Source organism: Hyalangium versicolor (assembly GCF_020103695.1).
In the GTDB taxonomy this organism is placed as follows: Bacteria; Myxococcota; Myxococcia; order Myxococcales; family Myxococcaceae; genus Hyalangium; species Hyalangium versicolor.
On record NZ_JAHXBF010000024.1, the window covers coordinates 57,672 to 173,014 of the forward strand.

76 protein-coding genes (2 of these 76 cut by a window edge) are annotated in these 115,343 nt (G+C 67.4%); 49 read left to right on the top strand and 27 right to left on the bottom strand.

Going from position 1 to position 115,343, the window contains the following annotated elements:
- Window positions 1-673 carry the 3' portion of a toxin-antitoxin system YwqK family antitoxin gene (locus KY501_RS39600; protein ID WP_224369088.1) on the top strand. It extends 47 nt beyond the left edge of the window, so the window shows 673 of its 720 coding nt (coding positions 48-720); its start codon lies off the left edge, out of view; it ends in the stop codon at window positions 671-673.
- Between the two features lie 23 nt (window positions 674-696).
- On the opposite strand, the gene dnaN is transcribed toward KY501_RS39600, so the two are convergent.
- Window positions 697-1,803, bottom strand: a complete 1,107-nt coding sequence (gene dnaN, locus KY501_RS39605) for a DNA polymerase III subunit beta (protein ID WP_224369089.1) — start codon at window positions 1,801-1,803, stop codon at window positions 697-699.
- 340 nt (window positions 1,804-2,143) lie between these two features.
- Between dnaN and msrB the strand changes: the two genes are divergently transcribed.
- Window positions 2,144-2,560 carry a peptide-methionine (R)-S-oxide reductase MsrB gene (gene msrB / locus KY501_RS39610; protein WP_224369090.1) on the top strand — a complete coding sequence of 139 codons (417 nt, stop codon included), beginning with the start codon at window positions 2,144-2,146 and terminating at the stop codon, window positions 2,558-2,560.
- A gap of 67 nt (window positions 2,561-2,627) precedes the next feature.
- Entirely contained in the window at window positions 2,628-3,056 is a 429-nt protein-coding gene (locus KY501_RS39615) for a DUF6748 domain-containing protein (RefSeq protein WP_224369091.1), read from the top strand.
- A gap of 84 nt (window positions 3,057-3,140) precedes the next feature.
- Here the strand turns inward: KY501_RS39615 and KY501_RS39620 are convergent, their stop codons facing one another.
- Entirely contained in the window at window positions 3,141-8,288 is a 5,148-nt protein-coding gene (locus KY501_RS39620) for a pentapeptide repeat-containing protein (RefSeq protein WP_224369092.1), read from the bottom strand.
- 278 nt (window positions 8,289-8,566) lie between these two features.
- Here KY501_RS39620 and KY501_RS39625 point away from each other — a divergent pair, with 278 nt between their 5' ends.
- Window positions 8,567-9,004 (top strand): papain fold toxin domain-containing protein, encoded by a 438-nt coding sequence (locus tag KY501_RS39625; protein ID WP_224369093.1) that lies wholly within the window; start codon window positions 8,567-8,569, stop codon window positions 9,002-9,004.
- Complete coding sequence (locus KY501_RS39630; protein WP_224369094.1) at window positions 9,001-9,363, top strand: hypothetical protein; 363 nt, start codon at window positions 9,001-9,003, stop codon at window positions 9,361-9,363. Before KY501_RS39625 ends, KY501_RS39630 begins: the two co-directional genes overlap by 4 nt.
- A gap of 6 nt (window positions 9,364-9,369) precedes the next feature.
- On the opposite strand, the gene KY501_RS53770 is transcribed toward KY501_RS39630, so the two are convergent.
- Genes KY501_RS53770 through KY501_RS39645 form a run of 3 tightly spaced genes read right to left on the bottom strand, consistent with a single transcriptional unit; the run spans window position 9,370 to window position 12,946 of the window.
- Complete coding sequence (locus KY501_RS53770) at window positions 9,370-11,661, bottom strand: caspase family protein (RefSeq protein ID WP_304608697.1); 2,292 nt, start codon at window positions 11,659-11,661, stop codon at window positions 9,370-9,372.
- On the bottom strand, window positions 11,658-12,470 hold the full coding sequence (locus KY501_RS39640) for an ActD-like protein (RefSeq protein WP_224369095.1): 813 nt from the start codon (window positions 12,468-12,470) through the stop codon (window positions 11,658-11,660). The genes KY501_RS53770 and KY501_RS39640 overlap by 4 nt, the downstream gene beginning before the upstream one ends.
- On the bottom strand, window positions 12,467-12,946 hold the full coding sequence (locus KY501_RS39645; protein WP_224369096.1) for an RNA polymerase sigma factor: 480 nt from the start codon (window positions 12,944-12,946) through the stop codon (window positions 12,467-12,469). The genes KY501_RS39640 and KY501_RS39645 overlap by 4 nt, the downstream gene beginning before the upstream one ends.
- Before the next feature lie 232 nt (window positions 12,947-13,178).
- Here KY501_RS39645 and KY501_RS39650 point away from each other — a divergent pair, with 232 nt between their 5' ends.
- The 3 genes from KY501_RS39650 (at window position 13,179) to KY501_RS39660 (ending at window position 18,232) form a co-directional block, all read left to right on the top strand.
- Window positions 13,179-15,110: a gliding motility protein gene (locus KY501_RS39650; protein WP_224369097.1), complete on the top strand. Its 1,932-nt coding sequence runs from the start codon at window positions 13,179-13,181 to the stop codon at window positions 15,108-15,110.
- Window positions 15,107-16,741, top strand: coding sequence for an SWIM zinc finger family protein (locus KY501_RS39655; RefSeq protein WP_224369098.1), 1,635 nt, complete (start codon window positions 15,107-15,109; stop codon window positions 16,739-16,741). The genes KY501_RS39650 and KY501_RS39655 overlap by 4 nt, the downstream gene beginning before the upstream one ends.
- A gap of 168 nt (window positions 16,742-16,909) precedes the next feature.
- Window positions 16,910-18,232 carry a reverse transcriptase family protein gene (locus KY501_RS39660; RefSeq protein WP_224369099.1) on the top strand — a complete coding sequence of 441 codons (1,323 nt, stop codon included), beginning with the start codon at window positions 16,910-16,912 and terminating at the stop codon, window positions 18,230-18,232.
- Window positions 18,233-18,255: 23 nt separating this feature from the next.
- Here the strand turns inward: KY501_RS39660 and KY501_RS39665 are convergent, their stop codons facing one another.
- Window positions 18,256-19,551 (bottom strand): universal stress protein, encoded by a 1,296-nt coding sequence (locus KY501_RS39665; RefSeq protein WP_224369100.1) that lies wholly within the window; start codon window positions 19,549-19,551, stop codon window positions 18,256-18,258.
- Between the two features lie 60 nt (window positions 19,552-19,611).
- Entirely contained in the window at window positions 19,612-20,634 is a 1,023-nt protein-coding gene (locus KY501_RS39670; RefSeq protein WP_224369101.1) for a 2-hydroxyacid dehydrogenase, read from the bottom strand.
- A 249-nt stretch (window positions 20,635-20,883) separates the two neighbouring features.
- On the opposite strand from KY501_RS39670, the gene KY501_RS39675 reads away from it, so the two are divergent.
- The 5 genes from KY501_RS39675 to KY501_RS39695 all read left to right on the top strand — a co-directional run bounded on the left by KY501_RS39675 (window position 20,884) and on the right by KY501_RS39695 (window position 26,224).
- Window positions 20,884-21,330 carry a thioredoxin family protein gene (locus tag KY501_RS39675; RefSeq protein WP_224369102.1) on the top strand — a complete coding sequence of 149 codons (447 nt, stop codon included), beginning with the start codon at window positions 20,884-20,886 and terminating at the stop codon, window positions 21,328-21,330.
- A 74-nt stretch (window positions 21,331-21,404) separates the two neighbouring features.
- A complete protein-coding gene (locus KY501_RS39680) occupies window positions 21,405-22,745 on the top strand; it encodes a nicotinate phosphoribosyltransferase (protein WP_224369103.1) in 1,341 nt (446 codons plus the stop codon).
- A 16-nt stretch (window positions 22,746-22,761) separates the two neighbouring features.
- A complete protein-coding gene (locus KY501_RS39685; protein ID WP_224369104.1) occupies window positions 22,762-23,430 on the top strand; it encodes a phosphoribosyltransferase in 669 nt (222 codons plus the stop codon).
- Between the two features lie 132 nt (window positions 23,431-23,562).
- On the top strand, window positions 23,563-25,443 hold the full coding sequence (locus KY501_RS39690) for a bifunctional acetyl-CoA hydrolase/transferase family protein/GNAT family N-acetyltransferase (protein ID WP_224369105.1): 1,881 nt from the start codon (window positions 23,563-23,565) through the stop codon (window positions 25,441-25,443).
- A gap of 301 nt (window positions 25,444-25,744) precedes the next feature.
- The gene (locus KY501_RS39695) at window positions 25,745-26,224 is read left to right on the top strand and encodes a universal stress protein (protein WP_224369106.1); all 480 of its coding nucleotides are present in this window, start codon (window positions 25,745-25,747) and stop codon (window positions 26,222-26,224) included.
- Between the two features lie 33 nt (window positions 26,225-26,257).
- Here KY501_RS39695 and KY501_RS39700 read toward each other — a convergent pair whose 3' ends face one another.
- From KY501_RS39700 to KY501_RS39730, 7 genes are all read right to left on the bottom strand, one after another.
- A complete protein-coding gene (locus KY501_RS39700) occupies window positions 26,258-27,052 on the bottom strand; it encodes a hypothetical protein (RefSeq protein ID WP_224369107.1) in 795 nt (264 codons plus the stop codon).
- 37 nt (window positions 27,053-27,089) lie between these two features.
- Complete coding sequence (locus KY501_RS39705; RefSeq protein ID WP_224369108.1) at window positions 27,090-28,154, bottom strand: cysteine hydrolase family protein; 1,065 nt, start codon at window positions 28,152-28,154, stop codon at window positions 27,090-27,092.
- A 131-nt stretch (window positions 28,155-28,285) separates the two neighbouring features.
- Window positions 28,286-30,157 (bottom strand): hypothetical protein, encoded by a 1,872-nt coding sequence (locus KY501_RS39710; protein ID WP_224369109.1) that lies wholly within the window; start codon window positions 30,155-30,157, stop codon window positions 28,286-28,288.
- A 4-nt stretch (window positions 30,158-30,161) separates the two neighbouring features.
- Window positions 30,162-30,971: a protein phosphatase 2C domain-containing protein gene (locus tag KY501_RS39715; RefSeq protein WP_224369110.1), complete on the bottom strand. Its 810-nt coding sequence runs from the start codon at window positions 30,969-30,971 to the stop codon at window positions 30,162-30,164.
- A gap of 54 nt (window positions 30,972-31,025) precedes the next feature.
- Entirely contained in the window at window positions 31,026-31,715 is a 690-nt protein-coding gene (locus KY501_RS39720) for an NUDIX hydrolase (protein ID WP_224369111.1), read from the bottom strand.
- Window positions 31,716-31,852: 137 nt separating this feature from the next.
- The gene (locus KY501_RS39725) at window positions 31,853-32,857 is read right to left on the bottom strand and encodes a diacylglycerol/lipid kinase family protein (protein WP_224369112.1); all 1,005 of its coding nucleotides are present in this window, start codon (window positions 32,855-32,857) and stop codon (window positions 31,853-31,855) included.
- A 134-nt stretch (window positions 32,858-32,991) separates the two neighbouring features.
- Window positions 32,992-33,909, bottom strand: coding sequence for an SDR family NAD(P)-dependent oxidoreductase (locus tag KY501_RS39730; protein WP_224369113.1), 918 nt, complete (start codon window positions 33,907-33,909; stop codon window positions 32,992-32,994).
- Between the two features lie 378 nt (window positions 33,910-34,287).
- Between KY501_RS39730 and KY501_RS39735 the strand changes: the two genes are divergently transcribed.
- The 5 genes from KY501_RS39735 (at window position 34,288) to KY501_RS39755 (ending at window position 46,365) form a co-directional block, all read left to right on the top strand.
- Window positions 34,288-36,096 carry an Ig-like domain-containing protein gene (locus KY501_RS39735; RefSeq protein WP_224369114.1) on the top strand — a complete coding sequence of 603 codons (1,809 nt, stop codon included), beginning with the start codon at window positions 34,288-34,290 and terminating at the stop codon, window positions 36,094-36,096.
- A 70-nt stretch (window positions 36,097-36,166) separates the two neighbouring features.
- Complete coding sequence (locus tag KY501_RS39740) at window positions 36,167-37,702, top strand: PEGA domain-containing protein (RefSeq protein ID WP_224369115.1); 1,536 nt, start codon at window positions 36,167-36,169, stop codon at window positions 37,700-37,702.
- 84 nt (window positions 37,703-37,786) lie between these two features.
- On the top strand, window positions 37,787-39,202 hold the full coding sequence (locus tag KY501_RS39745) for an IgA Peptidase M64 (RefSeq protein ID WP_224369116.1): 1,416 nt from the start codon (window positions 37,787-37,789) through the stop codon (window positions 39,200-39,202).
- Between the two features lie 122 nt (window positions 39,203-39,324).
- A complete protein-coding gene (locus tag KY501_RS39750) occupies window positions 39,325-42,639 on the top strand; it encodes an Ig-like domain-containing domain (RefSeq protein WP_224369117.1) in 3,315 nt (1,104 codons plus the stop codon).
- A gap of 186 nt (window positions 42,640-42,825) precedes the next feature.
- Complete coding sequence (locus tag KY501_RS39755) at window positions 42,826-46,365, top strand: putative Ig domain-containing protein (protein WP_224369118.1); 3,540 nt, start codon at window positions 42,826-42,828, stop codon at window positions 46,363-46,365.
- 33 nt (window positions 46,366-46,398) lie between these two features.
- Here KY501_RS39755 and KY501_RS39760 read toward each other — a convergent pair whose 3' ends face one another.
- Entirely contained in the window at window positions 46,399-46,947 is a 549-nt protein-coding gene (locus tag KY501_RS39760; RefSeq protein WP_224369119.1) for a hypothetical protein, read from the bottom strand.
- A gap of 373 nt (window positions 46,948-47,320) precedes the next feature.
- Between KY501_RS39760 and KY501_RS39765 the strand changes: the two genes are divergently transcribed.
- The 5 genes from KY501_RS39765 to KY501_RS39785 all read left to right on the top strand — a co-directional run bounded on the left by KY501_RS39765 (window position 47,321) and on the right by KY501_RS39785 (window position 54,763).
- Complete coding sequence (locus tag KY501_RS39765; RefSeq protein WP_224369120.1) at window positions 47,321-48,766, top strand: methyl-accepting chemotaxis protein; 1,446 nt, start codon at window positions 47,321-47,323, stop codon at window positions 48,764-48,766.
- A gap of 1,366 nt (window positions 48,767-50,132) precedes the next feature.
- Window positions 50,133-51,965, top strand: coding sequence for a sigma 54-interacting transcriptional regulator (locus KY501_RS39770; RefSeq protein ID WP_224369121.1), 1,833 nt, complete (start codon window positions 50,133-50,135; stop codon window positions 51,963-51,965).
- A 350-nt stretch (window positions 51,966-52,315) separates the two neighbouring features.
- Entirely contained in the window at window positions 52,316-53,053 is a 738-nt protein-coding gene (locus KY501_RS54435; RefSeq protein ID WP_224369198.1) for a trypsin-like serine protease, read from the top strand.
- Window positions 53,054-53,226: 173 nt separating this feature from the next.
- Window positions 53,227-54,069 (top strand): trypsin-like serine protease, encoded by an 843-nt coding sequence (locus KY501_RS39780; RefSeq protein WP_224369122.1) that lies wholly within the window; start codon window positions 53,227-53,229, stop codon window positions 54,067-54,069.
- 67 nt (window positions 54,070-54,136) lie between these two features.
- Window positions 54,137-54,763 carry a hypothetical protein gene (locus KY501_RS39785; RefSeq protein ID WP_224369123.1) on the top strand — a complete coding sequence of 209 codons (627 nt, stop codon included), beginning with the start codon at window positions 54,137-54,139 and terminating at the stop codon, window positions 54,761-54,763.
- Window positions 54,764-54,777: 14 nt separating this feature from the next.
- On the opposite strand, the gene KY501_RS39790 is transcribed toward KY501_RS39785, so the two are convergent.
- Window positions 54,778-58,410 (bottom strand): two-component regulator propeller domain-containing protein, encoded by a 3,633-nt coding sequence (locus tag KY501_RS39790; RefSeq protein ID WP_224369124.1) that lies wholly within the window; start codon window positions 58,408-58,410, stop codon window positions 54,778-54,780.
- Window positions 58,411-58,982: 572 nt separating this feature from the next.
- Here KY501_RS39790 and KY501_RS39795 point away from each other — a divergent pair.
- From KY501_RS39795 to KY501_RS39810, 4 genes are all read left to right on the top strand, one after another.
- A complete protein-coding gene (locus KY501_RS39795) occupies window positions 58,983-59,447 on the top strand; it encodes a response regulator (RefSeq protein ID WP_224369125.1) in 465 nt (154 codons plus the stop codon).
- A 22-nt stretch (window positions 59,448-59,469) separates the two neighbouring features.
- Complete coding sequence (gene mprF / locus KY501_RS39800; RefSeq protein ID WP_224369126.1) at window positions 59,470-62,139, top strand: bifunctional lysylphosphatidylglycerol flippase/synthetase MprF; 2,670 nt, start codon at window positions 59,470-59,472, stop codon at window positions 62,137-62,139.
- Window positions 62,136-63,587 carry an AcvB/VirJ family lysyl-phosphatidylglycerol hydrolase gene (locus KY501_RS39805; RefSeq protein ID WP_224369127.1) on the top strand — a complete coding sequence of 484 codons (1,452 nt, stop codon included), beginning with the start codon at window positions 62,136-62,138 and terminating at the stop codon, window positions 63,585-63,587. The genes mprF and KY501_RS39805 overlap by 4 nt, the downstream gene beginning before the upstream one ends.
- Before the next feature lie 89 nt (window positions 63,588-63,676).
- Window positions 63,677-64,357, top strand: coding sequence for an RDD family protein (locus tag KY501_RS39810; protein ID WP_224369128.1), 681 nt, complete (start codon window positions 63,677-63,679; stop codon window positions 64,355-64,357).
- A 9-nt stretch (window positions 64,358-64,366) separates the two neighbouring features.
- On the opposite strand, the gene KY501_RS39815 is transcribed toward KY501_RS39810, so the two are convergent.
- On the bottom strand, window positions 64,367-66,760 hold the full coding sequence (locus KY501_RS39815) for a serine/threonine protein kinase (protein WP_224369129.1): 2,394 nt from the start codon (window positions 66,758-66,760) through the stop codon (window positions 64,367-64,369).
- Window positions 66,761-66,891: 131 nt separating this feature from the next.
- A complete protein-coding gene (locus KY501_RS39820; RefSeq protein ID WP_224369130.1) occupies window positions 66,892-67,278 on the bottom strand; it encodes a DUF2750 domain-containing protein in 387 nt (128 codons plus the stop codon).
- Between the two features lie 207 nt (window positions 67,279-67,485).
- Here KY501_RS39820 and KY501_RS39825 point away from each other — a divergent pair, with 207 nt between their 5' ends.
- The 3 genes from KY501_RS39825 (at window position 67,486) to KY501_RS39835 (ending at window position 69,656) form a co-directional block, all read left to right on the top strand.
- The gene (locus tag KY501_RS39825; RefSeq protein WP_224369131.1) at window positions 67,486-67,914 is read left to right on the top strand and encodes a hypothetical protein; all 429 of its coding nucleotides are present in this window, start codon (window positions 67,486-67,488) and stop codon (window positions 67,912-67,914) included.
- A gap of 161 nt (window positions 67,915-68,075) precedes the next feature.
- The gene (locus KY501_RS39830; protein WP_224369132.1) at window positions 68,076-69,236 is read left to right on the top strand and encodes a cytochrome-c peroxidase; all 1,161 of its coding nucleotides are present in this window, start codon (window positions 68,076-68,078) and stop codon (window positions 69,234-69,236) included.
- Between the two features lie 12 nt (window positions 69,237-69,248).
- The gene (locus tag KY501_RS39835) at window positions 69,249-69,656 is read left to right on the top strand and encodes a hypothetical protein (RefSeq protein WP_224369133.1); all 408 of its coding nucleotides are present in this window, start codon (window positions 69,249-69,251) and stop codon (window positions 69,654-69,656) included.
- A gap of 6 nt (window positions 69,657-69,662) precedes the next feature.
- Here the strand turns inward: KY501_RS39835 and KY501_RS39840 are convergent, their stop codons facing one another.
- From KY501_RS39840 to KY501_RS39850, 3 genes are all read right to left on the bottom strand, one after another.
- Entirely contained in the window at window positions 69,663-71,045 is a 1,383-nt protein-coding gene (locus tag KY501_RS39840; RefSeq protein WP_224369134.1) for a hypothetical protein, read from the bottom strand.
- A gap of 138 nt (window positions 71,046-71,183) precedes the next feature.
- Window positions 71,184-72,566, bottom strand: a complete 1,383-nt coding sequence (locus KY501_RS39845) for a M24 family metallopeptidase (protein ID WP_224369135.1) — start codon at window positions 72,564-72,566, stop codon at window positions 71,184-71,186.
- A 123-nt stretch (window positions 72,567-72,689) separates the two neighbouring features.
- Window positions 72,690-73,970 carry a Kelch repeat-containing protein gene (locus tag KY501_RS39850; RefSeq protein ID WP_224369136.1) on the bottom strand — a complete coding sequence of 427 codons (1,281 nt, stop codon included), beginning with the start codon at window positions 73,968-73,970 and terminating at the stop codon, window positions 72,690-72,692.
- A gap of 184 nt (window positions 73,971-74,154) precedes the next feature.
- Here KY501_RS39850 and KY501_RS39855 point away from each other — a divergent pair, with 184 nt between their 5' ends.
- Together KY501_RS39855 and KY501_RS39860 are read left to right on the top strand one after the other, a co-directional pair.
- The gene (locus KY501_RS39855; protein WP_224369137.1) at window positions 74,155-75,804 is read left to right on the top strand and encodes a DUF2339 domain-containing protein; all 1,650 of its coding nucleotides are present in this window, start codon (window positions 74,155-74,157) and stop codon (window positions 75,802-75,804) included.
- Between the two features lie 139 nt (window positions 75,805-75,943).
- Window positions 75,944-78,442, top strand: coding sequence for a PAS domain-containing sensor histidine kinase (locus tag KY501_RS39860; RefSeq protein WP_224369138.1), 2,499 nt, complete (start codon window positions 75,944-75,946; stop codon window positions 78,440-78,442).
- A gap of 33 nt (window positions 78,443-78,475) precedes the next feature.
- Here the strand turns inward: KY501_RS39860 and KY501_RS39865 are convergent, their stop codons facing one another.
- Window positions 78,476-78,952: a hypothetical protein gene (locus KY501_RS39865; RefSeq protein ID WP_224369139.1), complete on the bottom strand. Its 477-nt coding sequence runs from the start codon at window positions 78,950-78,952 to the stop codon at window positions 78,476-78,478.
- A 299-nt stretch (window positions 78,953-79,251) separates the two neighbouring features.
- Between KY501_RS39865 and KY501_RS39870 the strand changes: the two genes are divergently transcribed.
- From KY501_RS39870 to KY501_RS39900, 7 genes are all read left to right on the top strand, one after another.
- Entirely contained in the window at window positions 79,252-81,990 is a 2,739-nt protein-coding gene (locus tag KY501_RS39870) for an AAA family ATPase (protein ID WP_224369140.1), read from the top strand.
- The gene (locus KY501_RS39875) at window positions 81,987-83,228 is read left to right on the top strand and encodes an McrC family protein (protein ID WP_224369141.1); all 1,242 of its coding nucleotides are present in this window, start codon (window positions 81,987-81,989) and stop codon (window positions 83,226-83,228) included. Before KY501_RS39870 ends, KY501_RS39875 begins: the two co-directional genes overlap by 4 nt.
- Window positions 83,229-83,412: 184 nt before the next feature.
- Entirely contained in the window at window positions 83,413-84,714 is a 1,302-nt protein-coding gene (gene yjjJ / locus KY501_RS39880; RefSeq protein ID WP_224369142.1) for a type II toxin-antitoxin system HipA family toxin YjjJ, read from the top strand.
- A 23-nt stretch (window positions 84,715-84,737) separates the two neighbouring features.
- Window positions 84,738-85,130 carry a hypothetical protein gene (locus KY501_RS39885; protein ID WP_224369143.1) on the top strand — a complete coding sequence of 131 codons (393 nt, stop codon included), beginning with the start codon at window positions 84,738-84,740 and terminating at the stop codon, window positions 85,128-85,130.
- Window positions 85,131-85,253: 123 nt separating this feature from the next.
- Window positions 85,254-86,414: an acyl-CoA dehydrogenase family protein gene (locus KY501_RS39890; RefSeq protein WP_224369144.1), complete on the top strand. Its 1,161-nt coding sequence runs from the start codon at window positions 85,254-85,256 to the stop codon at window positions 86,412-86,414.
- A gap of 149 nt (window positions 86,415-86,563) precedes the next feature.
- Window positions 86,564-88,423 carry an SIR2 family protein gene (locus KY501_RS39895; protein ID WP_224369145.1) on the top strand — a complete coding sequence of 620 codons (1,860 nt, stop codon included), beginning with the start codon at window positions 86,564-86,566 and terminating at the stop codon, window positions 88,421-88,423.
- Window positions 88,420-92,814, top strand: coding sequence for a WD40 domain-containing protein (locus KY501_RS39900; RefSeq protein ID WP_224369146.1), 4,395 nt, complete (start codon window positions 88,420-88,422; stop codon window positions 92,812-92,814). Before KY501_RS39895 ends, KY501_RS39900 begins: the two co-directional genes overlap by 4 nt.
- A gap of 35 nt (window positions 92,815-92,849) precedes the next feature.
- Here KY501_RS39900 and KY501_RS39905 read toward each other — a convergent pair whose 3' ends face one another.
- The 3 genes from KY501_RS39905 to KY501_RS39915 all read right to left on the bottom strand — a co-directional run bounded on the left by KY501_RS39905 (window position 92,850) and on the right by KY501_RS39915 (window position 95,066).
- Window positions 92,850-93,158, bottom strand: coding sequence for a hypothetical protein (locus KY501_RS39905; RefSeq protein ID WP_224369147.1), 309 nt, complete (start codon window positions 93,156-93,158; stop codon window positions 92,850-92,852).
- Window positions 93,155-93,391, bottom strand: a complete 237-nt coding sequence (locus KY501_RS39910; RefSeq protein WP_224369148.1) for an addiction module protein — start codon at window positions 93,389-93,391, stop codon at window positions 93,155-93,157. The genes KY501_RS39905 and KY501_RS39910 overlap by 4 nt, the downstream gene beginning before the upstream one ends.
- Before the next feature lie 109 nt (window positions 93,392-93,500).
- Complete coding sequence (locus KY501_RS39915) at window positions 93,501-95,066, bottom strand: P-loop NTPase family protein (RefSeq protein WP_224369149.1); 1,566 nt, start codon at window positions 95,064-95,066, stop codon at window positions 93,501-93,503.
- Window positions 95,067-95,233: 167 nt separating this feature from the next.
- Between KY501_RS39915 and KY501_RS39920 the strand changes: the two genes are divergently transcribed.
- The 10 genes from KY501_RS39920 to KY501_RS39965 all read left to right on the top strand — a co-directional run bounded on the left by KY501_RS39920 (window position 95,234) and on the right by KY501_RS39965 (window position 112,781).
- Window positions 95,234-95,596, top strand: a complete 363-nt coding sequence (locus KY501_RS39920; RefSeq protein ID WP_224369150.1) for a nuclear transport factor 2 family protein — start codon at window positions 95,234-95,236, stop codon at window positions 95,594-95,596.
- Window positions 95,597-95,892: 296 nt separating this feature from the next.
- Window positions 95,893-97,497, top strand: coding sequence for a golvesin C-terminal-like domain-containing protein (locus KY501_RS39925; RefSeq protein WP_224369151.1), 1,605 nt, complete (start codon window positions 95,893-95,895; stop codon window positions 97,495-97,497).
- Between the two features lie 129 nt (window positions 97,498-97,626).
- The gene (locus KY501_RS39930; RefSeq protein ID WP_224369152.1) at window positions 97,627-98,343 is read left to right on the top strand and encodes a FadR/GntR family transcriptional regulator; all 717 of its coding nucleotides are present in this window, start codon (window positions 97,627-97,629) and stop codon (window positions 98,341-98,343) included.
- 179 nt (window positions 98,344-98,522) lie between these two features.
- Complete coding sequence (locus KY501_RS39935) at window positions 98,523-100,034, top strand: ABC transporter ATP-binding protein (protein WP_224369153.1); 1,512 nt, start codon at window positions 98,523-98,525, stop codon at window positions 100,032-100,034.
- Window positions 100,031-101,086: an ABC transporter permease gene (locus KY501_RS39940; protein WP_224369154.1), complete on the top strand. Its 1,056-nt coding sequence runs from the start codon at window positions 100,031-100,033 to the stop codon at window positions 101,084-101,086. The genes KY501_RS39935 and KY501_RS39940 overlap by 4 nt, the downstream gene beginning before the upstream one ends.
- Window positions 101,083-101,946, top strand: coding sequence for an ABC transporter permease (locus KY501_RS39945; protein ID WP_224369155.1), 864 nt, complete (start codon window positions 101,083-101,085; stop codon window positions 101,944-101,946). Before KY501_RS39940 ends, KY501_RS39945 begins: the two co-directional genes overlap by 4 nt.
- 9 nt (window positions 101,947-101,955) lie before the next feature.
- A complete protein-coding gene (locus KY501_RS39950; RefSeq protein ID WP_224369156.1) occupies window positions 101,956-103,107 on the top strand; it encodes a BMP family ABC transporter substrate-binding protein in 1,152 nt (383 codons plus the stop codon).
- A 145-nt stretch (window positions 103,108-103,252) separates the two neighbouring features.
- Window positions 103,253-105,799 (top strand): ATP-binding protein, encoded by a 2,547-nt coding sequence (locus tag KY501_RS39955; protein ID WP_224369157.1) that lies wholly within the window; start codon window positions 103,253-103,255, stop codon window positions 105,797-105,799.
- Between the two features lie 634 nt (window positions 105,800-106,433).
- Entirely contained in the window at window positions 106,434-107,768 is a 1,335-nt protein-coding gene (locus KY501_RS39960) for an amidohydrolase (protein WP_224369158.1), read from the top strand.
- A gap of 282 nt (window positions 107,769-108,050) precedes the next feature.
- On the top strand, window positions 108,051-112,781 hold the full coding sequence (locus tag KY501_RS39965) for an immunoglobulin-like domain-containing protein (RefSeq protein ID WP_224369159.1): 4,731 nt from the start codon (window positions 108,051-108,053) through the stop codon (window positions 112,779-112,781).
- A 120-nt stretch (window positions 112,782-112,901) separates the two neighbouring features.
- Here KY501_RS39965 and KY501_RS39970 read toward each other — a convergent pair whose 3' ends face one another.
- Entirely contained in the window at window positions 112,902-113,885 is a 984-nt protein-coding gene (locus tag KY501_RS39970; protein WP_224369160.1) for a 2-dehydropantoate 2-reductase, read from the bottom strand.
- Window positions 113,882-115,343, bottom strand: the 3' portion of a protein-coding gene (locus tag KY501_RS39975; protein WP_224369161.1) for an acyl--CoA ligase. 68 nt of this gene lie beyond the right edge of the window; the window shows 1,462 of its 1,530 coding nt (coding positions 69-1,530); its start codon lies off the right edge, out of view; it ends in the stop codon at window positions 113,882-113,884. Before KY501_RS39975 ends, KY501_RS39970 begins: the two co-directional genes overlap by 4 nt.

Sequence of the window (115,343 nt, forward strand, 5' to 3'; positions counted from 1 at the left end):
CCTGGCGGGGCCGGCGGCCCTTGCCATGGACCAGCGCCAGGCGGACGCCGCGTGCGTCGACTGGAAGCTGGAGTGTCCGAAAGGCGCTACCATCGGAGACGGCCTGCCGAAGAAGACGGGCGCGCTGGAGTGCAAGCTGAAGGGGGGCGCGGCGAAGGAAGGCCCCGCGGTGAACTGCAAGGACCGGAAGGCGCTGTCCTGGGGAGACTGGAAAGCGGGCAAGAAGCACGGCCTGCAGGTGACACTGCGCCCCAATGGCTCGTGGACGGAGGAACTCTTCGCGCAGGGCAAGCCGGAGGGGCGCTCGGTGGAGTACAGCGCGGACGGTCAGCTGCTGAAGGAGACGTTCTTCCACGAGGGGAAGAAGCACGGCCCCGAGCGCACCTTCCAGACGGACGGGAAGCAGGCCTCGGAGGAGTTCTGGGACAAGGGCGCGAAGAGCAAGAAGCCGGTGGCCGCGTTCGCCACGGGTGAGTCGAAGGCGAAGGCCGCGGCCAAGGCGAAGGGCTCCAAGAGCACCGCAGCCCCCGAGGGCGAGGAAGAGTCGTCGACCGACGAAGCCCAGACCCCTGCGGCGGAGAGCAAACCCGAGGAACCTGAGGCGCCCGCCAGCGGCGAGGCAGAGCCCCCCGCCGCGAAGGAAGGCGCGCAGGCCGAGTCCACGCAGGAGTAGCGCACAGGCCCGCGTGGCCTGGCTCAGACGCGCATGGGCATGACGACGGCGGTAAAGCTGCGATCGCCGGGGGCGTGGATGACGCCGGGGCTGTGCTCATCGCCCAGCTCGAAGGACACCTCATCGGTCTCCAGGACGGAGAGCACATCGGTGAGGTAGCGGGCGTTGAAGCCGATGGTGATGTCCCCGCCCTGGTAGGCGACCGCGAGCACGTCCTTGGCCTCGCCGAGGTCCGGGTTGTTGGCGGTGATGAGGAGCTTGTTCTCCTCGAGGCCGATGCGCACGGCGTAGCTCTTGTCCGCCGAGAGCAGCGCGATGCGCTTGAGGCTCTCGAGGAAGCTCGTCTTGGGCACCATCACCACCTTCTCGCCTTCCTTGGGGATGACGCGCTGGTACTCGGGGAACTGGCCGTCGATGAGGCGCGCCAGCATGGCGAGGCCCGGTTTCTTGAAGAGGGCCATGTTCTCGGCGAAGCCCAGGTGGCACTCAGCGTCGGGGGCCTCGTCCAGCAGGCGCTTGAGCTCCATCAGGCCCTTGCGAGGGATGATGACGCCGCCCTTGAGCTTGAAGTCGCCGGTCAGCTCGCGCTCGATGAGCGAGAGGCGGTGACCATCGGTGGCGACCATGCGAACCTTGCCGCTGGCCTGGGGCTCGAAGAAGACGCCATTGAGGATGTAGCGCGTCTCGTCCGAGGAGATGGCGAACTGGGTCTTCTTGATCATCTCCAGCAGGACGTTGCCGGAGATCTGCACCAGGGGCGCGTTGTCCTCCTTGGGCAGCTTGGGGTACTCCTCGGCGGCCATGCCGACGATCTTGAAGTGCGCCGAGCCGCTGGAGATGTCCACGTAGTTGTTGGCCAGCTTCCGGAGCGACACCTGGGCGTCCGGGAGGTTCTGGACGATGTCGAAGAGGTACTTGGCGTTGATGGTGACGGAGCCGGGCTTGGAGACCTCGGCGGCGTGCTCGGAGACGATGCCGATGTCCAGGTCGAAGGCGGTGACGGTGACGCCGCTTTTGGAGGCGTTGACGAGGACGTTGGCGAGGATGGGCATCGTCGTCTTGCGCTCCACGATGCCCTGGGCGCGGTAGAGGGCCTTCTTCAGCTCGTCGGTGGCGATGCGGAATTCCATCGGGTGGCTTCCTCGGTCCTCGGGAGACGACTCGACCTTGAGGGGGTGTAGCCTGGGGGAAGGGGTGCGTCAACGAACCGGACGCAGGGGGTGTGTGCCAGTCTCCGAGGCTGGTTGGGCCTCGGCGCGGCACGGCACCCACCTGCTCGGACATTCAGGTGGGACAGGACGGCTCGTGAAGGGGGATCCACGTTGCCCTCTTACGGGTTCCAACCCCTCCAGTCATCTGAATTCTGCACCTCCTGGCGGGTAGGGCACGGTTTTGCTCCCTGCCCAGGCGGCCGGTCCGGCTGAAACCGGGGCAGGGGCTCCTGCATATAGAGGGCAAGGAGGTTCGCCCATGGACATGCCGGCAACGACGCCTACCCCCATCAGCAAGACGGACGACGAGTGGAAGAAGGAGCTCGACCCGGAGCAGTACCGCATCCTCCGCAAGAAGGGGACCGAGCGGGCGTTCACGGGGGCGTACTGGAACAACCACGAGCCGGGAACGTACCGATGCGCCGGGTGCGGCTCCTCGCTGTTCTCCTCGGAGACGAAGTTCGACTCGGGCACGGGCTGGCCGAGTTTCTGGGCCCCGGTGGCTCAGGGCCAGGTGGCCGAGCATGAGGATCGCTCGTTCTTCATGCGCCGCACGGAGGTGGTGTGCAGCCGCTGCGAGGGGCACCTGGGACACGTGTTCCCGGATGGCCCGAAGCCCACGGGACAGCGCTACTGCATCAACTCGGCGGCGTTGAAGTTCGACAAGAAGGGTTGATCGCCAACACTCGGACTGGCCTCCGTGCCGGAGAGGACCGAGACTGGCCCCCCTTTTGAGGGCCCTCATGACGATTCGTCCCTTCTTGCTGTCCGTCCTGTGCCTCGGCCTGGTGGTCGGGTGCTCCAAGCCAGTGACTCCCGATCCCATGCCTACCGACAAGACGACCCCGCAGCCCGAGACCCCCACCACTGGAGCAGGCCAGCAGCAGGGCACGCCGGTGGCCTATGTGGTGAAGAATAGCGGCATCCGCTGCATCGCGCCGCCGTGCCCCACGCACATCGCCACGCCGGTGAATGATGCGAACGCTGAGGGTATCAAGATCCACGAGATCGACTTCCAGGACATCGCTCCCTCGGAGGAGAAGCGCGAGGCACTCATGAACCAGGCGGACACGTCTCCGGACGGGCTGAAGGTGGAGGCCGTGCTGGAGAAGAAGCTGAAGGCGGGCCCGGCGGGAGACGCCACCGTGCTGCGCGTGAAGAAGGTCCTGTAGTCGTTCACGGAGCCCAAGTGGCTCACCGGCCCGGGGGCCTCACGGCCTCCGGGCTTTTTTCATGCGTGCAGGTACATCCCCGCCTCATACCTTGGGAAGAAAAGGCTCGTAGTCAGGGATACGCAGAAGCGTTGGAAGGTAGAAGTCCAGTTCACCAGGCTCAAAGCGGCATAGCCCTATGGTGTGCCAAAACGCTCCTGCCATATCTCCCCCACCTTTGAATCGCCCATCAGGACGGAATGCTACCCAACCGTCTGGAAACTTAACCAACGTTGCAAGACGAGTCCCTGTCGAGACGTGCCAAAGACACACGACACCATCATTGGACGCAGAAGCCAGCACTGTCCCTTCAGGATTGAACGCCACGCCCACGACGCTGTGAGAATGCCCCCTCAGCACATGTAAGGCCCGTCCATGCTTTACGCTCCAAAGGAGCACTGTCCGATCCATAGAACCAGACGCAAGCAGTTTACCATCAGGACTAAAAGCCGCACTGAGAACAGGAGCCGCATGCTCTCTAAGAGTCCGATGCGACCGATCTTCACTCATGCTCCACAGAACAACAGTGTGATCTTCTGAAGTAGAGGCCAACCACTCACCGTCGGGACTGAACACCACGGACAGCACTTGCTCTGAATGCCCCTCAAGTACCCCTAGGGCACTATCTCTGCCCAAGCTCCACAGGATGGCCGTCCGGCCCGCAGGGATAAGAGCAAGCGTCTTACTGTCTGGACTAAACGCCACCCCTTTGACGGTGGCAATGTGCTTGGCCACCACCTGCGGACTCTTCGATTTCAGGTCCCATACTCTTACGGCTTGCTCCCCATCAGCCAAGGCCAGCAGCGCACCATCAGAACTGAACGCCATGTTAGGAGCAGGGGAAGACATTCCTTGGAGCATACTCCGAGCCTCCCCCCGGGTTGCATCCCACACCGCCACGGTACCGTTATCGCAAGCCACAACAAGAGTATCATCGCGCACAGGGCTAAAAACAATACCATTCACATTCCCCTGCAACCCTTTAAGACTCTTATATGGCTTGCCTTGCATCATATTCCAGAGCGTAAGGGACTGATCGCCAGAGCTACAAGCCAGTGACATCCCACTCGGGCCGAAAGACATATACACCATGGCTGGAACATGCCCCCTAAGGGTACTCAAAGTGCTTCCTTGGGAGACGTTCCACAAGATAACTTTTCGATCCATAGAGGCCGAAGCCAGGACTTTTCCACCTCGATTGAAGGCCAAACTGGAAACCTGTCCAGAATGCCTCTTGAGCACACGGAGAGGATGCTCTTGACTAGTACTCCAGAGCATCAGGCTCTGGTCGGCCGACGCAGAGCCCAAAGTCTTCCCCTCAGGGGTAAACGCCACCGCAAGCACAGCGGCCGTATGCTCTCGGAAAACACGCAGCGGTTGCCCCCACCCCACAGTCCAGAGGGTAATAGTTCGATCATCAGAACCAGAGGCCAGCAACATGCCATCAGGGCTAAATGCCACGCTCCTTACAGGCCCCATGTGGCCCCGGAGCACATGAAGCACCTCCCCCTGTCCCACTCCCCACAGGATCGCTGTACTGTCGGCAGAGCCGGAGGCGAGCATTGCTCCGCCTGGGCTAAACGCGACGCTCCGCACCATGTCCTGATGACCGTGCAAAGTTCGCAACACTTCTCCACTCTTCACGCTCCAGAGACTGATCGTCTGGTCCGCAGAACCTGATGCCACCATTGAGCCATCTGGACTGAAAGCCACGCTAAGAACAGGCCCGTTATGGCCATGCAGATCGTGAAGCAATCTCCCCTCTCCAACGCTCCAGAGCGTCAACGTCCAGTCGTTGGATGCTGCCACAAGAAGGGTTCCATCCAAACTGAATGCCACACTTCGAACAGGCTCCGTATGGCCACCAAGTACGCGGCGGATCCTACCAGTAAGAGCATCCCAAAATCGGATGCTGCCATCCGAATGACCCGTAGCAATGAGAGCATCGTCTACAGGACTCCAGGCTACGGAGAAACACGCAGAAGCTAGCCCTACATTAGGCTCCGCGTCGGTCACTGATGGAAGCGCGGCGCCAAAGGTGTCGCTCCCCTCCAAGGAGTTCATTTTTGACGCAGTGAGCTTTGCAAAGCGAAACTTCGCTCCCCGAAGCACCGCACCTCGCAGATCCGCTCCGAGCAGGGAAGCCTCGGTAAGATCAGCACCCTCCAAATTTGCATTCCGAAGCTTCGCCCTTACCAGATTGGCACGACCAAGGCGCGCACCTTTGAGGTTCGCCTCCGTCATGTCGCCTTTCACGAGCGTAACACCCGAGAGATTTGCCTCTTGAAGATTTGCGCGAACCAAATCAACGCCTGTCAGATTCTGGCCACGCAGGTCACTGCCCTTCAGGCGCGTCAGCACAGATACAACATCATGAGGCTCTGTCTTCACATCCGGTTCGGGCAACCTTCCCAGCACACGGAGTGCATTTCGCATTGCAAAGCTATCCGCCTGGGATGATCGAGCTTGAGCCCAGATTCGCGCTTCATTGTGCCCTGCAAGCACAATGAAGAAATCTGCAAGTAAATCACTCATCTCGCTCCTGTCGAGGAGAGTCGCATTACCACTGGCCCCAAGTTCCTTTGCCGCAGCTCTGGCAACAAGCCACTCCAGAACCGACTGATGGACAAACGAGACCCGGCCGTCCTCATCTCGAACAAGCAGAGTTCCGGAGCCGAGTTGGTGCCGAACCACTTCCGCATCCAAAGAGTGCGCACCCCATGCGCTCACTGTTGAGAGCAATTCTTCAGGCAGTTCACCGATGCTCACTGCTCTCTCTGTTCGCCCCCAAAGCAGAACCGCCAACTCAGTTGCCGCCTCCCAGAGTTGCTTGATACTCAGCCCTCTGGGCGCTCCTGCTGGATTGACTCTTTGATGCTCCATCTCCAGCCAGCGCCCGATCAAAACCTCGTAGAGCTTAGCGGGGGTGAGTCCTTCGACACCAGTTCGCGCCGCACGTAGCGTCTTCTCATCCAGATCAGCAATAAAACTCAAGAGCCGCGGGTTCTCTGACAAGCCCAACAAATCCCTGACGCTGCGAAGAAGAGTCATGCGCGTCTCCGCCGCCTCTTCTCCACCGAACCGCTTCGCCAAGAAGTTGCGGATCTGTTGCTCTTGGAATCGTTCCAACTTGACCAGCCGATAACCAGGCAAGACCTCAGCGCGCTGCGCCAACTCACGCTTGATCTCGTGATCGGTCAGGAAATGCTGCGTTCGACTTGTAATGACGACCTTTGCTCTACCCTGCGCAGCCTCGACGAGAGTACTGAAGTGCTCCATCACACGATCGTATGTGACGCGAAGTGCGAGTTCGTCAAAGCCATCAAATAGCAGGGCTATCCTTCCTTCACGGAGCATGCAAAGAAAACGCTCCATCTCAAATCGAGGCACGTCCGCAGCCGCGAAGTGCTGGGCGATAAGTTGGCGCAACGTGCGCTGCTTCTGCAGAGCTCTCATCTCGATGAGAACAGGAATCAACCATCCATTCTCCTTGCTCAATCGCCGTGCCAATTCATGAAGCAAGAACGTCTTACCTGCTCCAGAATCACCGAGAACCAAGGCAACCCGCGGCTGAGGAGATTTGAGTACGTCCAAGAGCGTTGCGAGTACGTTCTGAGTCTCGCTTGCCTCTTGTCCACCGATGCTCACCTGAGCCCTTTGCTCGACGTATATCGATGGCGGATAAACAGGGTCGCGCTCCAGCTTGGCCTTTTGCTGCGCAAGATAGCCGGAAAAGTCGATAAGCCCCAGGTACTCAGCGAAGCTGATAACTTCAATCCGCTGGAGATCTCCTTTTTGAACAAGAGATTGAGGAGCGGGAGGGCCCGTGTAAATCAACCTTGAGACAGTCGAGGGATTATGCCTACGGTAGAGTTCGTGGATGTTCTTGATGAAAGCCTCGAGGAACTCCTCCGTGACAGGTCTATCAAGAACCGCCAGAGGAAAGACACGAGTGAATTGCCGTCCTTCAGGCACCGCCACTTCTAAGAATTCCTCAAACGGCGCTGACGCCACCCGACGAATCAGTTTCGTTCCTGCAGGCTCATGTAACAAACAAATCTGCTCTACACGGCCAAGAAACGTTCCACGATCGTCCTGACCACCATCGTCACCTTCGAACGAATCACGCACATCCTCGATCAGCGTAGGACCTTGCTCCTGTTCAATCGGCCGCAAGTGCTTGCGAAGAAACGCCAATAGAAATGACGCAGAAGCATGGCAGGCGAAAGACCTATGACGATCAGTCTTGTCATGGTCGGCATAGTCAGAAACAGCCTTGACGATGATAGAGCGCCGCCCAAGTTGCTCAGCTACGAAGCCGATCGCGGCAGCCTCCATCTCGGCGCCGAGCACCTTGCGCACATGGCGGCTCAATCGTTTGAATAGGTCAGGATCCTCCTGAACCAACTTGCCTGTAGCAATAGGGGCAACATGGACACGAAACGGCGGATCGCCTTGCTGACCCTCTGGATCGAGCAGGAGTTCCTCGCGTACCCGACCCCACCCCTTCTCTGTAAGCTGAAGTTCTCCTTTTACAGTCTTGATGAGCCTCTGCTTTCGAAGCGCTTGGATACACTCAGCCCAATCTGGACATTGAGTTCTTCGGTCTGGATGATCAACCGGCGATGGTCCGCCACGTTTCTCGTGAGCCTCAAGCACGCGAAGAAGCCATCTCCGCTGGGCGTCCATGGAAACCGGCCGAGTCTTTGCTAGCAGAGATTGAGTGAACTCCTCTGCAAAATAAGCAGCATCCATCTTCCATGCTGCTTCGAGATTATACGTCGCAATATCATGAAGAAATTCGACATCACGATCTCGCTTGCTGGCGATCAACTTGCCGTGGTCGTAACTGAAAACTCGATCAGCCACGATAACATCGCCAAGGAAAGTACCCTCGCGCCGACCTGCGCAGATACCGCACATCGCCAAGCAGACAGGATCTAACTCTTGAATCAATGCTACTGCGCGGAAGGCAGCAGCATTCTCTCCCATGGAGCCCGACCACGCAGCCGCAACATGCAGTGTCTCTCCATAGTTATTCGGAAGCTCTCGATGATGGTAGCGGAAACCACTGTAGTCGCGAGCATCAATCCAGGCATCGCGCCTCTTCCCTGCGAACTCCAGTTCCAGGACGGCGTCAAGTTCCTCCTTGAGCGCCGTCACGATCAGCACATCGACGCGGGCCCTGCTCATTCACGCTCCCACCCATTGACCGGGCGCGCCAGGGTAGAGTGCGAGCCACGGAGGCTCATGGATACCACGTCCGCCGTCGGCGCGGATCGACCCGATCGCCCCACACTGCTAGTCTCAAAGCGATGAAGGCGCCTTGCTGCCTCAGAGCCCTGTGCCTCCTCCTCGGCCTCTATGCCTCTTCTGGTGCAGCAGCACCACCATGGCCTGGAATGGTGCCCGTCATTGCTCATGTACCGAGGACGATGCCTGAAGCAGTAGCGCGCTCAGTGCCTTCCGTCATGGAAAGCACGCGCGCCAAGATGCTGGCTGCTCTCGCACAGGGCAACGTTGCTGGTGCCATCAGAGCCTACGAGGTGCACGTCGGCCAACGAGCACCGGAGTGGCTTCGCGCGCTCCAGAACGCATTCAGCGCCAAGAGCCAAGAGGTCGGGAGGTGCCAGGAAGTCGCGCGGATCATCCACACCGCCTACCTCAAGCTCGACAGGGCTCCCGAGTTCATCGCCATCCGAGCGAATAACATGCGTCAGTACATGTCCTTCGATGCGACGGATGGAAGAGGCATGCCCGTCACGAAGAATGGCTACCATGCAGCCGTGAAGGTGGGAGACCTCATCTACGATGCTTTTACGGGTCCGGCCGGCATGCAACTGCGGGACTACTTCAACCGGCTCAATGCACCGGATGGCGTCGCCTGGAAGGTGGTGAGTTCTCCATGAAATCGTCCTCCCACGGCACTAGCGGCAACCCCACCTCAGGCAGCCCGGTACTGCTGCTGGACTACCTCCTGCGCATCCGGAGAGACATGCTCGCCGGGCGCCTTGCGATGCATATCGGAGATCCCAACATCGTCCATTTGGACGGCTTCGTGAATGGCTATCACTCGTGCCTGGTCAGCAACGGCATCCAGGACGAGGAGTACGGCCGCTTCTTCGAGTGGCTGCGCGATGTGAAGAAGGAGTTCCCCGGCGAAGGCTGGGCGGCGAAGTACCTGCGTGACTGTCACGGCGACCACGAACAGGCCATCCGCAAGTACCTCGACTTCGTCGCCGAGTTCGTCTCCCTCTACCGCAAGTAGCCCAGCTCAGAGCCTCACGCCCAGCTGCACTCCGGGCCAGTACTGCATCGAGGTCTCGTTGTCGAAGAGGTACTCGCGCACCGGCATCGTCGTGAGCTTGTTCCGCGGATCCCCGTTGAAGGTGAAGTACGTGTTGTACGTGGGCCCGCCGAACACCGCGAAGCGCGGCGCCACCTGGAAGCCGAACATCGCCCGGCCCTGCGCCAGCAGATTGTTCCCACGCCACGGATCCTTCACCGCGTGCACCCCGCTGCCACCCAGGTCCATGTCCAGCCAGAAGCGCGTGCCCAGCGGAATGTGCACCCCCAGCGCCAAACCCAGCGTGAAGCGCTGCATCCGGTCGTCCGGCCCGATACCCGCCATCAGCGACGTGTACACGTACTTGCCGCCGAACTTCACCGCCAGGTTCGCCAGCTGAATGTCGCTCGCCCAGTACTCCAGGTGCAGCTGCCCCTTCTCCTCGAACGTCAGCAGCCCCACCGGTACGCCCTTCACCTCCTCGGCCACGTTGATCAACCCCACCTGCGCCCCGTTCACCACCTTGCCCACGTTGATCAACCCCACCTGCGCGCCCGTCACGTCCCCGCTCACGTTCAGCACCGCGAACTGCACGCCCCGGACGCTCTCCGCGCGGTTGAAGCCCGCCGCTGCCTGCACGCCCGTCACCGCCCCGCCCGCCCAGTTCATGCCCGCCGACGCCTGCACGCCCCGGAGCGCCGCGCCCGCCACGTTCACTCCCGCCGCCCCCTGAACGCCCTTCACGTCCTTCGCCGCAACGTTCACCCCCGCGGACAGCTGCGTCCCCGACACCCGGCCGCCCGCCACGTTCAACCCCACTCCCAACTGCCCCACCCGCACATCCCCACCCGCAATGTTCACGCCCGCGGTCATCTGGAGGCCGTCCACGTTCTCGCCGGCCACGTTGAGGGCCAGGGACGCCTGCGAACCCCTCACGCTGCCGCCCGCCGTGTTCACGGCAAACGCCATGGACACGCCCCGCACCTCCTCCTCATACATGTTGGACACCAGCCCCATCGCCAGTCCGCCCACCAGCGCCGTGCCGTCGTTCATCACCCCGAACGCCGCGCGGTTCTCCACCGGCGCCCCACCGGACTTCACCGCGTTCAAGCTCATCCCCGGCAGGAACCCCACGTTCACGGGCACCAGCACGCGGCCCGGGCCGGCCGCCGCCACCTCCCCCGCGGGGGCCGACACCAGGGGCACCGCACTGTGCAGCTCCGGGCCTCCGCGAGACACCGTCGCCTCGCGCAGCACCGAGGTGAAGTCCGCCACCACCAGCGGCGTGCGCTTGCCCTCGGCCAGCGAGAAGTCCGCCTCGCTCACCATCCCGTCCAGCTCGCGCCGCACCTTGTAATTGCCCGGCGCCAGCCCCAGCTCCGTGGCCCGCCCCGGCAGCTTCATCAGCTCCACCACCAGCACGCCCGCCTCGTCCCGCACGAAGAAGCGGCCCTCGAGCCCCTCGGAAAGCACCAGACCCGCGGACGTGGCCCGCAGGTCCGTCATCACCAGGTCTCCCGTGCCCGCCAGCTCGATGTCATACGCTGGATGCTGTGCGCCGCGCTGGGTGCGCTCGGTGCGCGCCAGCGTCTCGTGGAAGGCGAACTGGTAGGCCTCGTTCAGCGTCACACGCCCATCCCGCGTCACATCCGCCGCCCCACGCAGCCCCGAGACCAGGTGGTGCGTGAAGAACGAGCCGCCCAGCCGGTCGCTCTCCTGCGAGGACTCGTCCTCGCTCGAGGAAGTGAGGATGGCCTGCCCCTTCACCTGACTGCCCGCGTCGACCAGGAACGCCGGGCGCGAGGCGCCTCCCTTGCGGCGCGCGAACGCTCCCGAGGCACACGAATCCAGCACCGCAATGCGCACATCCGCCGGAAGCCCCATCAGCGACCGGCGCAACTCTCCGTAGTCCACGCGCTCGCCCTGGATCAGCAGACCCTCGTCGTCCGAGTGCCCCGAGTAATAGAGGAGCACCTCCACCCGGCTCGCCCCCGAGGCCCGAGCAGACTCGGCCATCGCCTTCACCTTCGCGAAGCCGTCCATCAACCCCGTGCGCCCCGTATCCAGCAGCAGCACGCGATCCGCGGGCGACACCCCACCCAACTCGCTCAGCACCTTGGCGAAGGCCTGCGCATCCGTGACGGCGTAGCGCAGGCGCTCGCGCCCCGGGCCCCCGTCATTGACGCCCACCAGCAACGCGAGCCGGCGCACCGAGGCCGGCGTCTCCGCGGTGGCCACTCCGGCCATCAACAGCATCGACAGCACGAACACTCGATTCATGGCGAGACCTTCTCCAGCGTGAAGGACGTCTGGGTGAAACCCTCGGGGAGCGCGAGCGGCGCCTTGCGCGCATCGGCCGAAGCCGCCAGCGCGTGCGCCGAAGAGAGCACCTCGTCGAGGGGGAAAGGCTTGTCCGCGGTCACCAGGATGAAGCGCTCGAAGGCGGGTGCGTCGTCCAGCTCGTAGGCGCGGGGCAGCGCGTGCGTGCCCGAGGCCGCCAGCGCGACGGACTGCCCACCCGTCTCCGGTGCGTGCAGCGTGACGGCGCCGCGCCCGTCTACGGAGAGGATGACGCCGTAGGTATATCCCGCGGCGACATAGGAAACCTGCACCACGTCACCAGCGGAGGCAGGAGCTCCATCGGTGAGACGCTCCGGCTCGCTGGCCCCCTGGCGGTGGACGACGAGCTGGGGCAGCAGGCCCTTGGTGCGCGTCACCTCAAGTCCGGTCCCGACGAGCTCTCCGCCCGGAGGGACCTTGGCCGGCTGTGCCACCACGAACAGAGCCGCGACGGCGAGCGCTGGCACCAGTGCGGCAACTGGAGCGAAGCGGCGCAAAGGGCGCGAATCCTCACGCGCCGCCTCCACCCGGCGAGCCAGGGCCGCGCGGGACTCCACCTCGCGGGCCACGGCGTCCGGCTTCAGCGTCTCCAAGATGGCCTTGTTCTCCGCCTCGAGCGAGGCCAGGCGGGCCTCACCATCGGGCTCCTGCGCGAGCCGGGCGCGAGCCGCGGCCAGCTCGGCCGGGGGCAGCTCGCCCAGGGCGATGCGCTCCAGCAACCAGTCCGGGGTACGATGGGGGGAACTCATGCGGCCTCCAGCTCTTGCAGCGCGGAAGAGAGCGCCCGGAGGCGCTTGCGCACCCCCGAGACGGAGAGGCCCACCTCGCGGGCCGTCTCCTCCAGCGTCATCCCATCCACCAGGTGGAGGACGGCGATGTCCCGGCTGGAGGGCGGAACACGGCCGAAGAGCCTGTCGAGCAACCCTCGCGCCGCGGTGCGCGCCTCGTTGTCCTCGCTGCTCGCGATGCGCAGCACCAGCTCGTCCTCCCGGTCCTCGGGGTGGCGGCGCGCGCCGCGCAGGCGGTTGAGACACACCCGCGTGGCGATCTGGTGCAGCAGGCTGGAGGGCGCCGTGTTCTTCAGCGCGCCCTGGTAGCGCAACAGCTGCACGAAAACATCGTGCATGGCATCCACGGCCTTCTCCTCGTCTCTCAGGAGGAAGCGACAGCGCCGGAGCACCTGGGGCCCGTAACGGCGATAGTAGGCCTCCACATCGATTGCCACCGGACTTGCTCCTCCCTCGTTCGCAGCCTGGAACACCAGCCCGGAAATGAACTGTCACCCAGGCCCGCACATTTTCGCGAGCGCTCCCTATCAGCTTCCAGCGAGGCGGGCGTGGTGGCGGAAGGCCCGTCTTCTCGCGGGGTTGGGAGGCATGCTACCCGCTCCTACTCCCAGTCCCCCGAGCATGGTGGATCACCCCACGGCCGGGCATCCGCGCTAAGAGGCCATCTCCATGGCGGAGACCTGGCAGCAACGCATCGAGCGACAGGCTCGAGAGATGGATGCCGCGGTGCGTGCGGTGCTTCAGCGAGGGCTGGGCGACACGGAACTGCGAGAAGCCCTCGAGGAGCTGTCCTTCCGGCCCATGTTCCGGGAGTTCTTCTGGCTCTGGGGCCCGGCCATCTCCCGGCGCAACCGCATCCTGTTCCGACCGCTGATCCTCAACCACTTCTACCCGCTGTCGGTGAACGTGCACGGCAAGGGCTTCGATGCCTGGAAGAAGGGCGAGACAACCGAGCAGCTCAAGGCCTGGAAGGAGGAGGCCGACCGCCAGGACGACGTGGAGGTGTTCCGAAGGCTCTACACGTGGAGTCGCCCGGAGGGCCCCGGCGCGAAACAGGAGGAGCAGTGGCGCCAGGATCTCCTGGCGCGCGTTCGGGCCACCCAGAACCGGGCCGCCTTCAACACCGCGCTCGCGAAGCTGGACATCGCCATCTACAGGCTCGACGAGCCCACCGCGCTGGCGCTGTACGAGCTGAACCCCACGAGCGCCCGCCCCTTCATCCTCTCGCACCTGCCAACTCCCTGGGGCACTCCCAAGGAGAGGAACTCGCCGGATTACTACTGGCGCAAGCTCCTGGCGCGCACCCGAGAGGCGGGGGATTCATCGTTCCATGCCGAGCTCCGCCGGCAGTTGACACCTCAGGACGTGTGGCGCACGGAGGTGCTCGAGTTGTGCAAGAGCGTGAAGGACGCCACGGCCCTGGACGCGGAGCTGGAGTCGCGGCACCTGCGCGGCCATATCCCCGAGCCCAACGTCACGGCTGACACCTTCCTCGAGCTGGCCGAGGCACGCGGCCGCGATGTGCTGCCCTACATCATGCGGCACGCGCACTCCGTCTTCCCGCGTTGGAGCTTCTGGGGACGCCGCTCGGACACGAAGGGGCTCATGCGGCTGCTGGAGCTGGCTCACCGCAACCAGTGGCTCGAGCTCTGGTCCACGCTGCTGCGCATCAGCGCCTCCGCCGAAATCTGGAACGAGCAGCTCCGCAAGCTGGTCGCGGATCGACTGAGCCCCGAGGAGGGCGTGCGCCACCGCCTGCTGCTGATGGCGGGCTCGGGCCGTGAGTGGCACATGCCGGGTGTCTCCTTCGCCCAGGTGCAGCCGCTCGATGACGCCACCGCCGTGGCCCTCTACGAGCGCTTCCCGGACCTGATGCGAGGCCCCTTCCGGATGCATGCCGCGTCCGCGTGGCAGCTGACCTATCCCCAGCTCACCAAGCAGGCGATTGCCCTCGGGGACGCACCGCTCATCGACTACCTGGCCAGCCGCATGGCGCTTCAAGCGGTGATGGCCCCCCATCAGCAGAAGCAGTGGGAGTCGAGCGTGAACGCACTCGCCCAGCACTACGAGGCGCTCTCGGAGGCGGATGGCACCTTCGCCCGGCGGGCGGCGAACGCCCTCTCGATGATGCCGGCCTACGCGGTCTGGAACTACGATCAACTGCTGAGGATCAACCGACTCGCGCGGCTACTCTTCGAGCGTTCCACGGACCTCTTCCTCGCGGACGAACACGTGGCGAGAGACCTGTTGGAGTCACCGCAAATCCATGTCCAGGTGCTCGCCCTGAAGGTGCTCGGCAGGAACGACGCCCGTGCCCGCACGCTGGCGGTGAGGAATGTGGACCACCTGCAGGCCATGCTGCTGCGGCCATTGCACCGGCGCACGCGGCTGCTGGCCTTCGCGGCGCTGCGGAACGCGGCCCTGGAGGAGGAAACGGTGGCGCGGCGGCTGCTGGAGCGGATGAGGGATGCCCTCGCGCTGCCGGACAAGCGCTACCCGAAGGAGCACCTGATCGGACTGATGGGGCAGGTGCTGCACCGCTGGCCCGCCCTGCGTGCCCCGGCGGAGCTTCCGCGCGTGTATGGGGAGGCCACGCCATGACCTTGTTCGCCATCACCTACGCGACGCCCAGCGTCTTCGAGTCCACGCGGGAGCGGGCGCTGCTGGGGCTCACCGTGGATCAGCACCGGCCCGTGCGCTTCCATGCACGGGTGAAGGAGCACCTGCTCTCACTGCGCCTGGCGCTCCAGGCACTGGGCTCGGTCGTCTGGAGCAATGACGAATGGTTCAGCGCGGATGAGCTCATGCCCTTCATCCTGGATCCGGTCATCACCGTGCACCCGGATCGGGTCTTCTTCGAGGCCTTCAGCCAGGACCAGAGCACGTATGGCCTGGTGATCGCGGACCGGGCGCTCTTCGAGCCCGTGGGCGAGGTGCGGTGCGGCACCACCAACGTGGACTTCACCGCGTGGCTGTGGGCGGCGCTGGCGGAGATGCGCTCCAGCCGGGAGACCTTCTTCCGCATGGGCCCCGAGGGCTTCGAGGTGACGACCGCCGGTGCGGGAGGCCGCTTCGAGCAGAAGGTGGACATCCCGGATGACTGGGTGCGCGGCTTCCTCCAGCTCCAAGGAGCCATGGCCATGCCGGGGACACGGCTGTCGGTGCGGCCGGTGGACCTGCTGGCGGCACTGCGCTTCCTGCGCTTCACCAAGGCGAAGGTGTCGCCGCGCGCGCTGCGCTACGAGCTGGAGCCCGGACAAGACGCCGCGTTGGTGCTGGAGCCGTGGGAGGAGCGGATCCCCCTGCGCGGCGCCGAGCACACCTACGCGGAGAAGCGTACCTTCCGCACCTGGGGCCGAAGGCGGCTGCAACTGTTGGATCCGCTGCTGCCCTACGCGGATGGCGTGGACGTGTACCTCAAGGGCCGGGCGCTGCCCTCCTTCTATGCGGTGAAGCTGCCGGGAGTGACGTTCCTGCTCGGGCTGTCGGGGTGGACCTCCAACCGTTGGACGGGGACGAGCGGGTTCGATCTGCTGGTGCCACCGGCGAAGGGAGAGGACGTCACCCCTCGAGTGCTCGCGCTGCTGAGCGAGCGGTACGCGCTGAGCGTGGACGAGGCGAGCCGGCAACTGGGCCTGGACAAGCCGACGGTGTCCCAGGCGTTGGCCTCGCTGTGCGCCGCGGGCCGGGCCCTCTTCGATGTGGAGCGCCGTGAATTCCGCCACCGCGAGCTGTTCTCGAAGCCGGTGGACCTGGGGCGCCTGTACCCGCCGGACGCCAGGCGCGAGGAGGCGGAGTCGCTGGTGGCGAGAGGCCAGGTGCAGGTGCAGTCCTCCGCGCCCCGAGAGACACGGAAGAAGAAGCGGCTCAAAGGACCAGACGGCGTCCAGTATCGAGAGGTAGTGCTGCGAGACTGGATGGTGACGGGGACGGTGGGAGTTCAGTCGGATGTGGAGTTGGTGCTCAACGACGAGGACCGGCTCATCTTCGGCCGATGTGGCTGTGACTTCTTCCAGGAGAACCTGCTGAACCAGGGCCCGTGCGCACACCTGCTCGCGCTGCTGACCGTCGCGAAGCCCCTGCGCAAGGATTTGTCCACGTCCCGGCCCGTGGACAAGGAGGAGCTGGCGGCCCCGGCGCCCCCTGGCTCCGGCAAGGACGCCCGGGAAGAAGATGAAGACGGCGAGGACGAAGCGCTTGACGGAGACGAAGGCGATGACGATAACCGCTGACGCTCCCGAGGGGGACCTGGCCTCGCAGACGAGCCGTTTGTGCCGCGGTGTTTCGCCGCGGCGGCATCTTGTCCCCATCACATCGCCGCGGGCCCAGCGTACGGAACGCAGGGCTCCACGAGTCCAGGGCCTCGCAAGTCGTCCAGTCCCGGTCCCCTTCGGAGCACCATGAGCTTCTTCTCCACGCTGCGCGCATGGATGGGTTCCCTGTTCGGCGAGAAGCCTGTCACCCGCGAGGTGACACGCCTGTCCTCCGAGCCTGAGACTCCCTCCGCCAAACAGGGCCCCACCAAGACGGTCCTCGGCCGGGCGAAGGACACCGTCGTCGAGAAGGTGGTGATGACAGGGCCGCTGAAGGAGAAGCACCGGAGGCTCCTGAAGCGGGATGCCCGGCTGCTGCCCAAGCCGTCACGGAAGCGTCGTTGGGAGAAGCGCGAGAAGGTGATGTCGCAGGCCGAGGCCCGGCGGCTGTTCGCGGGCACGCTGCGCACGCGCAACCGGAACCATCGGGATCTGCTCCCGGACGAAGAGCAGCTCGTACGCTACGGGTTGCCGGTGTGGCGGACGGAGGAGGACGTGGCCCAGGCGCTCGGGCTCACGGTGCGGCGGCTGCGGCACTTCTCCATCCACCGGGAGCGCGATCCGGTGAGTCACTACATCACCTTCGCGGTGCCGAAGCGCTCGGGGGGGCAGCGGCTCATCCATGCGCCGAAGTCGGGGCTGAAGGCGGTGCAGCGCAAGCTGCTGTCGCTCCTGGTGGAGAAGCTGCCGGTGAGCCCACACGCGCACGGCTTCGTGAAGGGGCGCTCGGTGCGTACGGGGGCGGAGGGGCATGTGGGGAAGGCGGTGGTGCTGCGCCTGGACCTGAAGGACTTCTTCCCGACGGTGACCTACGCGCGAGTGCGCGGGCTGTTCATCGCGCTGGGCTACGGCTTTCCGGTGGCGGCGACGCTGGCGGTGCTGATGACGGAGTCCGAGCGCCAACCGGTGGAAGCGGAGGGCAAGGTGTACTTCGTACCGGTGGGCCCGCGCGTCTGCGTGCAGGGCGCTCCGACGAGCCCGGCGCTGTGCAACGCCGTGGTGCTGAAGCTGGATCGCCGGCTGGCGGGACTGGCCCGCAAGCATGGCTTCACCTACTCGCGCTACGCGGATGACCTGAGCTTCTCCGGCCCAAGCGAGGAGACCGCGGAGAGGCTGCGCGCACTGGCGAAGAAGATCATCGAGGAGGAAGGCTTCCAGGTGAACGCCGCGAAGACACGGCTGCAGCGCCGGGGCGGCAGGCAGACGGTGACGGGCGTCACGGTCAACCAGGTGCTCGGCCTGTCCCGCAAAGAGCGGCGGAAGCTGCGAGCGATGATCCACCAGGAGACCTCACGCCCCGCGGATGCGGAGCGCTCGGCGCGCATCGACGGCAAGCTGGCCTACCTGTCCATGCTGAACCCGCAGCAGGCCGAAGCGCTCCGGACGCGCCGCAAGGGGCGCACCTCCTGAGCCACTCCCCGGCGTGAACCGGCTCAGATCCTCGGAGCGCGCACCATGAGCACGGGCCGGTCGCAGCGCGCCATGACTTCCTGCGCCACCGAGCCCATCACGGCCCGCATCATCCCCGTGCGCCCATGGGTGGCCATGCAGATAACGTCCGCGCTGTAGCGCTCGGCGGCCTGGGTGATGACGCCCGCCACGTCGTGGCCGACGCCCACCTCGATCTCCACCTTGCGCCCGCCCTGGGTCGCCGCGCGGGGCACCCGCTGCTCCAGCTGCAACCTCAGCGCGTTCATCTGCTCCGGCGACGTCTGCGGCGGAGTGACGTGCAACAGATGCACCGTTCCTCCCGGAGGCGTCATCGAGCAGGCATAGGCGACCGCGCGGTCCCCCAGCTCGGAGAAGTCCGTCGTCACCAGCACCGTGCGCACCTGCGGCAGGTCCGCCTCCACGCCCTGCACCGCCGCCCGAGCCGGCACGCACACCACCGACATCTTCGCCAGCCGCAGCGCGTGGTGCGACACACTCCAGAGCTTGCCCAGCGCACGCCGTTGGTTGGTACCCACCACCAGCAGATCCACCTTCTCCTCGGCCGCCAGGGAGACGAGATGGTCCGCGATGCGGCCCATGCCCACCTCCACCCGAACTCGCACGGGGTTGCCGCTCTCCGCCAGAGGCTCGACGATCGCCGCCGCCTCCTTCTCGAGCGCCTGACGCAGCTCCGGAGTCACCTCTCCAAAGCCCAACGGGCGCTCCAGCCCCAACCGCACGGCCTCCTCCTGAGCCCAGAAGACGCGGCCGCCCACCACATCCACGGGCCCCAGCCTGCGCAGCCCCTTCACCCAGTTGCGCGCCGCCTCGCACGGCAGCGAGCGATCCACGCCCAGCATCACCCGAAGCGGCCGCTCCCCTCTCACCCACGGTGCCAGCGCCTGCACATCCCGGGCGATGAGCAAGGGCACCTCGAGCGACTGCGCCAGCCGATCCACCGTGCCGCCCAGCCCCAGGAACGGGGTCTCGTGGCTCGGCGCGGCCGTCACCACCAACCGGGCGGCCTGCTTCGTGGCGAACTCCTGGATCGCCGATGCGGGCTCTCCGGTCAGCAGCGTGCGCTGGACCTGGGTGCCCTGCTTCTCCAGCCGCTTCGCCTCGTCATTGAGCGCCGCCTCGGCCGCCTCCATCAGAGGCTTGCCGAAGGCCCTCGCGGAGTCCGCAGGCAACACATGGACGAGCCATAGCGGCTCACCCGCCTTGCGGGCAATGAGGGCCGCCGCATCACAGGCGGCCTGGGCGGAATCGGAGAAGTTGGTGGCGCAGACAACGGACATGGGGCCTCCACGAGAGCGAGCGTGTCCTCTTCTACTCCGTTCACACCATGTGCCGGAACACTATCGGACAGGAGGGCGCAGGACCTGTTCGGCCTTCACCTCATGGACGAGCGGCGCGCCTCGCTCGAAGGCCTGAACGCTGGACAGCGTGGTGTCGGCGATATTCCCCAGGGCCTCGCGGGTGAGGAAGGCCTGGTGCGAGGTGACGAGCACATTGGGGAAGGTGAGCAGCCGCGCCAGCACGTCGTCCTGGAGCACCTTGCCGCTAAAGTCCTGGAAGAAGACGCCCTCCTCCTCTTCATAGACGTCCAGCCCGGCCGCGCCGATGTGGCCGCTCTTGAGCGCGCCGATGAGCGCACGGCTGTCGATGAGCGCACCTCGGCCGGTGTTGATGAGCATCACCCCGGGCTTCATCTTCTCCAGCGCCGTGGCATCGATCAGATGGTGCGTTCCAGGCGTCAGCGGCACATGCAGCGTGAGGATGTCCGCCTCGCGGTAGATCGTCTCCAGCGTGACGTAGCGCGCCCCCAGCTCACGCTCCAGCGTGGCATCCGGCGCCACGTCGAAGCACAGCAACCGGCACCCGAAGCCATGGAAGATGCGCGCCGCGGCCTGACCGATGCGTCCCGTGCCCACCACCCCCACCGTCTTCCCGTGCAGGTCGAAGCCCACCAACCCATCGAGGGAAAAGTTCCAGTCGCGCACCCGCGCATAGGCCTGGTGGATGCGGCGGTTGAGCGCCAGCACGAGCGCCACGGCATGCTCGGCCACCGCGTAGGGAGAGTACTCGGGGACGCGGACCACTTTGATCCCCAGCCGTCCGGCGGTCACGAGGTCCACGTGGTTGTACCCAGCCGAGCGAAGCGCCACGAGCCGGGTGCCCCCGGCATGCAGCGCCTCCAGCGCCGCCGCGTCTACCTTGTCATTGACGAACGAGCACACCCCCGTGAAGCCCTGCGCCAATTGAGCCGTCTGCGCCGTCAGCCGCGGCTCGAAGAAGACGAGCGTGTGGCCGTAGCGGGCATTCGCCGCCTCCATGGCCTCTCGATCGAATCGGTGTGTATCGAAGACTGCCAGCCGCATGTAACCTCCTCTCGTGTCCCCAAGCAGGAAACATTCCTGGAACCCACTTCCTCGGTTACCAGGCAGGCTCCCACGGTCGGCCGGTCCCCGAGCGCGCAAATGCTGCGTGGGCTCGGTTTCTGGCGCAATGACTGCGTCATCTTCTTTGAATCCGAAGGGTTGAGCCTGTCAGGCCGATCGCACTCGGCCGGGGAGACGAGCGTCTTGGACTCGCCGCTTTATCTTCAAGAGAGGCGCGGAGGTCTCCTCATGTTTCGGTGTCCATCCTGTGGTGCATTCAATCGTGTCCCCCAGCCCGCTCCCACCGGGAGCCCGGCTTGTGGCCGCTGCCACGGCGGACTCGATGTCTCGGGCCGGCCACAAGAAGTGAATGGGGAAGGGCTCGCGCGGGCCGTGGCGGCTTCTCCACTGCCTGTGCTGGTGGATCTCTGGGCACCCTGGTGTGGACCGTGCCGCACCGCCGCACCGGTGCTGGAGGCGGTGGGCCGGGCCCAGGCTGGTCGGCTCGTCGTGCTGAAGCTGAACACGGACGAGAACCCGGAGGCGGCCTCATCGCTGGGCGTGCGGGGCATTCCTACCTTTGTCCTCTATGCGCGAGGCCGCGAGGTGGCGCGCCGCAGTGGCGCCATGCCGCACGCGGAGTTCGAGCGCTGGGTCCTGGAGGCGCAGGGAGGATCGGCCAACGCCCGCGTGTAGAGGAGAGTGGTGGAGCGGCGCAGGCGCGGGGAGGCGCCTCGTCCAGGTGAGAACCGAGGCGGGAAGGAGAAGTCATGCAGGACGGCGTCGCGCTACTCACAGACTTGTACGAGTTGGCGATGGTGGACGCCTACCTCGACGAGGATTTGCACGACGAGGCGGTATTCAGCCTCTTCGTCCGCCGCATGCCCTCGCGCCGCAACTTCCTGCTCGCGTGCGGGCTGGACGACGTGCTGCGCTACCTGGAGACGCTGCGCTTCCACCGCGAGGAGATCGACTACCTCGCCTCGCTCAACCGCTTCTCGGACCGGCTGCTGCGCTACCTCGAGCGCTTCCGCTTCTCCGGCGAGGTGTGCGCCGTACCGGAGGGCACGCCCATGTTCGGCGAGGAGCCGATCCTGGAAGTGGTAGCCCCGCTGCCCGAAGCGCAACTGGTGGAGACGTACCTGTTGAATCAGATCCACCTGCAGACGGTGGCGGCCTCCAAGGCCGTGCGAGTGGTGCAGGCCGCGGCGGGCCGGCAGGTGATGGAGTTCGGCCTGCGACGCATGCACGGCATGGATGCGGGCTTGAAGGTGGCGCGCGCGGCCTTCATCGCGGGAGTGGATTCGACGTCGAACGTGCTGGCTGGGCAGCGCTACGGCATGCCCATCTCGGGCACGATGGCGCACAGCTTCGTGCAGGCGCACGACGACGAACTGGGAGCCTTCCGGGCCTTCACGCGCTGTTTCCCGGAGACCACACTGCTGGTGGACACGTACGACACGCTGCGCGGCGTGCAGCACGTGTTGCGCCTGGCCCGCGAGCTGGGTGACGGCTTCCGGGTGCACGCGGTGCGGTTGGACTCGGGAGATCTGCTGGGGCTGTCCCAAGCGGCGCGGCAGATGCTGGACGAGGCGGGCCTGCGGAGCGTGAAGATCATCGCCAGCGGCAACCTGGACGAGGACTCCATTGCCCGGCTGATCGCCGAGGAGGCGCCCATCGACGGGTTCGGCGTGGGGACCTCGCTGGGGGTGTCCCCGGACGTGCCCTGCCTGGACATCGTCTACAAGCTGGTGGCCTACGGGGGGAAGGACCGCATCAAGCTGTCCTCTTCCAAGATCCTCTATCCCGGACGCAAGCAGGTGTTCCGGATCGAGGATGGCGGAGTGGCGCGGAGGGACGTACTCGCCCGCCACGGGGAGCAGCAACCCGGCCGACCCTTGTTGCGCCCGGTGATGCGGGACGGGAAGCGGCTGGAGGGGACGATGCCCTCCCTGCCGGAGATCCGCGAGTACGCACGCTCCGAGCTCCAGCGGTTGCCCGCGGTGCTTCGCCGCCTGGAGCCCGTCAACCCTCTCTACCGTGTGGAAGCGAGCCCCGTGCTGGCATGGACGCGTGAGCAACTGATGGAGGCCTGGGAGGCGAGCCCTTGAAAGCGAGGAGGGAGACATGACGACGCGATTTCGGGATCGAGAACAAGCAGGGCGCCTGCTCGCGAAGCTGGTGCGGGAGTACGTGGACGAAACGCCCGTGGTGCTCGCGCTGCCGCGAGGCGGAGTGGCGGTGGGGTACGAGCTCGCCCGAGCGCTGGATGCGCCCCTGGACGTGATGGTGGTGCGCAAGCTGGGAGTGCCGTGGCATCCAGAGCTGGGCATGGGCGCGCTCGCGGAAGGAGGAGCGCTGTACCTCAATCAGGAGGTGCTGGCGTCGACCGACGTCAGCCCGGAAGAGGTGCGCGAGGTCATCTTCGATGAGACGCGGGAACTCGAGCGGCGCGTGCAGCGCTACCGGGGAGGCCGGCCGCTCCAGGACGTGAAGGGGCGTACGGTCGTCCTCGTGGACGACGGGCTGGCCACGGGAGGAACGGCCCGAGCGGCGGTGCGTGCGCTGCGAAGCTTCGGGGCGCGGAGCATCATCCTCGCGGTACCGGTGGCAGCGGCGGAGACGGCGGAGGCCCTGCGCGAGCAGGTGGACACGCTTGTCTGCGTCCAGGAGCCGGAGAACCTGTGGGCCATCGGCACCTGGTACGACGACTTTCACCAGATGAGTGACGAAGAGGTGCTCGTGCTGCTGGATCAGGCGCAACGGACGGTCAACGAGAGCCCGGCGAGCCCATAGCGGCCCCGCAAGGGCTGCGCGGACCACTCGCCTGGCGCAAAACCTGCGGACGGCGAGTGGTCCTCTCCTCACCGGAGGCGGTTGGAACGAAGCGTGCTTCACGGAGGCATGCTCAACGGAGGGTTCCGACACGTGCGGGATTGGAGAGAGCAGTACGCGGACAAGGTGGCGACGGCGGAGGAGGCCATTCGGAGCATTCCTCTGGGGCGGCGCATCCTCATCGGCTCGGGGGCGGCGGAGCCCGTGTCGCTGGTGAAGGCCATGGTGGAGAAGGGCGCCCACCTGGCGGACAACGAGGTGGTGCACCTGCTGACGCTGGGGCCAGCGCCCTACGTGGAACCGGAGCACGCCGAGCGCTTCCGGCACATCGCCTTCTTCATCGGCTCCAACGTGCGCAGCGCGGTGCAGGAGGGCCGCGCGGACTTCATGCCGGTGTTCCTCTCGGAGATACCGGAGCTGATCCGCAGCCGTCGGGTTCGCATCGACGTGGCGCTGATCCAGGTGAGCCCGCCGGACGCACACGGCTATGTGAGCCTGGGAGTGTCGGTGGACATCGTGCGCAGCGCGGTGGAGTCCGCCACGCTCATCATCGCCGAGGTCAACCCGCGCATGCCGCGCACGCACGGGGACTCCTTCTTCCACGTCAGCCGGTTCGACAGGCTGGTGCCGGTGGATGCGCCGCTGCTGGAGCACCAGGCGGAGCCCCTGGACGACGTGGCCCGGCAGATCGGCCTGCACATCGCCCGGCTCATCCCGGATGGGGCCACGCTGCAGACCGGTATCGGGAAGATTCCAGACGCAGTGATGGCGCAGCTCGGGGACCACAATGACCTCGGCGTGCACACGGAGATGTTCTCGGACGGGGTGATGAAGCTGGTGGATGCGGGCGTCATCACCGGGCGGAAGAAGACGCTGCTTCCGGGGAAGGTGGTGACGTCCTTCATCATGGGCAGCCGTCAGCTCTACGAGTGGGCTCACGAAAACCCGGCGCTCGAGATGCGGGCGAGTGACTTCACGAACGATCCGGGCGTCATCGCACGCAACGATCGGATGATCGCCATCAACGGCGCACTGGCGGTGGACCTCACGGGGCAGGTGGCGTCGGACACGTTGGGCGGCCACTTCTTCTCCGGCATCGGCGGGCAGGTGGACTTCATCCGAGGATCTCGCCGCAGCCGAGGCGGCAAACCGATCATCGCCCTGCCCTCGACAGCCAAGGGCGGCAAGGTGAGCCGCATCCAGGTATCGCTGGAGCCGGGCACGGGTGTGGTGACCAGCCGAGGGGACGTGCACTACGTGGTGACGGAGTACGGGGTGGCGGACCTGTGGGGCAAGAACATCCGTGAGCGGGCGCTGGCGTTGATCAACATCGCCCACCCGGACTTCCGCTCCGAGCTGCTGGCCTCCGCGAAGGGGCGGCGGTTCGTGCTGCAGGACCAGGTGGTGCCTCGGGCGCGCTACCCATGGACGGAGGAGCGCCATGAGCGGACGCTCTCCGGAACGGAGCTGATCATCCGCCCGGCCCGTATCACCGATGAGCGAGCGCTGCAGGAGCTCATGTATGGCCTGTCCGACGAGAGCTGCTACCGGCGCTTCATGATGCACAAGAGGAAGCATCCCCACGAGGAGATGCAGGATCTGGTGAACCTGGACTACGAGCAGAACATGGCGCTGGTGGCCTGCGTGCCTGGGACGGAGGAGCCCATCGGCGTGGTGCGCTACGACGTGGTGCCCGCCACGCGCCTGGGAGACGTAGCCTTCGTGGTGCGAGACGACTGGCAGGGCAAGGGCGTGGGCACGCTGCTGATGCGGCGGATCCGAGAGGCGGCGGTGGCGCGCGGCATTCCTGGCTTCCAGGCGGACGTGCTCGCGACGAACAAGCCCATGCTGGACGTGTTCCACGAGAGCGGGCTGAGCGTGCACGCCACGCTGGAGGGGGACACGTACCACCTGGTGATGCCGTTCCCGGAGACACACCCGGTGGAGCCCGCACGCCCCGCAGGTCCGGGGTAGTCGCAGGCCTCCCTACTACCCGTGTAGACCCCCATTACAGCGGCTCGGCTCCGCAGGACTTGCGTCTCTGGGCAGTGACACGCAAGGCCTGCGTGCTCCTGGAGCTGTGCCCATCTGGCCCACGGCTGGCACGAAACGTGGACTCCAGAGGGTCATGGCGCACCTCCCTCCCAGCGCTTTCGGTTTCCTGCCTTGTGGCCAAGCGGATGACGACCCTGTTCTTCCGCTGTGCCGAGGGAGGGGAGCGCGCTGTGGGCGTGAAGGAAAGAACGGGTGTGTGCTGGCCAGCAAGGAGAACTCGATGCGACGCATCCTCGTAGCAGTCGATGGCACTGCCGCCTCGCGAGAAGCGGCAAGGACAGCGTTGGAATTCGCCGAACGGCTCTGCCACCGGGTGACGTTCGTCCATGTGCTGCCGCACCGGGTGGCCGACGAGCCGGGCGAGGCTCCGGAGTTCGCCGCCTTCGAGAGTGCCTGTGAGCAATACGCGGAGGATCTCTTGAAGGAAGCCTGCTCCGATGCCGGACCCCGCTCGTGGAGCGTCACCACCCAGGTGGAGCATGGGGATCCGGCCACGGTGATCAGCACGCTGGCGGCAGCGGAGGACGTGGACCTGGTCATTGTCGGTGCGAGGACACGAGGCACTCTTGCCCGCGCACTGCTCGGCAGTGTCTCCGGAGAATTGATGAGCCGCTGCCCCAAGCCCGTGCTGGTGGTGCCAGAGCGCTCCATCTCCACGGAGACCGTGTCCGCATTGGCGCGCGCGGCCTCGGACCGCTGACCGCGCGCGTCTGCCGGACCCGGCCTGGGGAACTCAACGTCCGAAGCCGCCCAGAGCAGTGCGGCTGAAGCTGGCCGCGCCCTGGCTCACCCGGACCGCGGACTGGCTGAAGACCTGGAAGGCCTGGCGGATCTCCTGCGCGCTCTGTCCGGGAGTGAGGATCCACTTGTCGTCGATGCCCATGTCCCGGAACACCTTGCGGAAGTCCGTGCTGCCATCGTTGATGCCCATTGCAGCAACGATGTGATTCTCAGCGCGTTGCAGGTCCTTCACCAGCGCGGCCACATCCTTGGGGCGAGCATTCTGCGAGTGGCAGTCCCCACCGTCGGTGATGATCAGCGTGACGGTGCGCGCGGACACCCCGTTGCGAGTGAACTCCTGGGACTTGGCCAGGACTGTGCCCAATAGGACCACGGTCTGGTCATAGAGGGGCGTGCCGAGGCTGGGGTCGTAGTTCTTACCATGCATCCGCACGACGTCCTCGAGCGGCCGGTACGGATTGAGGACGAAGCCGTTGAGGTAGCGGGTGTGGAAGAGGACGGTGTCGCGCTGCTTGCTTCCCAGCAGCGAGTCGAGGACCTGGTTGTGTCCGTCGCAGACGAGCTGGGCGTTGTTGCCGTGCTGGATGCTGCCGGAGTCATCCGGCATGACGGTGACGAGGACCACTTCGCTGGCCTGCACATCGTCCACGCTGACGCCGAGTCCCGCTTGGATCTGCGCGCCGAGGTCCACCACCGTGAGGGCCTGGAGCCCCGCGGGGCTGAGGACGCCCTCGGCATGGGCATTCTGGAAGAGCTGCGACACCTGGGTGCCATTGCTGGTGCTCATGGAAGTTCTCTCTCTCTTTCGTTTCAGTGAGGGCCCATCAACCGATGCGGAGGTCCGGCCAGCTCGCCAGCGGGTCGGTGGACTTCACCAGGTGCATGCCGGCGGCGGCGAAGCGCTGGAGGGCGGCCTCGGCCTGCGGGGTGAAGTCGGCGGCGAAGCCACCCTTCCCGTCCGGCACGGTGACGGCGGACATGCAGTCGGTGAGCAGGTACACCTTGCGAGCAAGCGCGGCGTCCTGGGCGACGATCTCGGTGAGCAGGTCGTCGATGGAGCTCTTCACGCAGTGGCTGGCGGCCTGCCCGGCGATGACGACGGCATCCGCGGTGAGCAGCGTCTTGATGAACTGGGTGTTGCGCTGGGCCAGGGGCTGCCCGTCGTGGCGGGTGAGCACCTCGGGGCGCAGCACCGAGTAGTTCTCCGTGAGCGGGTTGCCGCCCTTCACCTCGCACCAGGACTGGGCGCCTCGAGCGAAGGCGTGGAAGAGGCGGGCCTCCTGCACCACTCCGGCCAGCGCGTGCCCGTCGCCACCGAGCAGGCAATGCGGCGGCCAGAGGTAGAGGGTGTACTTGCCGGCGCGCTCCAGCTCCTCGCAGTAGTACTTCACCTGCTTGAGCAGCCAGGGGTAGTTGCCGCCGCACAGCCACTTGGCCACCGCGGGATTGGGGCGCACCTGGCCGCGCTCGATCTGCTCACGCGTCACCTCGCGGTACGGGGTGAGCGGCTGGTCATTCTGGTCCACCCAGAAGGACGGGAAGAAGATCTGGTAGGCGAAGTGCGTGTCGAGCGTCGTGGTGACGTTCGTGAGGGCCCCGAGGTTGCGGTACATGAACTCGGAGATGCGGCGGCTGTCGTCGATGGCGCCCTTGCCGCTGCGGCCGGCCACGTAGAGCGAGCCCTCGGGGAAGCAGAAGTCCTTCTGCACGTCGATGAGCAACAGGTGCAGGTTGAACTTGTCGGTGGCGGAGGGCGTGAGGTTGTTGGCGGCGCGCCACGTCGCGGCCTCCATCTGAAGCTTCCCGGCATTCGGGCCGTATCCGTAGGAACCCGCGTTGTCGGGCCGGTAGAACGTCGGAAGCGGAAGCTCCTTCACCTGGGTCTTCATGGCCTTCTCCTCTCCTGGGTGCGCCTCCTTGGCGCCCCCTCCGTGTTTCTTCCACACCAACATAGTGTCCGAATAACACTATGTCAAGGCGACCTGATTGTTTCGGCGCGGGATGGATGTAGGCCCCTGGCTCACGTCATTCGCAGGCCGGAGATGTCCTGGCGGCGCACGACGGTGAGGCCACTGCGAGTCATGAGGAGGCGGCAGTCGGCATCGACGAAGGGTTCGGCGTCGGGGAAGTCGCGGATCGCCTCGAGCTTCCCCTGCTTCAACTCCACGCGAGTCAGCCCCGCGTCCGTGGCCGCGAAGAGCACGTCGCCCACGGCGCACTTGCCGCGCAGGGAGCCGAGCCATGAGCTGTCTCCCGCCTCGGCATGCGCGCTGGCGCGGACCGAGCCGTCCATGCCCACCACGACACAGTGGTGCACGGTGCGCCCGTTGGTCTCCTCCGCGAGGAACAGCCAGGCGTTCGAGCCTTCGAAGAGGCATTCCACGTCCACGAGCCGTCCCGAGGGCCATGGCAGCGCCAGGCCATCCTTGATGCCGGTGCGCGTGGCATCGAACACGAAGGCTCCGCGGAGATTGCCAGCGCGATGGAAGCCAAGACCGAAGCGTGGTCCGGCGAAGAGCCGCGTCTGCCCCTGCAGCACATCGCCGATACGCTCGGGCCCGAACGCGCCATCCCGCCACAGCCCACCCGCGTGGGCCCAGTATCGGTGGCGGGTATTGGCGGCGAGAGCGGGACGGCCCTCCGGTGCATCCAGACCGAACCGCTCGGGAGCATGTCCCGGGGCGAGCACGGCCAGCTCTCCTCCGCGCGACACGAGTGTCACGTCACCCTGGATTGCCCAGTGGAGCGACGGATCCAATGGACCGTGGAGCACGGCGCGGCCGTCCTCCCGCCTGTAGGCCCCCTCATCGTGGTAGAGCCAGCGCAGCACTCCGTCCTCGGCGCAGGCGTGGACAATGACTCCCCGCGTGGAGAACAACCGGGTCGCGGACACCTGTCCCCGGACGGAGGACACGGGAGTCGAGGCCGCCGCGGCGTGAGGGCTGCACGTCGGACACGCCAGGCGAGCGTGCTCGAGTCCGCACGACGGGCATGAGGTGAAGCGCAGCCCTTCCAGCAGCTGCGCTGGGAATGCCCCGCGCGTGTCCTCGACGAAGATGCGGTGGAACTGGTGCAGCATCTCGTCCGGGAGCGTGACGAGCGGGAGTGCGGGCTTGGGGTACTGCACGTCCGAGTGGAAGACCGTGAGGCGCTGATGGACCCGCGCCGCGGGAGTGGCACGTGGCGTGGGCGCTCGAGGCCTGTGGATGCCACCGTAGGGCCCCACGCAGAGCAGGCTCTGCATCAGCGCCACGGCGAAGGCATACCAGTCGCTGTCGGGCGAGGCCGGGCGGCCAGGACTCAACGATGTGGCCATCGTGCCCGTGAGGCGCAACGGGTCCAGGAACCGCTCCGTGAAGACGGCGGAGAGGAATGCGCCGAACTGGAAGCTGTCCGCGTCGATGAGGTACGCGTCGTTCCCCGTCACGAGGACGTTGAGATCATTGAAGTCCCCCACCACCACGCCCGAGCCATGCACGGCCTCCAGCGTGTGGTGCAGGCCACGCAGCACCTCGACGACACGCGCGGAGGTGGCACCGCCGCGACGAAAGGCCGGATCGCTGAAGCGGCGCAGAGGCTCGACGCTGTCCAGCTTGCGCATGGCGTAGCCCAGCACGGTGCGTCCGCGCCGATCCGTGGCCAGCGTCTGCGGAACGACGACGCGAGCCGGCATCACCTTCGGGAAGGCGGGGAGCTTGCTCTGGTGCTCATCCAGGCGGGCGCGTGCGGCGCTCTGCTCCTCGGGCAGGCCCTGGTAGTCCGGGTGCTCGGGAGGCTTGAAGACCTTGAGGGCACGCCCATCGCCCAGGTCGAACACGTCCGCCTCGCCGCCTTTGCCGAGCGAGCGCGTTGGATCCAGCCGGACCTTCTTTCCCTCGAGATAGACCTCCATGGCGTCAGGCCCTCCCCATGCGGCGGCGCAGGACGATGAGTGTGGTGTCGTCAGCGAGCAGGCTCGGAGTGCGCACCAGACGGTGAGCGGTGAAGTCAGCGCGCACGGACTCACGGCCCAGCAGCGCGAGCCTGCGCCGGAGCGCGTCCGGGTTCTGGAAGTAGCGCTCGTCCGTCCAGTACTGCGAGAGCGGTCCCACGGGCTCATCCCGCTCGGGCACGCGGGCCTCGGCGAGCTTCGCGAGGTCCGCCGCGCCGTCCGTGCCGAGCATCAGCGCCATCACGTCACTCGTGGGAATGAGCGCCTGGCGCTCCAGCGGCACGGCCCCCGGAGACAGCAATCCGTAAGCGAGGTACGGCGGTGCATTGTTGGGAAAAGGCCCGAGCGGATGGACCTCTCCGTTGAGAGCCCAGAGGCCGTCACCTGCGGAGAAGACGAGCGTCTGCGCGGGAGTCATCACTGCTCCGACGACCGTGAAGAGCAGGTGCTCGCCCACCAGCGAGCTGCCGAGCTGCTCTGTGAGACTGGTTAGGAACTTCAGCACCCGGGCGCGCGCGCTTTCGAGGAAGTCAGGAGCCTCCAAGGATGCGCCCTCATTGACGAGGGCCAACACGGCCTGCGCCACGGCGCGTGCGCCGAGCTGCGCGCCCACCTCACTGTGGGCTCCACTGCCGCACCCATCCGCCACCACCGCGGCGAGCACTTCGCCCTGCGAGAGCAGGCTGAGCGCATCCTGGTTGTTGCGGCCGGCACGGGCGTGCTCCCGGCCAATGACAGAGGCAGCAGCGACATCGAAGGAGGGAAGCATGGACACACCTCTCCCGAGCCCGGCGCCGGGCCACGGTGAAACGAGTGAGAACAGCGCACGCTAGAGCTCGAAGTTGAAGCCAGCCTTCTCCAGCTGCTTGTACTTCTTGTGATCGAACCGATAGAGGCGCGCGGCGCGGTGCGAGACGTCCTGCTCCACCTCGTCGAGTTCCTCGAGCAACTCCATCGAGAGGATCTTCTTGCGGAAGTTCCGCTTGTCGAGCTGCCGCTCCAGGATGATCTCGTAGAGGCGCTGGAGCTGGGTGAGGGTGAACTTGGGAGGCAACAGCTCGAAGCCGATGGGCTGATAGCGGACCTTGCCCTTGAGGCGCTGGAGCGCCGTGCCGAGGATGTCCGCGTGGTCGAACGCCAGCTTGGGCAAGTCCCACACGGAGAACCAGGCCGCCTCGCGCGCGTCCGTGGAGGCATGGACCCGGTGATCACTCAGCTTCACCAAGGCGAAGTACGCCACGGTGACCACCCGCCCTCGTGGGTCCCGGCCGGGCTCTCCGAAGGAGTACAGCTGCTCCATGTGGCTGGGGCGGATTCCGGCCTCCTCCTCCAGCTCTCGCCGGGCGGCGTTGTCCAGCGACTCGTCCATTCGAACGAAGCCGCCAGGCAACGCCCACTTCCCCAGGAAGGGCTCCAGCCCACGCTTGATGAGGAGCACCTTCAGGTCCTCCTCATCCATTCCGAACACCACGCAGTCCACCGTCAAGGCGGGCCGTGGGTACTCGTAGGTGTAGCTCACGCGCGCTCTCCTCCGTGTCCCTTCTACCCAAACATAGTGTCGACGCGACACTAAGTCAAGCAAGCCCGCAGGGTACGACGGGGGCAGCCTGTGGGGAAGGACTGTCGGAAGCGGCGGTCAGGCGGGCGCTGGGAGGCTCAGGCCCTCACGAGGTTCGACAGGACGTGCCAGTCGACGAGCTGGACGCTCTCCTCGGCCAGCTCGAACTCCACGGAGCGGCGCATGCCGATGACGTCTCCGGCGATCTGGAAGGGCACATCGCGGTCGAAGTCCATGCGCAGGCGCTCGACGAAGAAGTCGTGCATCTTGGGCAGGGGATGCTCGCCGCGCCAGAGCTTGAACATGTTGCGCGTGGCCTCGAGCACTCCGGCTCCGTAGACACGCACGGAGAGCCGATGGGGCATGGCCTGGGCGAAGGGGAAAGCCTTGAAGCCAAAGCCCCACTCGGGCGTGGTAGCGGCTCCAGCCACGCTGGCAGGGCCTTGGTAGAGCAGGGCGCCCGTGTCACCGTGGGGCAGAGGGCGAATGGCGCGGTTGGCATCCATGGTGAGAGCGGGAGCGCCCAGGTTGTAGACGGAGACGTGAGCGCTGCCCTGGCCGAAGAGGTGGCGGGGGATGGTGCGGGTGAACATGGCGCCGAGATAGCCCCGCAGCCCCGCCTGAGCGCCGAGCATCGGGCCGGTCGTAGCGAGCTGGCTCTTGAAGTCCTGGACCATCTCGGCATCCCAGCCGGTGCCCGCGAAGGGGGCTAGCTGGCCCTCGACGCGGACGAGGCCGAAGGGGCGCAGGGGGGGCAGGCGCTCGCCATAAGCCGCGAGCTGTCGAAGGGCCACGGCGGGCTTGGGAGCGCCGGTCACGCGAGCCCACGCATTGCCAGTACCGAGGGGGAGGACGCCGAGCGCCGGGAGCGCCAGGCCTTGGGCCCGGAGCTCGTTGACCAGGCCGGTGATGGTGCCATCGCCTCCGCCGGCAAGGAGCAGTGCGGGCGGGTTGGGCCGGAGCTGCTGATCAATCCAGGTCCGAGCCTCATCCACCGAACGGGTGAGCGCCACACGCGCGCGAGGAAGGAAGCGCTGCACGAGGCCTCCCACGCCTTCTGAGCCCCGGCGCGACTTGAGGTTGACGAGGACGGCGATGTTCATAGGTAACACGGACTCTCCCGAGGTCATGTCATGGCACTGTCACGACAGGCGGGATGGGGGGCGTCATTCCCCCGGATGTCAAAAGCACGTCACAGTGAGCCAAGCGCATCGGCGACGCGGAGGCCGAAGCGCCCTCATGCCGCAGCGCGTCTGAGGGAGGCCACGGTGGCGAAGAGGCCACCCGCGAGCAGGAGCCGCTTGAACCACAGCCGGGCAGGGGAGCGTCGGCTCTCGTCTCGACCAGCTCCTTGGGCCACGGGAAGGAAGCGGTGGTCCGAGGTGCGGGGCTGGCGTGGGCGCTCGAAGCTCCGCGTGTTCGAGAGGAGAGCGAAGGCTCGGAAGGAGGGGCCAATGAAGAGTTCGCGGCGAGGATGCTCGAGGACGCGGACGATGGCGTGAGCGACGCGCTCGGGGGCGTAGATGGGTTCGAGGGAGCGGATGCGCCAGCCGGTGTAGTTGGCGCTGTGTTCCCGGAGGGGCGCGTCGGTAGCGGAGGGGAGAATGGTGCAGACGTGGATGCCGGCGCCTTCGAATTCCTGGCGGATGGAGGCGGAGAAGCCTCTCACGGCGACCTTCGAGGCGGCATAGGCGCTGACATAGGGCACTGTGGTGGAGCCAAAGATAGAAGACACGTTGATGAGCACACCGCGGCCTTGGCGGCGAAATTGGGCGAGCGCTGAGCGAGAGCCATGGACGGTGCCAAAGAAGTTGGTCTCCATGACCTGGCGGAAGGCGTCGTCGGGCGTCTCCTCAAGGCGGCCAACGAGATAGACGCCCGCGCTGTTCACCCAGCCATCGATGCGTCCGAAGGTCTGGACGGCCTCGGCGGCGAGAGCGCGAACCTCGGCGGCATCGGTGACATCCGTGGGGACATAGAGGCAGTGAGCGCCGAGGGTCTCGCACGCCCGGGCGAGTTCATCGAGAGGTTCTTCACGACGGGCGGCGAGGACGAGGTGAGCGCCCTGTCTAGCGAGAGCGAGCGCGGTGGCGCGTCCGATGGCACTGGCCGCTCCGGCGATGACAACGACTTTGTCCTTCCACACACGCCACATGCAGGTGCCTCCCAGGCATGGGACTCCTCCCCGCCGAAGATGGGCGATGACGCGTCGTGGCGCACCTCGTCAAAAGCCGGTGCCCCGGGGGGCGAGCGTGGGACCGAGCGTCCGCAGCACTACGGGTACCGTCTCAGATCGTGGACTGGGGAGTCCGTCGCCAGAGACTCGACAGGAGCCGGGCCACCTACCCTGAAAGGTAGGAAACGAGCCGGAGAATACCGACTCATCAAGTTGGTTTTTGGCGTGTAAGCGCTGGAAAGAACGAGGTTTCCGCGTTCTGGGAGGCGACAAGTTGTGGCAGGCCAGGAACGGCTGCTATCTCGGGTGGGTCTGTCCGGTGGTCGACGGAACACTCCCTGCAATCAGGATCGCTCGATGATCCCCACCAAGCCCCTGTTCCTTACCGCGTCAGTCTTCCTCACCGCCTGCATCAGCCTGCCGGACGTCGAAGCCGCTCGTTCCGAGGTACGGGTTGTGACTCCCAGCGAGACGGCCTACACGAAGGGCACCATCCAACTCCAACTGGAGGTGAAGGGCAGCCAGCCCACTCAGGTGGAGTTGCTGATCAACGACGAGGTCCTGACCACCCTCGAATCGCCGTACACGTTCAGTTGGGACACGACGACCGTGGCTGAAGGCCGCTATCGCATCTCGGGTCGTGCACAAGTCGCAGGCCAGTCCTTCACCAGCGAGAGCCGAGAGATCGTGGTGGACCGTACACCACCCACCGTGCTGTCCCTCTCTCCCGAAGATGAGGACAGCAATGTTCCGGTCCACCAACCCATACAAGTCAGATTCTCCGAACAGTTGAATGTCAGCAGTCTCACGAGCGACTCCATAAAGGTGCGCGTCGGCGACAACAATTATGTTGCCCTGACACTCTCATTCTCTGCGCAAGACAACACCCTGACGATCACTCCCACTGTCGCACCGACCCATGGAGACTCCTTCCTGATCAGCATTGAATCCTCGATCACGGATCTTGCCGGGAACGCAGCCATCCACTTGCCCCACACATGGTCCTTTGACATGCCCCACTGGCTCGACTTCGGCGAGATACTCGCCCGAGGAGGTGCCGCTGTTGGCTATGGCTCACCTGATCTCCAGCTGGATCCGCAGGGGAACCCCATTGTCCTTTGGAGGGAGAAACTCAATTCCGACATGAGTTCAAACCTCTACGTGCAGCGCTATGTCGCTGGTCAAGGCTGGAAAGCCTTGGGTGGACCCGTGAACTCGATTCCCATACCTGCGAATTACAGCTCAAAGCCGGTATTTCAAACCCTCAGACTCGACTCCTCAGGCAATCCGTTCGTAGCCTGGATACAGCCTGATGGCCCCACACCTGGCGTTATCGTCAAAGAATGGAAGAACGACAAATGGGTAACCCTCGGGGAACCACTTACCATCACCTTTTCCGGCGCCCCCGCCACACCACCGCAGTCTCTAGCGTTCAAGCTGAGCTCTGACAACACCCCTTACGTAGCGTGGCTCCAAAGCGACACGTTCCAGACTCACTCGTACATCTACGTCAGCTATCTGATTTCCTCCTCTCAAACCTGGCTTTATCCAAGCACCAACTACTTCGCCATCGATTACTCAACCAACGCCCTACCTCTGAGCATGGATTTTCTGGGCGGCAATCGCGAGGAGCCCATGATCACCTGGGAAGCCTCCGATGGTGTCACAGTCGCTTATCGAGGTTCTGGGTCATGGAGGTACCTGCCCACCATCCAAGCGCATCTTGAGAACTCTACTCCCACCGCATCTCCCACCCTGCGGTTCGTTTATGGTCTCGGTGGTGCCGTCGTAGCATTCACCGAATTCGATGGGACCAGTCACAACATTCATGTCCAGCATTGGACGGGAACTGAATGGCAACCTCTCGGTGAAGCGTTGAGCGCATTTCCAGGCGACACCCCCACAATGAACGTCAAACTGTCAAATGACAGTTCCGGCAACCTCTTCATCATGTGGGAAGAGAAGGAGCCAACCAGCGGAGCCTTCAGAAAGCAGTTCAGGCGCTGGCTGCAAGAGACAAGCACCTGGGAAGCCGTTGGGGCTCCTCCTCGAAACGATGTGGATGCTCTAGCGCCGGCATTCACTGTCGATGCCTCGGGCAATCCCTTCCTGGCTTGGTTCTACGGCTATCCAACACAGATCTACGTCTACCGCCTCAATCAATGAATTTTCAATTCCGTGGACTGGAAAATCTCAAGCCATCGATGCCACCCTGGACCGCCGAGCCACAAACACCATGCACAAGCTATTGATCTGGACAGTCTTCATTCTCTCCTTTGTCGCTCAAGCGGCGCCGCGGCGGTTGGTGGTGGCCAGTGGCGAGTGCAAGGACGCGGAACTCAGCAGTCAGGCCCGCGCATTCCATGAGACCCTCAAGGCTCGCCAGGAGCAGGATGTCATGACTCCTGCCGCCTTCAGTGAGCGCCTCTTCCCTGCTCCCTCTGGCAGCTTCGAGGACCTCCAGCGCCAGCTCGATGCCGCTCAGGACCAGTTCTACGAAGCCCGCTACGCCAAGGCCGAACAGGCCATCAACGACGCACTCAAGGAGATCTCCCGCCTCCCCGTCGGCGATTCCCACTGGCAGCTCTTCTCCAATGCCCAGATGCTCCATGGTCTCAACTACCGCTCCATGGGCAAGGTCAAGGAGAGCGACAACGCCTTCCGCAACGTCCTGCGCCTCAAGCCCCAGCACAAGCTCGATCCCGCCCTCTATGCCCCCTCCATCCGACAGGCGTTCGAGAAGGTTCGCACCGAACTCGCCAAGGCCAAGAAGGTGAAGCTCACCGTCAAATCCACACTCCCCGTCTCCGATGTCTATCTCGATGGTCTCAAGGTCGGGCAGACGCCCCTCTCCCTCGATGTCGTCGCCGGCACCTACGACATCACCGTCGTGAAGGGCTCCGCCGTCAGCTTCCCTCGTCAGATCCAGGCACAGGGCACGGACACCCCCGTGCTCGTTGACCTCGCCTATGAGGGCTCCGTCGCCTTCACCCCGTTCCCCTGCCTCGCCTCCAGTGACAAGGCCGATGAGCGCACCCTCAGCCATGCCGTCCGCCTCGGTGGCACGCTCGGCGTCGAAGAGGTCATCGTCGTGCGGCTCGAGCCCGCCAGCAGCGGCCCCAAGTGGCTTGCCGCCACCGTGCTCAATGTCGAAGGCGGCCAGAAGGTCCGTGAGGGCGGCTTCAAGACCCAACCCGGTCTCGATGCCCCTCGTGATGCCCTCGCGGCCCTCGTCGACTTCGTCACCACTGGCAACGCCACTCCCAACATCGTCGTCCCCAATACCAATGGCAATGCTCCCTGGATTCAGCAGCCCTCCAGCGATGCGCCGTTGGCGTCCAACTCCAGCCCCGATGTCTCGGCTCCAGACCGGCTCCCCGAGGGCGTGCTCTCCTCTCCCGCGCGTCCGGATCCCTCCCCGTCCACCCCGACCATGCGCGTCGCCTCCTATGTGGCGCTCGGCGCAGGCGCCGCAGCCCTCGGTGGCGCGGGTGTCGTCCGGCTCATGGCCCAGAAGGATCTCGATTCCCTCGAGGAGCGGCTCAATGCCAGCGGCCGCATCAATGCCGGCGACACCGAGGCGATCGCACTCCGCGACTCACTCGCCTCCAAGGGCAACCTCATCACCGGACTCCTCATCGGCTCCGGTGCCGCGATTGCCACCGGTGGCGTGCTCTACTTCTTGTCACCTTCCAACGCGCCGCCTCCCGTGAACGTGGGCGTCTCGGCGAGCCCCGGGGGTGCTTCCGCATCCCTCTCCGGCTCGTTCTGAGTTCGACCTCGGCTTCGCGTCCTCTCTCCCTGCTCGCGGAGAGAGGACGCCCCGCGGCTCGCGCCTCGCGTAGAGTGCGCCGCCATGCGCATCCTGCTTGCCCTGCTGCTGGCCTCCAGCGCCTCCGCAGCCACGCCTCGCACCTTCCGCGTCGACTACTTCCACACCGGGAACGCCTCCGAGGAGCGCTTCAGCCTCGACAGGCTCGTCCTCGAGCCCCTCCCCTGGCCCGGCAACCCGTCCCGCCCCATCGACGAGTCCAACCTCGGCAAGTACCTCTTCGAAGTCCGAGACCGCTCCTCCAACCGCCTCCTCTACTCGCGCGGCTTCGCCTCCATCTACGGCGAGTGGGAGACCACTCCCGAAGCCAAGGAGGCCTACCGCACCTTCCACGAGTCCCTCCGCTTCCCCGCCCCCGACAAGGCCGTCCAGGTCCTCCTCAAGAAGCGCGACGCACAGAACTCCTTCCGCGAGATCTGGTCCCTCGTCGTCGACCCGAAGGACATGTTCGTCGATCCCTCCAAGCCGCCCTCTCCCGGACCGCTGCTCCCGCTCCTCAAGAGCGGTCCCCCCGAGGAGAAGGTCGACCTGCTCATCCTCGGCGACGGCTACACCGCACAGGAGCGCTCCAAGTTCGAGAAGGATGCCCGCCGCCTCATGGACATCCTCTTCACCTTCTCGCCCTTCAAGGAGCGCAAGGCCGACTTCAACGTCTGGGGGCTCATGCCTCCCGCAGCCGAGTCCGGCATCTCCCGGCCCTCCACCGGCCAGCACCGCCGCTCGCCCATCGGCGCCACCTACGATGCCTTCGGCAGCGAGCGCTACGTCCTCACCTTCGACAACCGCGCCTTCCGAGACACCGCCGCCTTCGCGCCCTACGACTTCATCGAAATCCTCGTCAACGGCAACACCTATGGCGGCGGCGGCATCTTCAACCTCTACAGCACCGTGGCCGCTGACAGCCTCTGGTCCCCGTACATCTTCGTCCACGAGTTCGGTCACCACTTCGCCGGCCTCGCCGACGAGTACTACACCTCCGACTCCGCCTATCTCCCCGCCGAGGATCGCCCCGAGCCCTGGGAGCGCAACGTCACCGCGCTCAAGGACCCTGCGGAGCTCAAGTGGAAGGCGCTCGTCCCGGCCGGCACGCCCCTGCCCACCCCCTGGGACAAGGAGGCCTACGAGACACACGCCCGCCAGGTTCAACAGCAGCGCCGGCAGATTCGCGCCGACCGCCGCCCCGAGTCCGAGATGGATGCGCTCTTCACCTCCCAGCGCGAGTGGGAAGAGAAGTTCCTCGGCTCGCAGAAGCTCGCCAGCAAGGTCGGCGCATTCGAGGGCGCCATGTACGAAGCCCGAGGCTACTTCCGACCTCAGGTTGACTGCGTCATGTTCACGCGCGATCGCGTCCCCTTTTGCTCGGTGTGTCAGCACACCCTTTCCGAAGTCATCGACCTGTACGCAGGAAAACCCGTCAGGTCTGGCGCGCCCACGCCCTGAAATCCGGCCTTGCCGGTTTCCTCACGTGACAAGCCGATGGCGCGGCGCGCCACCCATGGACGAATCTTCCGAGGCCCATGTAAAGGTGCCAGCACCCGATTCAACCCTTGGAGGGGTGCTTCATGGTGATGCGCAACTGGGTCCAGGCGCTCTGCGCCGCGGTGTGCGTTCTGGCGCTCGCGGGATGTGGCGATGAGTGCGTCGATAAATTCGACTGTCAAAGCGATAAGGGCAATCCACCCGAAGGCAAGCAGTGGATCTGCAACGCCGACAACAAGTGCGAGGCCCAGAGCGAACCGATCCCCGAGGAGCCGAAGTGCACTCCCACGTGCGCTGCTGGCGAGTTCTGTGACACCAGCTCCGGCACGGGAGTATGTCGCACCTGCTCCGGGACCCAGGGCTGTAACGCACCCCTGTTCTGTGACGTCGCGGCCAACAACGGCAAGGGCGTCTGCAAGGCGTGCACGGACTCGGCCACCAGTCCCGACACCGGGTGCTCGGCGGGCGCCCCCATCTGCGACACCTCCGCCAACAATGGCGTAGGCGTGTGCAAGGCCTGTGCGGACACCTCCACGACTGGCACGGACGAGGGGTGCTCGGCGACCGCTCCGGTCTGCGATACCACCGCGGGCAATGGCGCGGGTGCCTGCAAGGCCTGCTCGGACACCGCCACCGGCAATGGCACCGACCTGGGCTGCTCCGACGCCGCTCCCTTGTGTGATGCCTCGGCGAACAGTGGCGCGGGTACGTGCAAGGCCTGCACGGACTCAGCGACGGGCAATGGCACCGACCTGGGTTGCTCCGCCACCGCGCCCATCTGCAACGCCTCGGCGGCCAACGGCGCGGGCGCGTGCAAGGCTTGCACGGACTCGGCGACTGGCAATGCCACCGACCTGGGCTGCTCCGATACCGCCCCCATCTGCAACGCCACTGCGGCCAATGGCGTGGGCCTGTGCAAGGCCTGCGTGGACTCTGCCTCGGGCGGTGGTACGGATCTCGGCTGCTCCGCTGCCGCGCCTTTGTGCGACTCCGCGGCCAGCAACGGTGCGGGCGCGTGCAAGGTCTGCGCGGACTCCGCCTCGGGTGGTGACACCGACGTCGGGTGCTCGGCGAGCGCTCCCATCTGTGATGCCTCGGCCAGCAATGGCGCGGGCGTCTGCAAGACCTGCGCGGACACCGCCACCGGCAATGCCACCGATCAGGGCTGCTCTTCGGGTGCCCCCATCTGCGACACCACCGCTGCCAACGGCGCGGGTGTCTGCAAGGTGTGTCTGGATACTGCTTCGTCGGGCAACGGCGATCTGGGCTGCTCCGCACCGACCTCCCTGTGCGACCCGCTGGCCGCCAACGGCGTGGGTGCCTGCTACGTCTGTCTGACGAATACCAACGAGGGCTGCCCCGGCGTGCAGACGTGCAACGCGACGGGGACTGCGTGCGAGGGCTGCGTGGACAACAGCTCGTGCACCAATGCGTCGACGCCGTACTGCAAGCCGCCGCCTCCGGTGGCCGTCTGCGTCGAGTGCATCGACGACACGAACTGCAGCCCGGCCCACCCCGTCTGCTCGACGACGAGCAACTTCTGCGGCTGCGCGAACGATGCGGCCTGCGCGAACGCCGCGGGCAACACCACCCTGGACTTCTGCGACACCGCGGCGAACAACGGCCGTGGCGAGTGCAAGGTCTGCGTCACGGACGCCAACTGCGCCTCGGCGGATGCGGCTCGGCCCTACTGCGAGAACCAGACGGCGTGCATCGGATGCCGCAGCAACGCGGACTGCTCGCTGAGCCAGGTGTGTGACGCGAGCAAGACCTGCGTGGCCCCGCCGGGAGCGGATCCGGCCGGTACGAGCGCGCAGATCCAGTCCTTCATCGACGCGCCCGTGGGAGCACTCACCCCGCCGATCACCATCGAGAACGCGTTCGTCACGTACATCAAGCCCGCCCTGGGCACCGACGTGGCCGGCTTCTTCCTCCAGGCCGAGGCGAATGGACCCGCGATGTTCGTGGCGTCCGATTCTTCGTCCACGCCGCTGCAGGTGGGAGATCGCGTCACCCTCACCGTGGGCGAGGTCGTGAAGCTCAGCGGCGATCTGGAAGCGGCAGCCGACATCAGCGGCTTCACCGTCGTGGCCCGCGGCTACCCTGTCCAGAACCTCAACACCGCGACGCCTCCTGGCCTCACGGTGGAGCGGTCTGGAGCCAATGACCTCCAGAGCAACCTGGCCCAGTATGAGAGTGAGCTCCTCTCTCTGTCAGGTACGCTGGCGTCGAATGGCAGCTCGTCTGGCACGGGACATGTGTCCTTCACCTTCACCACCACGGGCGTCCCGGCGGCGCAGACCACCCTCGTGCTTCGTGTGGCCTCGACCGTCGCGGACTCGCTCGGCATGGCACAGACCTGCAAGTTCACGCTGAAGGCAGGACCGATGTGGCGCTTCACCTCCGGCACCACCAACACGGCTCAGCCGTCGGCCTACTACACCTCGGACCTGACCGTCTCCAACTGCCCGGCGCCGAAGCTGCTGACGGCCGTTCCCTCCTCGCTGACGCAGGTGGTCCTGAACTTCGACCGGTACATTGATCCGGCGAGCGTCTCGAGCTCCGGGGCCCAGTTCACTTTCACGAATGGGCTCACCGCGACTCAGGCGCAGGTCAATGGCAAGCAGATCACCCTGACGACGAGCGCCCAGACAGCGGGGGCGAGCTACACCGTCACTGTGGCCAACTCCGTCAAGGACCTGCTCGGCACCCCTGTGTCGGGGACCGCGAACACGGCCACCTTCAAGGGCTACCGCGTGACCGCCTCGCTGCTCATCACCGAGGTCCTGCCCAACGGCTCGAGCAGCACCGATCTCGTGGAACTGCTGGCCGTCAGCGGCGGAAACGTGGAGGGCTTCGTGCTCCAGCAGGACATCAACTCGGCGACCACCCTGGCCACGCTCCCCAACGTCACCGTGGCCACTGGAGACATCATCGTGGTCCACATGACTCCGCCCAACGGCTATGCCAGCGAAACCACTGCCAAGAACCAGTTCCCGGCCAGCGGCACCGCCATCAACTACGACACGGCCTGGGACTTCGCGGGTAATGCCGCCGGCATCACGTATTCCAACCGCGTGTTGCTGATCAAGGATGCGGTGGGCACCATCCAGGATGCCACCCCGTTCGTGAAGACGGACGTCACCACGCCTCCGAGCGGATTCCCGGCCAATCTGCAGGCGATCCAGGCTGCCGGTCTGTGGAGCCCCGCTGACTGTGGCGGGGCACTGTGCACGTACACCACGACGCCGACGGCCCAGGCCGTGTCGGCGGACTGGACGACCGCCACGGGCACCAGCCGCACGAGCAACACGGTTCGCCGGATCTCCGCCACCGACACCAACACTGGCGCGGATTGGGCCGTGGGTGCACAGAGCTGGGGTTTACCCAACCCGTAGTCCTTCGATGAGCCCCAGGGCTCGTTCCTAGAAGCTCGAAGGGCCGCGGCTCCCAGGGGTCGCGGCCCTTCTCTTTGCGGGCTCTCGTGCCGTGTCGCTCACCTGTTCCCCCGAACGGGCAGGAGTCTCTAGACTGCGCCCCTTTCCCATGTGGGCCGCCCGGTTCCCGGCTCGCGGAGTGGTGCCATGTCTCCCCGTCGCGTCCTTGCCTTCCTCCTCTTCTCGACCCTCCTTGCTTGCCCTGGCGGTAATCCCACTCCGCCGGAGCCCCAAGGCCCCTCGCTCCCTACCGCGTCACTCGGCGAGAGCACCGTGGGCGCCCCCTTCCAACACAGCATCGCGGCCTCCGGTGGCACCGCTCCGCTCTCCTACTCCGCTCAGGGGCTTCCAGCAGGCCTGACCCTCGACTCCAGCTCCGGCATGCTCGCGGGCTCCCCCGCCAGCGCTGGCAACTTCGAGTTCGATGCCTCCGTCAGTGACTCCGCGGGCCGCTCCGATCAGCACCGCTACTCCCTCGCCGTCCTCGAAGCGCCCCACTTCGTCACGGCCTCCCTTCCTCCCGCCACCATGGCCGTTTCCTATGCGGCCCGCGTCGAGGCCTCTGGCGGCAAGGCGCCTCTCGTCTACCGACTCCAGAGCGGCTCGCTTCCTCCGGGTCTCGGCATCGATGCCTCCGGGACCCTGAGTGGTATCCCCTCGGCCGCCGGCTCCTACGCCTTCGAACTCTCCGCCACCGATGCCCATGGCGCTATGGCTCGCGCTTCCTTCACCCTCGAGGTTCGCCGGGATGCGCCCGCCTTCGTCACCTCCACCCTGCGCGATGGCACCGTGGGGCTGGCCTATTCGGAGACCCTTCAGGTTTCAGGCGGCAGATCCCCCTTCACCTTCCAGGTGATCGATGGCGCGCTCCCCGCCGGTCTCCAGCTCAATGGCAACGCCATCGAGGGAACGCCCACCACCGTCGGCACCGCCTCCTTCACCCTCGAAGTCCGTGATGCCGCGAACCAGTCGGGCACCCAGGCCTTCACCCTCCACGTCTCCAGCTCGCTCGCCATCACCTCCAGCGCTCTGCCCGACGCCTATACCGGCACGCCCTACTCCTTCACCCTCTCGGCCGCCGGTGGTGCGCTTCCGTACCAGTGGGGCCTCGTGAGCGGGACTCTGCCCGCGGGACTCGTCTTGTCCACGTCCGGCCAACTCAGTGGCACTCCCTCCACCGCCGGCAGCAAGTCCTTCACCGTCAGCGTCACGGACTCCAACAATGCCACCGCGACCCAGACGCTCACCGTGCCCGTGTATGCGCAGCCCGCGCTCGCCGCCGTGCCTGCTCAGACCGCCTACGTCGCCGACGTCATCAACCTCGTCCTCTCCATCACCGGCGGCAAGGCCCCCTACTCCTTCTCGTACGCAGGGGCGCTCCCGCCAGGGCTCTCGCTCAGTGCCTCCAGTGGGCTCCTCCAAGGCACCCTCACCGGCGCCGGCGCCTTCTCCTTCGATGTCACCGCCTCCGATGCGAACGCCCGCACCAGCACGCGCACGGTCTCCTTCACCGTCCATGCTCTCCCCACCATCACCTCCTCCACACTCCCCGAAGGGGACACGAGCGTGTCCTACAGCACCCAGCTCACCGCCACGGGCGGCCGGGGCTCCCTCTCCTGGAGTTCTTCAGGAACACTCCCTCCCGGCCTCTCCCTCTCCAGCACCGGCACGCTCAGCGGCACTCCCACCACCGCCGGCTCCTTCTTCTTCACCGCTCGCGTCACCGATGCCGGCGGTAAGACAGATAGCCGCTCGCTCACCCTCGTCATCCAGGGGCCTCCCGTCATCGCCACGGCGTCTCTCGCGGATGGCTACGTCGCCTCGGCCTACTCCGCCACCCTCGTCGCCAGTGGCGGCCGCGCGCCCCTCTCGTGGAGCTTCACCGGCACGCTGCCTCCTGGCCTGAGTCTCTCCTCCAGCGGCGGCCTCTCCGGCACTCCCACCACCACGGGCTCCTTCGCCTTCACCGCGCGCGTCACCGACAGCCTCGGCCGCTCGGCCTCCCGCAGCGTGGACATCGCCGTCTACCGCCTCCCCTCCATCACCTCGGATGCGCTCGGCGATGCCTACGTCTCCGAGCCCTATTCCGGCCTCATCTCCGCCTCGAATGGAAAGCCGCCGCTCACCTTCTCCATCGGATCAGGCGCCCTGCCCGCAGGGCTCTCTCTCTCCGCCTCGGGAGAGCTCAGCGGCACGCCCACCTCCTCAGGCACCTCCCTGGTCGAAGTCCAGGTGAGCGATGGCAACGGACGCACCGCCACACGCGCCATCTCGCTGGCCGTCTACACCCTGCCCACCCTCACCACCTCCTCCCTGACCGAGGCCTTCCAAGGCGCGCCGTACTCCCAGGCACTCACCGCCTCCGGCGGCAGGCCCGACTACTCCTTCAGCCTCGACTCCGGCGTCCCGCCCGCAGGCATCACCCTCAGCTCGAGCGGCATCCTCACCGGCATTCCCACCGGCTCCGGCTCCACATTCACCGTCCGCGTCCTGGATGCCAACGGCCGCAGCAACGCGCGCACCTTCACCCTCTCCGTCTCCATCGCGCCGCACATCACCACCGCGTTCCTGCCCGAGGCCACCGTCGGCAGCCCCTACAGCGTGACGCTCGGGTACTCCGGCCAGCCGCCTCTCTCCTGGGGCTCCTCCGGCACGCTGCCTCCCGGACTCGCCTTCAACTCGAATGGCTCCATCTCCGGCACGCCCACCACCACCGGCACCTGGTCCTTCACCGTCACCCTGCAGGACACCCAGGGAGCCATGGACTCGCGCGTGTTCCCGCTCACCGTGAAGGCGCCTCCCAGCAGCGCCCTCTTCACCGTGGGCCAGTGGAACATCGAGTGGTTCGGCAGCGACATCAACGGCCCGCCCCGCTCCAGCTCCGGCGGCGGCACCTCCGATGACATCCAGATTGCCCACGCGCGAGACGTCATCCTCAATGCGGATGCCGACCTCTGGGGCCTCGTCGAGATGGTCGACTCCGCCGACTTCCAGACCCTCAAGTCCCAGCTGCCCGGCTACGACGGCTTCCTCGCCAATGATCCACGCGTCACCCTGGGCTCCAGCTACTACTCCACCTCCGAGCAAAAGCCCGGCGTGCTCTATGACAGCCGCCTCTCCGTGCAGAGCGCCACCGTCATCCTCACCTCCTTTGACTCGGACTTCGGCGGGCGGCCTCCCCTGCGCGTGGACTTCACCACCTCCATCCACGGCGCCACCGTGCCGCTCACCGTCATCGTCCTCCACATGAAGGCCTTCGATGACCAGGCCTCCTATGACAGGCGTCAGCGCGCCAGCGTCGCCCTCAAGAACTACATCGACTCGACCCTGCCCTCGAGCCGCGTGTTCGTCATCGGTGACTGGAACGATGACGTGGATGTCTCCATCGCCCACGACTCCAACGGCATCCCGCTGCCCACGCCCTACGAGAACTTCCTCGCCGCACCCGCCGACTACACCTTCGTCACCCGGCCCCTCTCCCTCGCCGGAGAGACGTCCACCCCCGAGTACTCGGACATGATCGACCACACGCTCGCCACCAACGAGCTGATGGTGGACGCCGTACCGGACTCGGCCGAGGTGCTGTATCTGGACTGGATCCCCGACTACCGGGGCACCACGAGCGACCACTACCCCGTGCGCCACCGCTACAACTTCGGCGCCCCACCCCTCGCGCCGGCTCCCTAGCGCCCACCCATGGCCCCCCTGCCGCCCCTGTGGCTAGCGCGGCAGGGGCTGGGACAGGGACTCGTCACTCCGGATCGCTTCCGACCTGGAGGACGCTGACTTGCGCAGCAGCTCCACGTCGCGGGCCACCCATTCGCCCTGCTCCACGTCGTAGGAGACCCGGACCTCCGAGCCCTTCTCCACCAGCCACCGGCTCAGCTCCCGGTCTCCCCGGCGGAAGCGCGTGGTGCCGTTGACACGCACGTCCCGCTCCACCCCACCGGTGTCGCGGATGAGCAGCTCGTCGTCCCCCACCCAGACAACCGTGCCCAGCGTGCTCGCCATGCCCTGCTCGCGGCCGGAGCCCCCCTGGGCTGGCAGCTGGCCCGGATCCACCTCCGCCTGCAGGTCCCTGCGCTGCGCCTGCAACTTGTCCGGATCCGGCATCTTCTCGCGCGAGGCCATCAAATCCCTCAGCACGAAGGAGCGCGCCTCCCGCTCACTGGCGCTCGGTGGGCTGTCCGCGCCGCGGCAGGCATACCCCAGTCCCCCCAGGACTCCGACAGCTCCGACAATGGCCGTCCATCGACGCAGGCGTTGCATCACACAGGTCCCCTTTCTCGTGGCCGCCAGCCCTCGCCCCCGCTCCTCTCTCCCACCACGGACCTGCTTCTAGAATGGGGCCTTGCGGGCTGTGCCGCAGCCTCCAGGGAACCTCTGTCCGCTCCCTCCCCCCGAGAACCGAGCGGCAGGGTCCCATTCGCCCCCCTGGCTGCCTGCCCTCCACGGCTTGCCCGCAAAGTCCATACGCCTCCGGGTCCCTTCCCGAAACCACCCAACCTATTGGATACTGTCTACACTGACGATGGACTCCGCTCCTCCTTCCGCTCACGCGTGGTCCGCCTACGCCTCCTTCCTCTGGGAGCAGTGGCCTCGGCGCACCCAGCGCCTGGGAATGACCGCCCTCCTGGGTAGTATGCTCCTGCTCGTCTCGGATGTGCTGAGCGTGAGCCTGGGAGCCGTCACCGCGCCCCGCTCGCTGCTGGCCATCCTGGGCATCCGCGTGCTGTGCCTGCTGCTTCCGGTGGCCATGCTCGCGGTGCTGAACACCTTCCCAGAGTGGAAGACCCATCCGATCCCGGGCGTGGGAATGACGGGCGCGTGGATCCTCGCCAGTCAGGCCGCGTTCTACTTCGCGGGGACGCAGCGCTCACTGCCCCACGCTGCGCTGTTGATCTGGAGCGTCTTCTTCGTGCCCCTGGTGCTGCCGCTGCGCTCGCAGGCGCGCGGCATCTTCTATGCCTTCGTGGTGACGAGCTACGCGGTGCTCGAGCTGGCGATGGATTCGGGATCGCCCCTGGGGCCGCGCCTGGTGGGGATCCTCCTGATGGGGGCGGCCACGGTGTGCATCGCGTGGTCGCTCGAGCGGGTGCTGAACTCGCTGCGGCAGCACTTCTTCCTCAAGCAGGAGCTGAGCGCGACGGTGCGGGAACTGGAGGCCTCTCACGGCCGGCTGGGCCAGGCGGGGGAGGCGCTCGGGGTGCTGGTGGAGAAGCTGCGCAACTCCACCGTGGAGCTGTCCAGCGAGTCGTCTCGCGCGCGCCGGGAGATGGCCCGCATCACGCAGATGAGCGAGAAGGTGGCCACCCTGGCCCAGGGCGCATCGTCCCGGGCCTCGGGCGCGGGGAACACCGCCATCCACGCCACGGAGCACACGCAGTCCATCGACGCGGAGATGAACCACGTGGAGAACGGGGTGAGCGACATCGCTCACGCGGTGAGCCTCACCGGGGCCAGTCTGCAGGAGCTCGAGGCGCACACCCGGCACATCGTCGAGTTCACGGACACCATCCAGGAGTTCGCCAACCAGACGGATGTACTGGCGCTCAACGCAGCCATGGAGGCCGCGCGCGCGGGAGAGGCGGGACGGGGCTTCGCGGTGGTGGCGCGCGAGGTGCGACGGCTGGCCGAGGCCTCCAAGGACAGCTCCGTGAAGGTGCAGGAGGTGGCGCAGGGCATCCGCCTGCAGTTGGACTCGGCGATGCAGGGCGTGGGCATCGTCCGCACGAGCACCCAGCAATTCGAGAGCAGCTTCACCGGGACGCGCGCGACGCTGGAGGACCTCCGGCAGCTCGTCACGGAGATGGAGCAGGCGATGGGCTCCATGGTGAAGGATGCCCAGGCGCAGGCGGGAGCAACGGGAGCCATCGCCGCGGGGGCCGTGCAGCTCCAGCGCGTCATCCAGACGCACGCGAAGATGAGCGAGGAGGTGGCCGTCACCGCCGAGCAGTTGGGCCAGCTCTCCGAGGAATTGCGTGCGCTAATGCCGAAGAAAGATGCGGCGACTCCGGCCCCCGGGCCCCAGGCCTCGGCTCCCGTGGCCGAGCCACCTCTGCCGAATCCTCGGGCCGCGGTGGCTTGAGGCGAAGAAGCCGTGTGCGATGCCTGGGCGGCCCTCTCAATGAGGTTCGCTCTCCGGCTTCGTCCGACGGCGATCGAACCGACACACCCAAGGCTCGTCGGCTCCGAAACGTCCACAGTAGTAGCCCGGCGCACAGGCATCCGCGGACTCAGGTGTGCAGGGCGTCTGGCAGTAGGACCGATGGCAGAGCATCCCGTCCGGGCACACGGGCCTTCCCTCTCCACAGCGGGTAGCGCACTCCATCCACACTTCGCCCGGAAGATTCTCTCGCTGCAGCACCAAGCACTCTTGACTGCCAGGACACCCGGACTGGCGGCAGTCGACTCCATGCACGGACATGCATGCGGACGTGCCTTGATGGAAGGAGACACATACCTTGCCGGTAGAGCAGCCCTGCTCCACACATGTGGGAAGGCACAAAGGGCCAGGTGTCACGTCCGAGCAGAAGAAGCCCGCCGGGCAGCTCCCGGGCTTCGCCTTCTCGCAGGGGCGTCCACACCAGGCGGCGCCACAGAGAAGCCCCGGTTCACAAGCCTGCTGCAGGTCGGCTGGAAGGCTGGCGCATCTCTCACCTTCCTTGCGAACTCCCTGGGGAATACACGCGCGGACCCTCGGGCCATCGTCCCGCGTTCGCAATTCCTGGCACGAGAAGCCTTCACGGCACTGCATGTCCGTCATGCACTCGCTATCGGCACAGTAGGACTTGAAGAACCTGGAATCCGACAGGCATCCCAAAGGAGGCTCACAGTCCTGAGCCTTCTTGCAGTCGCGCTGATACGTGACCCGCTTCAATCGCTCTTCCAGGGAGAGAATCGGACTGACCCTTCTCTCTTGCGGCCCTCGAAGCTGTAACCGCTCACGTATCGCGTAGACCGCGATGGCACCTAGCGGGATGACGAGCAGCAGGCCTACGAGGAGTCCTGGCAGTGCACCTGCCTTCATTTGCTGCACTCCAGAATGCACTCCTCCGGATTGGGCTGGTCTTCACAGAACTCCTCCAGGTCCTGCCCTGCTGGAGGACACTCTCCCTGATAGGAGTGCACCCCCTTCATCGCATCCTGGTGCGCGGCCCGCTCGACATTACCGCTCCGTCCGAAGGCGTGTGGACACCCCACCGTGCCCAGCAGCAACAATGCAGCGGCCCAGTGAGGCCTCCACAAAAGCGGCGGTCGCTGGAGACGAGGCGTCATCGTGATTTCCCTCCTTCTTGGAATCATAGCCTTCGGGCCGGTGGAGCCCATGACTGGAGCCCTGCCCTCCCGGCTTGTCCCCCTTGCCGTCCTGGCCGCCAGCCTGGCCTCTCTGGGTGATGACTCTCTCACAAGCTGTGCACCCAACCCCCCACATCACCCGAGTAGCCGTTAGAATGCCAGGCGTGGCGAGACTGGTGGCGATGTTCGGCCCCTGCCGGGGCATAGCGCGAGAGCTGGATTCCCCCCTCACCGTGGGCCGGGCCGCCGAGGGCGGGCTGCAACTCCTCGACGACAAGGTCAGCCGGGAGCACTGTGCCATCGAGCCCATTGGCCCCGCCGGCCATGTGCTGAGGGACCTGGGCTCTCGGAACGGGACGTGGCTCAACGGTCAGCTCCTCAAGGAGACGACGCGGCTGCGCCCTGGGGACCACATCTCGGTGGGTGAGAGCGTCTTGGTGTACGAGCCCTCCTTCGATGCCCTGCGGGCCCGGGATGGCGAGTCCACCCTCGTCCTCACCCGCACCCGGCCGGAGACGGCTCGGGGTGGCATCCCTCCCACCGAGGCGGCGCTTGCCCGTGCCGGTGAGCTGGCCCTCCGTGCGGCTGCGGCTGCCTCTCCCGAGGCCGCCGCGGGCCTGGTGCTCGAGGTGCTCGACTCGGCCCTCCAGCCCACGGCGCTCACCGTGCTGCGGCTGGCTCCCAATGGCATGCTGCACCCGCTGCTGGCCCGGCCTGTGGGCTCCCACGTCACCCTGAGCCGGGAGCTGGTGAATGCGGCGCTGAAGCTGGGCCGCGCGCTCGCCATGCCCGAGGCTCAGGCCCGTCCCGAGACGGACAACCTGCTGACGCGCGTGCGCCAGGGCGATGCCCATGTGCTGTATGCGCCCCTCTATACGGGAGGCTTCCCCGCTGGGGCGCTCTGCATCCTGCGGGACGCGGCCTTCACCGATGAGGAGCTGGCGCTGGCTGGAGCGCTGGCCGGAGCCGCAGGGCCCTCGCTCTGTCCGCCGCCCGAGCCTCACATTCCGAGCACACTCACCTACTCGACTCCCGTGGCTGAGAGCGCCGCGATGCGCGAGGTGATGCGCCAGGCCAACGCCGCAGCGCAGGTGCAGTCCACCGTCCTCATCACCGGCGAGAACGGCACGGGCAAGGAGGAGGTGGCGCGAGCCATCCACACCCTGGGCGCTCGCTCAAAAGGGCCCTTCATCTCCGTCAACTGCGGAGCCATCCCCACCGAACTGGCTGACAGCGAGCTCTTCGGCCACGAGAAGGGCGCCGTCGCCGGAGCGGTGAGCTCCCGTGCCGGAGTCTTCGAGCAGGCGGACGGTGGCACCCTGTTCCTGGATGAGGTGGGGGATCTGCCCGCGGACCTACAGGTGAAGCTGCTACGGGTACTGCAAGACAAGTTGGTGAACCGCGTGGGAGGACGCGCGGGTGTGCCGGTGGACGTGCGCGTGGTGGCGGCCACCCATCGCAACCTTATTGAAGCGGTGCGCGCGGGGACTTTCCGCGAGGATCTCTACTGGCGCCTCAATGGGGTGCGCATCCACCTGGCTCCCCTGCGCGACAGGCCCGAGGACATCGTGCCCCTGGCCGAGCGCCTGCTGGCGCGGATGGGACCACAACTGGGCCGCAGGGCCGCAGGGTTCACGGCGGAGGCCCGTGCCGCCCTGAAAGCCTGTCCCTGGCCGGGCAACGCGCGCCAACTGGGCAATGCCATTGAACGAGCGCTCGTGCTGAAGGGGCCGGGAGAGCTCATCGGCCTGTTGGATCTGCCTCCCGAGGTGGTGGCTCCAGAGCCCAAGCCCGTAACGGGTGGAAACGGAGCGCCGGCCTCGGGGGTCACCCTCGCGGATGTGGTGAGGACCGTGGAGCGTGAGCACATCGTTCTCGCGCTGGAGCGGGCCAAAGGTGTGAAGCCGACGGCAGCCGAGGCGCTGGGGATCTCTCCCTCGACTCTGGATCAGAAGATCGCGGAGTACGGAATCAACCTGTTCGAGTGAGCTTTCTCTGCCCTTCCCGCCGCACTCCGCTGCCCGGTGTGCCCGAGCTGCGGACGCGGAGTTCTTGAGCACCCGCGACAGGAGATCATACGTTCCGAGGCTCTATGCGCTCGAAGCAGTCGCGTGAACCAACCCCAGGAGCCTGGATGGCGTGGGTGCCCTACTTCCTGCTGGTGCTTTCGGGTTGCGGCAGTTGCTCGAGAGGGCAGGGGCAGCCCCCTCCACGCGAAGACAAGACTGAAGCGGGCACGGTGGACCACACAACATCCCTCGCTTCATCGTTCCCCGGCTCTCAGTGGTCCCTGATCTTGGGAGAAGAAGACTCCACCAATCGATACGCTGCCACGGTCATGGTCATCGTCCATGACGCAAAGGATGCGTCGAAGCACATGGAGTGCAGTGGTGTCCTCGTGGCTCCGCGTCTCGTCCTCACGGCCGGGCACTGCGTGTGCCAGCGCCGAGAAGCTCCTGCCCCAGATGATGAAAAGCTCCTGATCGATGCCTCCTTGTGTGCAGCGACAGCATCCGTGGTCCTGGTGACCTCCGAGCCCCCCACCCCCGAAAGAGTTGGGGAGTCATGGTCGGAGAGGCTCTCTGGAACCGTTCGGCCGCACCCACAACTCAGGCTCCTGCTGGACTCGGAGGGCCATGTCACCTCCAACACGGCAAACCTGGCGCTCGTTCTCCTTGAGCAACCCGTGAAGCAGCACATCGCTCCCGTGCTGCTGTCCGACGAGGAGGCCACGGTCGGAGAGCGGCTGACAGTCGTTGGTTTCGGATATGCCGAGGGCCCGGGAGCCCTGGATGGACGGCGACGCTTCAGCCTGGAATCCGTCACGGGAAGGCTCGAGCCCAGAGGAGAGCGGATGCTGTTTGGCCGCCCGGAGCTACACTCCTACCGTGGTGACACCGGCGGGCCCTGCCTCCGCGAAGGCAAGGGAGCACCCACCCTGGTGGGCATCTCCAACCGGGGTCTGGGCAGGGAGCCTGCTTTCACGAGCACATATGCCTACCGCGCGTGGCTAGAGAGGGAGATACAATTCGCGCCCCAATCTTCCTCCTCATCCGAAGAGGGTCCAACGCCATGACTCCGAAGGCATGGGTGGCACTCTGTCTGGTACTGCTCGCGGGCTGCTCCGCGAGTTCCTCTTCTCTTTCAGACTCGAGTAATCCCACTCCCTCGGAGGGGCTATTCCCAGAGGGAGCACTTCTGGTGGGCCCAGGCCCCATCGATGTTGCGAACAGGTTCCTACCTGTCGTGATGCTCTCCACCATTATCGTGGACGCGGCGGGAGACAGACATTTCCTGCCGTGCAGCGGTGTGCTGATCCATCGGCGGCTCGTCATCACGGCGGGGCATTGTGTCTGCCTGCCACGGATGCCTGAGCCCGGAGATGTGCCTGCCCCAGCCGTGTCTCTCTCCTACGTAGGCCCGCTGCGACCTCAGCTCACAAGAGCGGGGGAGCTCCGCGATGTCGCCCTCCGATCGATCCTGGACAAGAAATCCCCATGCGCCAGAACCACACTGGTGACCGCATCCCGGTACAAACGTACAAAGGGTGGAGTTCCAGGAGCCGAGACCACCGAGCACTATGACAGCGAAATCCTCATCCACCCTCAATTCGAAGTGGTCAATGGTGAGCGAGGTGGCCGTATCGAGACGGTCTGGGCCAGCGCGGATTTCGCGGCCATCCTTCTGAAGAAGCCCGTGGAATTCGAACTCACACCGCTCGAACTCCCCACCCAGGAGGTCACGACGGGCGCCGACATCACGCTCGTCGGCTATGGACCTGGTGATTCGCCCAAATACCTCGGCGAACGTCAGCTGGGTGAGAGCCACATCACGCAACTCCTCCGCCTGGAAACCGGCAGCGTCATCTTCAAGGCGGAGGAGCAGTCCCTACCTGATGGGGGAGTGACGGCGAGCGCAGCCTCCGGAGACAGCGGAGGCCCGGTCGTCATCAAGACCCGCCCAGGAGTCCTCGTCGGCATCACCAGCGTCGGCGCCAAGACACGGAATGGACGGAAGGTGTCCATCTTCATGAGCGCTTACTCGCATCGTGAATGGCTGAACGAAGTGCTCCAGCGGGCCGATAAGAGCTGAGGCGATCTCCACCTCAGCGTGGGCGCTTCGCGGTAGCCTCTCCCGCCACACAGGAGGCACAAGGTCGATGCGGTGGCTGCTCATCATGCTCGCGCTGGGCGCGGCGGGAACGGCGGGGTATCTCGGAACGGTGGCGAAGAACTCCTTCTCCGCCTACTCCAACGAGCAGCTCGACATGCTCGAACGCGAGATGTCCCAGCAACTCGAGCCCAACCGCCCCTCCACGCGCCCCCTCAAATCCTCAGGCAAGCAGGGACAGCAGAAGGAATCCCTCTCGGGCAGCCAGGAGCTCCTCCAACAAGAGCGGCAACGCCGGCTCTACTTCTTCGCCGCGCTCGCTGTAGCCGCCGTGGCTGCCGTGGCCGCCTTCTTCATCCGAAGCGGCGGCTCCTCCATCCCCACCCTCCGCGGCTCCAGCGATGAGGATGCCCGCCTCGTGGCCGCCGTCGGAGACCCCTCCGTGCTCCGCGAAGGCGCCCGGCAGAAGGCCGCCTCCCTCCTCGGCGTCGCCACCGATGCCCCTCCCGCCGTCATCGAGGCCGCCCTCCAGGCCCAGCTCCAGCAAAGGGACCCCGCTCGCTTGGACGGCCTCGCCCCGGACCTCAAGAACCTCGCCCTTCAACAACGTGAAGAGCTCGTCCGCGCCAGGGATCTGCTCCTGAACCAGAAACCCTCGGGCCCCCGCAAGACGTAGGCCCCACCCCGCACCTACGCCGGTGCATCCGGGGACGCGCCCCGCGCCTTCGCCACCCACTCGCGCACCCGCGCACGCAGGTTCTCCGGCTCGAAGGGCTTCTCCAGACGCGGATTGGGCACCCGCTCCAGGAACTCCTGCGCCGCGGGCGTGTAGGCCCCTCCCGTGACGAACACCATCCGCTCCGCCTGCTGCGGAGCCGCCTTCGCCAGCTGCGCGTGCAGCTCCATCCCCGTCATCTCCGGCATCATTAGGTCGCAGAGGATGACGTCGTAGCTGGCCTGCGAAGAGGACAGCATCTCCAGCGCCCGCCGCGAGCTCACCACCACCTCCACGTCATGCTCGCGCGACAGAGTCCGCCGCAGCGCGGAGCTCACCAATGGATCATCATCCACCACCAGCACCCGACCTCGCATCAACACTCCCTCCTTGGACTCCACAGCTCGCGGCACCGGGACCGCTTCTCCACGAGCCACGGGCAGTGTCACCCGAAACATCGTTCCCCGCCCCACCTGACTCTCTACCTCGATCCGGCCCCCCATCGAAGTGATGAAGGAATGGCATAGCGCCAGCCCCAGCCCCGTGCCTACCCCTACCGGCTTCGTTGTGAAAAAGGGGTCGAAGATGCGACCGACCACTTCTGGCGGAATTCCACTACCGGTGTCATGCACCTCCCCGGCCACGCGGTCATCTCCGACCCGCCGAGTCACCAGGCGCACCTCGTTCTGCTCGGGCTTCCCTTCCGGCAAGGCCTGGGCCGCGTTGATGATGAGGTTGAGGAACACCTGCGCCAGCCGCGCCTCGTTGCCCTCCACCCGAGGCACCTCCGCGTAGTCCCGCAGCAATTGGGCCCGGGGCCGCAGCTCTCCGGCCGCCATCTTCGCCGCCGAGTCCATCACCGCCCGAAGGTCCACCGGCTCCTTCGTCCCGTCATCCTGGCGTGAAAACGTCTTCAAGTCCCGGACGATGCGCCGCACCCGATCCGCCCCCATCAGCGCCTCGCGCAACACCTGCTCCATGTCCCGGAGCCGCTCGCGCACATCCACCGGTCCTTCCTCCAGGCGACGCATCAGCGAGCCTGCCTCCGCACAGGCATGTTCAAGGTTGGACACGATGTAGGAGAGCGGGTTGTTGATTTCATGCCCCACACCGGCGGCCAGGGTACCCACCGCCGCCATCTTCCCCGCCTGCACGAGCTGGGACTGGGTGGCTCGCAGCGTTCGCAAGTGAGCATCCAGCTCCTGGTTGGCGCGGGCCAGCTCCTTGGTCCGGTCCTCCACACGCGCCTGCAGCCACCGCTCGCGCTGCTTGAGCCGGCCCACCCGCCAGCCGTAGCTCACCGCCACCACCCCACCCACTCCCAGCACGCACAGCAGGTAGAACCACACCGTCTGGTGGAACCACGGCTGCAGCGTGGCCTCCAGCACGGCTCCAGGCTCGCGCCACACCCCGTCCCGGTCCGCCACCATCACCTGGAAGCGGTAGGTGCCCGGCGGCAGGCGCGTATAGGTGACGGTGCGGCGGCCCTCCGCGTCCAACCAGTCGGCGTCGAACCCATCCAGCCGGTAGCGCACCGGCACGCGCTGGGGCGCCTCGGGCGCGAAGACGGTGAAGCGGATGTCCACGTCCTGACGGCCCGGCGCCAGCACCAGCTTCGACATCAGCGGCACCAGCTCCCCCTGCACCCGCACCTCCTGGATGCGCACCTCGGGCGGGTGGCGCTCCAGCCGCGCATCCTTCGGATCCACCACCACCGCGCCACGCGAGGTAGCGAACCAGATGCGCCCGTCCCTCGCGCGCCAGCCCGCCGGCTGCGAACCTCCGCTCGTCTCCGCGCTGCGCAGCCCGTCCCGCTCGTCATAGTTGCGGGAGCGAACCCGCTCGCGCCGGCCGTCCGCCACTTCCTCCAGCTCGCGCCGACTCACCCGGAAGATGCCCTTGTTGCTGCTCATCCAGAAGAAGCCCTCCGCGTCCGGCAGCACGTTGAAGACGCTGTCGTCCGCGAGCCCCTGAGCCGTGGTGATGCGCGCCACCTTCCCGTCCTTCCACCGCACCAGCCCCGTGTGCGTCCCCACCCAGAGCGTGCCCGGGGAATCCGCGTGCAGGCTCATGATCGTCTCGTTGAGCAGCGCCGGATCCTTCACCCGCGTGAAGCTGCCATTGGCGTAGCGCACCAGTCCCGCGTGCGTGCCGAACCAGATGGCACCCGTGGTGTCCTCCCACATGGAGATGACGGCCTCGGCCACCGGGCCCTGCTCCGGCGTGAACACGGTGAACTGGCCCTCGTGCAGGCGCACCAGCCCCGACGAGGTGCCGAACCACACATCCCCTCGCGAGTCCGGGAGGATGGCCCACACCAGGTCCAACGGCAGCCCGTTCTCCCGCTTCAACTGATGGAAGTGCTTGCCGTCGTACCGGAAGGCGCCGTGGTGCGTGCCCACCCAGAGCGTGCCGTCCGGGCCCTCCGCCAGCGAGCGGATGTTCTCCTCCGCAAGCCCCTCGGCATCGCCCACGCGGGAGATTCGACCGTCCTTCATCCGATTGAGCCCGCCGCCCAACGTGCCCAGCCACAGCGTGCCGTCCCGCGTCTCCAGCACCGTGCGAACCAGGTCATGGCTCAGCCCCTCGGGCACTCCGTAGGGGATGAAGGGGTCCGCGCTCAGCCGGTTCAACCCTCCATCCGCCGTGCCCACCCAGAGGTTGCGATCGCGATCCTCGAAGATGGAGTACACCCGCGTGCCCGAGAGCCCCTCCTTCGGGCCGAAGGAGGTGAAGCCCTCGTCGGTGTGGCGGACCAGGCCCGTCTCGGTGCCCGCCCACAGCACGCCATCCCGGTCCTCCCACAGCGCCGACACCTCGTAGCGCGGCATGCCCTGCTCGGGGCTGTACCAGGTGAAGTTCCCGTCTCGCAGCGAGAGCAGTCCGGAGTACGTGCCCACCCAGAGCGTGCCGTCCCGCGCCGCCAGCAGGCTGCGCACCCGCGAGTCCGCGCCCGTGGGCAGCGCTACACGCTCCAGCCTGCCCGAGACCATTCGCGCCAGGCCCTCGCGCGTGCCGATCCACAGCGCGCCCGTCCCGTCCACGGCGAGCGCCTCCACCTGTGCGCTCGGAAGCCCCTCGCGCGTGGTGTAACGCTGCCGCGCCGCACCGCCGGAGACGGGGACCTGCTCCAGCCCCAGCGAGGTGCCGATCCACAGCGTGCTGCCCTCCAGAGCGAGCGCCTGCACGTTCACCTGCCGCAGTTCGCCCTCGTCCTGCATCCGCTGGAAATGGCCCTGCTCGTAATGGAGAAGGCCTCGCTTCGTCCCCACCCACAGCCCTCCGGAGCCATCGTCCAGGAGCGTGCGGATGCCGTGCTCGCTCAGCTCCGGCGTGTTGTGCCGATCGAAGACGGTGAAGTTGGCGCCATCGAAGCGGACCAGGCCCTCGAAGGTGCCCAGCCACAAGTAGCCATCCCGCGTCTGCCGCACCGCGAGCACGGTGTTCTGCGGCAACCCATCCTCGGTGCGCCAGGCCTGATGGCCGTACTGGGAGAGTGCCCGGTGCGGCTCCAATCCAAAGCTCGGCATCCCCACCAGGAGGAGCGAGAGAAAACACGAAGCGATGAGGGCACGCAGCCCCGGGCGGCACTGGCCCCAGGTGGACATGGGGCTCGCAGTGTCCAGCAAACTGCCCCCTGCCACCAAGCGACAATCACGCACCCGGCGGCAGCGGCGAGAACTCCCCTGCTCCCTGCCCCACCTCTCTCGCCGCTGCCGCCCTGTCGCGCACGGGAACAAGCCCTCAGGTCCAGGTCCATCCGGACCCGCGTGCCTTCCTCGCAAGGGCCGCCCGGGCCGAGACGGGCAGTCCCCATCAACGCTGCCGCTTCGATCTCCAGGCTGCTGCGCCCACGCGAGTGAGTTCCGCTCCCTGCTGCTGAGAAGATGGGGTGCGGAGCCAGAGGCGACCACTGCGGAAAGTCGACACAGGGATGCGACTCCGGCTGTGTCCAGGCGGCCCGGTGCGAAGGCCTGCTCGGATGCTCGGCGCCTCCTGGCGCTTGCCCGGAAGGTGCACGGGGCAGACTTCCTCGCTGGGGCAATCTGCCACGTCCCACGCTTCTCTTCCCGAGGGCCACCAGCCCTTCTGAGAGGCTGGCATGTCCCATGCTCCTCCACAGGGATGCCCCCCGCCTTCTCCCAGAGGCCCGGAGGCTTCACAGGCTGGGGAGGATGCGATGACACGGCAGCAGTGGACGGTGAGGCAGACGATCAAGGAGTACCTGATCGGGAAGGAGCCGGAGCCTCGGCTCGAGGAGCCCTTGCGCATCCTGCTCGCCGAGGACCAGCCGCAGATGCGCAGCCTGCTGCGAGGGGCGCTGCGGCGCGACGGCTATGAGGTGATCGAGGCAGAGGACGGACCGTCCCTCCTTCGCGCGCTCGTCTCCGGGCTCCTCGCGGAGCAGTCTCGCGCGCCCGATCTCATCATTACGGATGTGCGGATGCCGGGCTTCACGGGCCTGGAGGTGCTGGCCCGGCTGCGGAGCGAAGAGTGGAACACACCCGTCATCCTCATCACCGCATTCGGAGATGAGGCCCTGCACGCGGAGGCTGCCCGCCTGGGAGCCAATCGCGTGCTCGACAAGCCCTTCGAGCTCGAGGACCTCCGAGGGGCGGTGCGTGAACTCCTCAAGCCGCACTGAACTCCAGGCAGGAGGTGTCACCGTGCCTCACGCAACCACGCTCTCCTCCCCTCCCATGACTCAGGCTCCCGCCGCGCCCGCCGCTCCCGCCGCTTCGAGTTCCCCGCGGATGCGCTGGTGGGACAAGGCTCGCCATGGGCCCGTGGGGAAGCTCGCACGCGCCCTGGTGGCGCTGCTGCCCCTCCTGCTGCTGCTGGCGGCGAGCCGAGCGCTGTGGGCGGAGTTGTCCCGGTTGCAGTGGGCGGACGTGTCTCGGGAATTGGCGGCGCTGCCTGGCGTGAAGGTGGGGTTGGCCGTGCTCGCCACCGCCGCCAGCTACCTGGCGCTCACCTGCTATGACGTACTGGCGCTGCGGTACGCGGGCCGGCGGCTGCCGTACCGGAGCGTGAGCCGCATCTCCTTCACGGCCTGCGCTCTGGGGCACAGCATCGGCCTGTCGGTGCTGGGCAGTGGCTCGGTGCGCTACCGCCTCTATTCGAAGGAAGGCCTGAGTGCGCGAGACGTGGCGCGGATCGCCGCTTTCTGCGGGCTGACCTTCTGGACGGGTCTGCTGCTGGCCGGTGGCTTCTGTGTCACGTGGGCTCCGGAGAGCCTGGCCCTGCTGCACCTGCCCCCCATGGCCGCGCGTGCCGTGGGCGTGGGCCTGCTGCTGCTCGCGGTGGGCTATGTGGCCCTCTGCGCGAGGGCCGGACGGACACATCCAGCCCAGGGCCTGCTGGCACACCTGCCTGAGCCCCGGCTCGCGGTGAGACAGGTGCTGGTGTCCAGCGTGGACTGGATGATGGCGGCGCTCGTCCTCTACCTGCTGCTGCCCCCCGAGGCGGGGCTGTCGCTGCCGGGGCTGGTGGCCCTCTTCGTCGCCGCGCAGGCGGTGGGCGTGGCCAGCCAGGTGCCCGGCGGGCTCGGCGTCTTCGAGTTCACGATCCTCACCGCGCTCTCGCCGCGCGTGCCGGTCCCCTCGGTGCTGGGGATGCTCGTGGCGTACCGCGTGCTCTACTACCTGCTGCCGCTGGCGGTGGCGTCGGCGCTGCTGCTGGGGCACGAGGTGGTGCACAGGCGCGAGGCCCTGAGGCGGCTGGCGAGCGCGGTGCGCGTCACGCTGGGCCCCCTGGTTCCGCTCGTGGCCGCGGCCGCGTGCTTCGTGGCGGGCGCGGTGCTCCTCTTCTCGGGAGCAACTCCGGCGGTGCCCTCGCGGCTGGAGTGGCTGGATCGCTTCGTGCCCCTGCCGCTGCTGGAGCTGTCCCACCTGCTGGGCAGCCTCACCGGCGTGGCGCTGCTGCTGCTGGCGTTGGGGCTCAAGCGCCGGCTGGACGGAGCCTTCGTGCTGACGCTGGCGCTGCTGCTGGCCGGCGGCGTGTTCTCACTGGTGAAGGGCGCGGACTATGAGGAGGCCGCGCTGCTCTTCGCCATCGCGCTCGCGCTGGCGCCCTTCCGCTCCCGCTTCTACCGCCACACCTCGTTGCTGGCCGAGCGCCTCAGCCTCTCGTGGTTGCTGGCGGTGGCCGCCGTGGTGGGCGCCTCCGTGTGGCTGGGCTTCTTCTCGTACCGGCACGTGGACTACAGCCACGAGCTGTGGTGGCAGTTCACCCTGGAGGGCGATGCGCCGCGCTTCCTGCGCGCCATGGTGGGCACCTTGAGTCTGGCGCTCTTCTTCGGCGTGGGCCTGCTGCTGAAGCCCGCCATCCCGCGCACCCCGCCGACCACCGGGTTGGAGCTGGCCGTGGCGCGCCCGCTGGTGGCCCACGCTCCCGAGTCCTCCGCGCACCTGGCGCTGGTGGGCGACAAGGCGCTGCTCTTCAACGAGTCGCGCACGGCCTTCATCATGTACGGCGTGGCCGGGCGAAGCTGGGTGTCCATGGGGGACCCGGTGGGGCTGGCGGACGAGGCCACCGAGCTGGCGTGGCGCTTCCACGAGCTGGCGGATCGCCACCACGGGTGGACGTGCTTCTACCAGGTGGGCCCCAGCGCGCTGCCGCGCTACCTGGACCTGGGGCTGGCACTGCTGAAGCTGGGTGAGGAGGCCACCGTCCCGCTCCAAGGCTTCCGCCTGGACACGCCGGACTGCCGGGCCTTGCGCCACAACGTGCGCCGCATGGAGCGCGAGAAGCTCACCTTCGAGGTGGTACCTCGCGAGGATGTGTTCGCTCTGCTGCCGGAGCTGGAAGAGGTGTCCGCCGAGTGGATGCGGGCGAAGCACACCCGGGAGAAGGGCTTCTCGCTGGGCTTCTTCGCTCCACGCTACCTGCGCGAGGGCCCCATGGCGCTGGTGCGCCGCGAGGGACGCGTGCTCGGCTTCGCCAACCTGTGGGCCCCGCAGTCCCACGAGGAGCTGTCCGTGGACCTCATGCGCCACAGGCCCGAGGCGCCGAGCGGGGTGATGGACTACCTCTTCGCCTCGCTGATGATGTGGGGGAAGGAGCAGGGTTATGAGCGCTTCAACCTGGGCATGGCACCCTTCAGCGGGATGATGTCCCGCAGCCTCGCGCCGCTGTGGCACCGCCTGGGCACCTTCCTGTTCCGCCACGGCGAGCACTTCTACAACTTCCAGGGGTTGCGCCAGTACAAGGAGAAGTTCCACCCCGTGTGGACGCCGCGCTACCTCGCCGCCCCTGGAGGCCTCGCGCTTCCTCGGGTGCTCGCCAACGTCGCCGCGCTCGTCTCTCGCGGCCTCACCGGGACGGTGTCGCGATGAAGTTCTCCCTGTTCACGCTCTCGCTCACCTGGGCCGTGCTGGCGATCTCCGCTCCTGTCCAGGCCGAGGTACCTCGCGCCGCTCCTCCCCAGGCCGTCACGTTCGACCGCTTCGGCCGGGTTCCACTCGTCCACCCCAGCGGCCCTCCCCGCAGCGTGGCGGTGCTGCTCTCCGGGAAGGAGGAGTCCTCCACGCTCGCCAAGGCCCTGGCGGACTCGGGAGCGCTGGTGCTCACGGTGGACACCGCTCACTACCTGGAGGGGTTCGGGCACGCGGGCAAGTGCGCCTACCCCGCGGGAGATCTCGAAGCGCTCGCCCAGTACACGGAGAAGACGCTGGACCTGCCCGAGTACCTCCACCCCATCCTCGTGGGCACGGGCGCTGGATCCGCCGTCGTCTACGCCTCGCTGGCGCAGGCACCCGAGAACACCTTCCGCGGCGGCGTGAGCCTCGGCTTCCGCCCCGAGCTGTCGCTGCCCATTCCGATCTGCCGAGGCAACGGGCTGTCCCGCTCGCGCTCTGCTGACAACAAGTCCGACGTGCTGCTCCCCATGGAGGCCCTCAACGCGCCCTGGCGGCTGCTGCCCGGTATGAAGGAGGGGAACGCGGACCTGGAGCGGCAACAGCCCTTCCTCCAGAAGATGGCGGGTGCGCAGACCGTGTCCCTCCCTCCGGGCTCGCCCAGCCCCGAGTCGCGGCGCGCCACCCTGCAGCGGACCTATACCGAGCTCTCGGCCCCTCCCGCTCCTCCCACCGCAGCCTCCGCGCCCGCGGCCCCGGACACGGGCACGCCCGCAGTCATCGCCCCCACGCCACCGCCCGAGCCCGTGGGAGATCTCCCGCTCGTCGAGGTCCCCACGGCCACGCCCTCGACGGAGAGCTTCGCGCTGCTCATGTCGGGAGATGGTGGCTGGGCCGGCATCGACAAGCACCTCGCGGGGGCGCTCAACGCCCAGGGCCTGTCCGTGGTGGGCTGGGACTCGCTGCGCTACTTCTGGAAGAAGCGGACGCCCGAGGACACGGCCCGGGACGTGGCCCGAGCGCTCACCCACTACCTGGCGGCCTGGAAGACGCGCAGCGCGGTGCTCGTGGGCTACTCGCGCGGGGCGGACGTGCTCCCCGCCATCGTGGCGCGGCTGCCAGCCGAGCTGCGCCAGCGGGTGCGGCTGGTGGCCCTGGTGGCCCCAGGCCGCATCGCCGAGTTCGAGGTCCACGTCACGGACCTGCTGGGAGGTGGGGGAGGCACCATGCAGGTGCTCCCGGAAGTCCAGGCGCTCGGGGGGACGCCGGTGCTGTGCATCTTTGGAGACTCGGAGGTCCATGAGAGCGTCTGCCCGCTGCTGGGAGACGTGAAGGGCACCCGGTCGGTGATGCTCCACGGCGGGCACCACTTCGGCGGAGACTATGCCCGCGTGGCCCAGTCCATCACCGATGCGCTGGCACCCTGACTCCCCCTCAGGCTCCCTTCTACCCGTGCAGGGGCGGTGTCACCTCCGCGCGGACGGACTATGCTGTCTCTTCAAGGAGCCGCAGGCGGATGAGTGAAGGGGCGCTGTTCGGATCACAATTCTCACCGGTGCACACCGAGTACCGGCTCCGGCTCTGGGGCGCGGATCTGGTGGATCTGGCGACGGCCATCCTGCTGGGCTGGGGCGCGGCGCGCGCGCTGGACTGGGAGCAATCCCTCCTCCGAGTGCTGGTGAGCATGTTCTGTGCGTGGGCAATCATCTCGGTGGTGGGCGGGGTGCGAGGGTGGACGCTGGGGCGACGGCTGCTCGATGTGCGGCTGGTGAACGCCCAGAGCCAACCCCCGGGCTTTCCGAGCGCCTTCGCCCGCGCCTTCGTCGCGCTCCCGGACGTGCTGGTGACGCCGCTGCTGCCCTCGCGTCCCCTGGACCGGCTGTTGCGCCTGCATGGCGAGCGGCCCTCCACGGTGCGCAAGGCGTGGATGCGCGGGCTGGTGCCTCAACTGCCCTGGGTGGCCGCGCTCGTGCTCGCCGGGTGGTTCATCGCCACGCCTACGCGCCATGAGGCCTTCCAGTTCCTGGGCCGCAAGCTCACCGGTTGGAAGTGCTGCCACGGCTACAAGCAGCACGTGGGCAGTTGGACGTGCCAGCGCTCGCTCTCCCGGCTCGCCCGGGAGGTCCAGAACCAGGACGCGGAGGCGCTGACCTTCCAGCCCGAGTGCCCGGAGGTCGCCGAGCACCTGAAGCGGTGAGGCCGACACTCAGCCGTGGATGCCGACCTCGGCGACGCCCTCGGCGCACTCGATGTACATCCGGCCCCTGGGGACCTCGCGGGCATCGACCCGCCACCTGAATTTGCTCAGGTCCACCTTGTTCTGCCCCAGCTTGAGGACGGTCACGTCCGCCCGCTTCTTGCCCGCCACCGTCGCCGTGCAGCGCAAGAGGGCCTCGGACTCCCTGTTGTCGATGACGTATTCCCTGTCGAGCAGCCCAGACTCGCGCACCAGGAAGCGCAGCTCTCGGCGCGGGGACGGTGGCGGAGGCGTAGGAGCCGGGGGAGCGGGCTCAGCGGGGGACTCGGCCTGCTGGGCGGGCTCGGAGGAGCCCTCGGGCATGAGCAGGAAGAGCGGTTCGCGAGCCTGCTTCGCCGCATCGTCCAGCTCCAGGAGCACCCGCTTCCCACGAGGTCCCCGCGCTACCACCGTCGCGGTGCCGAGCGTCTTCAGCTTTCCGTTCGGTTTCTGCCCCGCCACATTCACGACCATGCCCTTGCGGAGATCGCCGACCCGAGCCCCCGAGGCGAAGTACACGCCCTTCTCCTGGCTCACGATGGGCAGGCCCTTGACCGAATACGGTGCCGCGGCGCCCTTGGTCTGCCGCAGCTTCTGTGGCTCCGAAGGGACCTCGTCGCTCGTCCCCGCCGCAGGCTCGACCACGGCCGAGTCCACCGACCCCGCCGCGTGAGCCGCGGCGACCGGGCCCTCCGAGCCCGCAGCCGGAACGGCGTCATTGGCGGGCTTGCCCGGCTTGCCCTCCGCGGCCAGCCCCTCGGGGCCCTGATCCGGAGGAGCCCCGTCCTCTGGGGGAGGCGGCGGTTCCCCAGGGGGTGGAGGCGGCGGATCTCCAGGACGGGGAGGCAGCGGATCTCCAGGGCGCCAGCCCCTCGGAGGTTCTCCGGGACGCGGGCCCCTCGGATCTCCAGGGTGGGGCCCTCTCGGATCGCCTGGATCCGGAGGCAGTCCTGCCCCAGGAGGAAGTGCGCCCACTGGGGACGGATGCCGGCGATCGCCCATGAAGTACGCGGTGGCCACCGCGGTGCCGATCATCAGCACGAGCAACAAGAGGATGCCCCCGACAATCACCCCACTGCGGAGCCCAGACGAAGGCGTGGAGACTCCCGACGGACTGGCCACGGGAGGTAGAACCGCCGGCGCAGCCATCACGGGCGCGGAGGGCGCGGGCGCGAGCACCTGCGCGGGCAGCGCCGCGGGAACAACCGCCCCGGGCAGGGGCGTAGCCATGGGACGAAGCGTGGCGCCGAGGTTCACATCCTGGGCTCCCGCCGCGGGGCGCACAGTGGTGGCCTCGAGCCCAACTCGCGGATCCGCCGGAAGCGGAGAGACGCCCACCTGCAGCACGCCTCCGCTGGCCGGCGGCGAGGAATCCGTCCGGCGAACACCGGAGATGCGAGAGATGAGCTGGCGCTGCGCGGAGAATGCCTCCGGACACACCGCCTTCACGTAGTTGCCCACCTCCTCCGCCCCCAGCGAGGAGCTCGCCCGCAGCAGCTGCTCATTAAGAGCGCGAGCGAACTCGTCCGAGCGGCTGTAGCGATCCTGGGGATTGGGAGCCAGCGCCTTCCTCACCACGGCGTCCAGCGCGGGATCCACCTCGGGCCGCAGCTCGTGGAGCGAGGGCGGCCGCGGGTTGGCCATGGCGGCCATCATCTCTCCCACCGTCCCGTGGGCGATGAGCGGCTGGCCCGCGAGCAGCTCCCACACCATCACTCCGCACGAGTAGATGTCGCTGCGGTGGTCCAGAGGATCGGCGCGGGCCTGCTCGGGGGACATGTACCCCAGCTTCCCCATCACCGTGGACGGCAGCGTGTACTTGCTGCGCGCCGCGGACTTGGCGAGGCCGAAGTCGATGACCTTCACCTCACCCTCGTACGACACCATGACGTTATGCGGGGACACATCCCGGTGGACGATGCCCAGCGGCGTGCCATCCGTCCCCGTCTTGCGGTGCGCGTACCCCAGCCCCTCGGCGACCTTCTGCCCCAGGTAGAGCGACACCGGCACCGGAATGGCCTGCCCCTGGGCGCGGGCCTGATCCGCCAGGTAGGCCACGTCGACTCCGGCCACATACTCCAGCGCCATGAAGTAGGCGCCGTTGACCTCACCCATGTCGTAGACCTGGGCAATGGACGAGTGCACCAGGTGCACCAACACCTTGGCCTCGTGGCGGAAGCGATCCAGGAACTGCCCATCCTTGAGCAGCGCCGGGAGGATCGTCTTCACGATGCACGGCTTCTCGAAGCCCGCCGCGCCGGAAATCTTGGCGAGGTACACCTCGCCCATGCCGCCCTGGCCCAACAGGTGGACGAGCTCATAGCGCCCGAGGCTGCGCGGCCATTCTCTGGTTTCGGTGGTCATCAGGTCGTCCAAAGCGCACCACGGAGGCGAAGGTAGGCGCAAGCCACCCGAGGCACCGCCCGGATTGGACACCGAACCGGCCCGAAAAGGAAAACCCTGGCCGCGGCGAGCAGGCGAGCGGGCTGGCGCCCTCAGGCACTCGCGGCGCCGAGCAGCTGCGCGCGCAGCTCGGCCGCCGTCACCGGCCAGCCCTCGCCCTGGGGCGTGAAGAAGGTCCCCAACGGAATGCCCTCCTCGGCCAGCTCCGGCAGCAGTTGCTCCACCAGCTCCGGCAGGGGGATGCAGCGCGGCTCGAAGCCTTCCCACAGGCGCGTGGCACACAGCCGGGCGGAGGCGGCCGTGGGCCACAGCGGCAACACATCCCGCCCCTCGTCGTCGAACGCCAGCGCCCAGCCCTCCGCGTACAGCCCCCACACCTCGCCGGACTCGCGCACGCGCTGCAGGAACCAGGCATGGCGCCGTTCCGGGGGCAACTCCAGGGCGGCCTGGAGCCGATCGTCGGGTATCTCCCGCGTCATCCTGCTGCCTCCTTCACCCAGCGCATGCTGGCGCTCCGGGCTGACCTGCTCCCAAAGGATTGTGCACCGGCATACCTCCGATACGTCCATGCGCTCCAGACCGTTGTCTGAGAAGGAGGAGTTCATCCCGCCGGACGCGATGCGGCACGGGCTGGGAGACAACTTCGCGGCGCAGGTGCGGCAACCGCGAGTGAGTTAGAAGAAGCCATGCTCAAGCCCGGCCTCACGCTCATCACCACCTTTGCTCTCGCCACGGGTGGCTGTGCCTTCGGAACAGGGGCGCAGCGGCTGGAGCGCGAGGGCAACGCCAGCATCACCGGCATCCTCGTGCCCCCTCCCAACGCGGTGGGCCCAAAGAGTACCTCCTGCGCCGGGGTGAGGATTCGGGTGGCCCACGTGCGCGAGCCCTCGCAGTTGCTGGGCAATGTCATGGTGAAGGCCAGCCGGCAGCGGTGCTTCTATGTGGTGTCCAGCCTGCCGAGCGAGGCGGAGCTGCACCTGGAGGTCCGCCCCGGCGCGGACTGGAAGTGCGAAAACGGGCAGCCGCCCACGCTGAGCCCCCGCTCCGGCTCGGGGACGTTGAAGCTGCGCGACTACGAGACGGCCACGCGTGACTTCCGCGCCACGTGCGGCTAGCCGTCCCAGGGCCTGCCTGCCTGCTCGTTCGACCTCTAAGTACAAACCCTGAGGCACGTGGGTGGATTGATTCCCTGCCCCCAAGCACGGCAATGTGCCGCTTACGACAAGGCCCTTCTTTCCGGACTTTCTTGACCCTTGTCGCAGGAGCTCCCGCCGCTATGAACGCGAAACGCCTGAGTGCCCGCCTGGCTTGCCTGCTCGTGGTGGGCCTGCTGGCCAATGCGTGTGAGAACGAGGATCCCTTCCCGTCGTTCGATGAGCTCGACAAGCTCCAGCAACTTCACACGATGCCGCAGCACCCGCCGCGGGACACCACCAACCGCTTCGCGGATGATCCGAGGGCAGCCTCGCTGGGCAACCGGCTCTTCCATGATCCGAAGCTGTCGAGCTGCGGCACTGTCTCCTGCGCGAGCTGCCATGACGGGGACGGGCGCACGGTGGACAAGCCGAAGGCGGACGGGTGCAACGGCGGGGTGACGGGCCGCAACCCGCCCACCATCCTCAACGTGGACTACCTGCGCTGGTTCATGTGGGACGGGCGCGCGGACCGGCTGTGGAACCAGGCCATCCTGCCGATGACGAGCCCCGTGGAGATGAACTCGAACCCCACCATCCTCCGCACGCAGCTCAATGGCTCGTACATGGGCGAGTACACGGAACTGTTCAACAAGACTCCGGACACCACGCAGGATGACGAGCTGCTGGCCAACGTGGGCAAGCTGATGCAGGCCTATGAGCGGCAGGTGAACCGGGTGAACTCGCCGTTCGACGAGGACGTCAAGCGCTTCATCGCCGCGGTGGACGCGGGCACCGAGAAGGACGATCCGGCCTACCTGGGGCTCAAGACGTACTTCCGCAAGGGCCAGTGCATCGTCTGCCACCAGGGCGTGACGATGAGCGACAACCTGTTCCACAACCTGGGCGTGAAGGACTCGAGCCCGGGTGCACCGGGGCAGACGGCGGCCATCGACGCGATGCTGGACTGGAAGTTCAACGCGGCGGGCCCCTACAGCGACGACCGCACGGGCCAGGACGCCACGCGGCTCAACACCGTGCGCTCCACGCTGGGCGAGAAGCGCGCGGAGATGGATGGGGCCTACAAGACGTCCACCCTGCGCAACATCGCGCTGACGGCGCCCTACATGCACACCGGCGAGCTGAAAACGCTGGAGGACGTCGTCGAGTTCTACAACAAGGGCGGCGACGAGGTGGGCACGTTCTCGGGCACCCGGACGGAGACCATCAAGAAGCTGGACCTCAGCGACGAGGAAAAGAAGGCGCTGGTGAAGCTGCTCGAGTCGATGACGGGCACTCCGTAGCGCGGAGAGCGTATGCCGGAGAGCAGGGAGTGGACGTTCGGGACGCACCGCGCGTGGTGGGAGCCTCCCGACATCCTCTGGGTCAAATACTCGGGGCCGAGCACGGTGGAGCACACCCGGAACCTGGTCGACATCGTCCGGGAGCTGGGGCAGCGGATCTTCATCGCCGTCGACGTAGCGGGCTCGTCGATGGCGGCGGAGAACCGGAACTACTTCACCGAGCAGGCCCGCCCTGAGTGGTTCCGGGCCGTCATCTACCTGGGTGCGGGGCCCACGCAGCGGGCCATGGCCAAGGGGCTGATGGTCCGGCTGCTCTTCACGGGCAAGTGGAACGTGCACTTCGAGTTCGCCGAGACGGAGGCCGAGGCACGCGACGTCATCGCCCGGCTGCGTGAGCAGCAGTCCACCGGAGCGGCTTGAGGCGCCTCAGCCGCCCCGGAGGGCCTTGTGCACCTCCTGCTCCAGCAGGGGATCGTCCGCGGAGGAGAACTGCTCCGGGAGCCGCGCGAGCGCCCGCGTGACGCAGACGCGCCACGCGGCGTGCTCGTACGAGTCGATGAGCCCAAGCCGGCGCAGGAAGTGTCCCCAGGGCAGCAGGGCCGAGGCGACAGCGGCCTCGGCGTGCGGGTGGCGGTAGCGGCTCTCGGAGCCGACACGCGCCCACTCGCGGAGCACCCACTCGGCCGGGAGCAGCAGGTTGACGGGATCCCTCGAGGGCTCCTGGGTGGCGCGCAGGCCCCGAGGCACCTCGGGCATCAACACGAGGAGCCAGGGGTGGAGCAGCTGGGTGCGCCCCAAGGGCCAGTCGTAGCGCGTGCGCAGTTCGAGCTCGAAGGCCATCACCAGCTCCTGCTGCTCGAACTGGAGCTGACTCACGGAGAGCTGGTGCCAGCTCTGGGGAGAGCCTCTCCACATCCACTCGCCGGAGCGGCACGCCTGGGCGCGCTCAAGCCACCCTGGCGCCAGGGGACCGAGCGGCTCGAGCCGTTCGCGCAACCAGCCCTCACCCAGGACGGGTGCTCGCAGGAGCACGGTGTCCAGGAGGGTGAAGACAGTGCGCTGGGCGAAGTCCTCGATGTCCCAGACGAAGAGCCGCGGGCTGTCGCGCACGCCCGGCCAGGCGGCGGTGAGCCCCGCGAGCGCGGCCTCGACCCGGCCGCGATAGAGACACCACTCGGCGAGCTTCAGCAGGGGAACGAGGTGCCCCCGCCACGCGGCCAGCCCGAGCAGGGCGCCGTGCACATCCGAGCCGGGGCGCATCAAGGCACATTCCACGCGCCAGCCGAGCAGCGCGGGTTCGGAGCGATAGGCGTGCGGGGCGTGCCTCTCCCAGGTCGCGAGCACGTCTTCGAGCTCGGCGCGGCGACCCTCCTCGCGGAGCAGACCTCGGAGCTTGCGGCCGAGCTCCAGCGCATCCTCCGCATCGAAGCGCGGATCCACGGCGACCTCACGGGCCAACACGATCCGGAGCTCCAACGGCACCTTCACGAAGCCGTCATGGAAGCTGCGTGGGAGCCCGGTGGCGCTCCAATCGTTGGCGGAGGGGTTCCGAGGCTGCGGGCCAATGTGCCGCCACAGCTCGAGCACGGCCCGAACCTGCTCCGCGACCGTGGCACCTCGAGTCCTGGCACGGCGCACCCAGGAGGCAGCCAGCAACAAGGCCTCGGCCACTCCAGGGGCCTGTGCGAGGCGCTCCTCCTCCACCTGCACGCCGCGCTGGCGCAGGCTCCGCAGGAGCGCCTCCACGGAGACGGTGTCCGCGGATTCACCTTCGCGCAGGGTCTCGTCGAATCGCTCTTCGATGCTCATGCACGCGCCGTTGAAACCTACCCACCCATAGGGTAGTGTGACAGCGAGTGCACGTAAAGCGTAGTGCCCGAAGGTCACTTCGGAGCAACACGGGAGCACCGCGGCAGGCCACCGCGGCGCTGAGTGGGGAGTGGTGCCTCAGCGAACCAGGTGGAACGTGCTCTGCCGCTGGTAGGCCCAGCGCACGCGGCCGTCGGCGCCGATGATGACGTCCTCCTCCTGAGCCGAGCGCACGGGCTGTCCACCCCACTCGGCTACCGGCGACGTCGCCTGCAGCTCCACCGAGTACCACATGCTCGGGATGATGGTGTGGTCGCCATTGCCGGGCACGCCCTCCTGACGATCCCACAGCCCGACGATGGAGCCCGCTCCGTGGCCGTTCAGGCCCACGGGGTGCGAGTAGACGGAGCCATTGATGCCCTCCTGCTGCATCCGCCCGAGCACGATGCGCAGCACCTCGTTGCCCGTGCGGCCGGGACGCAGTTCCTCCACCAGCAGATCCTGCAGCCGGTTGGAGGCCGCCAACGCCTGCTTCAGCCCGGCGGGCACGTCCGTCTCTCCCTCGCGCAGCACGTAGCCCATGTGCTGCGTGTCGGTGTTCAGCCGCAGCGCGGTGATGCCGAAGTCACAGTGCAGCACGTCTCCGCGCTGGATGATCGGATCCTCTCCGAGTTGCTCCTCCGTGGCGCCCTGCCGCTGAACCTCCACCGAGGGAGGGAACCACGTGTCGAGTCCCAGATCGGCCAGCCGCTGGCGCATCCACCACTCCACGTCACTGACGCGGGTGACGCCCGGGGTGATGACCGCGTTGGAGAAGGCCGTCTCGATGATGTTCCACGCGAGCTTGTTCTCGTCCGCGAAGAAGCGCCCCTCATCCTCGGTGCGCCACGCCATCAGGTCCACTGGCAGCCCTCCCGAGGGCTTGAGGCGCGCGGCCCACTGGGGCCCCAGGGCCTCCGTCATGCCCTCGTACTCGCCATGCGTGAGGCCGTCGGCGAAGGCGAAGGTGCGCGACACGTTGATGGCGATGGACTTCGGCTGACGCTCCTCGAGCACCTGCTTGAGCATCTGCCATTGATCCGGGCCCCACGGCTCGATGGGCCGCCCGGAGCCGCCCTTGGCAGCCGGACGACGCTGCTCGTACAGACCGCCCTGGGAACCTCCGCCCAACGTGAGGCGCACCACGCCCTTGTCCGGGCCCATGTCGTGGAAGACGAAGATGGTGCGCCGCCGCGCCGAGTACGCGGTGGCGGACACGAGCGCCTTGAAGACGGGATCCTCGTTGTACTCCCGCATGGGCACCACCCACATCTCGACGCCGTGCTGGCGCATCAGCCGCGGCAGCGCCACCTCCAGCCGCTCCTTCAGCCAGGCCTGCTGGCGCTCGGCCTGGGAGCGCATCGTGCCGAAGGGACGCACCGACTCGGAGCCCTCAGGGGAGGAAGGAGCCGTCCGCGCTCCCGAGGTGGCGCAGGCAGAGGACAGCAACAGGGAAGCAAGCAGGAACGAAGACGTACGCATGGCGGCGCAGCATGGCACGGCCCTGGACGCCTGGAGTGAGCAAGAAAGCGAAGGGCGCTCGGGAAGCAGCCCGCCGCTGCCTCCCGAGCGCCCCTCCCGCCGCCGGTGGGTACCACCCAGCGGTTACTGCACGGCGGGCACGGAGATGACCACGGAGACATCCACGTTCGGCCCCCCAGCGCACCCGTCCGGCGCACACTGGATCCCCGCGTCACACGCGCCGCAGTCGAGCAGCCCACCGCACCCGTCCGGCACCACACCGCACGCTCCACTCTGCTCCGCGCACGTCGCCGGCACGCAGCCGCCGCCGGGCATGTACCGCTCGGTGGCGGCGAGCGTCCCACCGGCATCGCTGAACCCACCCACCAGCAGCACCTCGCCATCCGGCAGGCGAACCACCCCGGCGCCCCGGCGCGGAGCCTGGAGCGACGTCACCAGGCTCCACGTGCCCGTGGCCGGCTCGAAGCGCTCCGCCGAAGAGAGCGTCCCCGTGGAGAAGTGCGCACCGCCCAGCACCAGCACGGCGCCGTCCGCGGTGACGACCGCGGCATGGCTCTCGCGCGGCATGTGCGGAGGAGCCACGAGCGTCCACGTGTTGGAGATCGGCTCGAACACCTCGGCCGTCTCCGCCGCGCGAGAGGTGCTGCCCCCCACCACCATCACGCGCCCATCCGGCAGGCGCGTCACCGTGTGCTCCGAGCGGTGCGTGCCCGCCGCGCCCCCCGCGGGACCCGCCTTCGTCCAGTGGCCCGTCGACGGCTCGTACAGCTCCGCCTGCATGCCACTCACGAAGAGCACGCGCCCGTCCGCCAGCACCGCAGCCGCCTGCGCGCCGCTGTGGCCCCAACCCGGAGCCTCCGCGGGCGTCCACGTGCGCGTGGCCGGATCGAACAGCTCGGCCGAGCGGAGCTGCCGCCGGTCGACGTCAGAGCCACCCACCACCAGCACCCGTCCATCCGCCAACAGCACGGCGGTCGGGTCGATGCGAGGCGTCGACATCGAAGCCACCACCGTCCACTCACCGGTGTCCGGATCGAAGAGCTCTGCGCTCGCGAGCATGCCAACGAGCTGCTGAGGCGAGCCGCCCGCCACCAGCACGCGCCCATCCTTCAGCGCCACTGCCGCGTGGTTGCGCCGCGCCACCTTGAGAGAGCCCGTGGTGCTCCACAGGCCCGTGGCCGGATCAAAGAGCTCGGACGAGAAGAGGGTGCGGGTGCCGTCATGGCCGCCCGCCGCGAGCACGCGCCCATCCTCCAGCTGCACGAAAGGCAACAGCCGCCGAGGCGAGGACAGCGTCTGTCCCACCTGCCCGGAGCCCGCCTCCTCCGGTGCGGGACCGGAGCTGCAAGAGAACACCGCTGTGAAGAGGATTGCTGCAAAGAAGGACGTCGAAAACCGATGCATGACCCCACCTGCGCGCTTCGTCGAGGGGGGTTCGTTTAACCTGACGGTCTGACATGCTCGGCCGTTGACTCTTGAGTGATTCCCGAGGGTTGAAACGACATCGCACCACCTTGGGAGCGCTCTATGGTGGACCGTGGAAGCAAGGCCGGAACGACCTTTCACGAGCACGAGGACGGACGCGCACATGAGCGCAGAGGATGGGGATCAGGAGCTCCGCGAACGGGTGCAGCGGCTCGAGACGCTCGTCGCGTCGTTGCAGGATCGGCTCCACCAGTTGGAGGCCCGAGGCGTTCCCACGGTGCCCGCGCCGACGCCCGTGTCCGCTGCGGCAGTGCCTGCCTCCGAGGCACCTCCTCCTCGGGATCTGGAGACGCACCTCGGCACGTACTGGCTGAGCCGCGTGGGCATCGTGGCCCTCATCACGGGCATCGCGTATCTGATCACCTACCACTTCGGAGAGCTGGGAGTGTTCGTCCGGGTGGTGCTGGGCTACCTGCTGAGCGCGGGGCTCGGCGCGTTCGGGCTCTGGCTGTCGAAGCGCTACTCACTCTTCGGACGCATCGTCTTCGGCGGCGGGCTGGCGCTCGCGTACTTCGTCACGTACGCGCTGCACTTCATCCCCTCGGTGCGCGTCATCGACAGCCAGGCGCTGGCGCTGGTGCTGCTTGCGGGGCTCGTGGTGGGCATCGTCGTCATCGCCCACCGGATGCACTCGGAGACGGTGGCGGGCATCGCCCTGTTCCTCGGGCTGCACACGGGGATGCTCAGTGACATCACCTCGTTCACGCTGATGTCCACCACGCTGCTGGCGGCCGGTGCCCTCTTCTTCCTGGTGAAGAACCGCTGGGTCATCGTGCCACTGTCGAGCCTCGTCGCCGTCTACAGCACGCACGTCAACTGGGCGCTGCGCAGTGACGGCGTGGCACCGGGCACGCCCGACTCCGAGCGGCTCCTGCTCAGCCTGGGCTTCCTCGCCGTCTACTTCCTGCTCTTCTCGGTGGCGCTGCTCGCCCGGCCGCGCGAGCTGTCCGTCCGGGCCTGCCTGGCGTTCGCCCTGCTCAACTGGGTGGGGCTGTTGGGGCTCGGCTCCTATGAGGTGGAGCGCCGCAGCCATCCGGACTTGTTCACCTTCATCCTCATCGTCGCCGTGGCGCATGGTGTCTCCGCCGGAGTGGCCCGGTGGCGGCAGGCGCCCGCGATGCTGCTCCATGCCTACCTGTCACTGAGCGCGATGACGCTCGCCCTGGCGATGCCCGCCCACTACAGCGCCACGGCGCTCGTCACGTCGTGGCTGGTGACGGGGCTGGTGACGGGGCTGTCCGCGCGAGGCACGGTCTCTCCCATCCTGCGCTGGGTGGGCGTGGGCATCCTGTTCGTGGGACTGGGGTCCACGTGGTTCATCACCGACAGCCCGCCCCTGCTCCATGCGGTGGCCTTCGTGTGCTTCCTGCTCGTCGAGCGCTCCGGGGAGCTTCAACAAGACTGGCTCCCACCCGCGGACACGCTCCAGTCCCAGAACCTGCTGCGAGCCCTCTGTGCCGGCGGCGCGGCGCTCGCGCTGGTATGGCTGGCGGGAGACTGGATGCCCCGGGGACTCGTGACGCTCGGCTGGGTGGTGGCGGCCTTCGGCATGTTCGCGGCCGGTTTCGCCCTGCGCGAGCGCAGGTACCGGCTCGCCGGCCTGGGCGTGCTGGCCCTGGCGCTCGGGCGGCTGCTCATTGTCGACCTGGCGAAGCTCCCCACGGATCAGCGCATCACCACCTTCATCCTCATCGGGGTGATTCTGCTGATCATCTCGTACACGTACACACGGCTGCGCGACAGAAAGGGCTGAGCCACGCCCCTGCCCTCCGCTGACGGCTGCTCGCTCTCCTCGCGTCCTATAAAACACACGTATTGCACTTTCGGGATGGTAGCTGGCAATGGCAGTCACCTGGGGAAGAGGTGAGACTGGATGTAATTGTTTCACGCTCATGCATCCTCCTCCCTCAACCCCCCCGCTGCAGGAACTCATCGAGAAGCTCCTGCTGCTCGAGCGTTCGTCCCAACATCCCAACACCGGGCGGGGCGAGCATGGGTTCATCGAGAGGCTGCTCATCACCGTGGACGCCGCCCCCGTGCTGCTCTCCTACGTGGATGCCTCAGAGCGCTACCGATTCTGCAACCAGACCTACGAGCGCTGGTTCGGCGTGTTGCGTGAACACATCATTGGCCGCTCTTTCCGGGAAGTGGTGGGGGAAGAGGCCTATGAAAGCCTGCGTGGCGAGGTCCAGCGGGCGCTCTCGGGGCAGCACGCCCACTTCGAGCGCGTGGTGCCCTACCGGCTGGGTGGCACCCGAACCGTGAGAGCGGACTATTTCCCCCACCAGATGAGCGATGGCCACGTCGCCGGCTTCGTGGTGATGGTCATGGACATCACCGAGCTGCGCCGGGGCGAGGAAGTCTCACGTCTGGCGGAGGTGGTCCGGGAGAGCGAGGACCGCCTGCGCCTGGCGCTGCGTGCCAGCGAGCTGGGCACGTGGGAGCTGGACCTTCGCTCGGGCCGGCTGAGCTGGGATGATCGGTGCCGCGAGCTGTTCGGCCTGCCCCCCGGCGCGCCCGTCGACTACGGCGTCTTCCTGCAAGGCCTCCACCCCGAGGACCGGGCCCGGGTGGATGCGGCGGTACAGGCCACCTTCGATCCGGCAGGAGATGGCGCCTACCAGGTCGAATACCGCACCGTGGGCCTCACCACGAACGTGGAGCGGTGGATCCTCGCGCACGGCAAGACGTTCTTCGACGCGGAGCGCAAACCCCTGCGCTTCATCGGCACGGTGCGGGACATCACCTCCTCGCGGTTGTCCCGCACTCGCACCGAGCGGCTGTATGCCGTCTCATCCGCCCTGTCCCGGGCGCTGCTGCCCGAGGAGGCCGCGCAGGTGGTGGTCCGCGAGGGAGTGGCGGCGCTCGAAGCCATCAGCGCCTCCCTGGTGGTGGTCAGCGAGGACGGCACCTCGTTCGAGCTGCGCGCCGCGCAGGGTTACTCCCAGGAGCAGCTCGCGGCCTGGTGGCGCTTCCCCATCGACACGCCGGTGATGTTCCGCGAGGCCTATCGCACCGGGCAGCCCGTCCTGCATGAGACCCGGGAGCAACTCTTCCAGAGCTACCCGACGCTCCGGGGCTCGCCCATGGTGACCGGACATTCGTTCGCCTCGCTCCCGCTGCGGGTGGACGAGCGCGTCTTCGGCGCCTTCGGCTTCAGCTTCGCGCAGGAGCGGGGCTTCACGCGCGAGGACCTCCAATTCATGGAGGCCCTGGGACAGCAGTGCGCCCTCGCGCTGGAGCGCGCGCGCCTGTACGCGGCCGAACGTCAGAGCCGCGCCGAGGCCGAGCGGCTCCGGGACACGCTCGCCACGGAGCGCAGCCTGCTCAATGCCGTGTTGAGCCAGCTCCCGGTGGGCGTCGTCATCGCCGAGCCCACGGGCCGGCTCCTGCTCGGCAATGCCGCGATGCAGGAGATCTGGGGCGGTTTCATCGCCTCGCAGAGCATCGCGGAGTATTCGGCGTACCAGGGCTTCCGCCCGGATGGCAGCCCCTACCGCGCCGAGGAGTGGCCGCTGTCGCGCACCCTGCACACGGGGGAGCCGGTCCTTCGCGAGCCGGTGACGATCGTCCACCAGGACGGAAGGCGAAAGGAAGCCGAGCTGAGCTCCACCGCGGTCCGGGATGTCGAGGGACGGGTGATTGCGGGCGTGGTGGTGTCCACCGATGTCACCGCGCACCACCAGCTCCGCGAGGCCCTGTGCCGCGAGGCGGACACGCGCGAGAAGCTGCTGGGCATCGTCAGCCATGATCTGCGCGGTCCCCTGCAAGCCATCTACACCTCCAGCACGCTCCTGCTGCGGGCAGAGCCGCTCACGCCCGCCCAACAGAAGAAGGTGGGTCGCATCCTGACGAGCGTGCAGCGAATGGATCACCTCATCCGCGACCTGCTGGACTTCGTGCGCGTGCGCCAGGAAGGGACGATGCCCCTGCAGCCCCGCCGCGGGAACCTGGAGACCGCATGCCTCCCCGTGCTGGAGGAGCTGATGGCCGCGCACCCCTCCCGGCAGATCCGCCTCGAGACCCGGGGGAACCTGGAGGGGGAGTGGGACCCCGACCGCATCTGCCAACTGGTGGGAAACCTGGTGACCAACGCCTTGAAGCACGGCGCACCCGAGACGCCCATCGAGGTGCGGCTGACGGGCGAGGAGGCTCAGGTGGTGCTCGAGGTCGTCAACCAGGGCCGCGCCATTCCGGCGGAGCTGCTACCGCGCCTCTTCGAGCCATTCACTCGCGCCAGCAGCGGCGGTGACGCGCTCAAGGGCGTGGGGCTCGGGCTGTTCATCGTGCACGAGATCGTCGCCGCGCACCGGGGCCTCATCTCGGTGAGCTCCTCGGCCGAGACGGGCACGGTGTTCCGGGTGGAGCTGCCTCGCTCGCGTGCGGCCTGAGGGCCCTGCTGGCCCCCCAAGCCCGAGAGGCGATTACTTCGCGTCCACCACGAGGACCATCCAGCGGTCCGTGGAGTGGTCGATGCGCACGTTGGAGGCGCCCGCCTCCTGGAGCTGCTGCACGATGCGCTCCAGGAAGACGAGCTGCTCCTTGGACGCGTCCACGAAGACGTTCTTCTGCCGCGCGCCCTTGGCGGCCTTGGCGGCCTTGGCGGGCTGGGAGGAGGCGCCATTGGTGGGCTCGGCGGAGCCAGTGGCCGGCTTGGAGGCGGAGGCCTCATCGCTGGAGGACTCGGGCTCGTCCTGAGCGGGCTCCTCGGCGGGGCGGGCCGGGCGCTCCTGCTGCACCTGCTCCTGCACCTGCTGGAAGAGCTTCGGGTTGAGCGTGGCGTCGAACTTCTCCTCGAAGCGCTCCTGCGCCTCCTCGCGGGAGATGTCCGGCTGGTCGCGGATGAGCTCGAGCAGGAACGTGGTGCGCTCCTGCGTCTGGGCCTGGGAGATCCTGGGCATCGTCGATTCCTCGTGAAGGGGAAGCTGAAGGGCGGCGCAACCTAGTCGAGCGCCCGTCTCCAGAAAAGGGCTCTCGCGGCGTACCACTCCCGGGCACGTCACGGGGGTGGATTCCATACCCCCAGCACGGCTCCTTCCCCACCTGCCGTGCAGCCCGCGCCCGATTCCTCGTGGCATCCGAGGGTCGTGGCGGGTAGTGTGGATTCCGCCCTACCCACCCGGTCCTGCCTGCCCCTCGGTCGGGCGTGCTCCGAGCCGTGCCCGGAGAGCCTGGCAGGGCGCTGGCGAGGTGCCACCCCATGAACGTCCTGCCTCCCCTGCCCGAGCTCGTCGCCCAGTTCCTCCAGCGCTTCGTCCATCAGCCGGCCGGCCAGGACCTCCTGGCCCGCCAGGCCGCGGAGGCCGCCTTTGCTCGCGCCGCCTTCGAGGACCTGTGCCGCCGCGCGGACGCGGGCGAGGACGTGACGGAGCGCGTGCTCATCAAGCTGCTGCCCCACCGGGATACGCCGTTCAACCGCCAGCGCGGCGCGTGGACGGCTCGTTGGGCCGTCATCAACCGTGAAATCAAACCGTGGTTCCAGAGCGCGGGCTGGGTCCCCGACGAGGCCGCGTGGCGGGACATCGCCAGCAACATCCTGCGCCTGCTCCGAGCGCTGGAGCGTGCACCCCAGCAGGCCGCCCTGGATGCCTTCGCGGCCTCGCCGCTGTCGAAGGGGTTCCGCTCGGGCTTCCTCAGCCCGGCGCTGCACTGCCTGCGGCCGGACCTGTACCTCGTGATCAATGCCAAGAGCCGCCGCGCGGGCCACTTCTGCCTCGCGCTGTGGGGCGAGCCTCGTGAGGTGAGCATCGCCATCGAGCACTACCTGGAGGCCAACGTCACGCTGCGCTTCGTGCTCGAGCGGCTCAAGCCCCTGGGCATCCAGGATGCGGACCACTTCGATGCCTTCTGCCACTGGCTGTGTGACCGGAAGCTGGGGGGCTACCTCGCCCGGAAGAAGGTGGAGGAGTTCGAGGAGGGGCCTCCGGAGGAGGACATCGGCGGCGAGCCCGAAGAGGAGGTGGGTGCCTGGGTCGTCCGCAACATGCTCTCGCGGCGCAACCTGCGCACCGAATTGCGGCGAGGTCGGCGCAGCTCTTGGACGGCCACCCAGCGCAGCTCGCGGGAGTGGCTCCAGGATGCCGAGCCGGGGGATCTGGTCTTCCTTTATCAGGCCAGCCCGGTGCGCGAGGTGTTGGGGCTCGGGAGGCTGGTGGCCGCGCCCGTTCCTGTCGGTGAGGAGACCCGCTTCGAGGTGGAGTTCCTCACCGATGTGCTGCCGCAGCCGATTCCGCTCGCGGCCATCCAGGCGCACTCGACGCTGTCGGGGATGATGATGGCCTCGCCGCGCAGTGGCATGGTGTTGCCCATCCGTGCTGACGAGCTGCCCCACCTGGCCCGACTCGTGTCGGATCGCAACCCCGAGGTGCGCGAGGTGCTCGCGCCCTACCTGGGGCCGGATGCCATGGGGGCCGAGACAGCCGTGGCCCAGGTTCCGCGCGTGCTGGATCTGGCGGCGTGGGTGGACGAGTGGCGCCGCACCTCGGGCTATCCGGACGAGACGGATTCGCGGGATGCGCAGCAGCGCGAGGCGTGGGCGCGGCTGCTGGCAAGGGATGCGCTCGATCGGCTCACGCCCGAGGACTTCCGTCCCGTGTTCCAGCTGGGAGTGCTCGGCTCGACGGGGGCCGTGGCCCGGCTCAATCGCTTCTTCCTGGAGGCCAGCGAGGAGGACCTGGTTCGCTTCCGCGCCACGCTGCGTGACGTGCTGTACGGCGAGGGACGGGTGGAGCAGCGCCTGGATCGCGCGCTCGACAAGAACAGTTCCGAGCATGTACCGGGGTTGAGCGAGGGCGTGCTGTTGAAGTGCCTGGCGCTCGTCCAACCGGAGCGCTTCCTGGGCGTCCACTCCTCCGAGGGAGACCACGGGAAGGCGCGGATGATGGAGATGCTTGGGTTGCCGGCGCTGCCCGCGTCCCTCTCGCCGGGTGCATTGGCGGTGCGGTCCAACGATGCGCTCCGGGAGGCGCTGACGCCCCACATGCCCGCGGCGGGGCTGCCCGCCACGCAGGCCATGAGGCGATTCCTCTACTGGCTCAAGACGCGGTTGGATCAGCAGCCGCCGAAGGAGCTGGATCCCGCCGAGCGCTTCCTGCATGTCACCTCGCTGCGGCGCGAGCGGATGGAGGAGCTGTGCGCGCTGCTGGAGCACCGGCGCCAGCTCATCCTCTATGGGCCTCCGGGTACGGGGAAGACGTTCATCGCCCGAGAGCTGGCGCGCTATCAGGCAGGCTCCGAGGCCCGCTGCGAGCGCGTGCAGTTCCATCCCGCGTACTCCTATGAGGACTTCGTCGAGGGGCTGCGGCCGCAGGTGGATCCCCAGGCTCCGGGCGGGCTGCGCTACGAGTACCGCGCCGGCATCCTCAAGGCGCTGGCGGAGAAGGCACAGGCCTCGCCCACCGAGCGCTTCGTGTTGCTCATCGATGAGATCAACCGCGCCGCTTTGCCGCGTGTCTTCGGAGAGCTGCTCTACTTGCTGGAGTACCGAGAGGAGCGGGTGCGGCTGGCGGGCTCGGGGGACCTGTTCGAGCTGCCGCCCAACCTGTACTTGCTCGGCACGATGAACAGCGCGGACCGCTCCATCGCGCAGATCGATGTGGCGCTGCGGCGGCGCTTCCACTTCGTGCGGATGGATCCGGACGTGGAGGTGCTGCGGCGCAACCTGCTCAAGTGGGATGTGGCGCCGGACGTGTGTGACTGGGTGGTGGAGGGATTGGAGGCGGTGAACGCTCGGATTGCACGCTCGCCGGGCCGTGAGTTCTGCGTCGGCCACTCGTTCTTCATGGACAAGGATCTGGATACCGCACGCGTCGAGCGCATCTGGCGCCACGACATCAGCCCGATGCTGGAGGACTGCTTCTACGACTCGCCGCAGGTGGTGACAGAGCTGCGCTCCCTCTTCGACGCAGCCCGGCCGGGCGCGGTGGACATGGCGGAATGACGACGTGGACGCTCACGGAGTGGGAGTGGGCCGAACTGCCGCTGTCGGCCTCGGACGTGCTCGCGGCGCAGGCTCAGCTGGGCTCTGCGCTCTCTGTCGAACCCTCCGTGGGTGGCTTCCGGCTGCGTGCGCAGGGTGTGGCGGGGCTCGTCGCACTTCCGGGTGGGACGCTGCATGTGCGACCCAAGGTGCCGGGGCTCAATGTGCTCGCGCTGGCGGACTATGCGTCGCGAGAGGTGACATGGGGGGAGGATGTTGTCGGGTCGGGCTCGGCGGAGGAGCTGCTCTCGCTGCTCGGCTCGCTCTACGTCCACCGGGTGGAGCGGCTGGCGCGGGGAGGCTGGGTGCGTGGCTACCAGGAGGAGGAAGCGGAGCGACCCGTGCTCCGGGGGCGCTGGCTGGTGAGCAGGGATATCAGCCGGCCGCCCTCGCACCGGCACCTGCTCTCCTGCCGGTTCGACGAGTTCACCCGGGATGTGCCACCGAACCGCGTGCTGCTCGCGGCACTGAAGGTGGTGGAGCACTCGGGCACCTTTGGATCGCGCGTCGCGGCCCATGCGAATGCGCTGGCCTCGACGCTGGCCGATGTGCAGCCGTTGGCGGACATGAGGGCCGCGGTGCGGATGCTGGCGTCGGATCGACGGTTCACGGCATATGGACCGGCGGTGGGGCTCGCGCGTCTCATCCTGGAGAGCGCGGGTGTGCAAGCGGCTCCGGGCGTTCATCCTCTCTCGTCCTTCATCGTCCGGCTTGCGCCCTTGTTCGAGGCGGCGATCACGCGGGCCGTGGCGCGAGTGGCTGCCGCACGGAGCGTGACGTGTCATGCGCAGCGCCCGCTCTCGCTGGACACCGGGGGCCAGCTCACCGCCATCCCGGACATCGTCATCGAACGAGGCCGTGCACGAGTTGTCATCGACGCCAAGTACAAGCTGCCTGCCGAAGGGATGCCGCCCGCGGACGACTTTCAGCAGCTCGTCACCTATCTAGGGTGCCTCGACACGCGTCGAGGTGCGCTCGTGCTCCCCGCGCCGGGGGCAGTGCCGGAAGAGCGCACGATGTGGCTGAAGACGTTCGGGCACCTGAGCGAGGTGCGCATCCTTCAAGTGCCACTGGGTGGGAGCGCGATCCGGATAGGTTCAGCGCTCGAGTCCGCCGCCGAGCGGCTCGTAGCGTGGCTTCCTTCCGTACCTCTGGGGAGCAACAACTCTCCACGAACCAGAGAGCCCGCATCCTTATAAGCGCCTGCCAGCTCTCCCTCTCTCTCAGTGGCATGGCAGGGGGCGATTATATGGCCTCTATCTATTCACGCCTAGCTCCATTATTGGAAATAGCTGAGTATCTACAGCATTATAGAATCTCGTATCGATTCTCGTATCTATTCAGACAACGATTCACCATTAGTGCAGCCTGCTGGAAGCACACATGGCGACGGTAGACCAGCTGCTGAGCGAACTGCGCCGTCTGGGCCGAGCCCGGGCAAGTGAGCTCGGCCAACGGCTCGGCGTCTCACAGCCCACCATCTCACGGCTCATCACAGCCTCCGGAGATCGGATCTGCAGGATGGGCTCGGGCCGCGCAGTGGAGTACGCGCCCACTCGATCGATCCCCCCGCTCGGCACGCGCACTTCCATCTATCGCGTGGATGAATCGGGGACCGTTCATCGCGACGGCACGCTCCACTTCCTCGCGAGCGATCACCAATGGCTCGAACAAGAGAAGGGCCCCGGCACGTTCTTCGAGGGGCTTCCCCCCTTCGCGGTCGACATGAGCCCCCAGGGCTTCATCGGACGGAGCTTCTCCACTCGCTACCCCGAGCTGAAGCTCCCGCGCCGACTCGCTGACTGGAGCGATGATGATCGGCTGGTGGCCCTCGCCCTGCGAGGCGAGGACTGCTCTGGCAACTTGATCCTCGGCGACGAGTCCCTGAATCGCTTCCTCGCACAGCTCCCACAGCCCGCCCAACCCGATGACTATCCCCACCTCGCCCAGGCCTCGATCTCCGGGCAGCCAGGCTCCTCCGCGGGTGGAGAGCAGCCCAAGTTCCTGACGTACTCAGAAGGCCGGCACGTGCTCGTGAAGTTCTCAGGGAGCGAGGGCTCTGCCGCCCTGCGGTGGAAGGACCTCCTCATCTCCGAGAGCATCGCGCTCGACGTGATTCGCGCGGAGGGGTTGCCTGCCGCGACGGCTCGGCCGCTGTCCCTCGCCGGGCGCCAGTTCCTGGAGGTGGAGCGCTTCGACCGGATCGGACCGCGTGGCCGACGGGCACTGCTTTCTCTGGGCGCCATCGCCAACGAGTATCTCGGACATCTGGACCATTGGACGAACGCGGCCCGGCGCCTTCTCTCCGCGAAGCTCATCGGTCCAGACGATGCTCGCATGATGCGCTGGCTCGATGCCTTCGGACAGCTCATCGGTAACACCGACCGGCACTTCTGGAACCTCTCCTTCTTCGAGGACGCAAAGGGCCGGCTCCAGCTCACGCCTGTCTACGACATGCTGCCGATGATCTTCGCGCCCGTCGAAGGAGAGCTCGTCGAACGCCGCTTCGAACCCGCCCCGCCGACCGCGGACAATCTCGATGTCTGGGCCCATGCGGCTCGCGCCGCAGTGGCGTACTGGGGCCAGCTCGTTGAATCCACCGAGCTCAGCAGCGACTTCCGGGAGCGCTGCCTTCACTGCAAAACCGCGGTCGAAGAGCTCATCCGCCGGGCTCCTGTCGCGTGAAACGGATCCGCTAGGCTGCGGCCATGGATCCCGCCGACCGTCCCAAGACCTCCTATGAGCTGTTCCTCGCCCTGGTCGAGCAGTACCGCATGGGCCCTTCCCACGCGGCGCTCGTCACCCTGCTGCTCCGGATGACGACGGAGCTCGAAGCCCTGCGCGAAGCGCTGTCCAGCCCCGAGACCCCGGAGTCCGTTCGCGAGGCCTACCGCAAGGCCTACGAACGCACCGCCGTGCTGTCCCACAACTCCGCGGGCCCCACGGGAGGAGCGGAGAAGATCCTCCGCACGTTCTTCCCCTGGGAGGGAAGGGACGACCGCTTCGCTCCGGAACTCGAGATGATGAAGCGGCTCGGCGCCACTCCCGAGGAGCAGGAGGCGCTCCGCGACAAGATGGAAGAAGTCGAGATGTACACCTGATACCCGAAGGTTCACTCCCAGTAGCCATCCGGCTCTCTCCCATCCCGTACCCGACCGAGCCGCCCTGGCAACCTTCCCCCTCTCCACCTACGCTCCCGAGCCATGAGGATTCCGACGCTCCCCATGCCGCCCGCCGCCCAGTCCCTGCTCGCCACCGCTCAGCAGCTCGCGCCTCGCATCTCCGCTCGCGCCGAGGAAATCGAGAATGCTCGCAGGCTGCCTGCGGACCTGGCCCAGGAGCTGGCCCAGGCCGGCTTCTTCCGCACCTTCATCCCCGAAGCCTACGGCGGCTCCGAGCTGCACCCCGCGCACAGCCTCGAGATCATCGAAACCATCGCTCGCGCGGACGGATCCACGGGCTGGTGCGTGATGATCGGCTCCGCTACCGCCATGGTCTCGGCCTGGCTGCCCGAAGCCTCCGCGCGCAACGTATATAGCCCCCCCGAGACCATCACCGGAGGCGTGGCCGCGCCCATCGGCCGGGCCGAGCGGGTGGACGGCGGCTTCCGCGTCTCCGGACGCTGGCCGTGGGCCAGTGGCAGCCACAACTGTCAGTGGCTCATGGGCGGCGCGCTCATCATCCAGGACGGCAAGCCCCTGCTCTCGCCCAAGGGCATCCCCGAGGCGCGCGTCTTCGTCTTCCCCGCCAAGGACACGGTGCTCCACGACACCTGGCACGCCTCGGGCCTGTGCGGCACCGGAAGCTGCGACATCGAGGTGAAGGACCTCTTCGTCCCCGCGGAGTACAGCTTCTCGCTCCTGAGCGAGCGCCCGCGTGTCCAGCGGCCCCTCTATGGCTTCCCGCCCTTCGCGCTGCTGGGCGTGGGGCTGCCGGCTGTCGCGCTGGGCATTGCCCGCCGCGCCATCGACGACTTCGTCTCCCTGGCCCAGCAGAAGGTGATGTACCCCAGCCGCAAGCTGCTCTGCTCCCGAGGCCCCGTGCAGCAGGCCGTCGCCGAGGCCGAGGCGCTCCTGCGCTCCGCCCGGGCCCTGTTGTACGAGTCGGTCCATCAGGCCTTCGACGCCGGAGCGAAGGGCGATGTCTCCCTGCGCACCCGCGCCGACCTGCGGCTGTCCTATACCCATGCCACCCGCACCTCGGCGCGCGTCGTGGACATGGTGTACGAGCTCGCCGGAGGCCCCGCAGTCTTCCGCACCAGCCCGCTGCAGCGCTGCCTCCGAGACGTCCACGTGGCCACGCACCACGCCATGGTGGCGCCCCCCACGCTGGAGACCATTGGCGGCGTCCTGCTCGGAGTCGAGACCGAGACGGCCTTCCTCTGATCAGGGGAACCAGGCAGGCGGAGGCATCACTCCGCGCTGCCCGAGGGAAAGGTCGAGGGCCCCCCGTCTCCGATGCCCTCGGCCTCCAAGGCCTGGCCAAGAGGCAGGTCCGCGCCGGGCCGGGTATCATCGCTCCCACGAGAGGCACGATGAACTTCCCGAGGGAGCTGGTCGAGGCGGTCCGCAAATACCAGGTCGTCCCATTCGTGGGCGCGGGTATCAGCATGGGGGTGAAGCGGGGGACGTTCCCCTCGTGGATCCAACTGCTGGAGGGGCTCGCCGAGCGGATGAACGACGAGGGCCTGCCCGAGTCCGCCATGGCGGAGGTGCGGCAGCGTATCGCGCAGGGAGACTTCCTCACCGCCGCGGAGCTGGCCTTCAAGGAGCTGGGGGCCTATCGCTTCAACCGCTTCCTGCGCGAGCGGCTGCGCGTGCGCCAGCCCCCGGATGCGGACCTGTCCGTCATCCAGGCCCTGTGGGAGCTGCACCCGCCGGTGGTGCTCACCCCCAACTATGACGACGTGCTGCTGTGGGGCCGCGAGAACGCCGAGGCCGTCTCCAATGATCAGGAGGACGAGCTCAACCTCATGGACGCCGAGGCCTCGCCGGACACCCCGCGCGTCTGGTACCTGCACGGCACCATCCACCGGCTGGCCACGCTGGTGCTCGCTGGCGCTGACTACAAGCGGCTGTATGGGGACTCGGCGCAGCCCTCCAGCTACTCGCAGTACACCAACGCGCTGGTCCGCCTGCGCGAGTGGATCCGCGCCAAGCCCTTCCTTTATATGGGCTTCAGCTTCAGCGACCCCTACGTGCTCAAGCAGCTCGAGCACGTCATCGGCATCACCAAGGGCCGGCACGTGCCCAGCTTCGCGCTGATGAAGAAGGGGCAGATCGACCGCGGCGCGCTGTGGCCCAAGTACAACATCCAGCTCGTCGAGTATGAGGACCATGGCCCACCGCTCGCGACGTTCCTGCGCGGGCTGGCGCAGGCGGCCTTCGGGGGCAGCCGGCCCGGCGTGGCCCTCTCGGTCATGTCCTTCTCCACGCCACCAGCGCCCACGGAGCCCGCGCCCGTGCCGAGGCCCACGCTGGAGCAGGAGTACACGCGCATCCTCCGCAACCAGCACCGGCTGGTGCTGCTCGCCCCGGAGGATGGAGGCGCCCGGGCGCTCGCTCGCCGCGTGGCCGCGCATTATGGAGACCGGGTGACGTGGCTGGCTCCGCCGAACGTGCCGGACTGCACCGAGGCCGAGTACTGCCGTGCCCTCGCCGGGGAGGATCCGGAGGCGAGCTCTGTCACGAGCTTCGATGCGCTGGTGGAACACCTGCGGAAGAAGGCGGCTCGGCTCGGGAGGGATCATTTGATCGTCCTGCGCTACGAGTGGGGCCCGTTCGATCACCTCACGTCGCTGGGGCGCCACCTGCGCCGGATGATGGACGAGCCGTCCTCGGTGCAGTTCCACTTCCTCATCGCGGGCGGCGAGCGCTCGGCGTGGCTGCTGCACAACATGAAGAGCTTCTCGGTCTTCAAGGATGCTCCGCGCCGCGAGGTGCCAGACCTGACGGTGGACGAGGTGCGCCAGTTCCTGGATGGCGCGGGCTTCGACGGCTCGCGCTGGGCGCAGAGCGTGCACGAGGCCACGGGCGGACACCTGGGGCTGCTCAAGGAGGTGCTGAGCAGCGACGGGACGCTGGAGAACGCCGCCGTCACCACCCGGCTGGCGCGCAGCCCGTCGCTCCGAGGCAACCTCCACGAATGCCTGCGCCGCGATGAGCGCAACAGCTACACGGGAGACCGGAGCTGCAAGGCCGTGCTCACGAAGCTGCTGGCCGGCGAGCACGTGGAAGAGCTGGAGCCGCTCGACAACCAGGTGGAGTACCCGGAGGTAAGGCTGTACTTCACCGGGCTCGTGCGAAAGGACGCCGCTGGAAAGACGGTGCTGCGCTGCAAGGCCGTGGAGCTGGCCGCCCGTGAGGCCCTGGCGCGCAAGGACGTGAGACCGTGAGCCGGTGGGCGCTGGCGCTCTGCGTGGCCGTAGCGCTCGGGGCCTCGGCTACTCGAGCCGATGAGCCCGCGCTGCTCGTCCCCGAAGGCGAGTCGGAATCCATTCTCAAAGATGCCCGCTGGGAGTCCATGGACTCCGTGAGCTCCGTGGCCTTTGGTCCCAAGGGGCTGCTGGCCACGGGCGAGAACAACGGAACAGTGCGGGTGTGGGAGATCAGCACCGGGCGCCTGTTGTGGCGCCAGGAAGGACACGTCGATGCAGTGAAGTCCCTGGCCTTCAGCCGGGACGGGAGCACCCTGGCCTCGGGCTCCGAGGACAGCACGGTGCGGCTGTGGGCGGTGAACACCGGGCGGGCGCTACGGCAACTCGAAGGGCACACCAACTTCGTGCTCTCCCTGGCCTTCAGCCCGGATGGATCGATGCTGGCCTCGGGTGGAGGCGACAAGACGGTGCGACTATGGAAGGTAAGCACCGGCGAACCCCTGGAGAAGCTCGCGGGGCCCGCCGCGCCCTCCGTGAGCTTCTCGTCTGAAGGCTTGCTCCAGGCCTCGGGCCGAGGCTCAACCCGGGTGAGGCAGTGGGATGTGCGCCCCGGGCACGCGGCCGTCCCCCAGGAACAGTTCGCCAAGGATGCCCAGAGCCCCGAGCCTCCCGAGGAGCCCTCTTCTGACATCCTCACGCCGGAGCAGATAGCCAATGGCGACGAAGCGCTGAGACAGCAGCCAGTGAACGCGGCAGCGACTCTCTCCGCCACCAGCCCAGATGGGCGCCTGCTCGCCATGGTCGAGGGCGGCAAGAGCGTACGGCTGCGGGAGAAGGCCACGGGCCGCCTCGTTCGGGAGCTGTTTCACGGCGCTCCCCTGCAGTCGCTCGCCTTCAGCTCGGACGGACGCACCCTGGCCGCTGGGGGCGACGACGCCACCGTGAGACTGTGGGACATCGCCACGACCCGATCCCTGCGTCGCCTGGAGGCGAACCAACCCCCCGTGTACTTCGTCGCCTTCAGTCCAGATGGGACGAAGCTGGTCTCGGGAGGCAGCGATCAGTGGATCCACATCTGGGACCCGGTTCAGGGGCTCGAGGTGCGGCGGCAATCGGCACCTCTGGGGCTCGTGCGCTCGGTGGCGATCAACAACGCGGGGGACCTGCTGGCTGCGGGGGGGGATGAGGCCCTGCTCTTCATCTTCCAGGAAGAGAAGGGCCCCTCGCCCCCCTATCTCAGCACCCTCAACAGCCCAGCGCCCCATCCCGTCTCGTTGAGTCCAGACGGAGGGCTTCTGCTCTCAGGCGCGGCGGATGGCACCCTGACCCTGCAGACGGTCATCAATGGCCGGTCAACCGACACGATAAGGCGCTTGAAGGGCCCCATCCACGCCGTGGCCCTCAGTCCGGATGGAGAGACACTCGCTTCGGGCGGGGAAGACGGGAGCGTCCGCCTGTACGACGTGCACCGCACCTCAGACAACACCTCGATTGATCCACGCGAGCCCCTCCGCGGTCACAAGGGGGCCGTGCGTGCCGTGGCCTTCAGCTCGGATGGACGGTTCCTGGCTTCCGCAGGGGACGACAAGCAGGTACGGCTGTGGGACGTACGCACCAGCCTCCCGGTGGCGACCTTGAAAGGCCACTCGAGCAGCGTGAAGTCCGTGGCCTTCAGCCCCGACAAGCTCACCCTGGCCACGGGGGGGAACAAGGAGGTCTTCTTGTGGAATCTGGAGACCTCGCGGCTTGAGCGCTCCCTGGTGGGACATACGGGATGGGTCACTTCCCTGGCCTTCGGCGGACCCAAGGGGCTCAGCCTCGCCTCGAGCGATGACAGCGGCGTGATCCGCCTGTGGGCTCCCGCGGAGGCCTCGCCCGCCCGAGGAGTGCTGCGCGCCGCTGGGCAGGGCTGGGTGAGCCAGTTCCCCGGTCAACCGCTCCGCCGCCAGGACGATGGGAGCTTCCTCAGCCGCCCCCGAGAGGACGGCGCGCTCGAGCCCATTCCACCACCACGGCCGGACTTGCCGCCACGGCTCTCGGTGGCAAGCCAGGAGTTCGTCGCCCCGCCCGAGGACTTCGGAGCAGGCGGCGAGTGGAGCCTCACCCTCTCCAACGCCTCGGAGGCGGGCCGAGCCTACTGGGTCCGCATCGAGCCCACCGAGCTCCCACCCGGGCTCCGCCTCCTGCCTCCGCCGCCCGTGGAACGCCTGGAGCCAGGGAAGTCGGTGGAGGTTCGCGTGGGGCTGTCCTACTTGAGGCCCGAGGGCACCTCCGCCGTTGCGGCGCCCCGGGTTCGCCTCAAGCTCGCGGATGCGTTCGGCAATGAGTTCCTCACCGATGCGCTCCCGCTGGAACTTCGGACACCTGAGCTGCGCATGGTGGGCGAGCCCCAGTTCGAGGGCGGAAAAGCCCTGACCGTGACACTGCGCAACGAGGGCACGCAGGCCACCGGCAAGTTCACCGTCCATGCCTCGCTGCAGGACAAGGACGGCAAGCGCTCCCCGGGGGCCAAGTCCAACCTCCCGAAGGAGCTCGGCTCGTACCCCTACGACAGCCTGAAGCCGGGTGAGGAGAGGCCGTTCTCCATCACGTTGCCCTCCGCCGTGCTCGACGCTCGCGAGTTCCCGCTCCACCTCACCGCGGACTACGACCAGTGGCCGCGCCGGTGGGAGGGGCCTACCACCCCCATGAAGGTGCCCTGGCCCTATGCGACATTCGCGCTCCTGGCCCTGGGCGCGGCCCTGTTGTTCGGCTTCGTGTACTACGCGAGCGTCTACCTCAACCCGATGGTGGTGCGCGCTGACAAGACTCCCGCCGCCCTCAAGAGCTACCCGTTGGCGCAGATGGCGGCAGCGGATCAGGCGCTGCGGCGAGCCCGGCGGCGGGACTCGGCCATCACCGCAGCGGGGATTCCCGTCGTCCGTTGGGAGCGCGCGCTCCGGGGAGCCCAGGAGCCCCATGCCGCGGCCACCGCCTTCGCGGAGGCCATTGGCGGCAGGCTCGGTGCGAGTCTGGCTTCCAACGCCTGGGCGCTGTCACTGCCTCCGCTGCGGCTGCGCTTCGCGCGGGACACGGCCGTCGTCGTCATCGACGGCAGTGGCCTGGAGTCCGGCGAGGCAGAGCGCCGCATGGCGGATGTCTTCCAGGACGGCCGGGGCCCGGGGCAGGTGCTGGTGCTGGACCGCACGAACGCGCAGAACGCGCGCCAGGTGCTGGAGGGCGTGCCACGCGTGCGCAGCGTGGTCCTCTCCTCCAACCAGCTCCGGGATCTGCTGTTGGCCGACGAGCCCGTGCGCGTGTTGGAGGGCATCATCTCCGAGCAGGTGGCCGTCTCGGAGCTGTCGCCCTACCAGGTGGCGGGCGGGGTGAAGCTGGAGAACCTCTTCTTCGGCCGCGAACGAGAGATCCGCGCCATCGTCGATCGCACGGTGCGCAACTTCCTCGTGGTGGGCCAGCGACAGATGGGCAAGAGCAGCCTGCTGCTCGCCGTGCTCCGGAGGCTCCAGGCGCGCTCGGATCTGGATGCGCAGTATGTGGAGCTGGCGGACGGGGACCTGCACCGGAGGCTCGCCCGCGAGCGCGAGCGCATGCCCGCGAACGGTGCGCCCATGCCCTCTTTCGAGGAGGTGGCCGCCGGAGTGCCTTCCCGGCCGCGCGTGTGGCTGATCGACGAGGCGGATGACTTCATCAGCGCGGATGCCAAGGCGGGCTACCCGGTGCTGCAAGCGATGCGTGCGCTGGCGGAAGAGGGCCGGGCGTACTTCATCCTCGCGGGCTTCTGGGATTTGTACCGAGCGGTGGTGCTGGACGAGAAGCAGCCGCTGCGAAACTTCGGCGAGCACCTGCGGCTGGAGCCACTGGATGCGCGCTCGGCGCTGGCGCTCTTGACCGAGCCGATGTCAGCGCTGGCGCTCCAGTGGGATGCGCCCTCCACGCCGGAGTTCCTGGTGGAGCAGGCCGGGCGCCGGGCGAACCTGCTGGTGCTGGCGTGCAAGGCACTGGTGGAGTCCCTGCCGCCCGATACGCACACGCTCACGCGCGAGCACCTGGAGCGCGTGTTCCGCGAGGACAAGGATCTAAGGGACCAGGGCCGGCGCTGGCGTGGAGATCATCCGCTGCACCGGGCGGTGGTGCGCCAAGCGCTGCTGCTCGGGAGGCCCACGCGCGAGGAGGTGCGGCAGACGCTGAAGGCTCGGGGCGCGGACATCCGCTCGGTGGACTTCGACGAGGCGATGGACCATCGCGAGCTGAGCTACGTGCTGGTGCCGGACGGAGACGGGCGGCTGTACTGCCCGGTTCCCCTCATGCAGCGCTACATCGAGGCGGAGCGGAGCTTGGAGGTGGGGCTCACCGAGGACCTCGAGGACCTGCGCCGGCGGGGACTGGCCGAGGTGCCGAAACCGATGTGATGGAGGAACAAGGCCTGCCAGCGTGGCCAAGCCTGTCAGCGGTTCCTCCAATAACCCGGCTTGCGTCGCAGGTGCGCAAACGCCACCACGCGCACACTCGCATCGATCTCGATGTAGACAATGGCGTACGGGAACCTCTTCAGTAGGATCCTGCGAGCCCCTGCATCAGCGGAGACTCCTTCCATCAGGCTGCCTGCGGCGGGGCTGGCCTCGATGCGACGAAAGCAGTCACGAGCGGCCATGAGCAATTCGTGCCCGAGCCCGGGACTGCGTGTCTCATACCAGACCGTTGCCTCACGAAGCTCGCGGCGGGCCTCCACCGAGAGCGTCAACTTCGGGCTCATTTCCTGGGGAGCTCGGCTTCAATCTCGTCGCAGACCGTCTCCCAATCACCTGCCGGCTGGGCACCAGCCCGCGCCTGCTTCGCCCGAAGTTCGATCTCCTGAGCCCATGCTGCTTCTGTATCCGGCTCGGGCTCGCCCTCCAGCCGGACCAGCAACTCGCGCAGGACGAGTGACTGCTCCTCGGGCGAGAGCTTGAGGGCTTCATCGAGCACCTGACGAGCGCGGCGTGTCATGTCCGAACGATAATGCTCCCACCGAGCCACGTCGAGCGACAGACCGGTTCGCAGAGAGTCGCCGGGGAGGGGCAGGCCGGACCGGCAGACACTTCGGGGCCGCAGCCTCTCATCCGTGGTCCGACGAACGTCCGGCCGGTAGCGCCCCCGGCGTGGGCTCCTCCGCATCAGCCGGGCCCGGCGCCCCTGGTATCCGGATGTTCAATTGTTCCAGCAGCGCCTCGGCCTCCAGGTTCTGCACGAAAGCCCGAACCTCGTTCGCGAGCTGTTCGTGGCGTTCCCTCGCCTGGGCCACCTCCCGCTGCAATGAGGCAAGCTCATACCCTGCGGCTTTCGGATCCGTGAAGATGTGGATCACCTTGCGCAGCAGCTCGCACAGTCGCGCGAGATCCTCTCGCGAGGACTCTGTGGCCCGGAGTAAACGCTGCTCAGCGTCTCGGAGCTGGGGCTCCGTCACCTGATCCCGGAGCGCAGCCGGAGTCTCCACGGTCGAGGCATTGCCCATGAGCCCTCCCAGCAGTCCTCCCAGGAGCGCGGCCCCCGCCAGTGCCCAACCCGAAGGCTTGTTCTTCGCTCTTGCCAGCAAGGCCGCTCCCGCAGCACTCACCGCGCCCACCTTCGTCGCCGACTGCCAGTCGAAGAATCGCGGCCCTGTCTTCAACACGCTCTGGAACCGGTCCGTGAGCGCCAGCGTCGTCGCTGTATCCACGTCCTCTCGCAACGCCCGAGCCAGCTCCTCGTTGAGCCGCGAGTGGACTCCCTCCACTCCGGCGCGGAGCCTCGCCACCAGCGCCTCCTGGAGACTCTTCGTCAGCTGGCGCTGAGGCCGCGGCAGTTTCGGTTCCGTGTCTCGCTGGAACTGCTCCGCCACGGCGGGGAGCTGGCTCCGCAGCCGCGCGCCTTCCTCCCGCAACAGCGCATCCAGCCGCGCGCTCACGCGATCGATCGTCTCGGGCTTCACGGCGGCCAGTTCACGCATCTCCAACAGCGCACGCAGATCCAACAGCGCCGCGCCCCAGGCTTCGACCTCTTCCAGCAATCGGTCCCGCTGCACCCGGAAGAGCGCCGAGGCCAGCTCTTCTCGCAGCTCCGGAACGCCCTCACCCGTCCTGCCAGAAACCACCGAGACCGCGATCGTCCGGCCAGGCAGTGCCTCCACCAACAGCTTGCGGACCCGCTCCTTCATTGCCAGAAGCTCCCCCGCCGGCAGCTCATCGACGCGCGTGAGCACCACCCGGAGCGCGATATCCGGAGCGCTCCCCGCGAGCTGCTGAAGCTGCGTGAGCTCCTCGGGCGGCAGCGCTTGTAACGCGGAGGTCACGAGGACACAGAGCCCGGCCCGTGCGCTCAGCGTCTCCGCAGCCTGCGCGTCGCTCGACACCTCCAGCCACTCCCAAGGCCGAGAAGCTCCTTCCGGCGGATCAGAAACATCAGGTCCGGCAGCAGAGGCGCCGGCGGGAAGAACCCTCGCACCATCGAGTGCTCGCAGGAGCGTGCTCTTGCCCACGCCCCGCGCGCCCGTCACCGCCACCACCGGCCGCGCGAGCCGCGCCAGCTCCTCCGAGGCCCGATACACCTCCGAACCGAACGGCACCGACTCGAACAAGGAGCGGATGTCCTCGGCCAACCGCTGCGCGAAGCGCCCCTGCTCCCGGATGCTCTTCTCGTGCTCCATGGCCTCTCCCGCGCGAGCGCTCCTCTCCGGCCCGAACATCGTAACGCGGCACGCCATGGATCAGGGCGACCCGACAGGTAGTCATTACTGCACGAATTCGCAGGGCCTGGCTTGACGGAACTCCGAGGGAGAACTCAGATGCGGTACGTCACTCGGTAGGAGGGCACATGGCTGACCATTCCTGGGTGCACGAGCTGTTCGCCAAGTTCGACCAGGGCGACATCGAAGGGTGGGCCGCGTACCTCTCCGAGGACGCCTCGTTCCGCATCGGCAGCGGCGTTCCCGTCTCCGGGCCCCAGGGCGCCAAGCAAGTCATCCACGCCATCCTCTCCATGGCTCGCAACATGCGGCATGACTTGATGGACGTGTGGCAGACCCCGCAGGGCATCGTGGTGCGTGGGGAACTCTCCATGAACCGCATCAAGGACGGCCGCCGCATCACCGTGCCCTTCTGCAACGTGTTCGATGTGAAGGAACAGCGCATCCAGCGCTACCTCTCGCACCTCGACCCCTCCCCTATCTTCGCGTGAGCAGGTAAAGCTCGCCATCACGGAAATCGTCTGAAATCAGGACAGATGCGGCATCGACTCCCCACCCCGTGAGAATGCGGGTGTGATGCTTCCGAGAAGCCTTTTCCCCTGCAAGTCCGCGCACTTGCACGAGGGTGGGAGAAGGCCTCCTTCCAGTGTTCACCGAGCGACTGGTGCATGGATGCTCCACTTCGGGCGAGCCCCTGGCGCGGCTCCCGAGGGAACGGAGTGTTGGCACGAGGGCTGCTGGGCAGACCCCGCCACTGCAGCACCCTTCCCCCCATCCAGGAGTGTTCATGTTCACGTTGCGTCAAGCGCTCGCGTCCGCCGCCGCGGCCCTCTCCCTGGCCGCCTGTGGTCCCAAAGAGACCCCGGAGCCTGCGCAGAACCCCTCCAGCGCCATCGACGCGGCGCAGGACGTCCTCAATCGCGGATCCACCGGCCAGTTGGATCCGCTCTTCGCTCAAGCAGCCCGCGAGTTCGATGTCCCGGCCGATCTGCTCAAAGCCATCTCCTTCACCGAGACGCGCTGGCAGATGGTGCACGGCGAGGAGGAGTTCGAAGGCATGCCGGCCGCTCACGGCCTGATGGCGCTGCGCGGTGAGGCCATCGTGCGCGGAGCGGCGTTGGCGGGTGTCTCGGCAGAGCAGGTGCGCACGGATGCGGCCTCCAACATCCGCGCGGCCGCGGCCCTGCTGTCCTCATACGCCGAGCAGCTGAAGGTGGACCGCAAGGACCTGGGCGCCTGGGCTCCGGCGGTGGTGCGGCTGAGCGGCATCAGCAGCGCGGATGCGCAGGCCGGGTACGTGCACCGCCAGGTGTACAGCACGCTGCGCAACGGCGTGGTGGCCGAGGGAACGAACGGCCAGGTGACGGCCTCCATCATGCCCACGCCGGTGGAGGCGAAGTTCGCGCAGCCCTCGGTGCGCGCGATGGCGGCGGGCCCGGACTACGCCGAGTCCGTATGGCATGCGTCTCCCAACTACGGCTCGCGGCCCGCGGGCACCGACATCCAGATGATCGTCATCCACACGTGCGAGGGCGAGTACTCGGGCTGCTGGGGCTGGCTGACGAACTCGGCGGCACAGGCCTCGGCCCACTACGTGGTGAACGAGAGCGGCAGTGAAATCTCCCAGCTGGTGGCCGAGGCCAACCGCGCCTGGCACGTGGCGGCCTCCTATGACTGCACCCTGAACAGCAACGTCATGTGCGGGCTCAACACCGTCTCGGTGAACCACTTCTCGGTGGGCATCGAGCACGCCGGCTTCGCGAGCCAGACGTCCTTCCCCACGGGGCAGATCGACGCCTCGGCGAAGCTGTCGTGCAACATCTCGAAGGACCAGACGGTGGTCCGAGACAGCTACCACATCGTGGGCCACGGCAAGCTGCAGCCGAACAACCGCACGGACCCGGGCCCCAATTGGCCGTGGTCGACGTACATCAGCAAGGTGAAGGAATTCTGCAATGACGCCCCTGCCGCGGGCATCGTGGTGGATACCAACAACGCCAACAACAACGCCTCGGTGGCCGAGTTCAAGGTCTCCTCGAACTGGACGGTCTCGTCCGGCACGCCCGGGTATTACGGCAGCAACTACTACTTCGCCTCCACGGAGGCCCTCTCGGATCCGGCGACGTTCCGGTTCAACCTGGCCGCGGCTGGCACGAAGACGGTCCAGGCGTGGTGGACGGCGGGCACCAACCGCTCGAGCGCGGCGCCCTTCATCATCTGGAACGCGGACGGCACCAAGCTGGGCACGGTGTACGCGAACCAGCAGGCCAACGGGGGCAAGTGGGTCACGCTGGGCACCTTCAACTTCTCGGCGGGCTGGAACGAGGTGCAGCTCAGCCGCTGGGCTGCCGAGGGTTATGTCGTCATCGCGGATGCCATCCGCATCGAGTAGCGGGTAACGGGGTGGGCTCGGAGCTCCTGGCTCCGGGCCCGGCTCCCCTCCATACCCGAGGAGTTCCCCGCCCTCTGTCAGACCCCTCTGGTGGGATGAGGAACGCTGACAACGAGGAGGGCGGCGGAGATGGAACACAAGGGGCTCGTGGAGCGAATCGAGGCAGAGCTGGAGCAGGGGATTGCGTTGGGCCGGTACCCCAGGGGCAGTCTCCCCTCGGAGCATGAGATGGCCAGGCGCTATGGCGTCTCTCGCACCACCATCCGCGCAGCGCTGCAGCGGTTGGCCGCCAAAAGGCTCATCACCCGGCACCCGGGGCGACGGACTCGCACCGTGGCGGTAGGCGAGGTGCTCACGCTGGAGAACCTGAAGCTGGTGCTCCCCGAAGAAGGTCGCGCCGACCCGGCCCGGAGAAAGCTGCTCGAGGGCTACTTTGCATTGAAGCGGGAAATCACGGTCGACCTGTTGGCAGCCTGCTGCCAACTGGCTCCCAAGGAGGACCTGGATCTCTTGAGCAGTGCCTGCTTCCTCTTGAGAGATGAGGCGCACTGGGAACTGGACCGCTCCGGGTGGGTGCGCCAGGAGTTCGAGCTGATGCGGCTCGCCGCACACGCCGTGGACCGGCCAGGGCATGCGCTGCTCGTCCAATCCTTGGAGCAGGCCTTCTGGGGCTTCTCGGAGCGAGTCCTCCCACACCTGCAAGGGCCAGCCATCGAAGAGTGGGCCATGTTGGCATTCCACGCCCTCTTGGAGAGGGATGGGACGACGCTGCGACGCGAGCTGTCGGCGCGCCTGATGGCGTTGGACGTGCAGCTGCTCGACCACCTGGCCCCGGCGCCCGAATAGGAGGCCCTGTCGGGCGCGACGTTTCCGAACCTGTCTGCTAGTTGGACAGGTTTGGTCCAAGCCTCCGCCACAGAGGGGGCCTCCACGGGAACGCATCCCGCTGGTTCGTACAGCAACGGCTCCGGGGGTGGATCTCCTTGGAGGAGGAGAGGCCGGGCTGTGGCAAGCTCGTGCTCCGCATGGAGACGTCCCCCCCTCCGCTCCTCCGGCTCGCCCACATCACCCGGAGTTTCCCCGGCGTCATCGCCAATGACCAGGTGAGCGTGGACTTCCATGCCGGCGAGGTCCACGCCCTGCTGGGAGAGAACGGGGCCGGCAAGACGACGTTGATGAACATCCTCTATGGCCTGTACGCGCCGGATTCTGGGGAGATCCTCTTCGAGGGCCGCCCGGTTCGGGTGGGTTCGCCTGCCCAGGCCCTGAAACTGGGCATCGCCCTGGTGCCCCAGCACCCGCTGCTCGTGGACCGGCACACGGTGGCTGAGAACCTGGCGCTCGGGCTGCGCGGTGGCTTCCTGCTCACGCGGCGCCGGCTGCTGGCCACGCTGCGCGAGCGTCTGGCCGGTCAGCCCTTGCAGGTGGACCTCGAAGCCCGCGTGGAGAACCTGTCGGCGGGAGAGAAGCAGCGGCTGGAGATCCTCCGCGCGCTCCTGCAGGGGGCTCGCGTCCTCATCCTGGACGAGCCCACCAGCGTGCTCACTCCCCAGGAGGTAGAGCCGCTCTTCCAGCAGCTCGCGAGGCTCAAGGCCCAGGGCATGGCCATCCTCTTCATCAGCCACAAGCTGGATGAGGTGCTCGCTCACGCCGATCGCATCACCGTGCTGCGCGCGGGCAAGAAGGTGGGCGAACTACCGGCACGCGAGGCCACCCAGGAGCAATTGGTGAAGCTGATGCTGGGACGAGACGCAGTGCCTCGGCCTCGGCTCGCGCCTCCACAGTCGGGCGTGCGGTTGGAGGTGAAGGACCTGGAGGTACGCTCCGATCGCGGGCTGCCTGCCGTGCGCAAGGTCCGCTTCACCGTGGCACCCGGAGAGATCCTCGGCATCGCGGGAGTCGCCGGCAGCGGCCAGCGCGAGCTGGTGGAGGCGCTCACGGGCCTGCGTCCCTTCCACGGTCAGGTGCTGCTGGAGGGACAACCCCTGGAGGACCACTCGCCAGCGCGGCTCTTCGCCCGCGGCGTGGCTCATGTACCCGAGGAACGGCCCGCAGGCACCGTGCCCACCATGAGCGTGGCGGAGAACCTGGCCCTGCGCACCTTCCGCACGGAGCTGCGCCGCGGGCCCTGGCTGGATCGCGAGCGCCTGGAGCAGAAGGCCACCGAGCTCATCCGCACCTATCAGATCGCCACGCCAAGCCCGGACACACCGCTGCGGCTGCTGTCCGGCGGCAACATCCAGCGCGCCGTGCTCGCTCGGGAACTGGCGGGCTCGCCTCGGCTGCTGATCGCCGCGCACCCCACGTACGGAGTGGACGTGGGCGCCACCGAGCAGGTGCACCGGCTCCTCATCCAGCGGGCTCAAGAGGGCATGTCCGTGCTGCTGGTGACGGAGGACCTGGAGGAGCTGTTCGCCCTCTCGCACCGCGTGGCGGCGCTCTACCAGGGCGAGCTGCGCGGCCCCTGGCCCGCGAGCGAGGTGGGCCTGGAACGGCTCGGAAGGATGATGACGCAGGCGGCGGAGGGAGCGGCATGATCCGCCTCGAGCAGGATCCGCTACCCCACCGAGCCAAGGTGTTCGGCGTGTACCTGGGAGTGCTGGCGCTCGCGTTCACGCTGGCCGGCGCGGTGTTCTCCGCCTACGGAGTGGGTCCACTGGAGGCCTACAGCACACTGCTGGAGGGCACGCTGGCCGATCGCCAGGGGCTGACCGAAGTGCTGCGCCGCACCATCCCCCTGCTGCTCATCGGCAGCGGGCTGACGCTGGCCTTCCGGGTGGGCTTCTTCAACATCGGCGCGGAGGGACAGTTGCTGCTCGGCGCGGCGGCGGGCACGGCCGTGGCGCTCTTCCTTCCTTCGAGCCCTCTCACCCTGCCGCTCATGTTCCTCGCGGGCGCGGTAGCCGGAGGCCTGTGGACGCTGCCCGCTGCCTGGCTGCGAGCCCGCGTGGACGTGAACGAGATCCTCACCACGCTGATGCTGAACTCGGTGGCGGGCTACCTCGTCCTCTACCTGGTCAGCGGCCCGTGGCGAGGCGAGCAGGTGCAGGGCTACACCTATACCGACGAGTTCCCCGCTCCCGCCTGGCTGCCGCTGCTGGGAGATTCACTGGTGCACTGGCCCACGCTGGTGATGGGAATCGTGCTCGCGGTGGCGCTCCAGGTGCTGCTCACGCGGACGCCCCTGGGCTACGAGCTGCGCGTGGTGGGAACCAGCCCCCGCGCCGCTCGCTACGCCGGCATGCCCATTCCCCGGGTGGTGCTGCTCACCGGGCTGCTCTCGGGCGGGGCCGCCGGGCTGGCCGGCGTGGGCGAGGTGGCCGGTATCCACCACCGGCTGCTGGACCCCTCGCAGATCTCCCTGGGCTACGGCTTCACCGCCATCATCGTGGCCTGGCTCGCCCGAGGCCACCCCGCCCTGGTGCTGCTCACCGCACCCCTCATGGGCCTCATCCTCGCCGGAGGAGATCTGCTGAAGATCAGCCTCAACATGCCCTTCCGCGTCATCGACGTCTTCAGCGGGCTCCTGCTGCTGTGCCTCATCGCTGGCGAGTCCCTGTCCCGCTACCGGCTGAGGTGGGAGCGATGATTCAGGAGATCCTCCAAGCCCTGGAGCGAGCCCTCTCCTTCGGCACGCCGCTGCTGCTGGCCTCGCTGGGTGTGCTCATCAACGAACGCTCCGGTGTGGTGAACCTGGGCGTGGAGGGCATGATGGCCATGGGGGCGCTGGCCGCTTTCGGCGTGGCCTCGGAGGCCGAGTCCCTGGGCTTGGCCGTGTGCCTCGCCATGGCCGTGGGAGCCCTGGCGGCACTGCTCCACGGCTTCGTCACCCTCACGCTTCGCGCCAACTCCTACGTGTCCGGGCTGGCCCTGGCGATGCTCGGGCTGGGCGTGGCGGGCCTGCTCGGCAAGCGCTACGAGGGCGCCATCCTCTTCGAGCCCGCACCCGAGCTGCCCTTCACCGTGGCAGCCGGCGTGCTGGCCGTGGTGCTCTGGGCCTTCCTGCACACCACCCGGCCGGGGCTCGTGCTGCGCTCGGTAGGAGAGAACCCCGCCGCGGCGGACGTGCTGGGCGTCCATGTGGTGGCGGTGCGCTACCTGGCCGTGGCCTTCGGCGGAGCCATGGCCGGGCTGGCCGGCGCCTTCCTCTCGCTCGCCTACCGGCCCGCGTGGACGGATGGCATGACGGCGGGCCTGGGATGGATCTCCGTGGCGCTCGTCATCTTCGTAGGCTGGAGCCCGCTGCGCGCGGTGCTCGGCTCGGTGTTCTTCGGACTGTTGTACTACCTGCAATTCCGATTGCAGGACCAGAGCCACGTGCCCACCGAGCTCTTCGCGGCGATGCCGTATCTGCTGGTCATCGTGGTACTGGCCCTGGCGGGACTGCGCCGCACCCAGGGCTCGGCTCCCGCGGCGCTGGGCAGGCCCTATCACCGGGGCGAGCGATAGAGGAGATTCATGAAGACACAGGCGTTGTTGCTGGCAGTACTCACGGGAGTGCTCGCAGGCCCGGCGCGGGCCGCGGACACCAAGCTCAAGGCGTGCTTCATCTACGTGGGGCCGGTGGGAGACATCGGCTGGAGCTACGCGCACGATGAGGCGCGCAAGCTCACCGAGAAGGCGCTGCCCTGGCTCACCACGCAAATCGTCGAGGCCGTGCCCGAGGGCCAGGCCCTGCCCGTCATCGACCGGCTGGTGAAGGGTGGCTGCAACGTGGTCTTCACCACCAGCTTCGGCTTCATGGACCAGACGCTCGAGGCGGCGAAGAAGTATCCACAGGTGGTGTTCGCCCACGCCGCGGGCTTCAAGCGGGCGCCGAACATGGCCACCTATATGGCCGACTTCTACCAGCTCTACTACCTCAACGGGCTCATGGCCGGAGCGCTCACGACTTCAGGCAAGGTGGGCTACGTGGGGGCCTTCCCCATCCCCGAGCTCAAGCGCCACATCTCCGCCTTCGCTCTGGGCGTGCGCGCGGTGAACCCCAAGGCCACGGTGAACGTGAAGTGGATCAACGCCTGGGTCAGCCCGGTGAAGGCGCGCGAGGCCGCCGAGGCGCTCATCGCCGAGGGCAATGACGTGCTCGCCTTCACCGAGGACACGGCCACCGTGGTCCAGGTGGCGGGCCGCAAGAAAGTGCCCAGCTTCGCCCACTACTCGCCCATGTATCGCTTCGCCCCGGACTCCGTGGTGTCCGGCCAGCTCGTGCACTGGGAGAAGATCTACATCGACTTCCTGAGCAAGGTGCATGACGGAACCTACGCGCCCGGCAAGCTCCAGGACGTAGACTACTGGTGGCTGCTGCGCGAGGGGGCCGTGGAGCTGGGCGGCCAGCCGGGCCTGCCCATCAACCCCAAATACGTGGAGGCGCTGAAGAAGGCGCAGCTCACCGTGGGCGGCAAGCAGGTGTCCGTGTACGACCGCGTGCAGGAATTGCTCAAGGACATGTCCTCCAGCAAGCCGGCGTTCGACCCCTTCACCGGCCCCCTGCAGGACCGCAACGGCGCCACGCGAGTGCCCGCCGGCAAGGTCATGACGCAGCAGGAGCTCAACCAGATGCAGTGGGTGGCTCCGGGAGTGGTGGGCCCCGTGGCCGACGAGCCGAAGTAGGCCCTCGCTTGCTCCTCCTGGAGGGGCAAGCGCTCGCGGAGTGTTCACGAGTCGGACTGGAGTACTCGGGACGGCTCGCCCCCGCCGACCCGCTTGTTAGAACGAGGCTCGCGGGCATTCACCAGGGATACATGGGAGTCAGGCGGTGGCGGAATCGAGGGCCGGCAGTCACATCCTCTGGATTGGAGACGAGCTGGCCCACCGCCAGAGCCTCGAAATCGCCCTCGAACCGCTGGCACATCACCTGATCCAGGCCTCGTCCGGCCAGGAGGCGCTCGAGCACCTGCTCCACCAGGAGTTCGCCGCCGTGCTCCTGGACGTGCGGGTGCTCGCCCCGGCCCACTTCGAGCTGGCGAGGCTCATCCGCCAGCGCACGCCCAGCCCCCACCCGCCCTTCATCGTCTTGAGCGATCCAGGCCTCGAACCGCGGCAGGTCGTCCAGGCCTACGAGGCGGGCGCGGTGGACGTGCTCTTCCGGCCCGTGGACGCGGAGATCCTCCGGGCGAAGGTGTCCGTCTGCATCGACCTGCACACGGCCCACCGCCGCTCGACGGAGCAGCTCCGCTTCCAGGAGAACATCCTGCGAAACGTCCATGACAGCATCATCGTCACGGACTTCTCCGGCCGGATCATCCACTGGAGCCGTGGGGCCCAGGTTCTCTTCGGGTACTCGGTCGAGGAGATGTTGGGCCAGACGCCCGCCATGCTCTACCCGGAGCAGGACACCTCGGGCCTGAGCCGGGATCTGTCCCTGATCCTCGAAGGCAAGGACTTCGTCGGCGAGTGGCGAGGCCGTCGCAAGGATGGCGCCGACATCTGGGTGGACATCACCACCAGCCTGATGCGCGACGCCGACGGGCATGCGATGGGCTTCATCGGCGTGGGCCGCAACATCACCGCGCGCAAGCGGGCCGAGCAGAAGCTGCACTTCCTCTCGGACGCCAGCCGCCTGCTCGAGGACAGCGGGGATGGCGTCGATGCGCTGCTCGAACGCGTGGCCCGGCTCGCGGCGGACTCCGTCGTGGACATCTGCACCGTGGACCTGCTGCAAGAGGACGGCACGCTGCGGCGGGTGACGGTGGCGCACCGGGATCCCCAGCTCTGGCCGCTGCTGCAACAAGGCCGGCGCTTCGCGCATCGGAGCGATTCGATCAGCCGGCTGCACCTGGCCCTGGAGAGCGGCAAGGTGATGCTGTTCACCCCGGAGGACATCGCGCAGTCCACCGAGCACCTGCAACTGATAGAAGCACTCGGCGTCCACAGCATCATCGCGGCCCCGCTGCATGGCCAGCAGCGGCTGCTGGGGTTGATGCTCCTGAGCGCCTGCAAGCCCAGCGTGGCCTTCGACGGGGAGGCGCTGGAGATGGCCGAGGAGCTGGCGCGGCGGGTGGCCGGGGCGCTGGAGACGCGCCGCCTGTTCCGCGAGGCCCAGGAGGCCGTGCACCAGGCGGAGAGGGAGAAGCGCACGGCGGAGATCTTCTCCCGCCTGGGCCTGGCGTTCGCATCGGAGCTGGATCGGGACAAGCTCGTCCAGCGCGTGACGGACGAGGCGACGGAGCTGACGGGCGCGGCGTTCGGGGCCTTCTTCCACAACCTCACCAATGACGAGGGCGAGTCCTACCTGCTGTACACGCTGTCAGGCGTGCCGCGCGAGGCGTTCTCGCGCTTTCCGATGCCGCGCAACACGCGCATCTTCGGCCCCACGTTCGCCGGCACCGCGACGGTGCGTCTGGACGACGTCACCCGCTCTCCGGACTACGGGCAGAATCCTCCCTACCGGGGCATGCCGGAGGGGCACCTGCCGGTGAGGAGCTACCTGGCCGTACCGGTGAAGGGCCGCACGGGCGAAGTGCTGGGAGGGCTCTTCTTCGGGCATCCGGAGCCCGGCCGCTTCCGGAAGGAGCACGAGCAGTTGGTGGAGGGACTGGCGGCCCAGGCGGCGGTGGCGTTGGACAACTCGCTGCTGTACCGGAAGGCCCAGTTGGCGGTGAGCCTGCGGGACGAGTTCCTCCAGGTGGCGGCGCATGAGCTGCGCACACCCACCACGTCGCTCAAGCTGCACGTGCAGTCGCTGCTGCGCGCGGCGAGTGCGGAGGGGCCGGTGGTGAGTCCCGAGAGGCTCCGCACCCGGCTGGAGGAAGTCGAGCGAATCGTCAGCAAGCTGGGCGTGCTCATCAACGAGCTGCTGGACATCTCTCGCATCACGGCAGGGAGCCTGCATGTGACGTGGGAGGAAGTAGATCTGGCCGCGGTGGTGCGCGAGGTGGCGCTGCGGTTCGAGGCGCAGGCGGCCCAGACGCACTCTCCGATGAACATCGCGGCGGAGGCTCCCATCATCGGCCGGTGGGACAAGCTGCGGTTGGAGCAGGTCGTCACGAACCTGCTGAGCAACGCCCTCAAGTACGGCGCGGGGGGACGGGTGTACCTGAACACGAGCGTGGATGGCACCCGCGCGCGGCTGACGGTGAGAGACGAGGGCATCGGAATCGCGCCCGAGGCGCTCTCGCGCATCTTCGGCCGCTTCGAGCGGGCGGTATCCGAGCGTCACTACGGCGGGCTGGGGCTGGGGCTCTACATCACCCGGCAGATCGTCGCGGCGTTGGGGGGCACGGTGCGCGTGGAGAGCACTCCTGGGAAGGGAGCCACCTTCACGGTCGAGCTGCCCATGGCGCCTGCCGCCGCCCGGAAGTGAGCCGTCCTCATAACCGTGGCTCCCGCAGCCCTGGCATGTGACGGGCGGCGTGCAATCGAGACCCGACCCGTGAGATGACTCTCCTGGCTTCCTACGCGTGGAGTAGGCTCCAGCTCCGTTGAGCTCAGTGCTGACTCCACTCGAGGTGTCTCATGGAGAAGGTTCGCCCCCGCTATCTGCATCCGGCCTGTCTTCCCCCAGGAACAGAGGTGGGACCGTGCTGCATGCCGAGGATCCGCGCTTCGAACGCGAGGCGGAGCTGCTCAGGCGCATCCATCACCCAAGCGTCCCCCGCTTGCTGGACTCGGGCCATTGGCAAGCCCCATCCGGCGGCGTGTATCCCCAGCGGCTGCGCCCTTTGCTCGCGGCAGGGGCTCTGATGCTGATCCTGTTCCTGTGCGCGCCTTGAACATGCCCGACAAGCCATTACCCGGGCAGCTGAGACCCAACGCGAATGGACAGTGCCCTGGCTCCCTACAGGTCGCCATCCATGGCGGCTGCTGGTTGAAACTGGATGCCACGGTGGAGGACTGCAAAGAGGAGGGATACGTATACAAGGGCGGGTGTTACGAGCCCAAGTTTCCACCTCAACGCCAGCCGACTTCGACTCCCCCGCGTTCCAAATGAGCCTCCGATGACCGACACCCTCTTCCGCAACTGCCACGCGCTCGTGCCCGGTGAGCGCGGCGTGCCCACCATCGTCCGCAACCAGGACATCGTCGTCCAAGGCAACCGCATCACCGCCGTGCGCCCCACCGGCCAGCCCCCCGAGCCCGGCCTCGAAGTCATCGAGGCGCACGAGAAGCTCGCCATGCCCGGCCTCATCAACACCCACTCCCACGTGCCCATGGTGCTCTTCCGCGGCCTCGCCGAGGACGTCCCCATCGAGCGCTGGTTCAACGAGTTCATCTGGCCCCTCGAGAGCAACCTCTCCGAAGAGGCCGTGTACTGGGGCATGCAGTTGGGTCTCATCGAGATGATCGAGGGCGGAGTCACCACCGTCGCCGACCACTACTTCTTCATGGACCAGGCGGCCCGCGCCGTCGAAGAAGCCGGCACCCGCGCCCACCTCGGCTGGGCCGTGTTCGGCAGCCGGGGCCGCAAGGCGCTCGATGAAACAGCCGATTTCGCCCAGCGCTGGAAGGGCGGCGCCGGCGGCCGCATCACCACCTGCATGGCGCCTCACGCCCCCTACACCTGCGATGACGGCTTCCTGCGCGCCTCCGTCGAGCACGCCAAGCGCCTGGGCATCGGCATCCACATCCACGCCGCCGAGGACATGAACCAGACCCTCGCCAGCCTGGAACGCCGAGACATGACGCCCATCCAGGTGCTGGACAACACCGGAGTGCTCAGCGTCCCGGTCATCATCGCCCACGGCTGCGGCCTGATTCCCGAGGACACCGAGCGCCTGGCCCGCTACCGCGACCACGTGGGCATCGCGCACGCGCCCAAGACGTACCTCAAGCTCGCCATGGGCCTCACGCCCATCCCCTCGCTGCGCAAGGCCCGCATCCCCGTGGGCCTCGCCACCGATGGCGCCGTCAGCAACAACACGCTCGACATCCTCGAGAGCCTCCGCCTCATGGCCCTGATGCAGAAGCATGACGCGAACAACCCCGAGGTGCTCCCCATCCCCGAGGCGCTCGACATCGCCACGCGCGGCAGCGCCGCCGTGCTCGGCATGAGCGACAGGCTCGGGCAGCTCGCCCCCGGCTTCCTGGCCGACATCATCCTCGTGGACACCGGTGGCGCTCACTGGCAGCCACCCCACAACCTCGCCGCTGGACTGGTGTACAGCGCGCGCGCCAGCGACGTGCAGACCGTCATGGTCGACGGCCGCCTCCTCATGCGCGATCGCCAGTTGCTCACCCTCGACAAGGCCCGCGTCCTCTCCGAGGTCGCCCGTCACATGGAGCACCTGGCCCGCCGTGTGCCCGAAGCGCGCATCCAGGTCTACAAGCCGTAACCACGGATCCACCCCTGCGGCACAATTCGAGCCCGGGTGTGTATCTCGCGGTTGATACATCCATCGCACGCGGTTGATACATCCGCTCGGGGGTAGGAACGCGGCTCACAGGGAGAGCCCCTATTCTTTTCGGCTTGCCGTTTTTTACCCTGCGAGCAACGCTTTTTCACCAACTCTCACTGAATGCGAAATCCCTGGCCACCACGTGGATGACCGGGGATCCCGCGCGGAGTTGTTCTCGGTTCATTCTGCCGCCGCGCAGATCATCGAGGGGGACATCCAATGATGCTGCGTGCCGTAGGCCGAGTGCTCCTGCTGGTAGCTGCTCTGGTTGCTGTTTCCTGTGGTGAGAGTGCACCTGATTCACGCTCGGATCCGTCGCCGCGCACGACACGCCAGGAGGTCCGCAGCACCAACAAGGTGCTGATCCTCGGCAGCAGCGTGAACGGAGGGATCAACAGCCGCGAGGCGGACGCCGTGCGCGCGGCATCCTCGACGACACAGATCGATGTGGTGACACCAGCGCAGTGGAGCGCACTGACGGCCACGCAGTTCATGGCCTACAAGGCGATCATCATCGGAGACGCGGCCTGCCAGAGCGGCACGGCGGCGTTCCAGGCGGCCATCGACAACCGCAACACGTGGGGCGCCATCGTGGACGGAGACGTGGCGCTGCTCGCCACGGACCCGACGACGAACGGCACGGACCTGCTGGTGGAGAACGGAGTCCGCTTCGTCCTCAACTCGGTGCAGTACACGACGGGCATGTACGTCTCGCTGGGCTGCGCTTACCGGAGTGCCCCGGGCAACACGCCCGTCCCGCTGCTGGAGCCCTTCGGCAGCTTCCGGGTCCAAGGCCTGTCTCCGTGCGCCGACTCCGGGCACATGTTCGAGATGTACAACAACCTCCTCTCCGACGGGCTGTGGGACGGGCTGCTCGGCGGCGCGGGAGGGTGTGCGGCCCGCTCGGTGTTCACCCAGTACCCGGAGCGCACGTTCTCGTTCGCGGCGCTCGCGATGAACTCCTCCGGGGCGCCGGTGCCCGGCGAGACGACCTACACGGACTACACCTACGATCCCGGCAACGAGACCGTGGTCGCGGGCACGCCGTACATCCTGCTGCGCGGGGCGATGACGCTGGGAGCCGGATGCGGTCTGCCCTATGGCCAAGAGGAGTGCGACCTGGGAGACGGCATCAACGGCAGCCCCGCGGGTGACGGGCAGCCTCCCGAGAGCACCTGCTCGTGGACGTGCCACCGGCAGTGGTGCGGCGACGGACACGTGGACACGGAGTTCGGCGAGGAATGTGACAACGGCATCCACAACGGCCGCAGCCAGGATTCCTCCGCGTCCATCGGCGCCTGCACGTCGTTCTGCAAGATTCCTCAAATCTCGGAGAAGCATCCGCCGACCGCGCTGTGCAAGAACGTGACGGTGGTGGCGACGAACACCTGCGGCATGGCGGCCGACATCAACAACGGCTCGTTCGATCCGGACAATGATCTGGTGGGCTGCACGCAGGGCCCGGCCGGCCCGTACGCCATCGGCAACACGCTGGTGACGCTGACGTGCACGGACCAGGCGAACAACTCGGCCACGTGCACGGGCACGGTGACGGTCACGGACAAGGTGCCGCCGACAGTCACTCTCACCGCTCCGGTGAACCAGTCGGTGGAGTGCACCAAGGGCGGCACGTATACGGATCCCGGGTCCAGCGCGAGCGACCCATGCGAGGGCCTCCTCCCACCGAGCAGCATCACCCGGACAGGCACGGTGAGCGTGGGGGTGCCCAGCACCTATACCCTGAGCTATCAGGCCACGGACTCGGCGGGGAACACCTCGGCCATCGCCACGCGCTCGGTCACCGTCGCCGACACCCTGGCCCCCACCCTCACCCGCATCGGTGGAGACGTCACCCGCGAGTGCGGCAGCAACTTCGTCGAGCCTGGCATCACCGCCAACGACCAGTGCGACGGCATGCTCACCAACAAGATCGTCCGCACCGGCACGGTGAACACCGCCGTGGTGGGCACCTACGTGCTCCGCTACAACGTGAAGGACGCGGCCAACCACCCGGCCGAGGAAGTCCTTCGCAACGTCACCATCCGCGACACCACCGCGCCCACCGTCACCCTCAACACACCCTCGCCCCAGACGGCCGAGTGCGGCACCGCCTATGTGGATCCGGGCGCCACCGTCACGGACACCTGCGCCAGCTCGCTGACCGCTGTGGTCAACACCAGCAACATCAACATGGGGGCGAAGGGCATCTACACCATCAACTACAAGGCCACCGATCCTTCCGGCAACACGGGCTACTCCTCCAATCGCACCGTGACCGTGAACGACACGCTCGGGCCCACGGTGACGCTGGTGGCCCCGGTGAACCAGCCGGTGGAGTGCACCAAGGGCGGCACGTATGCGGATCCGGGCTCCAGCGCGACCGACCTCTGCGAGGGGGCCTTGCCGCAGAGCAACATCACGCGCACGGGCACGGTGAGCGTGGGGGTGCCCAGCACCTACTCGCTGAGCTACCAGGCCGCGGACTCCCTGGGGAACACCTCGGCCATCGTCACGCGCTCGGTCACCGTCGCGGACACCCTCGCCCCCATCCTCACCCTCACCGGCGGGGATGTGACTCGCGAGTGCGGCAGCAGCTTCGTCGAGCCCGGCATGAGCGCCAACGACCAGTGCGACGGCGTGCTCACCAGCAAGGTCATCCGCACCGGCACCGTGAACACCGCCGCATTGGGCTCCTATGTGCTGCGCTACAACGTGAAGGATGCGGCCAACCACCCGGCCGCGGAAGCCACTCGCACCGTCAACATCCGCGACACCACCGCGCCTACCGTCACCCTCAATACTCCTTCTCCCCAGACGGCCGAGTGCGGCGGCACCTACGCGGATCCGGGTGCCACGGCCACCGACACCTGCGCCGGCCCGCTGACCGCGGTGGTCAACGCCAGCAGCATCAGCATGGGCACGCCGGGCAGCTACAACATCAACTACAAGGCCACCGATCCCTCCGGCAACACGGGCTACTCCTCCAACCGCGCCGTGACCGTGAGCGACACGCTCGCGCCGACGCTGACCCTCAACGGCCAGGCCACCCTGGCCCAGGAGTGCGCCGCCGCGTTCAACGATCCGGGCGCCACGGCCATCGACCAGTGCTACGGCAACCTCACGAGCCAGATCGTCAAGACGGGCACGGTGAACACCGCGACGCTGGGCTCCTACACGGTTCGCTACAACGTGAAGGACCCCAACAACCTGGCCGCCCCCGAGGTGACTCGCACCGTCACGGTGCGTGACACGCTCCCGCCGGTCATCACCATGAACGGCCCGCCCACCCAGACGCTGGAGTGCGGCAGCACGTACACGGATCCGGGCGCCACGGCGGCGGACGCGTGCGCCGGTCCCGTGACGGTGGTGCTCAGCACCTCGGCCAACCCGAACGCGCCGGGCAGCTACCTCATCACCTACACGGCCACGGATCCGTCGGGCAACAAGGTCACCCTGTACGGCGCTCGCACCGTCACGGTGAACGACACGCTGCCTCCGACGCTGACGCTGCTCGGCTCGGCCAGCCAGGCGCTGGAGTGCGGCACGCCCTACAACGACCCTGGCGCTAAGGCCAACGACGCCTGCTACGGAGACATCACCAACCGCATCGCCCGCACGGGCTCCGTGAACCCCGGCAGCCCGGGCAGCTACAACCTCGTCTACACCGTCTCGGATCCCTCGGGCCGCAGCTCTCCTCCGCTCGCGCGCACGGTGAACGTGTCGGACACGCTGCCGCCCACCCTCACGGTGCTCGGCTCGGCCAACCTGCAGCATGAGTGCGGCACGCCGTACACCGATGCGGGCGCCACGGCCACCGACCTGTGCGCCGGTACCCTGCCCATCACCACCACGGGTTCGGTGAACTCCGCCGTCATCGGGAACTACTCGCTGGCCTACTCGGCGGCCGATCCCACGGGCCACCGGGTGAGTGGCGGCCGGGCCGTGGCCGTCCGGGACACGCTGCCTCCGCAGATCCAGCTCAACCCGGGGCCCTCCGTCCTGCCCTGCAATGGCGCGCCCTATGTGGATCCGGGCGCCACGGCCACGGATCTCTGCGCGGGCAACCTCACCTCGCGCATCGTCACCAGCAGCAACCTGGATCAGACGCGGGCGGGCCAGTACGCCATCACCTACAGCGTGTCGGACAACACGGGCCACACGGCCACGGCGACGCGGCCCATCACGGTGCAGGGCGCGGCGATCCACCTCAACGACTTCAACCTCTTCCTGCTCGAGGACTACAGCGGCGGCCACGACGTGCAGGGGAAGATCGCCGTGGGCGGCAACCTCTCCATGACGAACTTCACCGTGGGCGCGGGGCAGCCGGCGAGCGACATCGCGAACACCCTGGTGGCGGGCGGCAACCTGACGCTCTCCCACGGCGGCGTCTGGGGCGACACCTGGTACGGAGGCACCTACACCCCGGACTCGGACGTGGTCATCCACCGAGGCACGCTGGCCAAGGGCACCCCCATCAACTTCGCCACCCGCTTCTCAGAGCTGAGGACGTTGACGTCGCAGTTGGCGAACATGGTCATCAACGGCACCACGACCAAGGAGTCCTGGGGCGGAGTCGTCTTGAAGGGCACCAGCCCCACGGTGAACGTCTTCGAGGTGAACGCCACTGCCTTCTCGGGCGCCACCAACCTGTCCATCACGGCGCCGGCCAACTCGCTGGCGGTGGTGAACATCCGAGGCACCTCGGCCTCGCTGAGCAGCTTCAGCATCACGCTCAACGGCGGGCTCGATCAGAGCACCGTGCTCTACAACTTCCCCGAGGCCACGACGATCAACGCGCAGGGCATCGGGTTCCGGGGCACGGTGCTCGCGCCCTACGCCCGCCTCACCTTCAACAACGGGAGCTGGGACGGCGGCATCTACGCGGTGTCGATGACGGGCAGCGCCGAGGGCCACATCAACCCGCTGCCGGATCAGGGCTTCTGCCAGTAACGCCTCGGGCGGCGGCCTGGAGCCAACTGGTATGACAGGCATACCAGTTGGCTCGAACCGCGCCCGGAAGGGGGCATCCTGGGTTGGCGCCCCGTCCTGCAGGGGCTGACCTGAAGGGACTCAGGAACTCGGGTAGCAGCCCGCCTGCCGCGCACGCTCGCGCACCAGCGTGAGAACGAGTTCACAGGTGGGCATGGGCCGGCCCACGAGTTGTCCCAGCTCGACCACGGCTCCGAGGAGCGCGTCGATCTCCATCGGCCGGCCGCGCTCCAGGTCCTGGAGCATGGATGTCTTGTGGGCGCCGACCGCCGCCGCTCCCGAGATGCGCTGATCGATGTCGATGAGGAGGCGGGCGCCCACGGCCTCGGCCACGGCCTGGGCCTCGGCCATCATGGTGCGCGCCACCGTCCGTAGATCACCCTGGGTCGCCAGCCGGTCGAGCGGCGCTCCTGTCAGCGCCGACAGCGGGTTGAACGCGAGGTTCCCCCAGAGCTTGACCCAGAGTTCATCGCGGATGCGAGGACGCACCGGAGCTTTCAGTCCGGCCTGGATCATCAAGCGGGACAGAGCCTGCACTCGAGGGCTCTTGCTGCCATCGGGCTCTCCGAGGGTGAAGCGATCTCCCTCGACATGGAGGATGACACCCGGCTCGACGACCTCCGCCGAGGGGTACACCACCGCGCCAATGACACGGGATGGGGGGAGCACCTCCCAGAGCCTGCCGCCGGGATCGACGCTCTCCACCCTGCGATCGCGATACGGGCCATCGAGCCCGTAGAAGTACCAGTAGGGAATGCCGTTGATACCGGTAACGAGCGCGGTCTCAGGCCCCAGCAGCTGGGCGATCTGGGGCGCCGCAGCTGGCAGCGAGTGTGCCTTCAGGGTGACGACGACGTAGTCCTGGGGGCCGGCCTCCGAGGGCTCGCTCGTGCAGCGGGGCCGCAGGGTGAGCGTCTCGCCATCGCTCTTCAGCGTGACGCCTCGGGTGCGCATGGCCTCCAGGTGCGCTCCGCGCGCGATGAAGGTGACGTCTGCCCCGGCCTGGAGCAGCTTCACGCCAAGAAAGCCGCCGATGGCTCCGGCTCCGAAGATGGCGATCCTCATGCCTTGAGTCCCAGGCGCTCGGCCAGGCCAATGCGTTGCAGTTTGCCCGTGGGCCCCTTGGGGATCTCCGTGAGGAAGACGATCTGCCGGGGCACCTTGAAGTCCGCCAGCCGGGTAGCGGCGAACTCGCGGAGTTCCCGCTCTCCTATCGTCATGCCCTCCCGGAGCACCACGGCAGCGGCCACATCCTCACCCAGCTTGGAATGCGGCATGGCGAAGGTAACCACCTGCTGCACGGCGGGGTGATCCATCAGCACCGTGTCGACCTCGAGCGGGCTGATCTTCTCGCCACCCCGGTTGATGATCTCCTTGAGCCGGCCTGTGAGCCGCAGGAACCCCGCCTCATCGAGCGTCCCCTGATCTCCCGTGTGGAACCAGCCGTGTGTGAAGGCCTTGGCGTTGGCCTCCGGGTTGTTCTCGTAGCCGACGGTGACGTTGCGGCCGCGGATGACGACCTCACCCACTGCGCCGGGAGGCAGCAGGTGTCCCTGCTCGTCCATGATGCCAACCTCTGGTCCGGCGGCAATGCCCACCGAGCCCGCGTAACGCGGCCGGGGTGGCAGCGGGTTCGAGGCCATCTGATGCGAGGCCTCGGTCATCCCGTAGCTCTCGATGACGGGCACACCGAACGTCTGTTCGAGTGCCTCCATGACCTGCGGCGGGAGCGACGCGGAGGAGGAACGGATGAAGCGAAGCCTCCCGCCCCGGAGGCTGTCGGCGTTGCGGCCCGCGCGCCCGAGGATTGCCTGGTGCATGGTGGGCACGGCCGTGTACCAGGTCGGACGGATCTCTTCGAACCAGGAGAAGAACTTCAGGGCGTTGAAGCCCGGGGTGCACACCACGGAGCCACCCGCCGCGATGCTTGCCAGCACCGCCGCGATGAGTCCGTGGATATGGAAGAGCGGCATGATGTTGAGGCAGACATCCCCGCGCCCCAGTTGAAGCGTGCGGCCGATGTGGCCCGCGGAGGCCGTGAGGTTGAGGTGACTCAGCGGCACCAGCTTGGGCCTCGATGTCGTTCCCGAGGTGTGGAGCACGAGGGCCACATCCTCGGGTGCGGCGAGGCCCGCTCGCGCCGGTGTTCCAGAGAGAGGACGCTCGGGCCGGAGCGTGAAGCTGCCGGAGGGGCCCTGGGACTCGGGAACCAGCTCGACGACCGGGATGCCTCGGGCCGCGGCAACGGCTCGGGCGGGGCTCTCCATTCCCTCCTGGACGACGAGCACCCGTGCGTTCAGGTCCGTGAGATAGAACTCGAACTCCTGCGCCTGATAGGCGGGATTGAGCGGCGCCGTAGTGGCGCCACAGGCGATACAGAGGAAGGCCGTGGCCATCTCCGGCCCGTTCGGCAGCACCAGGGCCACACGGTCCCCTCGGCCGATGCCCATGCCGTTCAGGGCCGCCACCGTGCTCCGGGCCAGGCGTCTCAGGCCTCCATGGCTGAGTTCCACGCGGCCTGGG

Excerpts from the sequence above, each read along its gene's own strand:
- dnaN (WP_224369089.1), bottom strand. The coding sequence starts at position 1,803 with ATGGAATTCCGCATCGCCACCGACGAGCTGAAGAAGGCCCTCTACCGC.
- msrB (WP_224369090.1), top strand. The coding sequence starts at position 2,144 with ATGGACATGCCGGCAACGACGCCTACCCCCATCAGCAAGACGGACGAC.
- KY501_RS39615 (WP_224369091.1), top strand. The coding sequence starts at position 2,628 with ATGACGATTCGTCCCTTCTTGCTGTCCGTCCTGTGCCTCGGCCTGGTG.
- KY501_RS39620 (WP_224369092.1), bottom strand. The coding sequence starts at position 8,288 with ATGAGCAGGGCCCGCGTCGATGTGCTGATCGTGACGGCGCTCAAGGAG.
- KY501_RS39625 (WP_224369093.1), top strand. The coding sequence starts at position 8,567 with ATGGAAAGCACGCGCGCCAAGATGCTGGCTGCTCTCGCACAGGGCAAC.
- KY501_RS39630 (WP_224369094.1), top strand. The coding sequence starts at position 9,001 with ATGAAATCGTCCTCCCACGGCACTAGCGGCAACCCCACCTCAGGCAGC.
- KY501_RS53770 (WP_304608697.1), bottom strand. The coding sequence starts at position 11,661 with ATGAATCGAGTGTTCGTGCTGTCGATGCTGTTGATGGCCGGAGTGGCC.
- KY501_RS39640 (WP_224369095.1), bottom strand. The coding sequence starts at position 12,470 with ATGAGTTCCCCCCATCGTACCCCGGACTGGTTGCTGGAGCGCATCGCC.
- KY501_RS39650 (WP_224369097.1), top strand. The coding sequence starts at position 13,179 with ATGGCGGAGACCTGGCAGCAACGCATCGAGCGACAGGCTCGAGAGATG.
- KY501_RS39655 (WP_224369098.1), top strand. The coding sequence starts at position 15,107 with ATGACCTTGTTCGCCATCACCTACGCGACGCCCAGCGTCTTCGAGTCC.
- KY501_RS39660 (WP_224369099.1), top strand. The coding sequence starts at position 16,910 with ATGAGCTTCTTCTCCACGCTGCGCGCATGGATGGGTTCCCTGTTCGGC.
- KY501_RS39665 (WP_224369100.1), bottom strand. The coding sequence starts at position 19,551 with ATGTCCGTTGTCTGCGCCACCAACTTCTCCGATTCCGCCCAGGCCGCC.
- KY501_RS39670 (WP_224369101.1), bottom strand. The coding sequence starts at position 20,634 with ATGCGGCTGGCAGTCTTCGATACACACCGATTCGATCGAGAGGCCATG.
- KY501_RS39675 (WP_224369102.1), top strand. The coding sequence starts at position 20,884 with ATGTTTCGGTGTCCATCCTGTGGTGCATTCAATCGTGTCCCCCAGCCC.
- KY501_RS39680 (WP_224369103.1), top strand. The coding sequence starts at position 21,405 with ATGCAGGACGGCGTCGCGCTACTCACAGACTTGTACGAGTTGGCGATG.
- KY501_RS39685 (WP_224369104.1), top strand. The coding sequence starts at position 22,762 with ATGACGACGCGATTTCGGGATCGAGAACAAGCAGGGCGCCTGCTCGCG.
- KY501_RS39695 (WP_224369106.1), top strand. The coding sequence starts at position 25,745 with ATGCGACGCATCCTCGTAGCAGTCGATGGCACTGCCGCCTCGCGAGAA.
- KY501_RS39700 (WP_224369107.1), bottom strand. The coding sequence starts at position 27,052 with ATGAGCACCAGCAATGGCACCCAGGTGTCGCAGCTCTTCCAGAATGCC.
- KY501_RS39705 (WP_224369108.1), bottom strand. The coding sequence starts at position 28,154 with ATGAAGACCCAGGTGAAGGAGCTTCCGCTTCCGACGTTCTACCGGCCC.
- KY501_RS39710 (WP_224369109.1), bottom strand. The coding sequence starts at position 30,157 with ATGGAGGTCTATCTCGAGGGAAAGAAGGTCCGGCTGGATCCAACGCGC.
- KY501_RS39725 (WP_224369112.1), bottom strand. The coding sequence starts at position 32,857 with ATGAACATCGCCGTCCTCGTCAACCTCAAGTCGCGCCGGGGCTCAGAA.
- KY501_RS39730 (WP_224369113.1), bottom strand. The coding sequence starts at position 33,909 with ATGTGGCGTGTGTGGAAGGACAAAGTCGTTGTCATCGCCGGAGCGGCC.
- KY501_RS39735 (WP_224369114.1), top strand. The coding sequence starts at position 34,288 with ATGATCCCCACCAAGCCCCTGTTCCTTACCGCGTCAGTCTTCCTCACC.
- KY501_RS39740 (WP_224369115.1), top strand. The coding sequence starts at position 36,167 with ATGCACAAGCTATTGATCTGGACAGTCTTCATTCTCTCCTTTGTCGCT.
- KY501_RS39745 (WP_224369116.1), top strand. The coding sequence starts at position 37,787 with ATGCGCATCCTGCTTGCCCTGCTGCTGGCCTCCAGCGCCTCCGCAGCC.
- KY501_RS39750 (WP_224369117.1), top strand. The coding sequence starts at position 39,325 with ATGGTGATGCGCAACTGGGTCCAGGCGCTCTGCGCCGCGGTGTGCGTT.
- KY501_RS39755 (WP_224369118.1), top strand. The coding sequence starts at position 42,826 with ATGTCTCCCCGTCGCGTCCTTGCCTTCCTCCTCTTCTCGACCCTCCTT.
- KY501_RS39760 (WP_224369119.1), bottom strand. The coding sequence starts at position 46,947 with ATGCAACGCCTGCGTCGATGGACGGCCATTGTCGGAGCTGTCGGAGTC.
- KY501_RS39765 (WP_224369120.1), top strand. The coding sequence starts at position 47,321 with ATGCTCCTGCTCGTCTCGGATGTGCTGAGCGTGAGCCTGGGAGCCGTC.
- KY501_RS39770 (WP_224369121.1), top strand. The coding sequence starts at position 50,133 with ATGCCAGGCGTGGCGAGACTGGTGGCGATGTTCGGCCCCTGCCGGGGC.
- KY501_RS54435 (WP_224369198.1), top strand. The coding sequence starts at position 52,316 with ATGGTCATCGTCCATGACGCAAAGGATGCGTCGAAGCACATGGAGTGC.
- KY501_RS39780 (WP_224369122.1), top strand. The coding sequence starts at position 53,227 with ATGCTCTCCACCATTATCGTGGACGCGGCGGGAGACAGACATTTCCTG.
- KY501_RS39785 (WP_224369123.1), top strand. The coding sequence starts at position 54,137 with ATGCGGTGGCTGCTCATCATGCTCGCGCTGGGCGCGGCGGGAACGGCG.
- KY501_RS39790 (WP_224369124.1), bottom strand. The coding sequence starts at position 58,410 with ATGTCCACCTGGGGCCAGTGCCGCCCGGGGCTGCGTGCCCTCATCGCT.
- KY501_RS39795 (WP_224369125.1), top strand. The coding sequence starts at position 58,983 with ATGACACGGCAGCAGTGGACGGTGAGGCAGACGATCAAGGAGTACCTG.
- KY501_RS39805 (WP_224369127.1), top strand. The coding sequence starts at position 62,136 with ATGAAGTTCTCCCTGTTCACGCTCTCGCTCACCTGGGCCGTGCTGGCG.
- KY501_RS39810 (WP_224369128.1), top strand. The coding sequence starts at position 63,677 with ATGAGTGAAGGGGCGCTGTTCGGATCACAATTCTCACCGGTGCACACC.
- KY501_RS39815 (WP_224369129.1), bottom strand. The coding sequence starts at position 66,760 with ATGACCACCGAAACCAGAGAATGGCCGCGCAGCCTCGGGCGCTATGAG.
- KY501_RS39820 (WP_224369130.1), bottom strand. The coding sequence starts at position 67,278 with ATGACGCGGGAGATACCCGACGATCGGCTCCAGGCCGCCCTGGAGTTG.
- KY501_RS39825 (WP_224369131.1), top strand. The coding sequence starts at position 67,486 with ATGCTCAAGCCCGGCCTCACGCTCATCACCACCTTTGCTCTCGCCACG.
- KY501_RS39830 (WP_224369132.1), top strand. The coding sequence starts at position 68,076 with ATGAACGCGAAACGCCTGAGTGCCCGCCTGGCTTGCCTGCTCGTGGTG.
- KY501_RS39835 (WP_224369133.1), top strand. The coding sequence starts at position 69,249 with ATGCCGGAGAGCAGGGAGTGGACGTTCGGGACGCACCGCGCGTGGTGG.
- KY501_RS39840 (WP_224369134.1), bottom strand. The coding sequence starts at position 71,045 with ATGAGCATCGAAGAGCGATTCGACGAGACCCTGCGCGAAGGTGAATCC.
- KY501_RS39845 (WP_224369135.1), bottom strand. The coding sequence starts at position 72,566 with ATGCGTACGTCTTCGTTCCTGCTTGCTTCCCTGTTGCTGTCCTCTGCC.
- KY501_RS39850 (WP_224369136.1), bottom strand. The coding sequence starts at position 73,970 with ATGCATCGGTTTTCGACGTCCTTCTTTGCAGCAATCCTCTTCACAGCG.
- KY501_RS39855 (WP_224369137.1), top strand. The coding sequence starts at position 74,155 with ATGAGCGCAGAGGATGGGGATCAGGAGCTCCGCGAACGGGTGCAGCGG.
- KY501_RS39860 (WP_224369138.1), top strand. The coding sequence starts at position 75,944 with ATGCATCCTCCTCCCTCAACCCCCCCGCTGCAGGAACTCATCGAGAAG.
- KY501_RS39865 (WP_224369139.1), bottom strand. The coding sequence starts at position 78,952 with ATGCCCAGGATCTCCCAGGCCCAGACGCAGGAGCGCACCACGTTCCTG.
- KY501_RS39870 (WP_224369140.1), top strand. The coding sequence starts at position 79,252 with ATGAACGTCCTGCCTCCCCTGCCCGAGCTCGTCGCCCAGTTCCTCCAG.
- KY501_RS39875 (WP_224369141.1), top strand. The coding sequence starts at position 81,987 with ATGACGACGTGGACGCTCACGGAGTGGGAGTGGGCCGAACTGCCGCTG.
- yjjJ (WP_224369142.1), top strand. The coding sequence starts at position 83,413 with ATGGCGACGGTAGACCAGCTGCTGAGCGAACTGCGCCGTCTGGGCCGA.
- KY501_RS39885 (WP_224369143.1), top strand. The coding sequence starts at position 84,738 with ATGGATCCCGCCGACCGTCCCAAGACCTCCTATGAGCTGTTCCTCGCC.
- KY501_RS39890 (WP_224369144.1), top strand. The coding sequence starts at position 85,254 with ATGCCGCCCGCCGCCCAGTCCCTGCTCGCCACCGCTCAGCAGCTCGCG.
- KY501_RS39895 (WP_224369145.1), top strand. The coding sequence starts at position 86,564 with ATGAACTTCCCGAGGGAGCTGGTCGAGGCGGTCCGCAAATACCAGGTC.
- KY501_RS39905 (WP_224369147.1), bottom strand. The coding sequence starts at position 93,158 with ATGAGCCCGAAGTTGACGCTCTCGGTGGAGGCCCGCCGCGAGCTTCGT.
- KY501_RS39910 (WP_224369148.1), bottom strand. The coding sequence starts at position 93,391 with ATGACACGCCGCGCTCGTCAGGTGCTCGATGAAGCCCTCAAGCTCTCG.
- KY501_RS39915 (WP_224369149.1), bottom strand. The coding sequence starts at position 95,066 with ATGGAGCACGAGAAGAGCATCCGGGAGCAGGGGCGCTTCGCGCAGCGG.
- KY501_RS39920 (WP_224369150.1), top strand. The coding sequence starts at position 95,234 with ATGGCTGACCATTCCTGGGTGCACGAGCTGTTCGCCAAGTTCGACCAG.
- KY501_RS39925 (WP_224369151.1), top strand. The coding sequence starts at position 95,893 with ATGTTCACGTTGCGTCAAGCGCTCGCGTCCGCCGCCGCGGCCCTCTCC.
- KY501_RS39930 (WP_224369152.1), top strand. The coding sequence starts at position 97,627 with ATGGAACACAAGGGGCTCGTGGAGCGAATCGAGGCAGAGCTGGAGCAG.
- KY501_RS39935 (WP_224369153.1), top strand. The coding sequence starts at position 98,523 with ATGGAGACGTCCCCCCCTCCGCTCCTCCGGCTCGCCCACATCACCCGG.
- KY501_RS39940 (WP_224369154.1), top strand. The coding sequence starts at position 100,031 with ATGATCCGCCTCGAGCAGGATCCGCTACCCCACCGAGCCAAGGTGTTC.
- KY501_RS39945 (WP_224369155.1), top strand. The coding sequence starts at position 101,083 with ATGATTCAGGAGATCCTCCAAGCCCTGGAGCGAGCCCTCTCCTTCGGC.
- KY501_RS39950 (WP_224369156.1), top strand. The coding sequence starts at position 101,956 with ATGAAGACACAGGCGTTGTTGCTGGCAGTACTCACGGGAGTGCTCGCA.
- KY501_RS39960 (WP_224369158.1), top strand. The coding sequence starts at position 106,434 with ATGACCGACACCCTCTTCCGCAACTGCCACGCGCTCGTGCCCGGTGAG.
- KY501_RS39965 (WP_224369159.1), top strand. The coding sequence starts at position 108,051 with ATGATGCTGCGTGCCGTAGGCCGAGTGCTCCTGCTGGTAGCTGCTCTG.
- KY501_RS39970 (WP_224369160.1), bottom strand. The coding sequence starts at position 113,885 with ATGAGGATCGCCATCTTCGGAGCCGGAGCCATCGGCGGCTTTCTTGGC.